This window comes from Aneurinibacillus sp. Ricciae_BoGa-3, from assembly GCF_028421645.1.
GTDB lineage: Bacteria > Bacillota > Bacilli > Aneurinibacillales > Aneurinibacillaceae > Aneurinibacillus_B.
This window is the reverse complement of sequence record NZ_CP116887.1, coordinates 733,015-848,357: the sequence shown is the minus strand read 5'-3', so window position 1 is coordinate 848,357 and position 115,343 is coordinate 733,015. Positions and strand designations below refer to the sequence as shown.

General features: G+C 42.0%; 107 protein-coding genes, 1 pseudogene and 1 riboswitch (1 of these 109 running past the window's edge). Of the genes and pseudogenes, 33 read left to right on the top strand and 75 right to left on the bottom strand.

Going from position 1 to position 115,343, the window contains the following annotated elements:
• Nucleotides 1-122 precede the first annotated feature (122 nt).
• From PP175_RS04395 to PP175_RS04375, 5 genes are all read right to left on the bottom strand, one after another.
• Entirely contained in the window at nucleotides 123-797 is a 675-nt protein-coding gene (locus PP175_RS04395; RefSeq protein ID WP_272441624.1) for a response regulator transcription factor, read from the bottom strand.
• 2 nt (nucleotides 798-799) lie between these two features.
• Nucleotides 800-1,399: a hypothetical protein gene (locus tag PP175_RS04390; protein WP_272441623.1), complete on the bottom strand. Its 600-nt coding sequence runs from the start codon at nucleotides 1,397-1,399 to the stop codon at nucleotides 800-802.
• 350 nt (nucleotides 1,400-1,749) lie between these two features.
• Nucleotides 1,750-1,926, bottom strand: a complete 177-nt coding sequence (locus PP175_RS04385) for a hypothetical protein (protein WP_272441622.1) — start codon at nucleotides 1,924-1,926, stop codon at nucleotides 1,750-1,752.
• A 376-nt stretch (nucleotides 1,927-2,302) separates the two neighbouring features.
• A complete protein-coding gene (locus PP175_RS04380) occupies nucleotides 2,303-2,761 on the bottom strand; it encodes an SRPBCC family protein (protein ID WP_272441621.1) in 459 nt (152 codons plus the stop codon).
• A gap of 1 nt (nucleotide 2,762) precedes the next feature.
• Entirely contained in the window at nucleotides 2,763-3,071 is a 309-nt protein-coding gene (locus tag PP175_RS04375) for an ArsR/SmtB family transcription factor (protein ID WP_272441620.1), read from the bottom strand.
• Nucleotides 3,072-3,288: 217 nt separating this feature from the next.
• Between PP175_RS04375 and PP175_RS04370 the strand changes: the two genes are divergently transcribed.
• A complete protein-coding gene (locus tag PP175_RS04370) occupies nucleotides 3,289-5,691 on the top strand; it encodes a bifunctional YncE family protein/alkaline phosphatase family protein (RefSeq protein WP_272441619.1) in 2,403 nt (800 codons plus the stop codon).
• Nucleotides 5,692-5,819: 128 nt separating this feature from the next.
• Entirely contained in the window at nucleotides 5,820-6,392 is a 573-nt protein-coding gene (locus PP175_RS04365; protein ID WP_272441618.1) for a CBO0543 family protein, read from the top strand.
• Between the two features lie 148 nt (nucleotides 6,393-6,540).
• On the opposite strand, the gene PP175_RS04360 is transcribed toward PP175_RS04365, so the two are convergent.
• Entirely contained in the window at nucleotides 6,541-7,386 is an 846-nt protein-coding gene (locus PP175_RS04360) for a helix-turn-helix transcriptional regulator (RefSeq protein WP_272441617.1), read from the bottom strand.
• A gap of 127 nt (nucleotides 7,387-7,513) precedes the next feature.
• On the opposite strand from PP175_RS04360, the gene fabF reads away from it, so the two are divergent.
• A complete protein-coding gene (fabF, locus tag PP175_RS04355; protein WP_272441616.1) occupies nucleotides 7,514-8,749 on the top strand; it encodes a beta-ketoacyl-ACP synthase II in 1,236 nt (411 codons plus the stop codon).
• Nucleotides 8,750-8,869: 120 nt separating this feature from the next.
• Here fabF and gndA read toward each other — a convergent pair whose 3' ends face one another.
• Nucleotides 8,870-10,285 carry an NADP-dependent phosphogluconate dehydrogenase gene (gndA, locus tag PP175_RS04350; RefSeq protein WP_272441615.1) on the bottom strand — a complete coding sequence of 472 codons (1,416 nt, stop codon included), beginning with the start codon at nucleotides 10,283-10,285 and terminating at the stop codon, nucleotides 8,870-8,872.
• A 145-nt stretch (nucleotides 10,286-10,430) separates the two neighbouring features.
• Between gndA and PP175_RS04345 the strand changes: the two genes are divergently transcribed.
• Both PP175_RS04345 and yhfH read left to right on the top strand, forming a co-directional pair.
• Nucleotides 10,431-11,123 (top strand): aspartate/glutamate racemase family protein, encoded by a 693-nt coding sequence (locus PP175_RS04345; protein WP_272441614.1) that lies wholly within the window; start codon nucleotides 10,431-10,433, stop codon nucleotides 11,121-11,123.
• A 342-nt stretch (nucleotides 11,124-11,465) separates the two neighbouring features.
• Complete coding sequence (gene yhfH, locus PP175_RS04340; RefSeq protein ID WP_272443181.1) at nucleotides 11,466-11,594, top strand: protein YhfH; 129 nt, start codon at nucleotides 11,466-11,468, stop codon at nucleotides 11,592-11,594.
• Between the two features lie 313 nt (nucleotides 11,595-11,907).
• Here yhfH and PP175_RS04335 read toward each other — a convergent pair whose 3' ends face one another.
• The 7 genes from PP175_RS04335 to PP175_RS04305 form a co-directional block, all read right to left on the bottom strand.
• The gene (locus tag PP175_RS04335) at nucleotides 11,908-12,597 is read right to left on the bottom strand and encodes an LrgB family protein (protein WP_272441613.1); all 690 of its coding nucleotides are present in this window, start codon (nucleotides 12,595-12,597) and stop codon (nucleotides 11,908-11,910) included.
• A 21-nt stretch (nucleotides 12,598-12,618) separates the two neighbouring features.
• On the bottom strand, nucleotides 12,619-13,002 hold the full coding sequence (locus PP175_RS04330; RefSeq protein WP_272441612.1) for a CidA/LrgA family protein: 384 nt from the start codon (nucleotides 13,000-13,002) through the stop codon (nucleotides 12,619-12,621).
• Between the two features lie 219 nt (nucleotides 13,003-13,221).
• Nucleotides 13,222-14,514, bottom strand: coding sequence for an isocitrate lyase (gene aceA / locus PP175_RS04325; protein ID WP_272441611.1), 1,293 nt, complete (start codon nucleotides 14,512-14,514; stop codon nucleotides 13,222-13,224).
• Nucleotides 14,515-14,535: 21 nt separating this feature from the next.
• Nucleotides 14,536-16,137, bottom strand: a complete 1,602-nt coding sequence (gene aceB / locus PP175_RS04320) for a malate synthase A (RefSeq protein WP_272441610.1) — start codon at nucleotides 16,135-16,137, stop codon at nucleotides 14,536-14,538.
• Between the two features lie 340 nt (nucleotides 16,138-16,477).
• Complete coding sequence (acsA, locus tag PP175_RS04315) at nucleotides 16,478-18,193, bottom strand: acetate--CoA ligase (protein ID WP_272441609.1); 1,716 nt, start codon at nucleotides 18,191-18,193, stop codon at nucleotides 16,478-16,480.
• A 68-nt stretch (nucleotides 18,194-18,261) separates the two neighbouring features.
• Nucleotides 18,262-18,870 (bottom strand): acetate uptake transporter, encoded by a 609-nt coding sequence (locus PP175_RS04310; RefSeq protein ID WP_272441608.1) that lies wholly within the window; start codon nucleotides 18,868-18,870, stop codon nucleotides 18,262-18,264.
• Nucleotides 18,871-19,185: 315 nt separating this feature from the next.
• Complete coding sequence (locus PP175_RS04305) at nucleotides 19,186-19,422, bottom strand: hypothetical protein (RefSeq protein WP_272441607.1); 237 nt, start codon at nucleotides 19,420-19,422, stop codon at nucleotides 19,186-19,188.
• 414 nt (nucleotides 19,423-19,836) lie between these two features.
• On the opposite strand from PP175_RS04305, the gene PP175_RS04300 reads away from it, so the two are divergent.
• A complete protein-coding gene (locus PP175_RS04300) occupies nucleotides 19,837-20,994 on the top strand; it encodes an SEC-C metal-binding domain-containing protein (RefSeq protein ID WP_272441606.1) in 1,158 nt (385 codons plus the stop codon).
• 35 nt (nucleotides 20,995-21,029) lie between these two features.
• Complete coding sequence (locus PP175_RS04295; RefSeq protein WP_272441605.1) at nucleotides 21,030-24,269, top strand: DEAD/DEAH box helicase; 3,240 nt, start codon at nucleotides 21,030-21,032, stop codon at nucleotides 24,267-24,269.
• Nucleotides 24,270-24,415: 146 nt separating this feature from the next.
• Here PP175_RS04295 and PP175_RS04290 read toward each other — a convergent pair whose 3' ends face one another.
• Both PP175_RS04290 and PP175_RS04285 read right to left on the bottom strand, forming a co-directional pair.
• Entirely contained in the window at nucleotides 24,416-25,588 is a 1,173-nt protein-coding gene (locus tag PP175_RS04290) for an MFS transporter (protein WP_272441604.1), read from the bottom strand.
• 207 nt (nucleotides 25,589-25,795) lie between these two features.
• Nucleotides 25,796-26,110 carry a hypothetical protein gene (locus tag PP175_RS04285; protein WP_272441603.1) on the bottom strand — a complete coding sequence of 105 codons (315 nt, stop codon included), beginning with the start codon at nucleotides 26,108-26,110 and terminating at the stop codon, nucleotides 25,796-25,798.
• 8 nt (nucleotides 26,111-26,118) lie between these two features.
• Nucleotides 26,119-26,202: riboswitch (cyclic di-GMP riboswitch) on the bottom strand.
• A gap of 227 nt (nucleotides 26,203-26,429) precedes the next feature.
• On the opposite strand from PP175_RS04285, the gene PP175_RS04280 reads away from it, so the two are divergent.
• From PP175_RS04280 to PP175_RS04270, 3 genes are read left to right on the top strand one after another with little or no spacing between them, the layout of a single operon-like run.
• Nucleotides 26,430-26,801 (top strand): DUF2089 domain-containing protein, encoded by a 372-nt coding sequence (locus PP175_RS04280; RefSeq protein ID WP_272441602.1) that lies wholly within the window; start codon nucleotides 26,430-26,432, stop codon nucleotides 26,799-26,801.
• Nucleotides 26,802-26,812: 11 nt separating this feature from the next.
• Nucleotides 26,813-27,190, top strand: coding sequence for an SHOCT-like domain-containing protein (locus PP175_RS04275; RefSeq protein WP_272443180.1), 378 nt, complete (start codon nucleotides 26,813-26,815; stop codon nucleotides 27,188-27,190).
• 7 nt (nucleotides 27,191-27,197) lie between these two features.
• Complete coding sequence (locus tag PP175_RS04270) at nucleotides 27,198-27,488, top strand: hypothetical protein (protein WP_272441601.1); 291 nt, start codon at nucleotides 27,198-27,200, stop codon at nucleotides 27,486-27,488.
• 5 nt (nucleotides 27,489-27,493) lie between these two features.
• Here the strand turns inward: PP175_RS04270 and PP175_RS04265 are convergent, their stop codons facing one another.
• Nucleotides 27,494-28,141: a cell wall hydrolase gene (locus tag PP175_RS04265; RefSeq protein ID WP_272441600.1), complete on the bottom strand. Its 648-nt coding sequence runs from the start codon at nucleotides 28,139-28,141 to the stop codon at nucleotides 27,494-27,496.
• Between the two features lie 329 nt (nucleotides 28,142-28,470).
• On the opposite strand from PP175_RS04265, the gene PP175_RS04260 reads away from it, so the two are divergent.
• The 5 genes from PP175_RS04260 (at nucleotide 28,471) to PP175_RS04235 (ending at nucleotide 30,549) form a co-directional block, all read left to right on the top strand.
• Nucleotides 28,471-28,719 carry a spore germination protein gene (locus PP175_RS04260; protein WP_334314185.1) on the top strand — a complete coding sequence of 83 codons (249 nt, stop codon included), beginning with the start codon at nucleotides 28,471-28,473 and terminating at the stop codon, nucleotides 28,717-28,719.
• Between the two features lie 13 nt (nucleotides 28,720-28,732).
• Nucleotides 28,733-28,954, top strand: coding sequence for a spore germination protein (locus PP175_RS04255; protein ID WP_272441598.1), 222 nt, complete (start codon nucleotides 28,733-28,735; stop codon nucleotides 28,952-28,954).
• Nucleotides 28,955-28,975: 21 nt separating this feature from the next.
• On the top strand, nucleotides 28,976-29,203 hold the full coding sequence (locus tag PP175_RS04250) for a spore germination protein GerPB (RefSeq protein WP_272441597.1): 228 nt from the start codon (nucleotides 28,976-28,978) through the stop codon (nucleotides 29,201-29,203).
• 80 nt (nucleotides 29,204-29,283) lie between these two features.
• Nucleotides 29,284-30,024 carry a spore germination protein GerPC gene (gene gerPC / locus PP175_RS04245; protein WP_272441596.1) on the top strand — a complete coding sequence of 247 codons (741 nt, stop codon included), beginning with the start codon at nucleotides 29,284-29,286 and terminating at the stop codon, nucleotides 30,022-30,024.
• Between the two features lie 171 nt (nucleotides 30,025-30,195).
• On the top strand, nucleotides 30,196-30,549 hold the full coding sequence (locus PP175_RS04235) for a spore germination protein GerPE (RefSeq protein ID WP_272441594.1): 354 nt from the start codon (nucleotides 30,196-30,198) through the stop codon (nucleotides 30,547-30,549).
• A gap of 279 nt (nucleotides 30,550-30,828) precedes the next feature.
• Here the strand turns inward: PP175_RS04235 and PP175_RS04230 are convergent, their stop codons facing one another.
• On the bottom strand, nucleotides 30,829-31,146 hold the full coding sequence (locus PP175_RS04230) for a hypothetical protein (RefSeq protein WP_272441593.1): 318 nt from the start codon (nucleotides 31,144-31,146) through the stop codon (nucleotides 30,829-30,831).
• A 193-nt stretch (nucleotides 31,147-31,339) separates the two neighbouring features.
• Between PP175_RS04230 and PP175_RS04225 the strand changes: the two genes are divergently transcribed.
• The 6 genes from PP175_RS04225 to PP175_RS04200 all read left to right on the top strand — a co-directional run bounded on the left by PP175_RS04225 (nucleotide 31,340) and on the right by PP175_RS04200 (nucleotide 36,086).
• On the top strand, nucleotides 31,340-31,432 hold the full coding sequence (locus PP175_RS04225; RefSeq protein ID WP_272441592.1) for a YjcZ family sporulation protein: 93 nt from the start codon (nucleotides 31,340-31,342) through the stop codon (nucleotides 31,430-31,432).
• 161 nt (nucleotides 31,433-31,593) lie between these two features.
• A complete protein-coding gene (gene def, locus PP175_RS04220) occupies nucleotides 31,594-32,109 on the top strand; it encodes a peptide deformylase (RefSeq protein ID WP_272441591.1) in 516 nt (171 codons plus the stop codon).
• 155 nt (nucleotides 32,110-32,264) lie between these two features.
• Nucleotides 32,265-32,741, top strand: a complete 477-nt coding sequence (locus PP175_RS04215) for a hypothetical protein (RefSeq protein ID WP_272441590.1) — start codon at nucleotides 32,265-32,267, stop codon at nucleotides 32,739-32,741.
• A gap of 403 nt (nucleotides 32,742-33,144) precedes the next feature.
• The gene (locus PP175_RS04210) at nucleotides 33,145-33,915 is read left to right on the top strand and encodes an ABC transporter permease (RefSeq protein WP_272441589.1); all 771 of its coding nucleotides are present in this window, start codon (nucleotides 33,145-33,147) and stop codon (nucleotides 33,913-33,915) included.
• Nucleotides 33,916-33,933: 18 nt separating this feature from the next.
• Nucleotides 33,934-35,781 carry a molybdate ABC transporter substrate-binding protein gene (gene modA, locus PP175_RS04205; protein WP_272441588.1) on the top strand — a complete coding sequence of 616 codons (1,848 nt, stop codon included), beginning with the start codon at nucleotides 33,934-33,936 and terminating at the stop codon, nucleotides 35,779-35,781.
• A 137-nt stretch (nucleotides 35,782-35,918) separates the two neighbouring features.
• Nucleotides 35,919-36,086 carry an aspartyl-phosphate phosphatase Spo0E family protein gene (locus tag PP175_RS04200; RefSeq protein WP_272441587.1) on the top strand — a complete coding sequence of 56 codons (168 nt, stop codon included), beginning with the start codon at nucleotides 35,919-35,921 and terminating at the stop codon, nucleotides 36,084-36,086.
• A 47-nt stretch (nucleotides 36,087-36,133) separates the two neighbouring features.
• Here the strand turns inward: PP175_RS04200 and PP175_RS04195 are convergent, their stop codons facing one another.
• Together PP175_RS04195 and PP175_RS04190 are read right to left on the bottom strand one after the other, a co-directional pair.
• Entirely contained in the window at nucleotides 36,134-36,310 is a 177-nt protein-coding gene (locus PP175_RS04195; RefSeq protein ID WP_272441586.1) for a hypothetical protein, read from the bottom strand.
• A 169-nt stretch (nucleotides 36,311-36,479) separates the two neighbouring features.
• Nucleotides 36,480-38,231 (bottom strand): methyl-accepting chemotaxis protein, encoded by a 1,752-nt coding sequence (locus PP175_RS04190; RefSeq protein ID WP_272441585.1) that lies wholly within the window; start codon nucleotides 38,229-38,231, stop codon nucleotides 36,480-36,482.
• Between the two features lie 396 nt (nucleotides 38,232-38,627).
• Between PP175_RS04190 and cysK the strand changes: the two genes are divergently transcribed.
• Nucleotides 38,628-39,563, top strand: a complete 936-nt coding sequence (cysK, locus tag PP175_RS04185; RefSeq protein WP_272441584.1) for a cysteine synthase A — start codon at nucleotides 38,628-38,630, stop codon at nucleotides 39,561-39,563.
• 347 nt (nucleotides 39,564-39,910) lie between these two features.
• On the opposite strand, the gene PP175_RS04180 is transcribed toward cysK, so the two are convergent.
• The 11 genes from PP175_RS04180 to PP175_RS04130 form a co-directional block, all read right to left on the bottom strand.
• On the bottom strand, nucleotides 39,911-41,545 hold the full coding sequence (locus PP175_RS04180) for a M20/M25/M40 family metallo-hydrolase (protein ID WP_272441583.1): 1,635 nt from the start codon (nucleotides 41,543-41,545) through the stop codon (nucleotides 39,911-39,913).
• Between the two features lie 38 nt (nucleotides 41,546-41,583).
• A complete protein-coding gene (locus PP175_RS04175) occupies nucleotides 41,584-42,321 on the bottom strand; it encodes an IclR family transcriptional regulator (protein WP_272441582.1) in 738 nt (245 codons plus the stop codon).
• Nucleotides 42,318-43,007: an amino acid ABC transporter permease gene (locus PP175_RS04170; RefSeq protein ID WP_272441581.1), complete on the bottom strand. Its 690-nt coding sequence runs from the start codon at nucleotides 43,005-43,007 to the stop codon at nucleotides 42,318-42,320. The genes PP175_RS04175 and PP175_RS04170 overlap by 4 nt, the downstream gene beginning before the upstream one ends.
• Before the next feature lie 59 nt (nucleotides 43,008-43,066).
• The gene (locus PP175_RS04165; protein WP_272441580.1) at nucleotides 43,067-43,864 is read right to left on the bottom strand and encodes an ABC transporter substrate-binding protein; all 798 of its coding nucleotides are present in this window, start codon (nucleotides 43,862-43,864) and stop codon (nucleotides 43,067-43,069) included.
• Between the two features lie 505 nt (nucleotides 43,865-44,369).
• Nucleotides 44,370-45,575 carry a CynX/NimT family MFS transporter gene (locus PP175_RS04160; protein ID WP_272443179.1) on the bottom strand — a complete coding sequence of 402 codons (1,206 nt, stop codon included), beginning with the start codon at nucleotides 45,573-45,575 and terminating at the stop codon, nucleotides 44,370-44,372.
• 38 nt (nucleotides 45,576-45,613) lie between these two features.
• A complete protein-coding gene (locus PP175_RS04155; protein ID WP_272441579.1) occupies nucleotides 45,614-46,312 on the bottom strand; it encodes a FadR/GntR family transcriptional regulator in 699 nt (232 codons plus the stop codon).
• A gap of 198 nt (nucleotides 46,313-46,510) precedes the next feature.
• Nucleotides 46,511-46,777 carry a hypothetical protein gene (locus PP175_RS04150; protein ID WP_272441578.1) on the bottom strand — a complete coding sequence of 89 codons (267 nt, stop codon included), beginning with the start codon at nucleotides 46,775-46,777 and terminating at the stop codon, nucleotides 46,511-46,513.
• 69 nt (nucleotides 46,778-46,846) lie between these two features.
• On the bottom strand, nucleotides 46,847-47,236 hold the full coding sequence (locus PP175_RS04145; protein ID WP_272441577.1) for a DoxX family protein: 390 nt from the start codon (nucleotides 47,234-47,236) through the stop codon (nucleotides 46,847-46,849).
• A 313-nt stretch (nucleotides 47,237-47,549) separates the two neighbouring features.
• Nucleotides 47,550-48,956: a sensor histidine kinase gene (locus PP175_RS04140; protein ID WP_272441576.1), complete on the bottom strand. Its 1,407-nt coding sequence runs from the start codon at nucleotides 48,954-48,956 to the stop codon at nucleotides 47,550-47,552.
• Nucleotides 48,953-49,660, bottom strand: coding sequence for a response regulator transcription factor (locus PP175_RS04135; RefSeq protein ID WP_442870418.1), 708 nt, complete (start codon nucleotides 49,658-49,660; stop codon nucleotides 48,953-48,955). The genes PP175_RS04140 and PP175_RS04135 overlap by 4 nt, the downstream gene beginning before the upstream one ends.
• Before the next feature lie 16 nt (nucleotides 49,661-49,676).
• Entirely contained in the window at nucleotides 49,677-50,873 is a 1,197-nt protein-coding gene (locus PP175_RS04130; protein WP_272441574.1) for a hypothetical protein, read from the bottom strand.
• Nucleotides 50,874-51,100: 227 nt separating this feature from the next.
• Here PP175_RS04130 and PP175_RS04125 point away from each other — a divergent pair, with 227 nt between their 5' ends.
• The gene (locus PP175_RS04125) at nucleotides 51,101-51,775 is read left to right on the top strand and encodes a hypothetical protein (protein WP_272441573.1); all 675 of its coding nucleotides are present in this window, start codon (nucleotides 51,101-51,103) and stop codon (nucleotides 51,773-51,775) included.
• Between the two features lie 101 nt (nucleotides 51,776-51,876).
• Here PP175_RS04125 and PP175_RS04120 read toward each other — a convergent pair whose 3' ends face one another.
• The 9 genes from PP175_RS04120 to PP175_RS04080 all read right to left on the bottom strand — a co-directional run bounded on the left by PP175_RS04120 (nucleotide 51,877) and on the right by PP175_RS04080 (nucleotide 61,595).
• Nucleotides 51,877-52,170, bottom strand: a complete 294-nt coding sequence (locus PP175_RS04120; protein WP_272441572.1) for a type II toxin-antitoxin system RelE family toxin — start codon at nucleotides 52,168-52,170, stop codon at nucleotides 51,877-51,879.
• Nucleotides 52,154-52,432, bottom strand: a complete 279-nt coding sequence (locus PP175_RS04115) for a hypothetical protein (protein WP_272441571.1) — start codon at nucleotides 52,430-52,432, stop codon at nucleotides 52,154-52,156. The genes PP175_RS04120 and PP175_RS04115 overlap by 17 nt, the downstream gene beginning before the upstream one ends.
• 198 nt (nucleotides 52,433-52,630) lie before the next feature.
• A complete protein-coding gene (locus PP175_RS04110; protein ID WP_272441570.1) occupies nucleotides 52,631-53,119 on the bottom strand; it encodes a DUF1186 domain-containing protein in 489 nt (162 codons plus the stop codon).
• Nucleotides 53,120-53,251: 132 nt separating this feature from the next.
• The gene (locus PP175_RS04105) at nucleotides 53,252-56,455 is read right to left on the bottom strand and encodes an AAA family ATPase (RefSeq protein WP_272441569.1); all 3,204 of its coding nucleotides are present in this window, start codon (nucleotides 56,453-56,455) and stop codon (nucleotides 53,252-53,254) included.
• Entirely contained in the window at nucleotides 56,452-57,081 is a 630-nt protein-coding gene (locus PP175_RS04100; RefSeq protein ID WP_272443178.1) for a hypothetical protein, read from the bottom strand. The genes PP175_RS04105 and PP175_RS04100 overlap by 4 nt, the downstream gene beginning before the upstream one ends.
• Nucleotides 57,082-57,154: 73 nt before the next feature.
• On the bottom strand, nucleotides 57,155-58,570 hold the full coding sequence (locus PP175_RS04095; protein ID WP_272441568.1) for a hypothetical protein: 1,416 nt from the start codon (nucleotides 58,568-58,570) through the stop codon (nucleotides 57,155-57,157).
• Entirely contained in the window at nucleotides 58,546-59,868 is a 1,323-nt protein-coding gene (locus PP175_RS04090) for a DUF7281 domain-containing protein (protein ID WP_272441567.1), read from the bottom strand. The genes PP175_RS04095 and PP175_RS04090 overlap by 25 nt, the downstream gene beginning before the upstream one ends.
• Nucleotides 59,869-60,165: 297 nt before the next feature.
• Nucleotides 60,166-60,840: an SOS response-associated peptidase gene (locus tag PP175_RS04085; RefSeq protein WP_272441566.1), complete on the bottom strand. Its 675-nt coding sequence runs from the start codon at nucleotides 60,838-60,840 to the stop codon at nucleotides 60,166-60,168.
• A 224-nt stretch (nucleotides 60,841-61,064) separates the two neighbouring features.
• Entirely contained in the window at nucleotides 61,065-61,595 is a 531-nt protein-coding gene (locus PP175_RS04080; RefSeq protein WP_272441565.1) for a hypothetical protein, read from the bottom strand.
• Between PP175_RS04080 and PP175_RS04075 the strand changes: the two genes are divergently transcribed.
• Complete coding sequence (locus PP175_RS04075; RefSeq protein ID WP_272441564.1) at nucleotides 61,572-62,063, top strand: hypothetical protein; 492 nt, start codon at nucleotides 61,572-61,574, stop codon at nucleotides 62,061-62,063. The genes PP175_RS04080 and PP175_RS04075 overlap by 24 nt on opposite strands.
• 61 nt (nucleotides 62,064-62,124) lie before the next feature.
• On the opposite strand, the gene PP175_RS04070 is transcribed toward PP175_RS04075, so the two are convergent.
• The 8 genes from PP175_RS04070 to PP175_RS04035 all read right to left on the bottom strand — a co-directional run bounded on the left by PP175_RS04070 (nucleotide 62,125) and on the right by PP175_RS04035 (nucleotide 73,406).
• Entirely contained in the window at nucleotides 62,125-62,283 is a 159-nt protein-coding gene (locus PP175_RS04070; protein WP_272441563.1) for a hypothetical protein, read from the bottom strand.
• A complete protein-coding gene (locus PP175_RS04065) occupies nucleotides 62,270-63,745 on the bottom strand; it encodes a sodium:solute symporter family protein (RefSeq protein ID WP_272441562.1) in 1,476 nt (491 codons plus the stop codon). Before PP175_RS04065 ends, PP175_RS04070 begins: the two co-directional genes overlap by 14 nt.
• Entirely contained in the window at nucleotides 63,739-64,599 is an 861-nt protein-coding gene (locus PP175_RS04060) for a carcinine hydrolase/isopenicillin-N N-acyltransferase family protein (RefSeq protein ID WP_272441561.1), read from the bottom strand. The genes PP175_RS04065 and PP175_RS04060 overlap by 7 nt, the downstream gene beginning before the upstream one ends.
• A 114-nt stretch (nucleotides 64,600-64,713) precedes the next feature.
• The gene (locus PP175_RS04055; protein WP_272441560.1) at nucleotides 64,714-66,180 is read right to left on the bottom strand and encodes an NCS1 family nucleobase:cation symporter-1; all 1,467 of its coding nucleotides are present in this window, start codon (nucleotides 66,178-66,180) and stop codon (nucleotides 64,714-64,716) included.
• Between the two features lie 127 nt (nucleotides 66,181-66,307).
• Nucleotides 66,308-67,555 carry a Zn-dependent hydrolase gene (locus PP175_RS04050; RefSeq protein ID WP_272441559.1) on the bottom strand — a complete coding sequence of 416 codons (1,248 nt, stop codon included), beginning with the start codon at nucleotides 67,553-67,555 and terminating at the stop codon, nucleotides 66,308-66,310.
• 73 nt (nucleotides 67,556-67,628) lie between these two features.
• Nucleotides 67,629-69,398 (bottom strand): hydantoinase B/oxoprolinase family protein, encoded by a 1,770-nt coding sequence (locus PP175_RS04045; protein ID WP_272441558.1) that lies wholly within the window; start codon nucleotides 69,396-69,398, stop codon nucleotides 67,629-67,631.
• A 1-nt stretch (nucleotide 69,399) separates the two neighbouring features.
• Nucleotides 69,400-71,475: a hydantoinase/oxoprolinase family protein gene (locus tag PP175_RS04040; RefSeq protein WP_272441557.1), complete on the bottom strand. Its 2,076-nt coding sequence runs from the start codon at nucleotides 71,473-71,475 to the stop codon at nucleotides 69,400-69,402.
• 206 nt (nucleotides 71,476-71,681) lie between these two features.
• Nucleotides 71,682-73,406 carry a sigma 54-interacting transcriptional regulator gene (locus tag PP175_RS04035; RefSeq protein WP_272441556.1) on the bottom strand — a complete coding sequence of 575 codons (1,725 nt, stop codon included), beginning with the start codon at nucleotides 73,404-73,406 and terminating at the stop codon, nucleotides 71,682-71,684.
• A 294-nt stretch (nucleotides 73,407-73,700) separates the two neighbouring features.
• Here PP175_RS04035 and PP175_RS04030 point away from each other — a divergent pair, with 294 nt between their 5' ends.
• Together PP175_RS04030 and PP175_RS04025 are read left to right on the top strand one after the other, a co-directional pair.
• Complete coding sequence (locus PP175_RS04030) at nucleotides 73,701-75,131, top strand: cytosine permease (protein WP_272441555.1); 1,431 nt, start codon at nucleotides 73,701-73,703, stop codon at nucleotides 75,129-75,131.
• Nucleotides 75,121-75,870, top strand: a complete 750-nt coding sequence (locus PP175_RS04025; protein WP_272441554.1) for an aspartate/glutamate racemase family protein — start codon at nucleotides 75,121-75,123, stop codon at nucleotides 75,868-75,870. The genes PP175_RS04030 and PP175_RS04025 overlap by 11 nt, the downstream gene beginning before the upstream one ends.
• Before the next feature lie 489 nt (nucleotides 75,871-76,359).
• Here PP175_RS04025 and PP175_RS04020 read toward each other — a convergent pair whose 3' ends face one another.
• From PP175_RS04020 to PP175_RS03995, 6 genes are all read right to left on the bottom strand, one after another.
• Complete coding sequence (locus PP175_RS04020) at nucleotides 76,360-77,994, bottom strand: hypothetical protein (RefSeq protein ID WP_272441553.1); 1,635 nt, start codon at nucleotides 77,992-77,994, stop codon at nucleotides 76,360-76,362.
• Between the two features lie 329 nt (nucleotides 77,995-78,323).
• Entirely contained in the window at nucleotides 78,324-78,794 is a 471-nt protein-coding gene (locus tag PP175_RS04015; RefSeq protein ID WP_272441552.1) for a hypothetical protein, read from the bottom strand.
• A 2-nt stretch (nucleotides 78,795-78,796) separates the two neighbouring features.
• Entirely contained in the window at nucleotides 78,797-79,675 is an 879-nt protein-coding gene (locus PP175_RS04010; protein ID WP_272441551.1) for a gamma-glutamylcyclotransferase family protein, read from the bottom strand.
• A 95-nt stretch (nucleotides 79,676-79,770) separates the two neighbouring features.
• Nucleotides 79,771-80,697, bottom strand: coding sequence for a hypothetical protein (locus PP175_RS04005; protein ID WP_272441550.1), 927 nt, complete (start codon nucleotides 80,695-80,697; stop codon nucleotides 79,771-79,773).
• A gap of 473 nt (nucleotides 80,698-81,170) precedes the next feature.
• Nucleotides 81,171-81,755: a hypothetical protein gene (locus PP175_RS04000; RefSeq protein WP_272441549.1), complete on the bottom strand. Its 585-nt coding sequence runs from the start codon at nucleotides 81,753-81,755 to the stop codon at nucleotides 81,171-81,173.
• A 1,043-nt stretch (nucleotides 81,756-82,798) separates the two neighbouring features.
• A complete protein-coding gene (locus PP175_RS03995; protein WP_272441548.1) occupies nucleotides 82,799-82,960 on the bottom strand; it encodes a hypothetical protein in 162 nt (53 codons plus the stop codon).
• On the opposite strand from PP175_RS03995, the gene PP175_RS03990 reads away from it, so the two are divergent.
• Entirely contained in the window at nucleotides 82,937-83,341 is a 405-nt protein-coding gene (locus tag PP175_RS03990) for a cytosine permease (RefSeq protein WP_334314202.1), read from the top strand. The two genes, PP175_RS03995 and PP175_RS03990, sit on opposite strands and share 24 nt — an antisense overlap.
• Before the next feature lie 51 nt (nucleotides 83,342-83,392).
• Here PP175_RS03990 and drmC read toward each other — a convergent pair whose 3' ends face one another.
• From drmC to PP175_RS03950, 8 genes are all read right to left on the bottom strand, one after another.
• Complete coding sequence (gene drmC / locus PP175_RS03985) at nucleotides 83,393-84,163, bottom strand: DISARM system phospholipase D-like protein DrmC (RefSeq protein ID WP_272441547.1); 771 nt, start codon at nucleotides 84,161-84,163, stop codon at nucleotides 83,393-83,395.
• Complete coding sequence (gene drmB / locus PP175_RS03980; protein ID WP_272441546.1) at nucleotides 84,156-86,000, bottom strand: DUF1998 domain-containing protein; 1,845 nt, start codon at nucleotides 85,998-86,000, stop codon at nucleotides 84,156-84,158. The genes drmC and drmB overlap by 8 nt, the downstream gene beginning before the upstream one ends.
• Nucleotides 85,997-87,937: a helicase-related protein gene (locus PP175_RS03975; protein WP_272441545.1), complete on the bottom strand. Its 1,941-nt coding sequence runs from the start codon at nucleotides 87,935-87,937 to the stop codon at nucleotides 85,997-85,999. The genes drmB and PP175_RS03975 overlap by 4 nt, the downstream gene beginning before the upstream one ends.
• Nucleotides 87,862-89,916, bottom strand: coding sequence for a hypothetical protein (locus PP175_RS03970; RefSeq protein ID WP_272441544.1), 2,055 nt, complete (start codon nucleotides 89,914-89,916; stop codon nucleotides 87,862-87,864). The genes PP175_RS03975 and PP175_RS03970 overlap by 76 nt, the downstream gene beginning before the upstream one ends.
• A gap of 86 nt (nucleotides 89,917-90,002) precedes the next feature.
• On the bottom strand, nucleotides 90,003-91,709 hold the full coding sequence (locus PP175_RS03965; protein ID WP_272441543.1) for an Eco57I restriction-modification methylase domain-containing protein: 1,707 nt from the start codon (nucleotides 91,707-91,709) through the stop codon (nucleotides 90,003-90,005).
• Nucleotides 91,691-94,048: a type IIL restriction-modification enzyme MmeI gene (locus PP175_RS03960; protein ID WP_272441542.1), complete on the bottom strand. Its 2,358-nt coding sequence runs from the start codon at nucleotides 94,046-94,048 to the stop codon at nucleotides 91,691-91,693. The genes PP175_RS03965 and PP175_RS03960 overlap by 19 nt, the downstream gene beginning before the upstream one ends.
• Nucleotides 94,045-97,209, bottom strand: a complete 3,165-nt coding sequence (gene drmD, locus PP175_RS03955; protein WP_272441541.1) for a DISARM system SNF2-like helicase DrmD — start codon at nucleotides 97,207-97,209, stop codon at nucleotides 94,045-94,047. Before drmD ends, PP175_RS03960 begins: the two co-directional genes overlap by 4 nt.
• The gene (locus PP175_RS03950) at nucleotides 97,202-98,332 is read right to left on the bottom strand and encodes a DNA cytosine methyltransferase (protein WP_272441540.1); all 1,131 of its coding nucleotides are present in this window, start codon (nucleotides 98,330-98,332) and stop codon (nucleotides 97,202-97,204) included. Before PP175_RS03950 ends, drmD begins: the two co-directional genes overlap by 8 nt.
• A 1,173-nt stretch (nucleotides 98,333-99,505) precedes the next feature.
• Between PP175_RS03950 and PP175_RS03945 the strand changes: the two genes are divergently transcribed.
• From PP175_RS03945 to PP175_RS29825, 3 genes are all read left to right on the top strand, one after another.
• Nucleotides 99,506-99,790 carry a recombinase family protein gene (locus tag PP175_RS03945; RefSeq protein ID WP_272441539.1) on the top strand — a complete coding sequence of 95 codons (285 nt, stop codon included), beginning with the start codon at nucleotides 99,506-99,508 and terminating at the stop codon, nucleotides 99,788-99,790.
• A gap of 20 nt (nucleotides 99,791-99,810) precedes the next feature.
• The gene (locus PP175_RS03940; protein ID WP_272441538.1) at nucleotides 99,811-100,317 is read left to right on the top strand and encodes a recombinase family protein; all 507 of its coding nucleotides are present in this window, start codon (nucleotides 99,811-99,813) and stop codon (nucleotides 100,315-100,317) included.
• A 335-nt stretch (nucleotides 100,318-100,652) separates the two neighbouring features.
• A complete protein-coding gene (locus tag PP175_RS29825; protein ID WP_272443176.1) occupies nucleotides 100,653-100,730 on the top strand; it encodes a DUF4368 domain-containing protein in 78 nt (25 codons plus the stop codon).
• A 102-nt stretch (nucleotides 100,731-100,832) separates the two neighbouring features.
• On the opposite strand, the gene PP175_RS03930 is transcribed toward PP175_RS29825, so the two are convergent.
• Genes PP175_RS03930 through PP175_RS03915 form a run of 4 tightly spaced genes read right to left on the bottom strand, consistent with a single transcriptional unit; the run spans nucleotide 100,833 to nucleotide 104,524 of the window.
• Nucleotides 100,833-102,875: a hypothetical protein gene (locus tag PP175_RS03930; RefSeq protein WP_272441537.1), complete on the bottom strand. Its 2,043-nt coding sequence runs from the start codon at nucleotides 102,873-102,875 to the stop codon at nucleotides 100,833-100,835.
• Nucleotides 102,868-103,350, bottom strand: coding sequence for a hypothetical protein (locus PP175_RS03925; protein WP_272441536.1), 483 nt, complete (start codon nucleotides 103,348-103,350; stop codon nucleotides 102,868-102,870). The genes PP175_RS03930 and PP175_RS03925 overlap by 8 nt, the downstream gene beginning before the upstream one ends.
• Before the next feature lie 15 nt (nucleotides 103,351-103,365).
• Nucleotides 103,366-104,307 carry a hypothetical protein gene (locus tag PP175_RS03920; RefSeq protein ID WP_272441535.1) on the bottom strand — a complete coding sequence of 314 codons (942 nt, stop codon included), beginning with the start codon at nucleotides 104,305-104,307 and terminating at the stop codon, nucleotides 103,366-103,368.
• Between the two features lie 16 nt (nucleotides 104,308-104,323).
• Nucleotides 104,324-104,524: a hypothetical protein gene (locus PP175_RS03915; RefSeq protein WP_272441534.1), complete on the bottom strand. Its 201-nt coding sequence runs from the start codon at nucleotides 104,522-104,524 to the stop codon at nucleotides 104,324-104,326.
• Nucleotides 104,525-104,809: 285 nt separating this feature from the next.
• Here PP175_RS03915 and PP175_RS03910 point away from each other — a divergent pair, with 285 nt between their 5' ends.
• The gene (locus tag PP175_RS03910; RefSeq protein WP_272441533.1) at nucleotides 104,810-104,977 is read left to right on the top strand and encodes a hypothetical protein; all 168 of its coding nucleotides are present in this window, start codon (nucleotides 104,810-104,812) and stop codon (nucleotides 104,975-104,977) included.
• 220 nt (nucleotides 104,978-105,197) lie between these two features.
• A complete protein-coding gene (locus tag PP175_RS03905) occupies nucleotides 105,198-105,830 on the top strand; it encodes a hypothetical protein (RefSeq protein ID WP_272441532.1) in 633 nt (210 codons plus the stop codon).
• 28 nt (nucleotides 105,831-105,858) lie between these two features.
• On the opposite strand, the gene PP175_RS03900 is transcribed toward PP175_RS03905, so the two are convergent.
• The gene (locus tag PP175_RS03900; RefSeq protein WP_272441531.1) at nucleotides 105,859-107,460 is read right to left on the bottom strand and encodes a recombinase family protein; all 1,602 of its coding nucleotides are present in this window, start codon (nucleotides 107,458-107,460) and stop codon (nucleotides 105,859-105,861) included.
• Nucleotides 107,461-107,549: 89 nt separating this feature from the next.
• On the bottom strand, nucleotides 107,550-107,675 hold the full coding sequence (locus PP175_RS03895; RefSeq protein WP_272441530.1) for an SHOCT domain-containing protein: 126 nt from the start codon (nucleotides 107,673-107,675) through the stop codon (nucleotides 107,550-107,552).
• 550 nt (nucleotides 107,676-108,225) lie between these two features.
• Between PP175_RS03895 and PP175_RS03890 the strand changes: the two are divergent.
• Nucleotides 108,226-108,990 (top strand): annotated as a pseudogene (locus tag PP175_RS03890) (COG4705 family protein); the annotation flags it as partial.
• A 948-nt stretch (nucleotides 108,991-109,938) separates the two neighbouring features.
• Here the strand turns inward: PP175_RS03890 and PP175_RS03885 are convergent.
• The 7 genes from PP175_RS03885 to terL form a co-directional block, all read right to left on the bottom strand.
• Nucleotides 109,939-111,096, bottom strand: coding sequence for an Ig-like domain-containing protein (locus PP175_RS03885; RefSeq protein WP_272441529.1), 1,158 nt, complete (start codon nucleotides 111,094-111,096; stop codon nucleotides 109,939-109,941).
• Between the two features lie 3 nt (nucleotides 111,097-111,099).
• Complete coding sequence (locus tag PP175_RS03880; protein WP_272441528.1) at nucleotides 111,100-111,387, bottom strand: hypothetical protein; 288 nt, start codon at nucleotides 111,385-111,387, stop codon at nucleotides 111,100-111,102.
• An 11-nt stretch (nucleotides 111,388-111,398) separates the two neighbouring features.
• A complete protein-coding gene (locus PP175_RS03875) occupies nucleotides 111,399-111,716 on the bottom strand; it encodes a phage head-tail connector protein (RefSeq protein WP_272441527.1) in 318 nt (105 codons plus the stop codon).
• A 61-nt stretch (nucleotides 111,717-111,777) separates the two neighbouring features.
• On the bottom strand, nucleotides 111,778-112,632 hold the full coding sequence (locus PP175_RS03870; protein ID WP_272441526.1) for a major capsid protein: 855 nt from the start codon (nucleotides 112,630-112,632) through the stop codon (nucleotides 111,778-111,780).
• Nucleotides 112,633-112,657: 25 nt separating this feature from the next.
• Nucleotides 112,658-113,299: a DUF4355 domain-containing protein gene (locus tag PP175_RS03865; protein ID WP_272441525.1), complete on the bottom strand. Its 642-nt coding sequence runs from the start codon at nucleotides 113,297-113,299 to the stop codon at nucleotides 112,658-112,660.
• Nucleotides 113,300-113,484: 185 nt separating this feature from the next.
• Nucleotides 113,485-114,822 (bottom strand): phage portal protein, encoded by a 1,338-nt coding sequence (locus tag PP175_RS03860; protein ID WP_272441524.1) that lies wholly within the window; start codon nucleotides 114,820-114,822, stop codon nucleotides 113,485-113,487.
• A gap of 21 nt (nucleotides 114,823-114,843) precedes the next feature.
• Nucleotides 114,844-115,343, bottom strand: the 3' end of a protein-coding gene (gene terL, locus PP175_RS03855) for a phage terminase large subunit (RefSeq protein WP_272441523.1). It continues 1,105 nt past the right edge of the window; 500 of the gene's 1,605 nt are visible here — the last part of the coding sequence; the start codon falls outside the window, past its right edge; it ends in the stop codon at nucleotides 114,844-114,846.

The window sequence follows — 115,343 nt, the reverse complement described above, 5'->3', positions numbered from 1 at the left end:
CTTCTACCAAACTTTTAATTCGATCCTGATACAGATAAGAACTAACCATAACAGCGGTGAACAGACTCAACATGACAATGCCGACAAATATGAATACAACACGAGTATATAGCGACTTAATGTTATTGCACCTCCAACCGATAACCAAGCCCGCGGATGGTGACAATGCGGAAATCGGACTCGAACCCAGCAAATCGCTCTCTAAGCCGCTTAATGTGAACATCCACCGTCCGCTCGTCACCTTCATAATCAATGCCCCATATTTGCTCAATGAGATTATCCCGGGTAAACAACTGCCCGGAATAGCTGCCCAGTTTGTACAGCAATTCGAATTCTTTCATAGGAAGTGTCATCGTTTTGCCGTTCTCGTATAGAACCTGATAACTCGAGCGGTCTAACGATATGTTTCCGAGTTTAACGATATTGGAAGTAGAAATGCGATACCGCTTTAGCAGAGCCTTCACACGAAGAACAAGCTCCACCGGATCAAATGGCTTTACCAAATAATCATCCGTTCCAAGCCTAAATCCACGAATTCTATCCTGCGCCTGCCCCTTCGCGGTAATCATCAAAATGGGGAAATCCCCCAGCTCCCGGAGTTTTGTGCATAAAACCCAGCCATCCATGTGTGGCATCATAATATCCAAAATCGCCAAATCAAAAGAATGATTCTCCGCATAGTGCAACGCATCCGCTCCATTCGATTTTTCAACGATGTCAAACCCTTCATCTTTCAAGTACAATGAAACTAACTCACGAATGTGGGCTTCATCATCCACCACTAGTACCTTCGGCAAATTTAATTCTCCCCTTTTATTTCGACTACAAACGGGAACGCTCTTACTTTTCCATTTTGTTTGAATTCAGCCCATATTTTATATATACCAGGCTGCTTGAACTGCGTTTCAAAAATCGGTTCCTTATCATTGGCTGGATGAACATGAAGAAAGTCTTGGGCGTTTTCATCAAGAATGACTACATGCCCCATCGCTCCCAAATAAGGAGATAGATTGGTTTTATCTAAATTGAATGTTAACGTTACGGGTTCGTTGGCCTGGGTAGAACTCAGATTTAGTTTCACTGTTTCTCCGTCTATATTCTGAATAAAATTGTTGTCAGGCTTAAGCTTCTCGTGATTTAATTCTAAATCGTTAGCTGGATTTCCTATCTTATCTTTTAAGAAAATCTTTATTTTGTCTGGATCAGCTTGAACAAATGCATTTACCTCACTAGTCTGCTTATGTGCTGAATCGTCGCTTGCATGTTCATGTTTCGCCGCAGATACAGCCTGGGTTTTATCCGCAAAAAACTGGTCATACACGGCAAAACCACCGATCACTATCGCCACATAAAGAATGGACGCGATTACCCATTTATCAAATATGAGCCATTTACCCATTTCAACCACTCCTCACAATCATAATTGTTGGTGTTGGATTACTGATTCTATGGCCACAATAAACCAGCTTTGTGAACTCAATATGAACTGAACCATAAATAATCGCTCCATCTGATAGGTCCTGTAGGTACGAAAAAAAGGCAAAAGAAAAAGCCGTTCCAGGGTAGAACGGCTGCAGTTTAAAAATATTCAATTTCAAATCAAATCCCCAGTATTTTGATAATAAATAAGGTTGGTGTACTCCTTCATCGACTTGGTTCCTATATGCTTCTCGTAAGTGCCTATATGTAACTTCTAATTGTACATCCGTTTCAAGAAACTTTCGATCCCAATCCGTTAGGTGCATATCGTCAACCCAACGCGTTGGCATTTAGAATCGCTTGTTCCCAACTCGGAAAGTAAAAAAGTGCACTTCTCATGAGGTCTGGATGTGCTTGTTTAACTTTTTTCTTACTTAAATCTCCTCCACCAGTCTGTAATTGCTTAATTTGATTCAAAACCTCATCTGAACTCATACTGACTTCCACACAGGTCACTCCTTTCCCATAATGTAATACTATTTTTTCCAAAATCACCAACACATAGTCTCAAAAAAAACTCGTTATCGAAAATCAACTGTTCCTTAATGGTGCTTAGGGAGCTTTGTTTGGTTCCACTAAAGAAGCTTAGTTGACATTTTCAAACCAAACTGCCCGAGATAAGTACAATTATGTTGATTTATGGCTATACAATTTGTACAATAGTTTTAAAGTTTTAAAACTACTAAAAATAAATTCATTTCATTATCGAAAGAAAAGGAGAAGACATTACAGAATGGGTATGTGAAATTTTAGATGAATTAAAATAAGAAAGAGGCTGCCGAGGCTGCCTTCTTAAGTAATGATCCCTAGTAGTGAAATAGATTTATACCGCAATTGGCGGCAGAGTGCGTCCGGTTTCCAGCAAACTTTTCAAATTGCTCAGGATTGCTGGCCAGCCATTATTATAACCATAAAATCCTTCGCTTTCATCACGGTAATCTGTAGGCAACAAATCTTCATGTTTGAGCGTTAACTTTACAGTCGACTCCATTGGTTGTAGTTCAAAGATCACCCTTGGGGTGCGTTCGCGTACCGTTTTATCCTCCAACCAATTAAAAGTAAAAGAAAGAAGACGATATGGCTCACTCTTTAATACTGTGCCATAGTCTACCACATTCCCATTCTTGTCCACGTAATTAACAGTTGAACCTTCTGCCCAATCAGATTGCACCTCGTGTCCAAACCAATATTTTTTTGTAAAGTCTCCGCTAGTTAGCGCTTCCCACAGCTTTTCCGGTGTCGTAGCAATATAGGTAACATAAACGAAAGTTGTGCCTGTCATTTTATTCCTCCTCAAGACTTTTTTTGAGTTCACTCAGTGCTTCGATGCGATGACTTGCATATTTTCCTATCCAGCGGTCATAAATCTCTCCGATAGGAGCGGCATTTAGATAATGAATTTTATTTCGTCCATGCCATTCAACAATAATAAGATTCGCCTGCTCCAATATAAGAAGATGTTTTGTTACCGATTGACGGGTCATTTCAAGATGGTCACACAGTTCACTTAATGTTTGACCGTTTTTCTTAAAGAGCTCGTCAAGGAGCCGCCTTCGGCTCGAATCGGCGAGAGCCTTAAATATCTTATCCATGTAACAATTATATGCAACCATTTATCTGCATGTCAAATTGTAATCTATGAGTCCATTAAAAAATCCAACGATAAAAAATCATTAATAATTTAACAACGGGAACTAAATATTGCGAAGATATGATAGAACCAGGCAGATGGCTAGCTTATTTTCCCGCATCAGTGCCACATTTTTTTTGGTTTCTGTGGGAGCGAGTTTACCAAAGGAGGATTTATATATGAAAAGGATTTCAAGACGTAAAAAGCTTATGATTGGCGCTTCGATTGCAGTCATGCTTTTAGGTACAGGTACAGCATTTGCAACAGGCATGATCAATCCAGGGCCAAAACCTGATGGAACAGGTATAACTCCGCACGGTTGGACTTTGACGCCTGCAGGGAAGCAGCTAACTTTAGGAGATTTTCCAATCAACTGTGCGTTAAGCCCTGACGGCAAATATCTTGTGGTTACGAACGATGGACAGGGCATACAATCCCTGCAAGTTGTGGATGTTCAGACACAGCAGGTCGTCCAGACGATTCCGTATGCCCCTACTGAGGGATTATTCGTCGGTCTGTCATTCAGTCCGGACGGTTCTACTCTTTATGCTTCTGCAGGTGGAAACAATAAGATCCGTGTTTACCATTTCCTTGCTGGAAACCTGGTGGAACAAACACCAATCCAAATGAAAGATGCCCAAAATACCGACTTTACTCCCTCAGGATTAGGTGTCTCCTCAGATGGTAAACTTCTTTTTGTTGCTAATAACCGGAACAATTCTGTCTCTAAAATAAATGTTAGTGATGGACAGATGGTTTCAACGGTTGCTGTAGGAAAAGATCCATATACCGCCTACCTCAATAAAAAAGGCGATTCCTTATATGTGCCCAACTGGGGAGAAAGCAGCGTTACTGTATTGGATCCGCAAACCATGACAGTCAAAAAGACAATTTCTGTTGGATTACACCCCAATGCCATAACCGAAAATCCAATCACAGGGTTGTTATATGTGGCCAATTCGGACAATAACACTGTGTCAGTCATTGATCCTCAATCACAAACAGTTTCTCAAACCATCTCTTTAACTCAGCCTACAGGAATACTTGAAGGCAATACGCCAAACGCACTGACGGTTAGTCCAGATGGCCATACGTTATATGTTGCGAATGCAGGCTGCAACGATATTTCGGTAGTCGATCTCACAGGTGCTGCTCCTAAGGCACAAGGACTCATTCCGACAGCCTGGTATCCTACTGCGCTTGCGATGACGAAGGATGGAAATCAATTGATGGTGCTGAATGCTAAGGGGCTTGGTGCTGGTCCGAACGCTGCGCACCAATACATTGGCAACATGATGAATGGTACGATGTCATTTGTACAAGTTCCCGATGCACAACAACTTCAAGCGTATACACAGCAGGTAAACCAAAACAACACAGTACCAGGTACATCGCAGTTTGAAACCTATACGAGCTCCACAGGTGAGCAGAATTTTGCTATTCCTCGTAATCCGGCTCAAAAATCGCCAATTAAACATGTGATTTATGTTATCAAAGAAAATCGAACCTACGATCAAATCTTTGGCGACATTAGCAAAGGCAATGGCGATCCATTACTGACAGAATTCGGAGAAGCGAACACGCCCAATCTTCATAAATTAGCCAATCAATTTGCACTTCTTGACAACTTTTATTGTGATGGAGAAGTAAGCGACCCGGGTCATCAATGGGCGGACTCAGGTATATCAAACGATTATTCCGAAAAAACATGGCCGGCAGATTATTCGAACCGGAAACAGTTTAGTGTGGATATTCCCGCTCTTAAGTCTTCAGGAGGATATCTATGGGATGCCGCGCTAAAAGATGGCATCAGTTTTCGCGACTATGGCGAGTACATTAACTACTGGGAAAGCCCAACATCGGGTAAGGGATGGATGCCGGACGATCCAGCTTTAAACGGGTATTACGACCCCCTTTACCCAGGATGGAATCTAGATATTTCAGACATGACGCGTTATAACGAATGGCAGAATGAATTTCATCAATTCGAACAGAATGATAACCTGCCTCAATTCGAAATGGTCTATTTGCCGAACGATCACACCAAAGCGACCACGCCTGGCACTCCAACTCCACAGGCAATGGTTGCGCAAAACGATCTTGCAGTAGGCAGTTTGGTCGATACGGTAAGCCACTCGAAATATTGGAAGGATACAGCGATTTTTATTGTGGAGGACGATCCTCAGGCAGGCGCTGATCATGTGGATGCACACCGCACGGAGGCATTGGTCATCAGCCCTTATACACAAACTGGCAAAGTCGATAGCACATTTTATGATCAAGACTCTATGAATCGGACAATGGAAATGATTCTTGGCATGCACCCATTGAATCAATTCGATGGATCGGCTATTCCGATGCTGAACACATTTACATCTACACCGAACTTCGCACCGTACGACGCTGCGCAGGAGAATATCGCGCTTAACGAAACAAACACCGCAAGCTCTCCTGGTGCCGCACAATCAGCACAAATGAATTGGTCGAGGCCTGATCTTAATTCAGAGGACGCTGTTAACCGTATCGTTTGGCAGGCTACCAAGGGAAACCAGCCATATCCTAAGACGCCAGCTCAACCTTAATGTCCGTGTAATTAAGATGGGTTTTTATTTGTTTTTTGTTATTCAACTATTAGTTCAAAATTGATTATTTAAGAGTTTGATAATTTAATTAAGGGAGAGAATGAATATGGAAGCAGGGGGTTAACACTTTGACGAATAATCCTTCATTTGAAGATGTAAATCAATTACGAAGAAATTTTTTGAATGCATATCATGTATATTGGCTCAAACACGTATTTCTAACATGGCAATGGTGGACACTTTTACTCACCGTAATTTTATTTTGGGTTGTATGGTGGAAGTTCCTTGAGAAGACACGAATCCATGAAATACTTAACTACGGTTTAACTATTGGAATCATTGCGTTCATCTTTGATATGGTTGGAATGAATCATACGGCTTGGGCATACCCCATTCGTTTATATTGGGCTTTCATTCCGCCTTTATTACCATTTGACCTCACCTATATCCCTGTATCTTTTATGCTCGTATATCAACGTTATGGGGAGAGTTGGATAAAATCCATTATAGGTTTTGCAATTGCTGCTGCTGTTTTTTCTTTTGGAGCCGAGCCACTCCTGAATTGGATGGGCGTTTATCAAATTTACAAGTGGAAATACATATACTCATTTCCCATTTATATTTTAATGGCTTGTTTTGTAAAGGTTGTAGTTTATACACTGAACAGAAAACAGAATGGAATGATAAACCCAAAACATTAACATATTCCGGAAAATGTTTGTTTCGCAAAATGGTGAGATAATTGTGATGGGTGGCATTTAGTGGAAAAAGGGGATTACAATCTGTGAATAAAATAATCGGATAGTAATCCCTTTAATTGAACTCGATAAAAAATTAACAATTGGTAATTTAGTCGTCGCTTTTTTCCATCAATCGTTTTAGTTTCAGTTCAGTAGAGGATTCCTCTACTGGGGTATACACACTGCACCGTAAATCCATATCACCTTGTACTTGCAGAGATGTTAGGTTAAAAAGCATTTTCCCTGCTTTAGCATGTCTAAATTCAATTTGAACCTCTGGTGCAATACTTACTTGACTTTCTTGCCACAGAGATTGAAACTCCGGGTGAAGATCGGTCATTTCTTCAAGGAATCGGTTGTACCATTCATCACCCACATATTGACCGTAGTAAGCACGAAAAATAGCAAGAAACCCTTTTACAAAATGCTCCCAATTAACAGCTAATGTTCTCAGTTCTTTTCGTGTAAACACCAGACGAATTAAGTTTCGGTGCTCCCAGGAAATCTGTTCAAAATTCAAAAAAACATGGGCTGATGCACGATTCCATCCGACAATTTGGAAGTGCCGATCTGTGATGATTGTAGGACAATGTTTCAGTTCGGATAGTATTTTCTCTAAAGAAGAGGAGATTTTTATTTGTTGGACTTCTAGCTCAGAAACATTTGGATTCACTTCAAAGCTTAAGTCAAATAGGTACTTTCTTTCATCATTATTTAACTGTAGGGCTGCTGCAATGGATTCTAACACGGATGATGAAACTTGAATGTCTCGTCCTTGTTCTAACCAAGTGTACCAAGTGGTACTGACTCCTGCGATTTGAGCCACTTCCTCTCTTCTCAAACCTGGAGTTCTTCTCCTAGTCCCCATTGGCAATCCGACAGATTGCGGGTTAATATTCGCACGTTTTGACTTTAAAAATGCAGATAGTGCTTCGTATCTGGTTTGCTTATTCAACGTTCCACTCTCCTATCATAGGAAAAATATCATAGTAGTAATTATACTAGGATAACCAACAACTTGTAATAGGATAATCATCATGCAAAAATATAGAAAGAACCTATTGTGTTAGGAGGAATCATCGTTGGAAAGAGTAGTCATCACTGGAATGGGAGTAGTCTCACCACTAGGAAATGAAGTGGAAAAGTTTTGGAGAAATCTAGTTGAAGGTAAGTCAGGTATTTCTTACATTGATACATTCGATGTAAGTAACCATAAGACCAAAATTGCAGGAATCGTGAAAGATTTTAATGCTGACGAACTTCTTGGACGTAAAGATGCCAAGCGTTTAGATAGATTTTGTCAATTTGCTTTAGTTGCTGCCGAACAAGCATGGGCTGATGCCAATCTAAATATTCATGATATCGACCCAGAACGTCTTGGAGTATATGTTGGCTCAGGAATAGGCGGAATATCGACGTTTATTCAAAACGTCGATATTCTTCGAGAGAGAGGGCCGAGCAGGGTTAGTCCAACACTGGTACCTGCAATGATTTCAAATGCTGCTTCAGCACAAATTAGTATTAAATGGGGTGCAATGGGTCCTACTATGTCGCCAGTTTCTGCTTGTGCCATTGGAAATACCGCCATTGGCGAGGCGTTAAAAGTGATTCGTTATGGAGTGGCTGATATCATTTTTGCAGGTGGGGCAGAAGCAGCCATAACAGACTTGTCTTTAGCTAGTTTTGGTAATGCTACCGTTTTATCCACGAGGAATGATGACCCGACTAAAGCAAGTCGTCCATTTGATGCAAATCGGGATGGATTCGTCATGTCAGAAGGAGCAGGCATTTTAATACTCGAATCATTGTCTCACGCAAAACGCAGAAATGCACATATCTATGCAGAAGTTATTGGGTATGGAGCGAGTTCAGATGCCCATCACATGGTAGCTCCACATCCAGAAGGAAAGGGAGCCTATCTTGCTATGAAAATGGCTTTAAAGGATGCCAGCATTTCTACGGAACAAATCAATATCATTAGTGCTCATGCAACGAGTACAACAGTGGGTGATATATCTGAAACAATAGCTATTAAAAAACTGTTTGGAACACAGGCATATCAGATTCCGGTAACAGCTAATAAATCTGTTACAGGTCATATGTTGGGGGCATCAGGAGGAGTGGAAGCGATTGCGTTAGCCAAAGTTCTTCAAGAAGGCATCATTCCTCCAACAATCAATCAAGAACGACATGACCCCTTATGTGATTTAGACTATGTACCGAACGTTGCACGAAAAGCTGATCTTAAGATAGGGCTATCCAATTCGTTTGGTTTCGGTGGTCACAATGCGGTCATTATTCTAAAAAAGTACGAATAAAATAGGTTGTTCTGCTTACGGGGAACGATTGTTCAATATGACTATCTGCGTCGACTCACATTACTTAAATAAAATAAAAACGCCTAACCACTTTAAGGTTAGGCTAACAACTCGTTAAACTTATTTTTGAAGCCATTCTGTATGGAAAATCCCTTCCTTATCGACACGCTGGTAGGTGTGTGCGCCAAAATAATCACGTTGCGCTTGAAGCAGGTTAGCCGGTAATGTTTCAGTGCGGTAGCTGTCATAGTACGCTAAAGCGCTGGAGAACGATGGCACCGGAATGCCCCGCTGAATAGCAATTCCAAGAACCTCACGCAGTGCAGATTGATAGCTTTCCGCAATTTCTTTAAAGTAGGGGTCTAACAATAAGTTGGCCAAACCATGGTCACGGTCATAAGCATCTTTTATTTTTTGTAGGAATTGTGCACGAATGATACAACCCCCGCGGAAAATCATTGCGATGTCACCGTATCGCAAATTCCATTCATATTCTTCAGAAGCCGCACGCATTTGGGCAAAGCCCTGCGCATACGAACAAATTTTACTCATATATAACGCTTTACGAACCGCTTCGATTATCTCTTCCTTGCTGCCGTCAAACCCTTTTGTTTCTGGACCTTTCAAAAGCTTGCTTGCTTTTACACGCTCTTCTTTCATAGCAGAGATAAAGCGGGCAAACACAGATTCCGTAATAATGGGCAGGGGCACGCCTAAGTCTAAAGCGCTCTGACTCGTCCACTTGCCTGTACCTTTTTGGCCTGCTGTATCTAAAATCACATCCACAAGCGGTTTACCTGTTTCCTCGTCTACCTTTGTAAAGATGTCGGCTGTAATTTCTATTAAATAACTATCTAATTCACCTTTATTCCATTCTGCAAACACTTCATGAAGTTCATTGGCATCTAAGCCAAGAACATGCTTCATAATAAAATAGGCTTCAGAAATAAGCTGCATGTCCCCATATTCGATTCCGTTATGAACCATTTTTACGTAATGGCCTGCACCATTCGGGCCAATATACGTACAGCAAGGATCGCCATTCACTTTCGCAGAAATCGCCTTTAGAATCGGTTCGACAAGCTCATACGCTTCTTTCTGGCCGCCCGGCATAATGGAAGGACCTTTTAACGCTCCTTCCTCTCCGCCTGACACACCAGTCCCAATAAAATGAATGCCGGCTGCTTCTAATTCTTTATTTCTCCTGATTGTATCTTGGAAAAATGTATTTCCGCCATCGATTAGAATGTCCCCTTCCTCAAGAAAAGGTTTCAATGACTCAATGGTTGCATCCGTTGGCGCACCTGCTTTTACCATTAATAAAATTTTGCGTGGCTTTTCCAATGAATTGACAAACTCTTCAATAGAATAAGTGCCGACAAAGTTTTTGCCTTCCGCTTCCGTTTTTAAAAATTCTTCTGTTTTTTCGGATGATCGGTTATAAACACTAACAGAGTAGCCCCGGCTTTCAATATTCAAGGCAAGATTCCTGCCCATAACTGCTAAACCTATTACACCGATTTGTTGTACCGCCATTCGTCACCACTCCTTATGTGATTTAAACACCCTATTTGAATAAATTCTTCTCGATGTCATTTTTTCCTTTTTACAGGGAGGTTTCATTTTAGTGAATTAAAAAGCCAAAATTAATCTATTATTAAGAGAAAAGGGGGAACGATAGATGAAATGCATTGGTATTATCGGGGGTATCAGTTGGGAGTCTACAGCCCATTATTACTCTTCCTTAAATCAAGGTGTTAAAGAGCGTCTTGGCGGGCTTCATTCAGCGAGAATTTTATTATGGAGCGTTGACTTTGCTGAAATTGAAGCTTTACAGAGAGCGGGTGATTGGGAACGGGCCGGTGAGATTTTTGCAGACATAGCCGGCAGGCTTGATCGAGGAGGGGCAGAATGTGTGCTGATAGCTGCAAATACCATGCACAAAGTGGCGAATTATGTGAAAAGGGCTATATCTATTCCGCTCATCCATATCGGCGATGCTACAGCAAAAGCAGTTCTCGAATCTGGGACAAAACGAGTTCTTCTTCTTGGTACTCGATATACAATGGAACAGCCGTTTTTAACTGATCACCTTTCAAATTTAGGTCTAAATATCGTTGTCCCCGATACCGACGACATTTCGAGTGTAAATCGAATAATATACGAAGAATTGTGCCTTGGTCGGGTTATGGATTCTTCCCGTGATTGTCTCATGAATATCATTTCAAGGAACAAAGAACGTGGAATAAAAGGAGTTATTCTCGGGTGTACAGAGCTTGCTATGATTCTTCAGCCCCAGCACCTCGATCTATCCCTTTTTGACACCACAGCGATTCATGTGGAGTCTGCTTTGAATTTCAGCTTACAAATGTAAGATTCTACGGCAATGGTCACAAACAAAGTGGGCATCAATGTTTTTGTGACTTTAAATAGTTCAGGTGAAATTTTAAGATGGTTATACATTTCACTGCTTAAATTGGGATTTTTCTACAACCTGGAAAAGGATGCTTCGGCATCCTTTTTTATTTCCTATTGAACAGCTAAAACCACCAAGAGTACAAATAAAAGTCTGCTAGCAAAAATACGCTTCCGATGAAGTATCCTTAAAACACAAAATCAGAAAAGTTATATAACAACGGTTGACAAAAAAGCATCTGTTATAATACAATAAAAATAAAGATAATTCAGAATATAAACAAATGGAGGATGAAAATTGATGACAAACTTGGAGTTTTACAAAAATCTGCCGAGAAAACAATGCTGTGAGTGCGGAGAGTATTTTGAAGAGCAGGCTGAGTCCTACCTTCAGGAATGTGAGCGTTGCTTCAGTCGTAAACATGAGTAACAGGGTGAGTAAATGACAATAGAAAGAACAGATTAGTACCTTGTTTTTCCCTTAAAATTAGGGATCGACAAGGTACTATTTTTTTGAATTACCTATTTTAGATGCAATCTGAAGAAAAAAACCGTGGTGGTGATACGATGATTCATCATAAAGCGTTCAAATTCAGAGTTTATCCGACTCCCCCTATGGTCAAAAACCATAGTCTGGCCAAGAGCATCTCCGATGCAAGTGGGTCGGTGTTTCGTTCGATGGAGGAATACAAAGCCAGGTGGTACGGCGAAAGGTTAGTATCGCGACTTTAGTTGTGAGAGGTTCAATTCGCGATCCACGGAATCATAATGGGGATAATGATAGAAACAAAAACCCCATTAATCCCCATCGCTACACCCGCAATAGCAGCCTGCAGTTTGCCTTCTGCTGCTGCCTGGGCTGTTCCAATCCCATGGGCTTGCACGCCAAGAGCAAGTCCCCTAGCTAATGGGTTATGGATTCCCATTTTGTTCATTAACCAAGGACCTGTCATCGCTCCCAGCATCCCGGTTAACACCACAAAAACGGACGTTAGAATGGGATCCCCGTGAATGATGGAAGCAACGTCGATCGCCATCGGGGTGGTAATCGTTTTTAAACTTATGGAACGAATAATGTCAGACGACAAATGAAAGCCATCCACCATTATAATCGTAGCTGTTATACTCACGATTGAGCCGACGATAATCCCTGTAAAAGAAGGTAAAATGTTTCGTAATAAAAGAGCTCGATTTTGATATAAAGGGATCGCAAGCCCTACAGTAGCAGGTCCGAGAAAAAAGCTGAGAATTTCCTTCGTCCCTTCATATTGCTTATAGTGAATATGGGTTGATATAAGTACAAAGATAATCAGTAGTGTACTCACAAAAACCGGGTGGGTAAAAGGGGAAGGAACGCGCTTATTTAACAAAAGGCTGCCTATATAAACCACAATGGTCACGATTAGCGTATAAATTGTAATGGCTACATCCATATCATCACCTCTTTTTGAACATTACTCTTGATTGGACTCCTTTTCACGGGCAAAATATTGTGAGATTCTTCCCGTTGTGTAAATTCCAATCCATAAACTTGCCAAAATCGAAACAAACAACAGCCATCCTTCATGCATGAGTAGGTTTCCATAACTCATTAAGCCCACTGCAATAGGGATAAAGAATAGAGACAAATGCTTCAAAAGAAGCGCGGCCCCTTCTTCAAGCCATTGTAGTGAAATGATTCTTGTCATCAATAAAAGAAACAGTAGAAACAAACCAACAAGATTTCCAGGGATAGGAATGTGAAGAACCTTGACAATCAGGTCTCCTACTACATTCAGGACATATAAAATAATAATTTGAACCACTAAGCGTGCCGCAATGATTACTTTTCTTCTCATCTCTCCCACTCCAGTGTGTTTATATAAAACTTTAGGATAGAGCTTGATAGCCCTATCCTGAGAGGAAACCGATAAAGAAATAATGTATTATTTATATTTGGTTTTTTCCATAAAACCGTTTTCCCGCGTTCCATACCTCTTGATTTGTAATTTTCTATCTATTGTTATATACTTCTAATAACCTTAATTTCACAGCGCTTAGTATATAGGAAAAGCAGTTTATACTTTTGTGGTGTGTTCAGCTGTGAACTGTTCCGCTTCGGTTGATCCTGCAAGAGCAACCGTAGAAGATGTCCCACCCGCAATAACCTGGGACACTTCGTCAAAATAGCCTGTTCCTACTTCGCGCTGGTGTCTAGTGGCAGTATAGCCGTATTGTTCAGCAGCGAACTCTGCCTGTTGTAATTCGGAATATGCTGCCATTCCTTTTTCTTTATATCCACGAGCTAATTCAAACATGCTGTGATTAAGCGCATGGAAGCCGGCAAGCGTAACGAACTGGAATTTGTATCCCATTTTCCCCAATTCAATCTGGAATTTGGCAATGGATTCATCATCCAATTTTTTCTTCCAGTTAAAGGACGGCGAGCAATTATAAGCCAGCAGTTTTCCAGGGAACTTTTCATGGATGGCTTCTGCAAAACGCCGAGCCTCTTCCATATTTGGTTCAGAAGTTTCACACCAAATCATGTCTGCATATGGTGCGTAAGCAAGCCCTCGCGCAATCGCCTGATCCAGGCCGGCTTTTGTTCTATAAAACCCTTCTGACGTGCGCTCACCCGTAATAAACGGCGCATCATATGGGTCGGCATCACTGGTGATGAGGTTTGCTGCATTTGCATCAGTTCTTGCAATGAGTACAGTAGGCACATCCATCACGTCAGCCGCTAATCGAGCAGCAACCAAGTTTCGTACGGAAGTTTGTGTGGGCAGCAGAACTTTCCCGCCTAAATGGCCGCATTTTTTCTCGGAGGATAGTTGGTCTTCAAGGTGAACCCCGGATGCACCTGCTTCAATCATCGCTTTGGTCAGTTCAAATACATTTAATGAGCCCCCGAACCCTGCCTCCATATCTGCAACAATTGGAGCAAACCAATGAATGTCATCCTTCCCCTCTGAATAATGGATTTGATCCGCACGCTGGAGAGCCTGGTTTATGCGTTTTACAACGGAAGGCACGCTGTTTGCCGGATATAAACTTTGGTCAGGATACATATGTCCAGAAAGGTTCGCATCAGCTGCAACTTGCCAACCACTTAAGTAAATGGCTTTTAAACCGGCTTTTACCTGTTGAACCGCTTGATTTCCTGTTAAGGCGCCAAGTGCATTCACATAGTCTTCAGTATTTACCAGATTCCACAGACGTCTTGCACCCATGCGGGCCAGTGTATACTCAATTTGAACCGATCCCCTAAGCTTGATAACATCCTCAGCTGAATACGGTCTCTCAATTCCGTCCCAACGGCTCTCTTTCCAATTTTGTTCTAATTGCACAGCGTAATGTTCTAACATTTCTCATCCACCCTTTCTAAATTAATGTATATATTTGTATCCAGGGAGAGTTAAGAAGTTTTCAAACTTATCGTCAAGTATAAGCTGAGAAAACAACTCACTCGCCAACTGGTACTTACCGGAATGATAACGTTCTTCTCCTATAACTTCTTCAATTTTGTCCAGCTCTTCTTTGAGTATTTGGTCAAATAGCTGAGCCGTGACCTTCCGTCCATCTTCAAGGATCCCTTTTGGATGGCGTATCCACTGCCAAACCTGCGCTCGGGAAATCTCTGCGGTAGCGGCATCTTCCATCAAGTTAAAAATAGGTACCGCACCGTAACCACGAAGCCAAGCCTCGATGTATTGAATCCCTACGCTGATATTGGTACGAACACCTTCTTCTGTAATGGAACCTTTAGGGACGGCAAGTAAATCTTTCGCTGTAACCTGTACATCTTCCCGTTTGTTTTCAATTTGATTTGGCCTCGGCATGATGCTGTCGAATACTTCCATCGCTACAGGAACTAAACCTGGATGCGCCACCCATGTTCCATCATGGCCGTTTCTTGCTTCTCGCTCCTTATCTAAGCGAACTTTGTTAAACGCCTCTTCATTGGCTGCCGGATCGCCCTTAATGGGGATTTGAGCCGCCATCCCACCAATGGCAGGAGCATTTCGACGATGACAAGTTTTAATTGTTAATTGCGTATATGCATCCATAAAAGGTACAGTCATCGTAACAGAGGCTCGATCGGGCAGGATGACATCCGGTTGGTTGCGAAACTTCTTGATGTAGCTGAAAATGTAATCCCAACGCCCACAGTTTAGCCCCGCTGAGTGCTCACGTAACTCGTAGAGGATTTCATCCATTTCAAAGGAGGCCAGAATCGTTTCAATGAGAACGGTTGCCTTAATCGTTCCTTGTGGAATCACCAACTCGTTCTGTGCCATAACAAACACATCATTCCACAATCTTGCTTCCAGATGGCTCTCCATCTTAGGAAGATAAAAATAAGGACCCGATCCATTCTGCAGTAGAATCTCCGCATTATGGTAGAAATAAAGGCCAAAATCGAACAGACTCCCCGATACAGGTTCTCCATCGATTAATACATTTTTTTCTTCCAGATGCCATCCACGCGGGCGAACGATGATGGTTGCCATATTTTCATTCAACGAGTATTGCTTGCCTTCGGGATTAACAAAACGAATGGTTCTTCGAATCGCATCTCTTAAATTGATTTGGCCTTCGATTGTATTGCTCCAAGTAGGAGAGTTTGCGTCTTCGAAATCCGCCATAAACATCTTAGCGCCGGAATTTAAGGCATTAATGACCATTTTTCGGTCACCTGCAGGTCCAGTAATCTCTACCCTTCGATCTTGAAGGTCAAGTGGAAGAAGCCCAATCGTCCAATCACTGTTTCGTATATGTTCTGTTTCCGGCAGAAAATCCGGCATTTTCCCTGCATCAATTTCTTTCTGCCTCTCTTCTCGCCTTTCCAAGAGAGAGATTCGTCTGGAATTGAAAGCTCTTTGCAACTTGGCTATCATGGCTAAAGCCTCAGGGGTAAGAATGTCGGCATAAGATTCAGAAATCGTTTCAAGAACCTCTACGCCTGCTACATCGGTTGTTCTGTTCATGAATTACATCACCTCTCCGTCATCTTTTTCAATTCTGTATTATATAACATTTAATTTATCTAAATGTATTATATAACAGTAATTTTATTTTTGACAAGTGGATGTATTAAAAATTTTTTATTAATTAAAAATTGTTTAAGAAGGCTAGATGTGTGAGGGTTTTAAAGAGGTAATGATTCAAATTAAATAGATAAAAGAAAGCCTACGTATTCCGTTAATAACAGAAATTCGTAGGCTTAGTTCTAGATCGATTTAAACAACAGTATGTCTAATGGAACTTTTTCATGGTAACCCACTTCACCAAAAGGCTGAGCAGCTATATCTGCCGGCTTTCGTGCGACTAATCTTCCATGGTGGATAAATCGCCTGTTGGTAATCCAAGCTCCCATGCCTTCAATACGCGGCGCATAATTTTACCGGAACGTGTTTTCGGCAGTTTGTCACGCACTTCAATTTCACGAGGTGCTGCATGCGCAGCAAATCCTTCTTTTACAAATTTTCGAATTTCCTCCAGCAACTCATCTGAAGCCTCATACCCATTGCGAAGCGCAATGAATGCTTTAATAATTTCACCACGAATCGCATCCGGTTTACCGATAACACCGGCCTCTGCAACTGCGGGATGCTCCAGAAGCTTACTTTCCACTTCGAACGGACCGACACGTTCGCCTGCGGTCATAATCACATCATCTACACGTCCCTGGAACCAGAAGTAGCCTTCTTCATCCATATATGCAGAGTCGCCCGATACATACCAGCCCTTGAGAAGAAAATACTCCTCATATTTAGCGGAATTATTCCAAATCTTACGCATCATAGAAGGCCAGCCGACCTTAATAGCCAGGTTGCCCATTCGGTTCGGCGGTAATTCGTTGCCCTCGTCATCCACAATGGCTGCTACGATGCCTGGAAATGGTTTACCCATAGAGCCTGGCTTAATCGGCATACTCGGGTAGTTACAGATAAGCTGACCGCCTGTTTCAGTCATCCACCATGTATCATGGATACGCTTGTCAAATGCTTTCATTCCCCAGTGTACAACTTCCGGATTTAACGGTTCTCCTACACTTAGAATATGACGGAGGGTGGATAGATCGAACTGCTTCACCACTTCATCACCCGCACTCATCAGCATCCGGAATGATGTCGGTGCACTGTACCAGACTGTTACATTATATTTCTCAATCGTAGAATACCAGTCCTGCGGGCTGAAACGGCCGCCGCGAACCACGTTGGTAGCCCCATTGAGCCACGGACCGAATATGCCATAGGCTGTGCCTGTTACCCAGCCTGGATCGGCCGTGCACCAATAAACATCTTCTTCTTGTAAATCCAGTACCCACTTCGCTGTCTGATAGTGCTGGATCATCATGTTATGAACATGAAAAACACCTTTTGGTTTACCCGTTGAACCTGATGTATAGTGAAGAAGAAGTCCATCTTCACGATCTACCCACTCAATTTCGAAATCAGCAGAAGCTTTGTTCATCTCTTTTTCATAACTTACCTGGCCTTCCTCCAGGTTGCCATCGCTGCCAATAAGAATCACATGTTTGAGAGCCGGCAAATCTTTAACCGGTACCCGAGGTAGCTGGTCCGGAGTTGTAATGATGGCTACCGCTTCGCTATCTTCCAGACGGTCGCGCACAGCCCCCTCCATGAATGCTTCAAACAACGGGCCGACGATAGCGCCGACTTTCACCGCACCAAGAAGGCTTACATAAAGTTCAGGTGCACGCGGCATAAAGATAAATACCCGATCCCCTTTAGCAATTCCTAGATTGCGCAGCACATTACCAAATTTATCAGATAGCGTTTTCATTTCTGCAAATGTATAGGCTTCATCGCGCATTGCATTACTATAATAAAGGGCCACCTTATTTTCATTGGCTGTGCCCACATGCCGATCGATTGCTTCATGTGCCATATTAACTTTGCCCGTCTCATACCAAGAGAAGTTCTTTTCAACTTCTTTCCAATCGAAGTTTTGGTAGGTTTCCTCGTAGTTTACTAGATTGTGTGTACCTTGAAAAATCAGAAGTGTTGCCGCCTTCAATCTGCTCAACTCCTAATGGGGTATTTTACTTGATTTTGAACTTACTTCTGCTGGTAAATACAATTAAGTTATGCAGTTTTTTGCAAGCTCTCCCGATTGGCTTTGAACTCGCCAACAGGAAGAATATCTTGGTTAAATAGTGGATTTAAAATACCCGCCGCCGATCCATACCAGGCCGCAAAAGCAGTTGCTATCCCAAAATACCCGGCAATGGGACCGGAAATAATTTTGAATTCCGTTAAATCCAATAAGATGAAAGTGATAAGCAGCAGGCTAAACGTTATATTTAAAATACGATTTAAACGGAAAGTGCCAATCCACATATAGAAGGTAAAGATGGTCCACGCAACTAAAAACAATCCTGTTGCTATGTTTGCATCAGTGCCAAATTTTAAAACCCCGGTCAATTCGAAATATACCATAGAAGATAAGGAGACCCAAAAAGCACCATAGGATGTAAACGCTGTTGCGGCAAAGGTGTTGCCTTTTCTAAACTCCCACATTCCAGCAAGCAATTGAGCCAGACCACCATAGAATAGCCCTGCCGTTAAAAATACAGCTGCGATAGATGGAGGAACAAGGTGAGCATTCACACAGCTTAAAACAAACGTAGTTAGGGCAAAAGCAGCCAACCCTAGTGGGCCGGGATCCGCAATGGAAACTTTCTTCTCTATCATATTTCATCTCTCCTATCAGAAATTTTTCTCCAAACAAAGAAAATGATTGCTTATTTAGTAGTTCATTGGGCCCAATGTAGACTACATATTTTAATATACAACAGAATTTGTGCAAATTCAACTGTATTATCACAAAATAAATTAATTTCAAAATTATTATACTACATTAGTTTATTGGTATATATCTTTTTAAAAAAGTGATAGAAATGACATGAATCCGAAAGAAAAAAGTAGATAGCGGCGTGTTCATACAACATAAAGATGCCGTGCCCCCCTTAGGGTAACACGGCTATTATTTGTTTGATAATTTTACTATTAGTACATGTTGCGGCGCACTAAGCTCCACAGCCAGTTGAAGACGATGGCACCGATAGCTCCGGCGATGATGTTATATCCGGCAAAAACCCACAGCCAGTGACCCAGCAGCAAGTCCCCGAGCCAGCCGCCAATGAGCGTGGCAAGCAGCGATGCCCACCAGTCTTTACCGGCTACTTCGCCTGTCATCAGGAAGTTCATGACGCCCCACACAACAATACTAACGATGGCCCACATAACCCAGAACACCTTTTAAGCACTTCCTTTCATTTGATGATAGCGGTTTAGTTTGAAAACAGGTTCTGACCAGCCTTCTGCGCAGAGTAGTTAGCCTTCATCTTTATCTGGGCTTATGCCAATAAGAAAGCGCTTTATACTTTCTTATCCGCTATAGGAGGTGCAGATTGTTTTCTACCTGTTACCATCATATGTAGTGCCAGCAAAAGTGCTACATATGTATTCGCAATTATGCAATAATCTGTGCCTGATTTTAGCAACTGTTAACCCCTTTTTTAAGAACCTGCTTGCCATAACACAAGACTCCTGTTCAGGTTTCAACAAGTATTACCGCAAATAAACTTTGCTTGTACGCTGTTGGAAATCCTATAATAGTAATCAAAGAAACCAAACGGACAAAGGAGATGGATCCAAATGATAAAAGTAGGAAAGAACGATCCATGCCCCTGCGGCAGCGGTAAAAAATACAAGCGCTGTTGCCTTGAAAACGATAAGCACAACAATGTAACCCGAATTGCGCCCGAGAGTGACGGGGAAAACAAGTGGCTTTCTGATGTAGACCCTAAACAGATCGATTATGCAGCGCTTGCGGTTTTAATTGAAGAGGAATTAAATTGGATGAATACCCTTTATCAATTAGTTGGAAAAAGAATCTTAGACAATATGATTGCTGAATACGATGCTGCAGCGATTGCGACAGGTATTTTCTTATGGAATGCTTATTCATTAGAGAACCAGCCGATAACTCGAAAGGTGGATGTGTACCCTGCCGCTGTTGAATATGCAATTGCCCAGCTTGCCGGCAGAACCGATGTAACCCAGGGAATGCTTGCTCAGAAGTACAATTTGTCTGTCGGTACGATTTCCCAACGTGCCAATCAACTGTGGGAGTTTACTTTAAAACAGGCAGAAGAACGAAAGAATGAAGGTATCGACGACCTTGCAGAGTTTACTGGTAGCCCGGAAGAATTACTTGCCTATTATAAACAGGGCATGATCGCAGGAGAGCGGGAGCTGGGACAGGCTTTTTTTCAGGAGAACAAAGGCCATTTCTGGGGATTAATCGAAACCCGCCCCTATATGCAATCCAAAGCAGGTTATGCCAATTGCCTGCTATACATGGGCAATACAAAAGAAGCAATACAGCAATGCAAAGAACTGCTGGAATTAAACCCGAATGATAACCAGGGCATTCGCTACCTTTTGCTAAAAATTTATATGGAAGAGAACAAATACGACGCAGCTTTAAAACTTATAGATGCGTATGAGGAAGATGAGACCGCCATTTTTAACTACAACAGGATTTTGATAGAATACGGGAAAAATGGAATCACACGTAAGCTTACTTCCCTTTTGCAAGACGCCGTCGAGCAAAATCCACACGTAGTCGATTATATACTAGGTAAAAAGCGAATCCCCGAAGAAGTTCCCGAATTCATTGGCTTTGGCGATAAGACTGACGCTGTTTCCTATGCCCAGGAGCACGTTATGTTATGGTGGGAAAACCCTGAACTGATGAACTGGTTGAAGAAGCAAACATCAGCAAGTGTATCTCGAAGAAGCAAAAAGTGAATGTGGCAAAAACATAAAGAGGATGGAACCAAAGGATGAGTTATGGATTATCCCAAAAAATTATCAAATTATTATGCGGCGCAACTTCCTACCAGCGAGGAGAAGCGTACTACAGATCACATCGGGTTACCAGGCTAAATTACGACCCGGAGAATCTGCGGTATGACGCCGTTGTCCTGGGCAGCAAACGGTACAACGTCCACGTCTTATTTGATGGCTTTGGCAATGTGCATGCGGAGTGCAGCTGCCCTGCCTACCATACCTATGATACCTATTGTAAGCATATTGCAGCCGTGCTTCTCGAGATTAACGAAGATGATGAAGGAAACAAAAATTCCCAGGAAACTGCGGTCTCAAGTAAAGATTTACAGTTGACGAATACCTTTCTATCGCTCTTTGACAATACGTCCGTTTCTCCCGCAGCCGAACCATCTGGGCAAAGCAAGCAGCTGGTTGACGTAGAGTTTATCTGTAATGCTAACAGCTTACCGTCGGGGAAGAACATGTTTACGATAGAGATGAAAATCGGCGCCAAGCGTTTGTACGTTGTCAAGAAAATTAAGGAATTTCTATCTGAAATCGAGAGCCAGACGCCCTATGTTTTCTCTAAACACTTTACCTTCGATCCTACCGAACACGCCTTTAAAGACACGGATTGGGCCATTATTCAACAGTTAATCGAATTAAATAAAAACGAAGAAGCTTATCGTCAAAATATGAGCTACTCTCCCAGCAACTTTATGATCGGCAATGAGCGGGCCATATTCATTCCTCCAATTGCATGGGAGAGGTTGCTGCTAAATTTATCGAATTCAAACGTTAAGCTTGAACACAAATCCGAAAAGTATGACCAAATCAAAATAATAGAGGGGCCAATTCCTCTCGGTTTTAAATTAAATAAAACTGCATCCAAGGGATATAAATTGGTTATCCAAGGGTTGGAGGATATAACCGTGATGGAGAACTACGGGTATATCGTGGTCGGAGGGTATTTGTGGAAATCCGATCAGACCCAATCAAAAAGACTGGCGGAACTAAAAAAAATGTTTCAATATATGTCACACTCCCAAACACTGATTTCGCCGGATCAAATCCAGCCCTTTATGGAGAAGGTAGTCCCGGGGTTAAAAAAACTCGGCACCGTTGACATCGCTGCGCAAATCTCAGATCGGATTGTAAGTCCGGCTTTACAGGCCAAGATTTATCTGGATCAAGAGGATGAACGGCTGCAAGCCAGGCTGGAATACGTATACGGGGATATCATGATTGAACCTATGCGCCCTAACAGCGGAAATAGCAACCGTTCAGACCGCATTCTTATCCGGGATGCCGAGCAAGAGAACCGGATTATGAGATTGTTTGAAGACTCTGCATTCAAAATAAATACCAGTGAACTTTACATCGATGAAGAGGAATCCATTTATAACTTTCTTTATCATGTTGTTCCTCAATTACAAAAACTTGGGGAGGTTTATATTACCCCGGCATTGAAATCGGCCATTCACCAGACATCCCGTCGGCCGAAAGCCTCTGTAGATGTCGATTCTAAAACGGAGTGGTTGGAAATCCATTTCGATCTGGAAGGCATCGAAGAACAAGAAATTCGCAATATCCTCTTATCCGTGGTGGAGAAAAAGAAATACCACCGCTTGCCAAACGGCTCATTTCTGTCATTAGAGGAAAACGGGTTTCAGGAAATGGCGCAGCTTATGGACAAAATGTCTGTCCGAAAATCAGAGATCAAAGGAAGACGAATCCAGCTGCCGGTGGTTCGTGGATTTTCTTTATTGGATGCAAGCGAAAAAGCCCACAGCATTAAGTTTGGAAAATCGCTCCGCCATTTGCTTGAAAACTTGAGAAACCCGGACAACCTGGATTTTGCGATTCCGGAGAAGCTAGCCCCAGTGCTGCGGGATTATCAAAAATTTGGCTTCCAATGGATGAAAACTCTTGCCTACTACCGCTTCGGGGGCATCCTGGCCGATGATATGGGACTTGGCAAAACTCTGCAGAGCATTGCCTTTATCCAATCGGAACTCCAGGAGAAGAAACCAGACGGACTGCCGGTATTAATTGTATCTCCAGCTTCCTTAGTTTATAACTGGAAGAACGAATTAATAAAATTTGCGCCTGATTTGAAAACCTTAGTAGTCGCTGGTGACAAGAAGGAGCGCAGCGAATTTTTAAGCGATGTGGCAAACGTGGATGTATTGATTACGTCGTATCCTTTGCTGCGCAGAGACCTGGAGTTGTATGAAAATCAACGTTTCCACACTCTGATTCTCGACGAAGCACAGGCGTTCAAAAACCGGACGACCCAGACCGCACAATCCGTCAAAGCTATCCAGGCCAAGCATCGTTTTGCCTTGACTGGAACGCCTGTGGAGAATTCGCTGGATGAACTTTGGTCGATATTCGACGCGATATTCCCTGAACTATTCTCCAGTAAAAAGGCGTTTTCCACGCTTTCCCGCGAACAAATCGCCGTACGGGTACGCCCGTTCATTTTACGCCGAATGAAAACCGATGTTCTTAAGGAACTGCCGGAGAAAATAGAAACGATACAATCACCCGATTTATCCAAGGAACAGAAAACATTATATGCAGCATACCTATCGAAGCTGCAGCAAGAAACCATCGAAGACTTACAAGCGGATGGCTTTCAGAAGAGCCGGATGAAAATTCTCGCGGGGCTTACCCGATTACGCCAGATATGCTGCCATCCTTCGTTGTTTGTGGAGAACTATCGCGGCAATTCAGGAAAGTTGAACCAACTAATGGACCTTATCGAGGAAGGTCTTCTCGGCGGAAGACGAATGCTCATTTTTTCTCAGTTTACGGAAATGCTGGGGATCATACGGCGGAAACTCGAAGAAAAAGGCTTATCCTGTTTCTATCTGGATGGCAAAACGCCCTCTTTAGAACGGGTGGAGCTATGCCGGCGGTTTAATGAAGGAGAAGAGAACATCTTTCTGATTTCTTTAAAAGCTGGTGGAACCGGGCTTAATCTGACCGGAGCAGACACCGTCATCCTGTATGACTTATGGTGGAATCCCGCGGTCGAGCAGCAAGCCGCAGACAGGGCGCACCGCATCGGTCAGAAAAATGTCGTGCAGGTTATCCGGCTCGTTACAGAAGGCACAATAGAAGAAAAGATGTACGAATTACAGCAGCGAAAAAGGGATTTAATTGACCAGGTAATCCAACCGGGTGAACAAGCATTGTCCACCCTGACAGAAAAAGAAATACGGGAATTGCTGATGATTGGATCGTGAGAGGGTTGCTGTTAACCCTCTCGTTTTTGTTTGTGCAAGTCCCTCGACGCAATCTTGCTACGCATATACTTAATCGAAATATTCCCCGAAGTAGCCTACAATATTTTGATGATCCATCCCCAATCATCGTGTATAAACACCGCAATCTATATAGCCGCCTCTTTGGCTGGGAGGAAGAACTGGCGCAGGCAGAACAACACCACACCTCCGAATAGAAGAGCTGCAAACAAAAACTCCACCCGGTTGTTAAGTTTGTAAAAGAGCGACCCAACCATTGGCCCTCCTGCCATGCCCAGGTACCGAAAGAAATTATACACGCCAATTGCGGTCGCACGATTGTTTTGAAAGGAACCAGCAAGCAGCGTGGTCTGCACCGGAAGCGATAAGCCCAGACACAGGCCGAACAGGGAGATGCTAGCAATCAGCATCGCCAGCGAAACCGGAGATACAAGGTCAAACAGCACGGTTGCGGCCACATTTAGAGTAGCCGTCACAATCAGATACTTATGGTTATTAAACCTGCCCTGAAGCCGGCCGCCGAAGAAACTGCCTGCGACCAGGAACAGCGACATCGGCAGGAAGACCAGTCCTTTCTGACTTGCAGACAGACCATAGAAGCTCGTAAGAAGCTGCGGCAGAAAAACCAGGAAATTATAGAAGGTATAATACTGCACAAATCCCAGAACGATGACGGCCGAACCTCTCCGATCAGATAAGACGGACGAGAAATCCCTTACGCTGAATCGTTTTCCTTTTCCGATTTCCGGCTTCGTCTCGGGTAAAAATCTGGCATTGACGGCCCACATTAGAAGGGCTGTCACGGCCAGCACCCAGAACACGCCGTGAAAACCGGCTATTTCGCCTACGAATCCACCGACTACAGGACCTACCACCGGACCCAGCGCAACAAGCATCTGAAATGTTCCCATGGCACGCCCCATCTGTTTGCCTTCAAACAGGTCGCCAATAACCGTTGTTGCAACAACCGAACCTGCGGCGATTCCGGCAGCTTGCAGGGCACGGAAAATTAAAAGAAGCGAGATCGATGGGGATAGTGCAGCACCAATGGAGGCCACTACATACACCAATATACTTGGCAGAAGTACTTTGCGCCTGCCATATTTGTCCGTAAACGGGCCGTAGATAATCTGCATAAGTGCCAGTACAAAGGTAAAAATCGAAATTGTCAGATTTACCAGAAATCCAGATGTCTGAAACTGCTGCTGAATCTCCGGCAGCATCGGTGTATAAATCGTCTGCGTAAACGGTCCAAAAAATGCCGCAAACGAAACAATATAAACTATCAAGCTTTTCTTCATAAGCATCAACCGCCTTTCCCGGGGAAATCCACTAACTTACTAAAGTTGAGGAACATGTACTTTAATAAGTAGAACCATAATTAACCTACCTATCTTATCATGAACATCTCTATTGACGTAAGGGCAAAAAAAGAAAAGCCACTCCGGGAGTGGCTTGATAACAAATACGCTCTATTGCCAGACTGTGAAGAGTCCTCTCGTCTCAGTTTATCTTACCTCATCTTTATCAAAGATTGTCGCGATCCTGCTTCTCGCTTCATGAATGTCCATCACCGCATGCGTCAGAATATGCAACCAATTTTCTTTGCTTTCCTGCATCACTTTAAAAATAATAGGCTTATCATTTTTCAGAATCGTAGTAACTTCCATGGTAGGGAGCGAATCCCTGCCGGAATTTATACGTAGAAAATTTCGCAAAAAGTTTCGAAACTCAGAAACATATCTCACATCGTCCGGGTATTTTTTTAATAAGAAAAAAAACTCCTGTAATGCCCCTGTTAAGTTGTCTTGTGTATCCTTCATGTGTTCCTCCTGGCAACTGGCTAGCATGCCTAAAGACATAAGCCCCTATAGTTTTGCGTCCTTACCTTTCGATAAGTTTGCCCTAATCAGTCGGGTATATTGTACCACTAAACACATGCTTAGTGAGTAAAATTTATTATGAATTAATTCGCATTTCTGCACAAAGGGCATTAACACCATCAATTGTGTTTAATTATTCAATACAATAATGAATTATATTAATTACTAACGGATTTTTTCTAAAATAATTTAATTATGATATTTACTTTATTAATTTTTGATTATATAATCGACTCAAATAAAGCGAAAGGAAATTGCCATGCCCTATTCCGTTTTGACTAACTGCCCGGTATGCAGCCATTCATTGCATGTGACAAAACTGCAGTGCCCGCATTGCCAAACAACAATTGAAAATACGTTCACATTATCAAAGATTGGTTCTTTATCAGCAGAACAGTTGCAATTTGTGGAGACATTTCTGATCTGCAGAGGAAACATTAAAGAAGTGGAGAAAGAACTCGGTATTTCTTATCCAACCGTACGCGGAAAATTAAATGAGATTGTCTCGGCTCTTACAGATGATAAGAGTACGCCGAAAAGACCTCAGCGAGATGCCAAGAAAGTTGTTTCCCTGTTGGAGAACGGTGACATAACGGCTGAAGAAGCCATTCAATTATTAAAAGATGTATAGGGGGATGTATGATGAAGGAAGAAATCTCTAAGGTACTGGCGATGGTCCAAGAAGGAAAAATCAACACGGATAAAGCGGCTGAACTGATCAACGTCCTAAAAGAAACAGGATCAGTCCCGGCTGCTTCTCATGGCTATTTAGATAAAACGCTAAAAATACGCATCGTTTCAAAAGAAAACGACAACGTCAGTGTCAACTTACCGATTAAGCTGGTGAAAGCCGTGTTAAAAGCGGGGCACGGCATCGCGGTGAACGTACCCCAGGCAGAAAAATACGTAAAAGATTTAGACATTGATTTGCTAATCGATGCGATTGAAAATGAATTAGATGGGCAAATTGTTGATATCCACTCGGCTAATGGCGACACTGTAGCAGTTACTATTGAGTAGGTTTTATATGATTAAAGTTAAAATTCAAACCGATAACAATCGCAAATTTACCATTCCGCTACCCTACAGCATGCTGCGCGTGTGTGCATCCATCCTATCTTCTAAATTTGTATGGAGGCTGGCAATTAAAGGGGGCTACCACCAGATGGATAAGTCGCCCTTTCTCATTGCCCCACCAGATCCAAAGCTGATTAAACCTCTGCTCGCTTCCGTCATCCAAGAATTACAGCAGCGAAAAAACCTTATACTTGTGGACATCAAATTGCAGGATGGAACCCAGGTCATGATTAAACTATAACTATTTTAGTGGGCAAATACATGCTTTCCAATTCTTACAGTTCTTGGCCGCGACCAAATCCACCGAGAAGTCGCGAGTTTCGGATTGAAATAATACAACGAATGCCGGGTAGGATCCGCTCCGTTAAAGGCAGCCAGTGCCGCCCGGTATGCTTTGAAATTTGGCGTTAAATTATATTGCCTATCAGCGACCGCGGTAAATGCCCCCGGCTGAAAAATGACGCCTGGTATAGAATGAGGAAAGTAAGGCGATTTGAGCCGGTTCATCACCACTGCCCCAACAGCTACTTGCCCCCAATAAGATTCCCCGCGTGCTTCCCCGTAGATGAGGTGGGCAAGCTGGTCGATTTCGCTTTGCTTGCGGGAACCTGCATGCTGGAGTTTTGTCCATGTAGCCGGACCAACCCGGCCATCGGGCCTCATATGGTTGTCTCGCTGAAACTGAAGTACCGCCTGACGGGTCTGTGAACCGTAAAAACCAGTAACGTTGGTATGAAAATAACCGAGATTTTGTAAGCGGAGTTGTACATATCGTACATTTTGGCTTTTACTGCCGTATGTAAGTGTAGATGCCTGAACCTTAGTAACTTGTCCGATAGAGAAAAATAAGCAACCAGTAATAACGAACAATGAGAAAAACAATCGTGTGCCCATGTGATACACGAACGCTCCTTTCTCAATTTTTTTATGACATTATTACAACAACCCAGCTATTTTCCTTGTTACTATTCTCCAATGAGGTCATGCACTCCCTTGCGTAAAAGCCAGAAAGGGAGCATAGATGCAGATAATTATGAGTTTTCGATCAGTACACACAACGGAATCTAGCATTACTAGTTTTATGGTCGGATACACAACAAAAGTCGATAGTCTTATTCTATCCACAATTTGAACAATTACTCCTTTTAAATGTAGATAAACTTTAACCTTTCAATCTGTACGGCAAAGATGAACTTCTGGGTAAATGCATCATACAATACATCATGAACTCCAATACAAAAGGATGGATGTCTATGCCTTCATTTGTCGGAAGTATAAACATAGTAAGCATGGATCACAGCTCAATCGTTAATCTCAATGAAACTGAAATCCTTTGTCCGAAAAGCGCTTCAAAATCCTTTAATGGATCAGGCGGCAGTAATACTGTGAACATACTCAATATCTTGAACGGCCCCAGTGTCACCAATAACAACGATCCCCATTTTGCGGATGCAAATGTTAAGGATCTGTAAAGGGTGGTTATGAATGCCTTCCATCGTTGGAGCGGTAAATATTGTTAGCGTCGATCACAGCGCAATCGTCAACTTTGGTGATGCTTTCGTTCTGTCACCAAAAAGCACTTCAAAAACGTTTGCCGGGGCAGGCTCCTTCAATACGTCTGAAACAATAAAATTGGATAATCGTTTCACTGCTACCAATGTGAACGACCCGCATTTTGCGGATGCAAACATTGCAGGCACTTTGTAACTATGTAAGGAGGGGAGGACAATGCCTGGTCTAACGGTTCATCAAAGTATTGTGATTACCACAGTTCGCGTCAACGAAATGACCAACTCTTCCGTTTTACAAATCGGAAGCGCCGGCATAATAAAGCCTGCGTCTACCGTACACAATGCAACGGAACAAAAGGCAGGCAAACAGGAGGGATCTTCCGCAAAAACCGCAACATCGCAGGCCATGCAGAATTTTTCAGTGCCGCTGCCCCCTCCGCGATAACTCTTATATAAATGAAATTTGTCATGGGCTAACACCTAGATACAAATTTGCATAGGATAGAAGCAGAGGGGGCCGGTTATATGCACCAGAATGACATGCAATCATTTTATCAACAGATTTATGCCCATATTAACTGGCAGGCAGAGAAAATAAACGAATTAGAGCAGAAGATTCAGCAGCTGCAGAACCGCGATACGGAACGGCAGGAAGCACCCACCCACCAGCTTGAGCAAAGGATCCAGCAGCTACAGCGTGAATTTGCCCAACAACAAATCCCCATTTATCAACTAGAGCAGACACTTCAGCAGCTGCAGCATGAAGTGAATCAGTTAAAAAATCAGCGTCCAGTAATTGTGGAAAAAATGGAATATAAATTCGACCAGTTAAAAGTTGAAAAACTGGAAGGAACGTTAAACATTGGAGTCACCCCGCAGAGTTTAGGCAACATTGACGAATTAGCCATCCATGACACAACGGCAGAGGATGTCCCCATTCAGCCTCCTCCTTCGCGTCTTTTTCAGCAGATCAAAAATCAGGTGGGCCACTATATAAATCGGGAATTGCCTAAAGAAATTCATGCTTTAGAGAGAAAATACAGATACAAATTACATCAAGAAGCCCGTGAGTTTATTGTTGAAGATATTAACCAGCAGATGGACAATCGTATCCATTACTATCTAAATGATACGAACAGCGATTCCGTCACCGGCAATCGGGAATCAACGAAGGACATTATTGTAAAAAAAGTAAAGAGAGACGTGCGGACCGCAGTAGAAAATTATATAAGTAAACTATCTAAAGAGGGGAATGGTATTTCATGAACATGAAGGTAATCAACAAAGAGATTTCAGTGGGCAACATCAAAATTATTGAAATTTCCAGTTCTTCCGTATTGTTAATAGGCGACACGAGGACTATTACGTGTGCCTCGATATCTGAAGCGCCACCGGAAGTGCCCGCAAAAGTTCCTCCTCGGTAAGGAGTATAGAACGATGAATAGAATATCAGCAGTCAAGAGCATTAAAATTGCAGTGGTTGCAGAAAGCGCCATTGTCTTAGTGGGAGATGCTGTGCATGTTAGGCCCCGTTCACAAGAGATCGAGGTACAACAGGGGAAGGCCACTTTTATCGGAAATGAACCGAAGTTTTCCGACTATCCTCTGTTTAAGAGGCCCATTCCCCAACCCATTGTGGATGAGGATCTCCACATGAGTGTCAAAAATAAATCTCCCTGGATTAACGTAAAAAAAGTCCACATTGTGGATATTGCTGCATCCGCTATTTTTCAAGTGGGCTCAAACAAATCGGTTCATACCGACGATCGAAAGAAAACCATTCATGAGTGAGTCTATTGTGTGGGCAATTCTCCTCTGTGAACATATCCTGTAGGGATGTTAAATCTGAGGAGGAGGCCACAGATGGCAAACCATATAGAGGACATTTTTGTCCCTGAAAATTTACAACGAATCGGGCTGATACTTACCGTTATTGGTGTGATCTTACTAATCATAGGCTTTGCGGATGAATGGTGAGGAGGACCTGGCAATCATCGCATTAAGTGGGTTCAATCTGGTTTTTGCCTATATTTGGAATAAATAAGCTCTTTGTGTACGCCTGCGCATAGACTATGGAGAACGAATCCATAAATGAAGGTGATTGTATGCAAGAACGTCAACCATACTATTCTTATGTCCCCTGGGAACAGTGGCACCACCACCATCCCTATGGCACCTGGCAGCAATGGCACCATATGTATCCTTATGTCCCCTGGCAGCAGTGGCACCAGCATTATCCTCATGGCACCTGGCAGCAGTGGCATCAGCAAAATCCTTATGTACCCTGGCAGCAGTGGCACCAGCACCATCCCCATGGTACCTGGCAGCAGTGGCATCAGATGTACCACCGGTAAAGACACAGAAGTTGCCGTAGACAATACCATGCATCTGGCAAAAATTTGACGTTTAACCATAAAAGCCAACGCAAACGAAATCAGCTGCCTGGAAGGAATCAGGCGGCTTTTTTGGATTGTCCATGGAGGAAGCATTTATCTAATTTAGGCAACAGCCCAGCACTTGTCTATGCCTACCTACGTAATATGAAGTGTAATCAATTACGTGATACACGGGAGGTCATAACATGAGCTTTTTTGGTGGAGAAGAAGCTTTCGCGGTTATTCTGGTTCTGTTTATTCTCTTAGTTATCATCGCTTGTGCGTGCGACGGTTGTTAAGGGCCAATAATTTCTCTGCATTGAAAACCAATGCAAGAGGCCGCCAATCATGGCGGCTTTTTCTATTAAACGAGACAGGTAAATTTACATAAAAAAACATATAGAGCGTAATCCGAATAAGATGCCAGTATCACTAAGCTTAGATAGCGGGGGAAAAGAACATGGCAAAGAGACCAATCATACAGTTTGGCGATCCGATACTCAGAACAGTAGCCAGCCCGGTTCCCCGAATAACATCGAAAATTTTACAACTCCTTGATGACATGGCCGATACCCTGTACGCGGCCCGCAATGGCGTGGGATTAGCCGCCCCTCAGATCGGTGTTCTTCAAAGAATCATTGTAGTCGATGTTGGACAGGGATTAATTGAACTGATAAATCCTGAAATTATCGAATGGCATGGGCAGCAGGCTGGCCTGGAGACTTGTTTATCTTTTCCAAAGTTTGCGGGACTAGTAAAGAGAGCCAAATCCATTAAAGTAACAAGTCTTAACAGGAAAGGAGAGAAAATTTTCTTCCAGGCAAAAGGTGCACTTGCCCGCTGTATTCAACATGAAATCGATCATTTAAATGGCGTACTGTTCGTTGATCATGTACAGGAAAAGGAACTCTTCCATCAGCGAACACACCAGAAAATCAGCCTCCTTGATGTGATTCGCCTAACCAAAGGCCAATAAATGCTAATGGGAAAAAGCAACGACTTTTGTATCCACCAGAAAAGAAAATAGGCATCCGACTAGCACCTATCTGGTACAACTGCCATAACCTGAATTATCTGTTAGGTATTAACCTATTGGAAGAGACAAAATTAAACAGAAATGAGGAGGAGAACATGTTTCATCATCACAAATGCCACTATCATTTAGCAAAATGCAAATATCACTATGAAAAATACGTGTTCCACATGGAGAAATGCTGGCAATATGGAATGGGTGAAGCACAGCCCACGTATCCAATGCAGGCACCATTTGGTCCGTCCGCTGTATCACCAGCATACAGCGCACCCACAGAAAACGTACCAATGAACGTGCCGTATGGGCCATCAGCAGTATCGCCTGCGTACATGGGACCGACAGAAAACGTACCAATGAACGTACCGTATGGACCATCAGCAGTATCGCCTGCGTACATGGGACCGACAGCCAACGTACCGATGAACATACCGTTTGGTCCGTCCGCTGTATCACCAGCTTATGGGGGACCGAACGCGCCGATGTATTCACCTTATGGCCCGTCCGCTGTGTCACCGTCGTATGCCCCGCCAGGATCCTCTATGTATCCAAAACAAGGTACAGGCGAGAGCTCGTAATAATTTTTGAAAACCCGATCCGGCACGACCGAATCGGGTTTCTTCCTACTTAACGTATGGGGGACTCATTGTAACCATGGCTCCCAGATTGCATGCAGGATCGGTGAAAGCTAATCAAATAAAAGGGAAAAACGGAAACAAAAATAGAAAAGGAAAGAAGACTCGATGAAAACGTCTGAATGGGCGCCTAAAAAAACGTTCCCCCTGAAAATCTTCTCCCTATAAGTTATTAGCAACAACCTCTTGCCGCTGTAGTTATTTGTTCCGTTTTGTGCCCTAAATATCAAGCAATGTACGCGCACCCGGACGGTTGCAAAGGCTCAAATGACCCAATTGCCTGCATGTGTTGGACTTTGTTATAATCATGGTTGTGCATAGTTACTTAATAGGAGTGAATCCTGCAATGATAAAAACCCTCTTCACGAGCAGCATTGGGCTTATGCTCGTTTTTTTGTTTTTGCCCTTAACCTGGATTTTCGTACAGGAAACGCCAGGGGATTTGATCCAGCAACTTAGCAGCCCCATCTGCATTCAAGCGCTCACGTTGAGCCTTGAGACAACAGTTATCGCCGTTCTTGTGATTTTATGTTTCGGCACGCCGCTTGCCTATTTAATGGCCAAAAGAGCTTTTCGGGGAAATCATGTACTGGAAGTTGCTCTCCAGCTGCCCATTGTTACTCCCCCAGCCGTGGCCGGTGTTGGCTTGTTGCTAGTCTTTGGCCAAAGAGGCATATTCGGCGGCATGAATCTGTCATTTACTTCTACGGCCGTTATACTGGCCCAAATTTTTATGTCCGCTCCCTTCTATATCGCGGCCGCCAAGCAGGCTTTCGAGTCGGTGGATGATCAATTGTTTGCTGTTTCCCGCACGCTGGGCGTAACGCCATGGAGAACGTTCTGGCGGGTTGTATTTCCCTTAGCGATGCCAGGGCTGCTTTCCGGGACTGCACTGAGCTGGGCGCGGGCCTTAGGCGAATTCGGCGCCACGATGATGTTTGCGGGCAACCTGCCCGGCAAAACCCAGACGCTTCCCCTTGCCATTTACACAGCCATGGAATCCGACCCGCATGTGGCAATCGCCATTTCCGCGTTACTCTTAGGACTGGCTTTTATTCTGCTGCTGTTCGTTGGCGCCATTGATAAGCGTGCCAGAAACATGCTTTCCAGCAGCTAGAAACGAGGAGGAACGCTCTTGTTAACTTTTAAATTGAAAAAAAAATTACGCGATTTCACAGTGGACATCGATTATTCCATGCAGGCGAAAACCCTTGTGCTTATCGGGCATTCAGGCTGTGGTAAAAGCACCACCCTGCAGATGCTGGCGGGTCTGGTGCAGCCCGATGAAGGCCGCATCGAGTTAGGCGAGTCTGTTTTTTACGATAGCGATAAAAATATCGATCTGTTTCCTGAAAACAGGAACATCGGATACGTGTTTCAAAATTATGCCCTATTCCCACACCTGACCGTTAAAGAAAATATCGCGTATGGCATCCGGGATTTGCCGGAGAATGAGCAAGGCCAGCGTGTGCGTGACGCAATGAATCTGATGCGCCTGCAGGCTCTAGCCAGCGCGAAGTCCGCGATGCTGTCTGGCGGTGAGAAACAGCGCGTCGCATTAGCCCGTGCGCTTGTGACGAATCCAAAACTGCTGCTGCTTGACGAACCGTTATCGGCGTTGGATGTATCTACCCGGTCCCATGTACGCACCGAACTGAAAGAGCTGCTGCACGCATTATCCATTCCCGCCATTGTCGTCACCCATGATTACGAAGATGCACGTGTTTTGGGCGATCAAATTGCGGTTATGGACAGAGGGGAATTCATTCAATCAGGCACTGCTGAAGAAATCGCCAAGTATCCGGCGAGCCCTTTTGTAGCCGAGTTCACAGGGACCAATATGCTCCCCTATCAATCAGGCGTTGCCGCATTTGATCCATGGCAGACGATTATTTCCCGGGTGAAAACATCCGCAGTGTATGAATGGAGTGGGATTGTTCGGGATACAGCACGGTGGGGAGGATTTGTCCGACTCTTTATCGAGGGACCGCATCCCTTTCAGGCCGACATCTCGCTTGAAGAATTTGAAAAGCAGAAATATCAAATTGGGGAAGAAGTGTATGCGAGTGTCTCAGAGGCACATGCACGATACTTACCGGATGTAAGCCTGCAAACGAAAGCAGTAGAAATTAACGCCACGCCTGTGAGCTACTCGCACCAAAAGAAGAAATTGAACTGGAATTTTGGGCTTGCAGCGATTATCGCAGGTCTTGTATGTATAGCCGGCATCAGCAGCTTGTCCGCGAACGGCGGCAGGAACACGCCTGCACAAAATAAAGCTGTCGCCTTTATTGCGGCGAATGCCACCGAACCGTTTAGAGAAGTGGCGGGTATCATTGAGAAGGACAACCCGCATGTTAAGATCGAATCCACTTTCGCCGGAACACAGGTGCTGCGCACCCAGATGGAAAACGGGGCTAAAGCGGATGTTTTTCTATCCGCGGATTTGTCTCATATCACGGCACTGCAAAAGGAAGGATACGTAGGAGATTTTAAACCCGTATCGCGGGGCCATGAGGTATTGGTCGTACAGAAGGGAAATCCAAAACACATAGGGTCCATCCATGATCTTGCCACGAAGCAGCTAAAAGTTGTTATTGGGGTCGAGGCAGTACCGATTGGAAAATACACGCGAAAGGTCTTCCACAACGCAAGCAAAGACTTCGGGGCACAGTACCCTGTTCAAGTCCTCTCACACGTTGTATCCATGGAAACCGACGTGAAGCAAGTACTGCAAAAGGTAGCACTGGGAGAAGCAGATGCTGGAATCGTGTACCGTTCTGATGTCACGAAACGATTTGCGGGCCAGGTGCAGATTATCGATATACCGAAAAAATATAATGCACCGTCGACCAACTATATTGCAGTACCTAAGAATGCCCCTCACCCCGATTTAGGAAAGAAGATCATGGCCTTTATGCTGTCTTCGCAGGGACAAGCCATCTTTAAGAGATACAATTATGATCCGATCAATCCGTCTTAACTAACATGGACTGAAGCCCGCTGCCTTGATCGGCGGCGGATTTTTCTCGTTTAAGTAAAGTGTAAATTTTGCAGTTGATTCGGGTGCAGGTAAATATTAACTTTATAAAGTAATAAACAAAAAAAGGAATGAGTAAAATGGCCGTCTCTGTTGCAACAAAGATTTGCGAGATGAAAAAGCAAATGATACATGTAGCAGAAGAACATGATTTTAACTTTCAGCACCCGAAAGTCGTGGAGATTAGCCAAAAACTTGATCTTCTCATTGTAGAGGTCATGCAAAAACAGCAGCCAATTCAAAATTAGAAGAGGCTGCTGTTTTTGTGCTAACTTATGAGTGCTTGCTTGGGCCCTTAGCCTTCTTTAATTAATTTCGCAATGATAATCGCTGCTTGCATTTCAATATCTTCATTATTATACAATTGTAATTGCTTTTCATATTCTTTCCTTATCCTTATAATTTCCTTATAAGGGTAACCTAGTTGATCCAATGTAATGATTAAATAAGATATCGCCTCTGAAATGGTCACGCATGTCCTCCCTAGATGTCCTAAACGATATAAAGTTTTTAAAAAATTACATTATGTATTATATCAAAAGAAATGCTTAGGGATTTGATTGGAACAATGTACCAATTTCTATATTCCATTGTGAAACCAAGGTTGTACACAATAACACAAATGCAACTTTTTTTATGAGCTACAGTTTAAACTGTCCAGTTAATAGTTGAAGTTCTTCGGCCATTTTTGACAAGGAACTTGCAGATGCCGAGATCTCTTCCATCGACGCTAATTGCTCTTCTGTAGCAGCTGAAACGGTCTGTGTTCCTGCTGCCGTTGTTTGAGACGCTGTTGTAATTTGGCCCATCACAAGTACGACTTGATCCGTACCTGAGCTGATCTGTTGCACAGATGCAGAAACTTCCTGGATTTGTGAAGTGACCTCCTGTATAGCGTTTTGTATATGTTCGAACGATTCACCTGCCTCTTGCACCGATTCGATGCCCTCCAAGAATTCTTGCGTTCCTTTTTCAGAAGACGCAATGACGTTTGAAATTTCATTTTGTATGGTATTGATCAACTCTCCTATATGTTTTGCTGATTCCGAAGATTGCTCTGCAAGTTTTCGAACCTCGTCGGCTACAACGGCGAAACCACGACCATTTTCGCCTGCCCTTGCTGCCTCAATTGCCGCATTTAAAGCCAGCAGATTGGTTTGATCAGCTATGGATCGGATGACCTCTATGGCCTTGCCTATCATAGTTGAATGTTGTCCTAATCCCTGTACAGAGACAGCTAAATTTTCTATAATTTTACGCATCTCTCCCATTTCATGAACTGTTTTTCTGATTGATGTATTCCCTGTTTCAACGATAGTAGAAGCTTCTTCCGCGGTAGATGACACACTTTGTGAATGTTCATGAATATGTTGTATTCCTTCTACCATTTGATTGATGATATCAGACGATTCTTCGACATGATGGTTCTGACTATCTGTTCCAATGGCTACCTCTTGCATCGTGGTTGCTATATTTTGTGTGGCTTGTTTCACCTGTTCTGCACTCGCACTAAACTGTTCGGAAGTTGAGGCGACACTTTCAACATGCAGGGAAACCTGCCCGATTAAATTTCTTAGATTTTCTACCATGGTTTTAAAGTCACGCGCTAATCTTCCAACTTCATCCTTGGTTTTTACGATAATGGGCTCAACCGTTAAATCGCCATTTGAAATGCGTGCGGTTTGTTCTGCAATGGCAACAATGGGCTTTGTAACACGGCTCGCAAAGAACCAAACCAATAGTGCACCTAAAACTAAAGAAATTCCAAGGGTTATCAGAAGTATATAAAGCACTTGATTGGCCCCCTGATTGAAATCCGTTACATATGCTCCTTGGCCAACCAGCCAACCCCAGTTCGGGTCTTGTTCAATATACGAGATTTTCGTAGCTAACTGATCGGAGTTTGGCAGTTTATATTTATAAGTAACAAACCCGCCCCCATTTAGACCCTTATTAACCAATTCCTTTCCGTACATGACTCCATCTGGAGATTGGGCATTTGATATATTTTTCCCTTCATTATTTGGATTCATAACAGATACAGCAGTGCTGTTGATTGCAAAAATGTATCCGGTATCTCCGATGGTTAAATTCTTATTAACGGAACGCTTATTGTCAGGTCCCTTTGGCCCTAGTATTTGTTGACGAATTAGTTCTTGAGCGTCCTGTAATGAAATCTTTCCTGCTTTGACTTGTTTGTTCATCGAATCAATCATGGCAATAGCTAAATGGACATTCAATTTTAATTGCTTTTGTCCCTGTGAATTTAATTCAGTTTTGGAAATGTTGTACCCTACAGTACCAATAACAACACCCGGAATAGCCAGAATAAGCAAACACATGATGATGAGTTTGGTACGTAAAGACTTGAATCCGATTCCTTTTTTGAACATACTTGTCATTCTCCTTGTCTCCATTAAAAAAAATTTGTCTATTTTGTGTCCTATGTATTTCAATAGATGTATCGGGCTTATTTTAGGGGCTTGAAACTGTAAATTTTGCAGTTGCTTATGTTTCAAGTATAACGGCGCTAAATGGTACGTATGTAAATTGTTCTTTTTGGTAACAATTATAATAATCTCTTTACCCAGTTATCTCTCTCCCCTTACCCCTTCTTAACCAGAAGGGGCTTTTTTTTGCGAAATACAGTCTGATTCGTCATCAACATCATCATCTCCATACAACGCATCAGCAAGGATATTGAAGTAAAATTTTATCGAAAGTACAAACTTATAGTAAAATAAAAATAATGGGAGTTGATTTTTTTATTCACTGGAGGGGAATTGTTCATGGCTAAGATTGCAAAAAACCTAACAGAATTAATTGGTAATACACCCTTGTTAGAGCTTTCCAATTATAATAAGGCAAATAGCCTTGAAGCTAAAATCGTTGCCAAGCTCGAGTACTTTAACCCCGCCGGAAGTGTGAAAGACCGGATTGGCTATGCCATGATTAAAGACGCCGAGGATAGAGGGCTCATTAACCAGGATTCTACTATAATTGAACCGACAAGCGGCAACACGGGAATAGGCCTCGCCTTTGCGGCTGCTGCCTTAGGCTATAAATTGGTGATTACCCTGCCAGAGTCCTTTAGTGTAGAACGCAGAAAGCTGTTAACAGCTCTTGGAGCAGAGCTTGTGCTAACGCCTGCTGCGGAAGGGATGGCAGGTGCCATACGGAAAGCAGAAGAATTAGCTTCCAAAATACCCCATTCTTTTATCCCACAGCAATTTAAAAATCCTGCGAACCCAGAGATTCACCGTCTAACTACTGCTGAAGAAATATGGCGGGACTCCGAGGGCGCAGTTGACATCTTTATTGGGGGAGTCGGAACGGGCGGAACCATTACCGGAGTAGGTGAAGTGCTGAAACAAAGAAAACCTTCGGTACAGGTAGTTGCTGTAGAGCCATTTGACTCACCTGTTCTATCAGGAGGCAAACGGGGAACCCACATGATTCAGGGCATCGGCGCCGGTTTTGTACCCGATAACTTTAACCGGGCAGTCGTGGACGAAATCTTTCAAGTCAAAAATGACGAAGCACTAAATACGACGCGCCAGCTGGCCAGAAGTGAAGGCCTCTTAACGGGAATTTCCTCCGGTGCTGCAGCATTTGCCGCTACTCAAGTTGCGAAGCGGCCTGAAAACAAAGGGAAAACCATCGTTGTCCTACTGCCGGATACCGGAGAACGTTATTTATCCACTCCTCTTTTCGAGGAAGAATAAAGCAGGCCTACAACTTTTATGTCACTAACTGAAGTGCAAAATTATAAAGCTGCAGTAATCGGTAAGTGCAGCTTTATAATTTATCCGGTACTAAGAGCCCCGTTTTATCAACATCGTCTACTAAAAGTTAAAAGTCACAAATTTAAACGTTAAATAAATAGCTGTCAAAACCCCAATCGACAGAGATACGGAGAAGAACACTCCCCACAGAAATGCCCTGATAAGAGACATCATAACACCTGCCTTTTTTCTAACAGTATTGCCTGTTTCATAATATTGCTAATCAATGCTGGCAATCAAAAAAAACGCCTTTTCCGTTGTACGGAAAAAGCGCAATATGGTTTTACTCATCGAAATAATAGATTGATAGCCGCAGTTAACATGTCAACAAGTGTTTCAAACGCATAATCTACGTCCAGACGCTCCGTCCACTTATGGGCATCCCTGCCGACCGGCCCGATATTTAAGACAGGCAAATTAAGCTCCCGCAATTCTTCTAAAGGTAATGTGTACCCTTTGCCCCAAAGCGGCATATTCGAAATCAGTGTATGCAAGGAAGATATGGGCTGCGATAACCCCGTATAACTTAAATCAGATATACCAGCAAAATAATTTTGCTTATAGAGGACGACGTCATGTTTCTTCTTCGCATACCTAATCATTTCATCAACCACTGACTGAATATATGCATCCATTCGTGAACTAACTGGCGGGTAATACGGCGGCGCAAAGAACATCACAATCATGGGAGCAAGTTCCTTACATAATATGGCCATTTTATCTACTAGACGAATCGTAGCCTCACGATCATCGCACTCTTCCCTGTTCGCCATTGCCGCAGCCTGAATATCAGCCATTTCTTCTTGCCCATATGTTTTCACCGCATATGCCATTAATTCATCGAAGGTTAGTACGTTAACATGAATGGTTTCGGGCGTACAACCCGCCAATTGGGCAAACCTTCCCGCCTGTTTAGCGTAGTGTTGTTCGATGCAAGCAGCCGCTGTTTTCATAAGGCACCGCAACTGATCTACAATTTCGTCCATCGATTTTTCGAACAAAAACAAATTAAATAAGGCAACCGCTCGATGTGGAATTTGCACCGAATATTCTTCTTTTAAATCTCTTAGTAAAAGGTTCGTAGGCGGTGGCATTACTTCTCTATCCACTACTTCGCAAAACGCGGTATTTAATTCAAGTTCACTCGTAATCTGAGATGCCATGTAACTTGCATTGAGCCCCGACAGCGGCTCCCCCACATGTGTCTCTTTACCATAACAAAGAAACCCGGGAAGAACTTTTCCAATGGAACCTGTATAGATGTATTTACCTGCATCTCCAGGGTAGCGGGCAAACATCGGCTCAGAATTCAAACATACTTTGTAGTCCAACTGATGTTTTTCCGCCATATCTAACAAAACGGGAACGGCCTCTCTCATTCCCACTGAGTTTGCTTCCTCATCACAAACAGCCAGCATCAACACATTTCCATCAAAGGCTCCAAGAGTGGCCTGCTCAATGATGGACATGTGCGATACAATGCCGCACTTCATATCCATTGTCCCTCTGCCAAATAGCCAATTCCCCTGATCGATATCCTGCTGTACATCTAGGGGGACATCTGCTTTGCGCATGTAAAAAGCCTCTGTCAATTTATCAGTATCAAAAGCTAGTGAGCTCCACCTCCCGTAATCCTGAATATCCACCACATCAAAATGGCTGACAAGGATAACGGTGTTTTTTACATTGTCATGTTTCTTTACAAGAGCGGTTAGAATGTTACGTCCATCCCCTGTTGAGTGAAGCTTTAAATGATCCCTGTTCTCCTGAAAATATGAAAAAGCGCGTAACTCCTCTTGAATAAAGTCTGCTATTGCAATTTCAGCCTCCGAACCTGTAATACTTGGAATTGCAACAAGTCTGGAGAGAAGCTCGATTTTTTGTTTTTTGGTCTGCCACTTGCCCGTAATAGAAGCCCCCATGCGTTAAGCCCTCCCATTTCCGTATTGCTGAACCCCCCCTATACCTTTCCTATACTCCTTGAAATCTCTGCTGCTGCAGCTTTCACCTTTTCAATAAGCATGGGCAGACGCTCCTCAGTAAAACGGAACCCCGGTACACCAATACTTAAAGCTGCGATTGCTTTGTTGTTGTATCCGATTACAGGTGCTGCAACAGACGCGGTATTTTCCGTCTTCTCACTTTGGCTTACAGCATAGCCATTTCTTTTTATAGTAGACAGCTGATTTAATAGCGTTCTTTCTGCTTCAGAAGAAAGCTTGAGTTGGGCTATCGTTCGCGCGATTTGATCTTCCTCCATATTCGCAAGCATGGTTTTATTCGGGGCCCCAACATGTAAGGGAATGCGAATGCCCAGATTTTCTGCAAGTATAATTTTTAAGGGGCTATCAATTTTTTCAATGACAATCCCGTCTGTGCCGCTTGCTATGTTTAAGTAGATGCTTTCTTCAACTTCACTTGCTAAGCGCTCCATCACAATTCTAGCAACCAGCCTAAAATCGATTTTATCCAGCTGGCGCAGGCCAATTTCCATCCATTTAAACCCTGCCTTATAAAGCCTCGTTTGCGGTACTTGAACAACAAGCCCGTGCTGGATTAAAGATTTGAGTAACCTGTGAAGTGTTCCAAGAGGTAAGGATGTTTCCCGCGCCAATTCAGATATAGGCCATTCGCTTTTGGAGCCTTCTGATGTAAGAAGATCAATAATTAACATGGCTCGGTCGATGGATTGGTTCATGATACTTTGCTTGGCCTCTTTGCTTTCGTTCTCTTTCTTTTAAGCGCGTTTACATCAAAACGCATTTCAAGCTTGTTGACAGCAAATGTAAAAATCAATACCAAAGCGAGGTAGTATAAACCCACCACAATATACGTATTCATTTGTTGAAAATTCGAAGCCGCTTCACTTAGTGCTGAGCCCCATAAATCTTGCATGCCTACATAGGCCACCAGAGAGGAATCTTTTAAGCCAATAATAAACTGGTTGCCTAGCGGGGGGATGGCTACTTTGAACGCCTGTGGCAGAACAATTCTTCTCATCGCTAACGGATAAGGCATGCCCAGAGACCGTGCTGCTTCCATCTGGCCACGGTCAATCGACTGAATCGCCCCGCGAAAAATCTCTGCGATGTATGCCCCGCTATGAACAGCTAACGCTAATGCACCGGCCCAGAATTGCGAAAGGGTAATGACACTAGAAATGCCAAAGTACAGAATAGCAATTTGCACGATGAGCGGTGTTCCTCGTACAATAGTGATATACAAATTCGCAATATAGTTCAGCGGACGGCTATGGGAAAGTCGGAAAAATGCAAAAACAAGTCCGATTCCACTCCCTAAAAGAAGTGACGTTATGGTTAGCTTGAGTGTAAGAAGGACAGCCCCTAGAAAAACACTATAAGTTGATAAGAAAATATCAACCATGTCGATCACCTCTCATCATGTGGACAAAATAGATCGCCGCTAATTGAACATTCGCCTCGTTATTTCTTTTCGCCCAGAATATTGCGGCCGAACCACTTGTTACTTATCTTATCGTAAGTACCATCCTTAATGATTTCGTCCAGTGCTTTATTTAACTTATCCTGGAGTTGTTTGTCCTCTTTCCTTATTGCTATTGCCTGGTTATCATGCGTAAGCGGTTCGCCTACATCTTTGATTTTAGCCTTTCCTTCTTTTATCATACGGAGGCCAACCATCTGATCGGTGATAACGGCATCAAGTCGACCTGTAGGAAGATCCATGAGTGCCGTCAGGTCACTATCATACTCCATTACGTTCGCTTTATCTGTGAATGTCAGGGCTAAATCTTTGTAAGGACTTGCTTTTACTACGCCGATTTTCTTGCCTTTTAAATTCGAAGGGGTTTTTATATCGTTATTGCTGTCGGCCACAAAAATTTCAGAGCCAGAGCGGTAATAGGGGTTTGTAAAGTTTACAACTTTTAAGCGCTCAGGTGTAATCGTCATACTTCCCAGAATGGCGTCATACTTCTTAGCCAGCAATCCCTGAACGATCGTCTCCCAGGGATTTGTTACCGGCGCCGCCTTCATTCCCATCTTATCCGCTAGGGCCTGGCCAATCTCTACATCAAACCCGGCAAGCTGTCCATTCTCCTTGAAGTTAAAGGGTTTGTACAGCCCGCTCATCGCATAATGAAAATCCTGCTGACTCCCATTGGACTCTGTTTTTCCCGCTGAATCCTGTGAGCCACATGCTGCTAAAAGAACAGATCCCGCCAGCATCGTAGTTACTAACAAATCCCACCATTTTTTGTTCATTCTTTTATCCCCCTTGTATCACAGCTAGATTAATTCCCTTCAACACCTGCAAAGAACCAAATGATGTTTCCGGGATGTGGAAACTGTTTCTGTTTTAAGAATATTGTATGAGTCCTATCCACTTTTATTACTATAACGTTGGCAGGGGGGTTAATTGTTCATGCATGTCAATCCCTTTTATGTATGAACTGAATAGAAATGACATAGATATGATTTATATACAATGGTATGAAAGGCAGGAGAAAGGTATATACGGTGTACCACTATGGCAGATCATCTTTGTCGGTATCTTGATGCTTGCTGACTCCAGTTATTATTTCTTTGTGGAAAGACGGATGAAATGAGCATATGCAACTGTTTGCTGTCTGCGTTTGCCCATTTATTCAAACCTAATTTTGTCAGGTTAAATTTACTGCGCCGATAATGCCAGATACGTAAAGAATGCAAACAGCCGTCCTTTGATAAAGGACGGCTGACTGTTCGATTAAGAAAGTTCTCGATGAAGCTAGTTAGTGAACGAATTTTTTTCACTGTCGTTGGAATGGATATAACGATTTCTTCCTGCGCCAAGACCAAACAGCAATAGAAGAATGGACGCGATTTCCAGCATAACAAGAGGAACATTCCAATTGTGCGTTACATCATGTAACAAACCAAAAAGGGTTGGTCCTATCGCAGCCAAAAGATATCCGATGGATTGAGCCATGCCCGATAACGCTGCCGCCTCGTGTGTGTTTTGGGTGCGAAGGGCAAAAAACATCATAGCTAAACTAAAACTTGATCCGACTCCAACACCAATCATGATAAACCACAAAGGTGTCCAAGTAGAATTTCCAGAGGCTATGCCAAATATTCCGAGTAAAAATAGGCCTGCGCTAATAGCAGCCAGCGTTCGTTGACTTGCCATGCGTGCAGCTATTATCGGTACAATAAAAGTCACCGGAAGCACAGCAAACTGCATCAATGACACCATCCATCCTGCGGCGTCAGCACTAAATCCCCGCTGACGAAGAATTTCAGGAAACCACGAAACAATAGTATAGAATAGCAAAGATTGCAACCCCATAAATAACGTTATTTTCCAGGCTAGATTTGAACGCCATAAATGAACGGTTTTCGCCTCTTTCTCGACTTCCCGTGATGCAACTGATTTACGGTGAAAACGCATCTGTGGCAGCCATAACAAGAGAGAAACAACGGTCAGAATACCCCAGCACCCAAGTGCTCCAGACCATCCCATACCCATTGTATGAGCAATAGGAACGCTTATTCCCGAAGCGATTGCCCCACATAAATTCATCGAAACAGAATATGATCCTGTCATAATTCCAACCTTTTTAGGAAACTCTTCTTTAATCAAGCCGGGCAGCAATACATTACATACGGCGATGGATAGACCGAGCAAGACTGTACCCGTCACAAGTGTGCCTACTCCAGATAGAGACCGCAAAATAATGCCAACTGCCAGTAAAGCTAAAGATACAAGCAATACGGGTGCCATCCCAAAACGTTCGGCGATTCTGGGTGCAAACGTTGAAAATACTGCAAAAGCAAGCAAGGGTATCGTCGTTAAGCTGCCTGCCATTGTGTTTGAGATGCCTAGACTATCATGAATAGATCCTACTAGCGGCCCGACTGATGTGAGTGGCGATCGCAGATTTGCCGCAATGAATAGGATACCCAGTACAAGCAGCCACCCTCTTCCTTTCATAGACAATTGTGTAGTAGACTCTGTTTTTCCTTCTGTAATCACTCTTTTTCCTCCATATTCAGTTGCAGTTCTTCCCGAAATTTTTCAATGTATTGGTATACAGCGACAGCTGCTTCATTTGGATCGCTTTCAATGATCGCCTCCACCAGGTTTTGATGGATGCGCTGGTGAAGGTGAAAATCCGAAATAATTTCGATCAAACCATGTACAGACAAAGTTAAAGCATCTGTCATATGTTCGTAGAGGTCCATAAGAACGCTATTGTGAGTGGCTTCGATGATCGATTGATGCAATTTGATGTCATATTCCATGTATGCCCTCTTATCATTAGCTTCCAGGGCCTCATCACAGGCTGATAGATGGGAACGTATCCTTTTGATATCTTCAGATGTGCGACGTATTGCAGCGAGATACGCAGCTTCCCGTTCAAGGGCATGGCGAACATCCAGAGTCTCTAATATATTTGACTGTTTGATACGCCGCTTCAGCGCAGCTCCCAGGGGACTTGCTGAACACACATAAGTTCCATCCCCTTGTTTAGCAGTCAATAGACCCGCGTGAGCCAGCGCTCTTATTGCCTCTCTTAACGTATTCCGGCTTACCCCAAGTGAAGCAACTAATTCCGGTTCAGCTGGGATGCGCATGCCCACAGGCCATTGGCCAGTCTCAATAAGAGATTCAATTTGTGAGGCAACTTGTTCTACCAGCGACAATCGATTCGTTTTATTTAAATACAAATGCATTCCTCCAAACATCGGATGATTGGTTTGTTGGTAGTATAGTTTATGTGTATGAGGATGTAAACTATAAAATTATTTTTTAAATTCTGCTTTTTTACGGAAAACAAAAAGCAGCCGTTCCACAATTAGAGAAGGCTGCTTGGTGATGAATTTAAATTTGGTCCTGATTTTATCTTCAGGTAAGAACGACAATGATTACCTCGGTTTCCTATATAATGGATAGTCAACTTCTGTCGGTATTTCAATCAAAAAAATTCTAAGTTCTTGATTTTTCGCTTGAATGGCCACCTCTGCGCCCTGTCCTGACTGAACGATGATGAAATCTTTGTGTTCAAAACTGTTCGATTGGCTTGTATCTACCAAATAGGAGCCGTCGCCCCTAATGGCTAAACCAGCCAGTGTGCGATTCGGCGAAAGACTATGGCTATACACCGTGCCAGTTGTAATGATGACATCCCACATCTGAGCATCTATGACAATTTGGTTTGGCGAATTTTCGCAATAAACACATTGTTATTAGAAAGTTGAAATTTACGGAAGTAAAGCATAGGCTCCAGGACCAATTAATGCGACACCCAGTGCAACGGCAATCAGCATCAGATTGTATTCATATCCGTTTGCTGTTGCCCAGTACCCATTTTTCCCATGAACAGTAAAGATAGCAACTAGCATGGTGATTATAATAAGAGCAGCTCCAACGGGTGTCAGGAAACCTGTCGCAAATAGTAGGCCCCCTAGCAGTTCACCTGCACCGGCAAGAAATGCCATGAACACTCCCGGTTTTACGCCAATCGATTCCAGCCAACCACCGGTTCCTTTCAATCCGTATCCACCAAACCATCCAAATAGTTTTTGCGTGCCGTGCCCCATAAAACTCAATCCTATAACCAGACGAATAATTAAAAGTCCAAGATTCATCATTTTTACACTCTCCAAATATTATATTTAATTCATATATCCTGAATCCGAGATATATCTGCCAAAAAATTTACGCCGTCGTTTCCTCAATACCCGGGTTATTGAGGAACAATAAAGTTAAAGTTTAAAATTGGTCACTTTAGCAACAGCGCAATATCTTTATTTAATATATCTTGAATTCGAGATAATTATAATATGTTCATTGAATGCTGTCAAGACCATAAATTATTTTTTGCCTATGAAGAGATATGCTGGGTTGAACTCACTCGCATTTTATGCGAGTTTTTTTACGTCAAAGGATGGACATGTCTATTTTTTACTCACCTTCCTTGGTCAGCGGCAAATAAATGGTAACGGTTGTACCTGCCTGCAGGGCGCTTTCGATCTCCAGCCGGCCGCCATGCAGCCTTACCAGTTCTTCACAGATTGCAAGGCCCAGCCCGCTTCCACCCTTAACGCCAGTGTCGGATCCTTTATAAAACTTTTCCGTTACTAGGAGGACTTCTTCCGGCGCAATCCCGCAGCCTGTATCTTGCACGCTAATGCAGACCGTTTCGTCTATCCGGCGCGCGCCTAGGGCAATGGTGCCCCCGCGTTCTGTCCATTTCAGCGCGTTATCAACTAAATTAATGAGAACCTGTTTCAAGCGGTCCCGGTCAGCTACCAGTTCAATGTTTTCCTTTGATTCATCGATTTCAAGCGTAAGCGAAATGCCAAGCCGGCCTGCCCGCGGTGTCATCTGCCGGGCAACATCCGACAGCAGCCCGTGTAATACAAAAGGAACCAGTGACAGGTTTACACGGTGTGCCGACAGGCGAGAAAAATCGAGCAACTCCTCGACAAGCCCGGTTAATCGGTCGGTTTCTGTTTCAATAATATCCAGACCTTCCCGAATTTCATTTTGTTTATCCAGCGGACCTGTCCGAAGGGTTACCGTCCAGCCTTTAATTGATGTAAGAGGTGTGCGGAGTTCATGTGAAATCGATGAAATAAACTCATTTTTCAGCTTATCATGGCGGCTTATTTCCTCGGCCATATGATTTAATGTATCGGCCAGCCGTCCCACCTCGTCCTCATATCGTTTTTGTGCACGCACAGAGAGCTGGCCGCGCGCCATCGTTTCCGCTACTGCCGTCACGTCGGCAAGCGGGGCCGTAATCGTACGGGACAACAGCATGCTGGCTGCCAGTACGGCGGTCAAAAGCCCCGCACCGACACTGCCGAAGAGGAGATAAATACGAGACAGGGTTTGTTCGGTGGGCGTAAGCGAAGAAATAACCCGAACAGCGCCCCGTACACTTGTGCCAGCCAGAATGGGCCGGGATACCGCCATAATCCGATCTTTCGTATATTCCGCAGCACCCATATAGACTCCCGGCCGGCTAGCGAGAGCTTGTGCTATATCAGGCGAATGCTCGCTGCCGCCCAGTGTAAGTCCGGCCGAGTCTTCCACGACTTTTCCGTGGTTGTCGAGCACCTGAATTTGGGATAACACAAACGGGATGTTATAAATGAGTTCAGTCGATCGCTGGTGCAGAGAACCTTCATATAAATAGTTCGCAAAAACGCTCGCGGCCACATTCGCCTGCTGCTTCAGCATAGCTTCCAACTGCGTATAATAGTAATGGCGAACGCCAAGACAAAGAAGGATTTCAATGGTGACTACCGTACTGGCAATGAGTACACCGTAACTGGTGAGAATACGCCTGCGAATCGTCTTCATGTTCTCTCTCCTGGCACAAACTGATAGCCAAGTCCCCATACGGTCAATAAGTAACGCGGAGTGGATGGTGCTTCTTCAATCTTTTCCCGCAGACGGCGCATATGGACATCCACTGTTTTGTAATCGCCGAAATAGTCACATCCCCATACAGCATCCAATAATTCATCCCGGGAAAATACGTGGCCGGGATGGCGCAGAAACCATGTAAGGAGCGCATGCTCTTTCTGCGATAAGCGCAGGAGCGCGCCACTTTTATGGATAGTCCGGGCTGCCGGCTGAAAAACAAACGGCCCCTGGGCAATGATGGGTTCGGCTGCCGGCTGAACGTTGGGGTTTAACCTTCGCAGCACCGCACGCAGGCGGGCAATCAACTCGAGTGGATTAAACGGCTTGGTGATATAATCATCAGCGCCATACTCTAGCCCGGAGATTTTATCAGCATCCTGGCCGCGCGCCGTCAGCATGATAATCGCCGGATTGTATCCGGCTTCGCGGATCGCCTGGCAGAATGAGAAACCGTCCATTCCAGGCAGCATCACATCCAGGATGATGGCTGCTACATCCGGTGTATGTGACAGCAGCTGAAGCCCTTTTTCTGCTGTATCGGCTTCCAGCACGGAAAAACCGGCGCGTGTTAAATTAATACAGATAAACCGCCGGATTGGCTCTTCATCTTCAACCACCAGAATATAGGATTCCACCACTCAACACCCCTTTCTTTCACTTTAAAGGAGAGAGCTTCTGTAAGGCCTGCCTGCTTTTTTCCACCCAGCGCTCCTGCTGCGCTTTATCGTATGGATCTATGGTTTTCTTAGCCATAAGCAGAACCTGATTATAACAAGCGCGTGCCTTTGCATCCTCATGCTGTCCTTGGGCTGCCTTACCCATATAGTAAGCGGCTTCCAATATAGTGGGAAACGCTGCCGGCTGGCCGGCTCCCGGTGTGGTGCGCTTATCTGCGAGAGGCTGAAGTATCTTTTCCGCTTCTTTAAATGAGCCTGTGCCGATGAGGGCAATTCCGCGTACAATCGTAAGGTTCTCAATGTAGGATTGCTGAGCGGGACTCACTTCTTTAGCGGGGAACTCACGCCTTGCCCGATCACACACAGCAAGTGCCTTCTGGTATTCGTCAGCTTTTACATATGCGTCCGCAAGATAATAATAAAGCAGCGGACTTTTCACGCTCTTGCTTTCTTGCCCATTCCCGCTGGATAAGCTTTCATAATAGGAGGCAACTTTTTTAAAGTAGTACGGATATACGTCTTCTGCAGGCACAAACCGCCCATTCTCATAGCGCAGTACGTCCACGATGTAGAAAGTGCCTGTGTCTTTTATCCAGATGCCCAGTTCGCTTTTTCCGTCTCGTTTGCCCACTTTATCAGGCATATCCTCAAGTTCCAGCCGGTTAGCCATCACACTGGCAAGAGGTCTAAGCGTTGGATTTTGCCAGGAATAAGCGACAACAGATTCACCGGCGGATCCACCGACAAAATAACTCACGAGTAATTCTTTCTTGCCATCACCTATCAGATCAGCCTGTGTAAACGAATAAACGCTGGCTGCTTCCCCGGTAAGCTCAAACATTTTTTTCCATTGAGCCCCGATCTTCTTTAACGCAAAAAAACCGCCGTTATAGCCATTGGTTTTGGAGGCAATCGTACAAAGGAGTTCCGGTACACCATCCCCGTCTACGTCAAACTGGCTGACAGCTGGCAGGTTATCCTGATGCTGCCCGGCAATGAGGCGATAACCTGGCGGAATAAACGGCTGGGCAATCTGCTGCCTATCACGATTGCCAGACGCTTGAACATTTGCCTGGGGAGCGGTTACTAATGTTTCAGGTGATGGAAAAAGGCTGCATCCGGATAGTATCAGGCAGGCGGCCATCGCCGCAATTCGCGTTAGGACTGGACTCATGATTTTTTCCCCTCTTTATTCTCTCTATATCATAGCGAATGCAGCGTCTTAAACGGTTACAGAAGGATTACAAGATAAGGATGGCGATTTAATTTAAACGGAGATAGGCTTATTGTAATGCAGTTAGGAAGAAAATGGAATAAAAAGTTATGTAACTTCTTCGTAACTTCTGCTGATTTAAAACCACTTATAGTAAAGCTAAATTCGGAAAGGAAAGAGGGAGTCAAATGAATACGAAATGGAAAATTGCCCTTGGTTCTATTTTGGGTTCTGTTATTATCGGAGGTTCTGTACTGGCGGCGCCTGCGCTAAACTTATTTATTAATGGGGTGCCCTTTGTTGCCAGTCAGCTGGAATTAAAAGTTGAGAACGGCAAAGTATACGCGCCAATTGATCGGATTGCAGCGGAATTTAAAGGAAAGGCCGTGTATAATGCCAGCAAACACGAGGTAAGGGTTACCCTGCCGGAGGCGGCTAATTTACAACACCAGGTGCTGCGGTTTGAAGACGCATTTAGGGCCAGCAAGCCCCAGGATGCGCTCAACACATGGGTAAAAGGGGTGCAAGAGCGCAACGGTTCGCTTCAATATGCCGTGTTCTCCCCTGACTTGCGGGCAAAAACATTAACTCAGTTTAACGAACATTACTGGGTTACGGGTGGCTCCAGCCCGCATATGGGCGCGGTGCATGCTCTTCAAACGAAAGTGGTGGACAGCAAAACCACTCAATATACATTTGATTACGATTTGACTGCGCAGGGAAAAACCATCGGTACAGGCAAAGCCATGGTAACCATTAAGAAAATGTCTACAGAGCGGGGGGAAGGATGGTTTATTACGAACATTCAGCTGAAAAATCCGAGTGACACAGGAATCATGATCGGCGTAGAGAAATTAAACTGACCTGCGACGACATTCGAATCAACATAAACAAATTCCGTACTACGCCTTCAGAAAAATAAGGCTCCCATAATTAACAGGGAGCCTTATGCTGTCGTAGAGTATTACTTCTCTTTCCAATAAACATTCTCCCGTTTATGTTTAATTGCAACGATCCAAACACCCGATTTTTCTTCATTAACCTCAAATACAAGGATGACTTGATAAAGCCCGAGCTTTGCCCAATAACCTTTCAATATGCCGGAAGGTATTTGTTTGGCGGAAAGAGTAGGCATAAAGGACAATCGAGCCTGGGCATCCAGATAAATTTTTTCCTTCACTTCAGGTGGATATGCGAGAATGCCAGCTAACTCATCTAAGGCTGTTTGCGACCAGAATACTTTATAAACTTTGTCCACGCTCAAATTCCCTCATCTTCATGCGAAGATACTCGAGGCCCGCTTCTTGCCCATAAACACGTCCAGCTTCTCGATCTGCGCGGCTTTGTTGGACTTGTCGAATAAGTCCCTCATCTTGAGAAAGTTCTTCTACATTCAATTGTTGGATAGCTGCACGTTCTCGCTTCATGTTTAAAAACCCGATAAAATCAAGAACTTCTGCGGCATCTTGCTCAGGAATTTCGTCAATCATGCGTTTCAATTGTTCGCGGTCCACACTCATACATAACACCGCCTTTCGGTCACTGTTTCCATTATATCACAAAGGAAACAAGTTCTAATCCCCCATAAACGGATTGTATATAACAATAGCAATATACATGTCTTGGCATACTGGGCCGGAATTTCCCATCATTGCCGTGTTTATGTATTCTAGACACAACAGCGCTATGCAAAACACAAATCACCACGGTTTATTGGTTCATGGTTTAGCTGCCATTCGTAGCTGCTGAAAATAACTCATAACCTCGCCGCGTTCCAATTGCTCATTCAAAGCCAGTATTACCAAACAAAGCAATCCTTGTCCACGAACATATTCGTCCACTTGTGTGTTTTCAATAAGACGCTGGATAGGTAATATTTCGCCTTCACAGACGGATGCCAGGATCCTGGCCATACCTTCAGTAATCGTATCGCCAAAAATTTCATCTGGAATTTCATCAGGCAGGCTTAAAATATCTATCAATAAGGGATATAGCTCTTTTACTCGGAATTGTGCTAACAAATAAACGGCATATATATGATTGATAAGGTTCTGATCTTCAATGAACGTTGCAGGATTAGCTCTCACCTCTTCCACAATCTGAATAAGATAAGGAATAGCTTCATCTTTTCTCTCGATAATTTGTTGTAGTTCATTTCGAGGAAATTTTCCATTGTTATATTCAATAGATTCAATTAGATGTTTCATCGGTAGATAGTTCCTTTCTATTCATATGCTATCTATCTAATTCATTCCCATATCGTTACCACGCAACTTGTAGATGTTAAGTTCGGAATGCGCAAAGAAGTGTCATTTTCAATTAATTCCCCATGTTGAACCTTAATCCACTTTCACGATCCCCACAACTTTACTTCTCGGAACGGTTGGGTCGTGTTGGACAACAAAAGCTTTCGTAAAACGGTTTAAATACGTTTCTTCGTGCGACTTCGGCGTTAAAATGATTAGTTTACGTTTTAGTTCCTGCACATACAAATCAAACACTTTTACTTTGCGATTTTCGTCCAGCGCGCTGTCAAATTCGTCAAGAACAATGAATCCCGGTGCGGTTTGAAGATTCTGCAGAAGTGCCAGCGCAAAAAGGAGCGAGCTGAGTGACTCTTCCCTGCCGGACACCCCTTTTCCAACTTTTCCGCCGCGCGCTTTAATGCTGACATCCTCCATCGAACCGCGGTGGCCTTCTTTGCGAGCTTTAATATACAGTTTAAAATGGGTGCGCGCACGCCGGTCCTCATACGATTCCCAGCTAATATCCCCTTCAAATTGAAAATGGCTCATATACGACTTAAACCGCTGCTGCAGCTCAAGCACACGCATGTTGATGGTTGTTTCCAATTGATCCTTTAGCTGTTCCGTGCGTTCGATGTCCTGTTCCAGCAGAATGTTTGTCCGTTTATATTCATTGTCCAGGCGTTCATATTCCTGTTTAACGGTCTCGTAATTTTCAGGTGCGGCCGGATCTATGCCATGTTCCGTCCTCGCCTGGTGCAGTATCACCCGGCCTCTTTCCCGATCGCTCTTCAACTGATGAAGCGAGGCCGATTTATCTAAAGATACATTCGCGATGGTTTCAGAATAAATGTCCGGGATGATGTTATTTAGATCCGTTAATTCTTGTATAACTTGTACAAGTTCTTGATCGGTTGTTTCGATCTGGTCTACATAGTTTTGCTTTTGTCTCGATTTGGACGAAAGGTCATGTTCAGCCATTTCCAGCTCATTCTCTATAGTTCGAAGTTTCCGCTCAGTCTGGCCGACTTTCCTTCCCAGTTCGTCGAGTTCTTCTTCAAGGTTGGACAGCTTAACCTTTCGTTCTCTTAGAAGGGCTTTTTGCTCGCCAGATTGCTTTCGGAGTTCGTTCAATTCTTCATACTTGCCTTTCATCTTGCCATACTCTTCGTATACGGCCGCTTCATCGCGTAATACTTTTTCTAAGTTTTCTTGCTCAACTTGCAGGCGCATCAACTGGTCTTTTTTCGTTTCTAATTGTTTTATTTCATGTTGGATATTTTCTTCGTTCTCAGCTTCTTCTTCCCATTTCTTTTTCCGGAGCACGCGCTCATGTTCATTCGTCATGAACGCTTCCGCTTGCCGAACTTGGTGAATAATGCTATTGAGTTCCTGTAGAGTCTTGGTATCAGCCTGGATTTGCCGGTCTAGTTCAGCGAGCTGCTGAGTGAGCTTATCGATTTGCTGTACCACATCCTGTTTGCGGGCCCTTATTGCCTTTACACTCAAAATAAATCGGTCTTTTTCCTGCGGACCGCGAATGCCCACCGGATCGGTTAAGGTTCCATCTTTAATAGAAAAAGCTCCGTCTTTGAAAAATTGCTCCACCCACCAGAGCGCTTTAATCGCGTGCGGCAGCTCTTTTTCAGGAAGCCCTTCCTTCACCTTTAAATGAAGGGCTGGCAAGCTGTCAATAAGCCGGTCCGGTACGACTTTCATGAGGGGCACATGGTACAGATCGTTTGGTGGATTCACCTCTGTTCCATTGAAAAAAATCGTATATTTGATCGCATTATACAGCCGCTCATCACTTAAACGGGCTGTCTCGTCCAGCTCAATTAATTCACGCAATGGGTAGGCTTTTACTTGATGTGAACGAAAAAATCTCATTGACTCCAACTGGCGGACCGACAAATCACGCCCCTCTTCAAGCAAAGCGAGTTCTTCTTTTAACTCTTCGAGATTTCGGGACCGATTTAATTTACCATCTTTGTTGGCTGCAATTCTTTTATCAAGTGTATCGATCGTTTGTTGTACCGTGTGGCTGCTTTTATACTGTCGCAATCTCTCAAGATGTTCTGCTTCTAATCTTTGATCAGTTGCCACCTTCTCTTTGAGTGTGGCAATGATTTTTACCTTGTCGTGCCACGCCTCTTGCCGCCCATCCAATAAAGATTGCGTGCGCTCAAACTCACTGTTGGTTTTCACCTTTTCATCTAAAAGGTTTTCCAGTGCAGCTTTCACTTCTTCCTCTGTTCTGGTCAGCTGGTTTTTTCTTGACGTGATCGTCTCTAATTCTTTCTCCAGCTCTTCGATTCTGGTTTCAATCTGCTGGATACACCGGCTCATTTCTTTTAAGTTCTGCTCTTCTTCTTCAATCTGTGCTTCCCGTTGGTCCTGCTCACTCTGTAAGGATTGCAGCAATTCCTTTGATTTCTCCTGTAGCCCCTTTTTCAACGCCAGTTGATCTTTCCCCTCATCAATCTCCTGGGCCAGCTGCTCCACAATCTCTTCTATTCTCTCTTTTTCTTTTTTAAAATGAACCTCTAACTGAAGCAACGATTCAATATAGAGTTTTCCGCCGTCATGCAGCCGTTTCTGATTATCAAGAAAACGGTCTAATGCCGTTTTTTTCATGGATAGCTCGGATTTCATGAGTTTTACATTCGTTTCGGCTAACCGGAGCGTTTCCTGTGTCTCTTTTAATTTCTCCGTGCTCTCTTCCCAGTCTCGCTGGATTTTATCAATGCCATGCATTTCACTAAAAATACGGAAACGCTCCTCCGGGTTCATGACCGCAAACTGATTCACTTCTTGCTGATACCAGATCAGATAGAATAGATCCGGGTCGATTTTATATTTATACTGTAGATCTCTCTTGTAAGCTGAAAAATTGTAATAGCGATCCCCAGACGTGTAGGTGTTTGTCTCCTCCCATTCATCCATTTGTTCACCGATTGAAATGGAAAACTCTTTTTTAAGCGGCTGTCCGGGATCCTGGGACATTTTTAAGGTAAACTCAATAAACGCCGGCGCATCAATTCTCATCAGCCCGTCGTTCTTAAAAAGAAAGGAGATGCTTGCTTTCCACGTTTCATCGGCCGCTAAATTGCGGGATTTTAAGCCCTCAACATCGACTTTGGCGGAATATAAGACAGCTCCCATGCAAAAGGTAAGGGTTGACTTGCCTGCCCCATTTGGCCCGGTGATCATCACATGGTTATCTATGCCGGATAAATCTAGTAAGGTAGGGGGATAATCACGGATCCCTGAAAAAGTAAGCCGCCATGGAATCATTCGTCTTCCCCTTTCTGATAAAGATTATAGCGCCGGAAGAATTTCAAAACTTCTTCTTTATTTAATTGATTGGATTGGCTGAATTCCGTTGCACGCCGCAAAAACGAATCCGAAAACATGTGTACGCCTATGGCTGTAAGCTGGTAGGCTTTTTCCTGTGAATCGGTATCATATTCTTCAATGGCGCCAATCTTTTTGAGCGGATCGATATTCAACAAAATGCGTTGATTGGCTTTGGTTGTTTCATGTCCAAAAGCGTTCAACAACTGATCAAACAGGGTAAATTCATGCTGTAATACTTCCTGCTGGTAAAACATATACAAAAGAATCGATAGACTTTCTTTGGTTAACGTACTGCGGGCGGCTCGGGCCGGTACTCTCATTAACGCTACGACTTGATCGCGCCGTTGATCGTAAATCACTTGAAAATAGCGGCTCACAGCTTGATTCACCCGTGCTAAGAAAGAGTCAAATTTATCATTATTGCCCTGAATATGAAGCTGTTTTTCAACTTCTTTTCTGGAAAGGCCAAAGTTTCCTGATCGGATGGAAGCAGAGGACGAGAAAAGTATATGCATAAAGGCCAGCTCCTCTTCCTCTGACAGGATGCCTTTTAACGACTGCATCACATTTAATGGATTCACATTTAATGGGTTCACATTGAACTCATCATTTTTGGCATCCCCCAACTGCTCCTGCTCATTCACTCCGATCCCTTCGTTTCCGGATGATATTGGATCCATCTTCACGATTCATCCACTCCCATTTTCTTTCGTATGCTGGCATCTGCTTTCCCTGCTCCGGCTGTTTTATCGTAATTTTTTTATTGCCGACCAAAGCAGAAATGGCCGTGAGTGCATTAACAGCATCACTCCACTGAGACGAAGTAGCTTCAATGATGACTTGTTCCATTGGTGCTTCTTCTTGTTTGTCTAAAAACAATTCAATCGCTTCCGTTTCAATCATTGCTTTCGTCAGCAGCCAGTTGGACTCACCCATCCATTCTTCCATTTGGTCTTTGGAAATTTCCTCTAATGAATAGACGATTTCTTCTTCCGTTAAATCTATAGGTTCCACCAGTGGCTCATACGTTTCGAGATAATTCACCGCATCGTCTATCGCAGCCGCAGAAAGAGGGGCGGCAAACTTAACCGGAATCCATAACCCATCAACGGCATCCTCTTCGTACTGGCCCTGTTCCATAAAACTTAGTAATTGAAAAGCATTGGGAACATCGGAGTCAAGAGGCGGATCAAACATTTGAATGATGAACTCGCGGACTTTCTCCGGCTGTATCGTTGAGGATAAGGGGGTTTTCTGCATATGGGTAAACTTTAAATATTTATTGATCATCCCGAGGCTTAAATTCGTTCCTTCTGCCAGAACAGCCGTTCCTTTTTGCATCAAATCGGCAAGAATCAGACTGTCTTCTACCGTTTGAAACTGCCGAAAACGTTCTTGCAATTTCACTTCTAAATCTTGCATTAACTGATGAATGATTTCGAGCTGCGGCAGCGCATTGCGATCGGCCAGCATTTCCAGTTCGCGCTCTTTCATTAATTGAATGGCATTTTCAACGTTACGGATCATGCTGGCAATCTTATTGCCGCCGGAAATCCCATGATCGTCATAAGCTTCGCTTAATTCGGCATCACGCCTCGCCTGAAACAGGGAGCGGCCTATATCATCATGCATGTAGTACGCCAGGGAGTCGTTCGCCATCCGAATCAACGCATCCATCATCCGTTTGCCGACATCCCTCATCTTCAGCTGCCGCGACTGTTTCGATATCCAATTGTACTTCACCAGAACGTTGACGATTTGCTCGACTTTCTTTTTCGAGGGCGATTCCGGGTCATGATAACGATTTCGATAGCGGTAATAAACCATTTCGGCATTTTCTATCGGGTCATCCAGGCCGAGCGCTTCTTCATTGATTAATTGAATGATGCGCAGAAAGCGAAGAATTTCAGCCGGCGATTGAAAGGCATTTTGTGAACCTAAATCGCTCAACACACCTGATAAAGACGCAATATCCCGCATCGACTGCATGACCTCGGGAGACGATTCACCCGTTTGAAAAATGGAGATTAAAGGCCGATCCACTTTCTCCAATCTTCTACACCCCCTGTTACTTGTTCCTGTTCCGCTTGGTGATGTTTTAAGAAGGCCAGCATGTAATCCTCATATTGCTGCCAGTTTGTGATCACTTGATGGTTATGGGTAATCCATTTAACGTTAAGAGTGCCGTGTTGTGAAACGGCCGTATATAGCTCTTTTGCGATTTGCAGGCCGTCCGGATCATAATCACTCCAGATGATGACTTGGTGAAGTGCACTATTTTTTAAGAGCTGGTGTATGCACTGCTTATGCGACGTTCTCAGGTGGCCATCCACACACAGAACAAGCGAATTCGTTTGTTTGATAAAGTCTTTTTCAGCAGTGAATCGCGTCAAAACCGCCCGATTTTCAACCAGCCACAGTGTGGCGGCTGTCGTTGCATATTCCTCTTCAGCGATCGATAAATCGGTCAGCGCATGTACAGGGCCAAAATGATAGGACGAATAATGACCTTCGATCTCGCCTGAAAAATACAACGGCGTGATTTTTCCCAGGCTGGTGAGCCCAAGATAAGCCGCCGGACACTGTGCCCATTCTTCCAGCGTGGCGATATATTCTTCTTTGTTCGGATCAAATTCCTTTGAGCCGCCGATTTTCTTATAATAACTGGCCCCGATTTCTTTCCAGTCAAAATCTGTTTTCGTAAGGCACAACTGTAAGAAAGCTAATACAAAATGAAGAAATTTCAATCGTTTTGGTATGGACCACTTGTATGGGAAAAGCGTTGAAATCTCCAGTTCGTGAAGGGCTAGCCGATTCAGTTGATCGATAGTGGTTAGCAAAGATTGAATGCCTTTGTTGCGCCTGGGTGAAAAATGGTGTTCAGGTGTATGTTCTAGCGATGCTGTTCCCAGTTTCCAGGACTCAAACTGTTGTTCAAGTGCGTCCTTCTTTTTCTGAGCTTGGACTTGCTCATAGTTGTACAAGCGATAGCCCATTCGGAAATGCATCGAATCGATCGTTTTGCCGTCGTTTTTAAAGCGAATTTCTTTGATGATCCAGCCGCTCTCCATCCATCTCAGTGTAGTCGGATCATGGTCATCCAATTTTACTTTTTTTCCTGGCGCTAATTTCATGTTCTTCAACTCGTCGTCGGGGCTTTCATCATCACTATTCGTGACGTTAGAACCTAGCGTGAGCACGCCGGTTATCCGAAACGTTCTTTGCGTTTGTTTGATTATGTTTACTTCCGTAAATGGAGAATCGGAAGGGGATGGATTTATGAGTTCAAGCTGTTCAGTACTTTTTAAAATAAATTTTTCTATATAAGCCGCAGTAGATGGATCCAGCATACCCATTCCTCTTTTTCACTTTTATATCTATTATAGTAGCAGAATGAACCTGTTAGATAGAATGGAAATATTAGAATATTAATAGAGAGAAGTGCGAAAAGCATTTGCAATCAAAAAAGACACGGAACAACCATTCCGCGCCTTTCACTTTGTATAATAGTCAACGAGGCGATCCATCTATAAGATCGCCTCGTTTTTCGTAGCTCAGGGAAGGTATGTAAAATATGGGGGTGCTTTAAATATAGCTTATGGATGTTAACTTTATGTTACGGGTGCATTAAAATTTTGCTACGGTTTCTACAAACTATTTATGGGGAGCAAACATTCAGCAACTTCGTTTTTTGGAGAATTGACCAAGTTGGAAACCTGATAAGCTTCCATCTCCTTGGCATCATAGGGGACCAGGAAACGTTTAAGCAAGTCCGTATCCTTCACATCTCGATCCAGCCATATCTTCTCTTGTTGTTTTGTAAGAATGACAGGCATCCTGTCATGAATGGATGCCATCAAGTCATTTGGCTTTGTCGTAATAATCGTACAGGAATAGACTGGTTCCCCGTCCCCTGACACCCACTTATCCCATAGGCCAGCAAAAGCAAAAGGCTGCTCACTTTTCAGGCGGATCCTGTGTGGGCTTTTTTTGCCGTCCTCCCTCTTCCATTCATAGAAGCTGTCTGCGATAACCAAGCAGCGCTTATTTTTAAAAGAGTGTTTATAGCTGGGCTTTTGGTCAATGCTTTCAGCACGGGCGTTTATCATTTTATAGGCAATCTTCGGATCTTGTGCCCAGTAAGGGATAAGACCCCATTTAAGATAGCCAAGCCTATTCTCTTTCCCGTTATTTATCAGCGTAAGAATTTGCTGGGACGGAGCGATATTGTACCGAGGGGTATAATCTTCAATTGCGGTTGTCGCTTGGAATCGATCTAGCAAAACATCCAAAGGTGTAGTTAACGTAAATCGGCCGCACATAAGGTTTCTCCTTTAGTGTTTTCTTTACATTGTACCCATCTCCAGCTTACAGCGAACGATACATTTTACAATATAATTATACACAACGAAGCGATCCGTAGGGATGATCGCTTTTTTTGGTAGAAAAAAACGCAGACTGCAGTCTGCGCCTAAGAGAAGGTTGTTTGCTAACAAGGGTCTATTTGAATATAACCAATTTGTATTAAGTAAATATGACAGGCCTTTTATAAATTTATGCTCTCCCTGTTTACATTGTTTACATTATCATTTGACATGAGATTGAATTCTTTTTCTGCTACTTTCATAAACAACACTTCATTCCCATGGAAAGTGTTCTTTTCTGTGCTTATATTTTGATAGTCTGGGGTAAAATGAAAAACGATTTTAGTTGTATCTTTACCAGAAATATTTACCAATATATCATGAATATCAATTGGGGATTGACTGATAATGTCAAATAGATGAAGCTCGTTTTCTTCCTGCTTATAGATAACAATAGCCCGCTCTTGATCTAAATAATAGATATCTTGACTGAAAACATGAACACAATAAAACATCAATACATCCACTGAATTGTCTGTGCCAAAATAAGAGCTAACTGGAATTCGTTGAGAAGCGAATTTATAGATAAAAGCCAATACTTCATCATTATTGCCATCCAGCTTTACACCGACAGTATATGCGAGATATTGGATGAGGAATCCGAACCCGTTATTTCGGTAGGGCATAGCATGGGAGGACTTGTTATAACCCAAACGGCTGAATATTGTCCTGAGAAAATTCAATTGCTCTTTTATGTATGCGCCTTTCTTCCAACGAACGAACAAAATTTGTTGCAAATACTGGAAAATGACAAAAAAGATATTCCTCCAGCAGTTGTCATTAGTGAAGATAAAACCTTATTAAAACTTGAAAAGCATCTTATAAAGGATACGTTTTATGGTGAATGCTCCGAAAATGATAGTTTGGAAGCTGAAGAAAAACTTTGCTTGCAACCACTATCACCCTTTATCACACCTGCTCGCGTAACGGAACATAATTTTGGCAGCGTTCCTCGTGTTTATATTGAGACGCTTAAAGATAATGCAATCTCCACAAAGTGCCAACGAGAAATGCACACCAAAACACCTTGTCGACAAGTGCTTACTATGGATACAGACCATTCACCATTCTTTTCCCAACCAGAAGTATTATTCTCGCATTTGAAAAATTTAGGCTCGTGAATTGGTATTGAATCTTCACAGCTATATGATAAAGGCTCCCGGACGGGGAGCCTTTGCTACTTCATTTACCTTCATTCTTCGGATGCACAAGCTTTAGTCTTTTTGATGTTCCGAAAACCCACTCTTTAAAACAGTAGCAGGCTAATAGTAGATTAGAGACAATAAACCAGATGAGCAGGATATAAGTGATGACAATAAAACCACCTTCACTCAATGCCATTTACGATTCCCCCCTCATGGAATGCCTGATGATATTGAAAGTTGTGATCAGGTGAAAATAATGTACCGATTAACGGGATGGCGGCAGCAATAATATGTGAGATTAAGTAACCTACCCACAAAGGAAGCACCGGTTCAATGAGTCCCGCCCCAGGAAGTACGGCAAAATAGAGGGCTGAAAGCGTACCTATCACCAATCCCCAAAAGGCTGCCGTTTTATTCAGTCTCTTGATGAACACAGATAAAACAAATGGCCACGTCATCGCTAGTGTTAATGCGCCTACTGCGTAATTGAGGTACAATATCGAGACTTGCGCCAGGCTAAATGCCGCTATACATAACCCACCGATGATGACGACACCACGTGCCACTTTCATTTCCTGGCTTGCTGCCATGGGAGCATTTTTTCTAATATAAGGAATGTAAATATCTCTTACAATGAGCGTCGACAATGCATTAAGGCAGGAATCTGTAGTAGACAAAATCGTGGCAATCATGATGACGGCCATGGCATAGGCTCCCCAGCTACCAAGCAGCTGACCCACAACCGCAGGAAAGACCTCCGAAGGGTTCACATTAATTCCCTTAGCCAAACCGATCATCCCGATTAGACCTGCAACCGCAGGAATCGGCAGCCATAAAAATGTCGTGCCAAGAATCAGCTTCGATTCCGTTCCTTTTTTGCTTGCATATACGCGCTGCCATACACTCTGATCAATAATCGCATAGTTAAGAAAAGAAAGAATGCTAACGAATAGCCATCCCGTAATACTTTCTTTCGTATACAGCAGCGTTGCTGTTTTAACAGAGGAATGCGCCAGTCCCTGGTAGATTTCACTCGGCCCGCCTGCTACCCACAACGTGGTAGGGATGATGATCGCCAGCAAAAGAAGCAGCATAACAAACTGCACAACATCTGTTCCGATGGATGCCCTTAACCCGCCGATTGTTACATAGGTGGTAACAATGAGCGCGCCTAATATAACGGCAGCTGCATGAGGAATGCCAAACAAAACATTCATGACAAGCCCGATGGCAGTAATCTGCAGCACTGCCCAGAAGAAGGATTGCAGGATACCCACAATAGCGAAAACGAGATGGGCTTTTTTTCCCAATCTCAATTTCATGAATTCAGGCAATGTACTGATGGAAGGGGCTATCTTGCGTACCCTCTTAAAAATAGGCCACCCAAGCAATAACGCGGACAAAAGAACCGAGAAACTATACATATAAAAACCAGCGACGCCAAACTTGTAGGCTCCTTCTGCTGCCCCCATCAGGGAACTGCTCCAAACCCAAACGACCACTAAAGAACTCATGGTCATAGGCAAGCTCATACTTTCACGTGCAGCTAAAAAATCATCCAGATTATTTTTACCCTTTCGCTTCATAGCTATAGAAATTAAAACCATAATAATTCCAAAAACGAACATCGTGATATACCCAATGGCGCTATTTAGCATGACTTAACCCCCTTGCTTAAAATTTCTCCATTTATCGTTGTTAGTTCTCCTTCACTCCAACCACTCAATTGGAACGAAACATATTTGCCCCATGCTTGCATGTCTCCACCCTCTCCACAAGGAGGGCCATAGCAATAGAAAATCTCCTTATTTAGAGGGTCAAGAATTTCCGAACTGACGGTTCCTACTGCATCACCATGATTACAGGTTGAACTTCCCCAAGCAGACGTATGTTCCTGTAAATGATGGTTGCAAAGTAAAGCCTGTAAAAACTCAACTGCACCTTCCCGTTTGCCTTCACTGAGCCTATGCATCCCTGATTGATAGCGTAGAATGGAACAGGTTTCCGCTACTTCCTTATCATTAACAAAAGGAAGATTCATAAAATGGTTCGTGCGAATCACGACAGTATCCGGGTTCCATTGAAAATGCTTCTTCTTTGGATGAATTTCGCTTACTAATAGATTGCCTTGATCATCAGCGAAAAGAAAATTGCCGTGAGTTTGCACAGGCTCATGCCGTAAATAGTGTTCAATCTCTTGCAATGATTGGAAACCACTCAAAATGTGATGGCCGAACTCTTTAAAACCAATGCCTCCCTGGTAGAATTCCGGACTGCAATCGACATAGGCAAAAGTAAAAGCAATTCCTCTATCATTTATTCCTCTCGTAATCATACTGGACCATGGCAGGTTATCATCAGGACAAATAAGTTCTGTCCCAACGAACCGACCCTTATCCCCTTCAACCACTCGCACTCTCGTCCTGGTATCCCATGGATTATCACTGTTGGACGCCAAAAGATAATTTTCTCCGTTTCGAATCGCCACAATCGTACATCCTGGTATCAACATTGCACCTCCATCTGCTATCAGTGAAAAAGAACCAGCCTAGGGGTTCTTTTTCACTCGCTTATTCGTCTCATTAGAATGGCTGCCAACAGATGCTTCCAGCGGAAATTAAGCTTTTCAAGCTTCATTTTGTTCTATTGGATTCAGTTGCTCGGGCACGAACTCGCTTTGCTTCAACCGCATCAAGAAGAAATAAGAGACTCCACCGACTGCGATCCCTAAAAACCAGTTATAGGTGTAGAGGCTTTGCAGAGACGGAACCACAAGCCCAATCAAGGCTACAATTACACCTAAAGCCATTGCGATAAAGGCCTGCGGGTTCCACCCGTTGCTAAATGTGTACTGCCCTTCTTTTACGAAGAAACTATTGAGGTCATATTCACGGCGCCGTACTAAATAGAAATCTACAATCATGATTCCAGACACCGGTCCTAACATACCTCCGATGGCGCCTACGATATTAAAAATAGTGCCCGCGTTATTAAACCAGAGCCAGGGAGCAAACAGTACACCAATCGCTATCGAGATGATACCTGCACTCACAAAATTGAGCTTCTTAGGAAATAAGTTTATCAAGTCGTATGCAGGTGACACGACGTTTGCCACTACGTTAACAGAGAGAGTTGCAATAAGCAGGGCAAACGCTCCGAGCAGCACCACCACAGGGCTCTTAAATTGGAGCAACAGCTGGACCGGATCGGTTATTGGCTTGCCAAAAGCGATAATCGTTCCTGCCGTGATCATGATGCTCATCACAGCGAAAAAGGTCATCATCACGGGTAACCCCACTGCCTGGCCGATGACTTGATCCTTCTGGCTGCGGGAGAAACGGGTAAGGTCTGGAATGTTCAACACCAAGGTAGCCAGTACACCGATCATCCCGGAAACAGAAAGGAAGAAACTACTCCAGAATGACCCTCCGGAAAGCTTCGCCGGCACCGAAAATAAAGGCCCTACTCCGTGCGCAATATTTATGGCCCACCCCACCAAACCTAAGCCAAGCACGATAACGAGCGGTCCCGCCCACATTTCAAAACGCCTGACCCGCTCCATCCCATGGGAAATCACCCAGGCATGCAGCAGCCAGAACACCCCGAAGGCTATCGCATCGTTAAGGCCCATCCCCAAAAAGGTATGGCTGCCAAGCGAAACCCACCCGGGAAATAACACACTTAAGACAGCGCCAACGGCTTTACTGCCGGCATACGCCTGCACGGCAAACCAGAAAATGGCGACAAACGCACGAATTAAGACCGGCACATGCGCCCCTTTGTGCCCGAATGAGGCTCTTATCAAAACCGGGAATGGCAAACCATATTTCGCACCTGCCACGCTGTTGAGCCATATGGCCGCGATCAACGCTACGTTTGAGAGAGCCACAGCGCCTAATGCCTGCCATACATTCATACCCATCGCAATTAAACTTCCGGCCAGTTCATACGATACGATGTTGTGGATCATTCCCATCCAGATCATGGAGTAGGATAGCCAATCCCAATTCCTCTTTTCTTTTGGAATAGGCGCAAGATCTTCATTGTATAAGGAAGGATCTGGATTGACGATAGGGTTTACAGTTGAATCCATCAATATTGCCCTCCCTTATTTATTTAGGAACGTGGGCCAATCGGTCTGGAGCGGGTCTCACAGCCGTCCTATGCGGCTGTTAACTGTAGCCCGTCACTTTACCCCGTTCACTTTTAGCCCTTCCTGTTTATGCTCTGGCATACCTGAGCAGCGTTTCTGTAAGCAGCTGTGTTCCTTTTGCGATATCTTCCGTATCGGCCCACTCTTTTGGACTGTGGCTGATCCCTTTGCGGCACCGGACAAAAATCATGCCGATATCGGTAATCTCGGCGAGGAGCATAGCATCATGCCCGGCCCCACTTATCATATGAGGGGCATCAAGGGATAACTTCTGGCTGAGCTCTGTCATCGTCTCAATCACGTGGGACGCGCAATTCATCGGTGGAACCTCCATCATCACCTGGACGTCATGCTTTAGCTTTCGCTTATCACATACTTGTTGAATAAAATCCTTCACTTTATTAAAGACATGATCTCTGCGCACGGGATCCGTATCACGAATATCGAGGGAAAACTCGATCGATTCCGGTATCACATTGGCGCCGCCTGGTTTGGCTGTAATGCGACCCACCGTGCCAACCGTTGGTGCCGCCGGATCTGCGCTGCATATCCCTTCAATCGCGTGAATGATTTCCGCTGCACCAACCATCGGGTCCTGCCGCATATTCATCGGTACCGTTCCGGCATGCCCTGCTTCCCCTGTTATCCGAATGTTGAGCCATACAGGTCCGGCAATTCCCGTTACAATGCCTACCGCTTTGCCCGCCGCCTCCAGATAAGGGCCCTGTTCGATGTGCATCTCCAGATACAGGCCAACCTCTCCTTTTTTACGGATCGATTCAGCCATGCGGTCCGGCTGCAAACCAAACTGCTGCAGCGCTTCATACCGCGTAATGCCGCCCAGGTCGGTATGCTGCAGATCCTTCTGCTCGATTCTGCCGACCATTCCCCGGCTGCCGAATAACCCGCCATTAAAACGGGGGCCTTCCTCGTCACAAAACGCGACAACTTCCACCGGATGTGAGAGCGCTATGCCCGCTTCCTGCAGGGCCCGCACCCCTTCAATGGCGCCGACCACACCGATGATGCCATCAAACTTTCCGCCGTTTGGAACCGAATCAATATGGGAGCCTAGCATCACCAGGGATGCATTCGGGTTTGTTCCTTCTTTGCGGCCGATGAGATTGCCAAAGTTATCCAGGCGGACTTGCATTCCTGCCTCTTCCATCCATTGTGTCACCAGTGCCTGCGCCTGCCGGTCTTCTTCGGAAAGCGCCATACGGTGCACGCCTCCATCCGCCGTCCTCCCAATCTCCCCTAACCGGGTAATATGTTCAGCGATTCTTTTTGCGTTGATTGCGTATGTGGTAACCATCGCGTCCTCCCGCCTGTGTAGTTAAAAGAATCCCCGCGAGGAATGAACCGCGCAGGGACTGTCGCTGCTGACTTTACTTTCGTACTTTACTTGTGGCTTCGTAATCAATTTCTCCGCTGTCCATGATGATGACGCCGTATTTATCACGCGCCGTCTCCCTGGAGATGTATTCATCCAGCACATCTGCCAGAACAAGTTCTGCATCCCGCTCCATTGGATTTCCGTATCCGCCGCCAGACGGTCCAACCAGCTGCAGGGTATCTCCTTCTTTTGCACGCCTGTTCGGAATCTTGGAAGGCAGGGCTTCTTCCCCTTCGATGCCTGGATTTAAACTGAGGCTGCCAACCTTGCCGTCTTCGCCTCCGCTAAATCCCCATGGCGCATGGGCATGGCCCTCTCCTTCGACAGAGAAACTGCTTGGAGCCAGGAAGGAAACCTCTCTTACGGAACCGAGGCCGCCCCGCCATTTGCCCGCACCGCTGCCGTCATTACGCAGTTCATAACGGTTAATGCGCAGCGGATAATGGGATTCAATGTCTTCGATTGGATTATTTCGCGTATTGGCGTACAGCGTATCCACCGCATCCATGCCGTCTTTTCCAGAACGGCCGCCGTAGCTGCCCTCCATAATATCCATGTACACCCAGTAGTCTTCGCCTTTCAGGCCGCTAAACGCGATAACATTCAAGTTGCCTACACCCGCGCTTACCTGGCGCGGCACAACCTGACTCAGCGCTTTCATTAACGTATCCGCCACGATATTGCCGGAACCGAACCGCGCGATCGTTGGCGCCGGAAAAATCGGATTGCACAGCGTCCCTTTAGGAGCCACGATGCGCACCGGACGGGTAAGGCCGGAGTTCTGCGGAATCGTGCCATAGATGGTGGAGTCGAGCAAAATCGAACGCAGTGTTAAGTAAATGGCGCAATCGACCGTACCTTCGAGCGGCATATTGATCGGGCGATCGTCGATTTGCGGCGCGGTTCCCGTCAAATCAATCGTCATGTCACTGCCATCAATCGTGACGGTCACGGCAATTTTCAAGTTGCGTTTGGCAGGGTCCGGGCTGTCCAGATAACCGTCGAGGAAGCCTTCTGCCGCATATACGCCGTCCGGCAGTTTCTCAATCGCACTGCGCATCATCGTTTCAGAGTAGCTCATCAGGTCATCGCTCGCCGCCAGCACGGTTTCCAGCCCATACTTCTCCACAATCTCCAGGTAGCGCTGGGCGCCGATTTTAGCTGCCGCAATCTGAGCCTCCATATCGCCGACCACCATGTCGCTCGCCCGTATGTTATCGCGCAGCATGTGCCATACGTATTCGTTCTTGCGCCCTTTGTCATACACCTTGATCGCTTTAAACTGAAGGCCTTCCGCATAGGCGTCGACCGCATCGACAATGCCGCAGCTGCCGGGTGTTAAGGCCCCCACATCCAGATGGTGTGCAGTGGTCACCGAAAATCCAATGAGCTCGCCTTTATAAAATACAGGTACACAAAAGCCGATGTCAGGTCCATGCGAAGCGCCGTGATAGGCGGAGTTATGCATGATGACATCACCGTCCGCGAACTCATCGCCTCTTTCTGCCATAATTTTTCGAATTCCGCGCACATAGCCAGGAATGGGTCCGGACTGCAGCGGCGTGCTGTGGCTGGACTCGCACAGCTGCTGATTGTTGACGTCAACCAGTGCACAGCCAAAGTCCTCGGATTCCCGAATGATGCTTGAGTATGACATGCGAGCAAGCTTATGGCCCATCTCAATGGCTACATTTTCTAACGCGCCGCGAATGACCTGGGCGGTAATTGGATCAATCTTTTTTCCCTGTTCAACCGTCTTCACGTTATCTCACCTCAACTTTAATAATGATGTTGCCGCTCTCTTCCACGAACGCTGTGCAATGTGGAGGAAGCACGGTCGTCGTATCCTTCTGCAGGATAATGGCCGGACCCGCTACCTCGGCGCCAATCGGCAGATACTCACGTTGATAGAACGAGGTTTCCAATGTCTCAAGCTCTCCATCGACCTTAAAAATGGCGCTGGCCTTCTTAATCAATGCGTCCTCCAGGCTGCCCGTCCCCATTACAACCGGCTGCCCAATCTTCGGCATCAGCCCGATACCCGTCACCCGAATATTCACAATTTCAATCGGGCTTTCCAGGAAGAAGTGGCCGTACTCTGATTTGTGGAATTGATGGAACTGCTCCCATGTCTTCTGGATGCTTTGTTCAGTGAGTTCGCCATCCGGCAGATCAACCCGGAGTTCATAACCCTGTCCGATGTAGCGGCAGTCGGCCATGCACAGCACTTGAATTTCTTCCGGTTTGACGCCGTCCGCCTGCAGCTGCACGCGAATTTGCTCCTTTAATTCAGTAAGATCCCGGTTTAGTTGTGCATAGTCAATCTGCGTATTGAGCATAAACTCGGTTTTAATGACGTCGTATTTCAAGTCTGTGGTTAGCAGACCTGTGGCTGACGTAATGCCAGGATGAGGCGGGATGATAACCTCCGGAATGTTGAGAATCTGCGCCACCTCTACCGCATGCAGCGGACCTGCCCCGCCAAACGCAATCAGCGAAAACTCACGCGGGTCGTACCCTTTCTGCACGGTTTTCGCCCGAATGGCATTGGCCATGTTGTTGTTTAAGATGGTGAGGACACCCTCCGCCGTCTCCGGTACGCCGAGCTCCAGCTTATCAGCCAGCTCCTCAACTACCTTAAAGGCGGCATTCGGGAAAATCGACATCTCCCCGCCGAGGAAGTTCTCTTCGTCCAGTCGGCCGAGTACCACGTTGGCATCTGTAACGGTTGGTTTCGTGCCGCCGTGGCCATAGCACGCCGGACCCGGACGTGAACCTGCGCTGCGCGGACCGACTTTAAAGGCGCCGCCCTCGTCCACGTAGGCAATACTGCCGCCGCCTGCCCCAATCGTATGGATATCAATCATCGGGACCATCACCGGATAGCCGGCAATCCACGTATCCCGTGCTGACGATTCACCATATCCCTGCTCCGTAATGATGCCGATATCCGCGCTCGTGCCGCCCACATCAAACGTAATCAGCTTATTGCGCTTAGAAAGATTGCCTGACCAGGAGCCTCCCAGCACCCCGGCGGCCGGACCTGAAAGCAGCGTATTGACCGGCTTTTCTGAAACCGACTGCGGGGTCGCCACGCCGCCATTGGAGCACATAATATGCAAATCCGCATCGATCCCGGATTCTTTTAAACGCGTCTGCAGGTTATCGATGTACAGCTTTACTTTCGGGCCGACAAACCCGTTAATGGCTGCAGTCGTAAAACGCTCAAACTCCCTGAACTGCGGGGATACGCTCGCAGAGGTCGTGACAAAAGCTTCCGGATACTCTTCCTGAATGATTGCCCGTACCCTGTCTTCATGCTGGGGGTTAATATAGGAGAAAAGGAAGGAAACGATAATCGATTCTACACCTTCCGCTTTAAGCTCCCGTACCGCTTCGCGAACCTCCTGCTCGTTGAGTTCCACCAGAACCTCACCGGTAGGGGGGACAAGCCGTTCGGTTACAACTTTGCGGTGACGGCGCTGCACCAGCGGACGGTCCTGCCAGGGGATCTCCTGCATAATGGAGTAATTCTGCGGCCGTTGGTGGCGTCCAATATGTAAAATATCCCGGTAGCCTTTCGTGGTGACCAGCCCGGTTTTCGCGCCATCGTATTCAAGAATCGAGTTGGTCGCAATCGTTGTCCCGTGGAACACCCGATTAATTTCAGCCTTTGGAATCTGCTTTCGCTGGCATAACTCCTCTATTCCCTGCACAACCCCAATGGATGGATCCTCTAACGTCGTCGGCGTTTTATGAATCCACGTTTCTCCCGAATCTGTATTGGTAAAAACAATATCAGTGAAAGTCCCTCCTACATCAACACCGAATAATTTCATGATGATTGCTCCTTTCCCGTTGGGATTTTGGTTTAGGAATAGAACTAGCAAGTATCATGCCAAGTTTGCTTTCCCTATTTGTATAAGGTTTCATCGCTGCTTTCTTGTGTCCATAAAGAAAAAGTTTGCAATCTTGCAAACTTTTATCTGATAATTCGATATTGTATTAACATAAATCTCCCTGCTTATAGCTATTTGCGTATTTGCTATTTTAATTGCAATTCTGCAAACACAATGTTGTACTTTTTAACTTTTCTGCTAATTGTAGAAATATCCACGCCTAATTTTTCACTCACTTCTTTTAAGGTGCGCGATTGATTTACAGCCTGCTGCAGAATGTTTCGTTCATATTGGGAAAGGGCTTCTTTGAGTGTCAGGCCTTCCCGGTCGGGCGGGTTCTCCAGGACGGCATTCAGCATCTTATCCGGCAAATCCTGCATGTGAATGTGGTCGTCCGGTATGGTTACCACCAGCCGCTCAACCGTATTCTGCAGCTCCCGCACATTACCGGGCCATGGATAATTCAAGAGCATCTGCATCGCTTCCTTCTGCAGTGCCTTATTCTTATTGTATTTATCGTTATAGAGCCCAAGAAAATGTTCGACAAGAAAGGGAATGTCTTCTTTTCTATCGCGTAAACCCGGGATGGTAATCGGAATGACATTGAGGCGGTAGTACAGATCCTCACGAAACGTTCCTTCCTCCACCATCTTCTCTAAATTCCGGTTCGTCGCCGCAATGAACCGGACATTGACATCAACAGGCGCCGTATTGCCCAGAGGGGTGATCTGTTTCTCCTGCAGTACCTGTAAGAGTTTCACCTGCAACTGCAGAGGCATCTCTCCGATTTCATCCAGGAACAGCGTGCCCTCGTTGGCGCTGACAATGATGCCTTGCTTTCCTTCCTTGTTTCCGCCTGTAAATGTGCCTTTGGCATACCCGAATAGCTCCGACTCCATTAAGGTCTCCGGAATGGCCCCGCAATTGATTTTTAAGAAAGGCTTCGCCTTGCGCGGACTCAGATTGTGAATGGTGCGCGCCAGCACTTCCTTTCCAACCCCTGATTCACCCAGAATGAGCACCGTGGAATCCACATCAGCCACCCGCCCGGCGAGATCGTACACTTCTTCCATCACTTTGGATCGGACAACAATGCGATCCTCTCCGTGCCGCCCGATCCGAACCCATTCGGATTGGTAGTGGCGCATCATCTGCCTCATCTCGTCCAGCTTCTTAGCCAGCTTGTCCTCTTCGGTAACGTCCCGGGAAATATTGATTACCTTATTCATCGAACCATCCTCGTTGTAGATGGGATACCCGGACACCACCAGTCGCCGGCCCGATTTTGTCGTTTGGGCCACGGTGACTTTTCTTCCTTCCTGGATGACGCGTTTCGTGGAGGACGTACTAACCACGCCCTCCTTCTCCATGACATCCACGGGATGCCCCACCAGATCCCGCTCTTTTACACCCAATACCTTCTCACAGCTGGCATTCACGCGCAAAATGGTGCCATCCTTATCCGTAATGGTCACCAGTTCGCCAACAAGGTTCATAATGGCTTCCAGCTCCTGCTTCAGCTCGGTAAATTGCGGGGACTCTTCGGCCAGCTGGTTCAGTATATGGTCTTGATAAAGGAGAATAAGGCCAGCTTTGCTGCCGTTTGCTAACGCGAAAGGAATTTCAACCAGGACAAGAGGGGTTCCGGCATCCGTCATATCATGGGAAACAGAAGATGTATTCGTTTTGATGGCTTTAATGACCGCGGTTGATGCGAAAAGGGAATGAATAAATGCTCCCTGCATCTGATCGGGCGTGCGGCCCAGTATCTCTCTGGCAGCCTGATTGCTAAACGTGATTTGTCCAAGCGCATCCGTCACAATCAGGCCAAAGGGAAGGAAATCCATAATCTTCTCAGTATAAAACAGCAACGGACATACACCTCCTGCAGGAATTTAACTTTGTCGCCGGGATAGACGCCAACACCACGATGGCATGGGTTGCAATTCAACAACAATGTTTGCAGTTTTTCCTCTTACATTTTTATCAATAATAGAGTGAATGTTTAAAATTATCAATAGAAAAAATTGCATGCTTGCAAACGTGTGTCCTTCTTTTTTCTGTATTTTTCGCTGTTATTCCCCTTTTTGACTCCCTTTTAAGCTTGGCATGTTTCTTGCTCAAGCTGTATGTGAACCAATTTTTTTGAAAAAGGAGGGTTTGTCATGAGCCAGGAACAAGAAACAGGAATGAGTCTCAAGTCAAAAGAATTGATGCCTACCGGGGCCGAACAGCGTTCGATGTCCAACATGGCGTTTCTGATGCTCTGGATTGGCATTGCCGTGCAGCTGGTTACCTTTATTGCGGGCGCCCAGCTGTATCCAGCCCTGTCTCCGGCCGAAATCCTGCTCACCTGCCTTATCGGGAACTTTGTGGTGGCGATTCTCCTCACGCTGATGGGCGACATCGGCATCCGCTATGGCATTCCGTATGCGGTGTACATCCGGGCCTGCTTCGGCTATCTGGGCACACACATCCCTGCAGCCATACGGGCCATTCCCGCTGTGTTCTGGTTTGGTTTCCAGACATGGATGGGAGCCTTTGCACTCAATACGATCATGAAAGTGCTCACCGGCTATTCCAATCTGACGCTTCTCATCATTGTGTTTGGCGCCCTGCAAATCATCAACACCGCCATGGGCATGGATGCCATCTCCAAGTTTGAATGGCTGGCATCACCAAGCCTTCTGATCATCGGTGTCGCGATGCAGATCATGGTCATGAATGCCCACCATCTGACATTGGGCAGCATCTTTTCCATGCATGGCAAAGGCGGTATCTCCATCGGTTTCGCCATCGCTGTGCAGATGGGCACGTACATTACGATGGCCCTTAATGCGCCCGATTTTACCCGCTTCTTAAAAGTCAGTCCGAACAACCTTGGGGGCTCCTGGTGGCAGGCGAACAAAGGCAGCTTCTTTGGCCACAGCATCGGCCTGGTGGCATCGATGCTCCTGTTTACGCTGATTGGTCTCACGAGCGGCATCGCCACAGGCAACTGGAATCCGGTCGAGGTGATTGTACAAACGGTTGGACAGAACAGCCCGCTTCTGCTCCTGGTGTGCCTGGCGTTTATCATTCTGGCCCAGTGGTCCACAAACATCAGCGCGAACCTACTTCCACCTGCTTATATCATTATCAATTTCTTCCCACGCAAAATTAACCTGGTTACGGCGTCGATCATCGCCGGCGTCATCGGATTACTGATTCAGCCCTGGAATTATTCCGACCAGATTCCTACCATTCTTGTGATTATTACGGCTCTCCTGGGGCCAATTGCCGGCATTATGTTCTGTGACTACTACTTACTGCGCAAGCGGCAGCTAAACGTTGAGGAACTGTACAAAGCCGGCGGCCAGTACCGGTACTGGAAGAACATCAATCCTGCCGCCCTGCTTGCCTATCTTCCCGCTTTTCTCTTAGGGTTCTTCTTTCCGGATTATGGCTTTATTAATTCGTTTGTCGTATCCATCGTCGTCTACTATCCGGCTATGAAGTACTGGATTGTAAAAATCTATCCGCAGCCTGAAATTAGCGAACCGCCGCTTACCAGCGAAAAAATAACCAAGGAAGAAGGGATCGAATATGAAAATTAAAGTGATTAATCCGAATACCACATTGGCCATGACCCGCGGGATTGAAGCCGCAGCCAAAAGCGTTGCCAGATTTGATACGGAGATTGTTGCGGTGAGCCCTGACATGGGCCCGACTTCTATCGAGTCTTATTATGATGAGTATTTAGCGATACCAGGCGTGCTGCAGGAAGTGCAAAAAGGTGAGCGTGAAGGATTTGATGCCTATGTGATCGCCTGCTACGGCGATCCGGGACTGCAGGGGGCGAGAGAAATCACGAAGGCTCCCGTGATCGGCATCGCAGAAGCCTCAATGTATATGGCCTCGATGCTGGCGGCGCGGTTCTCAATTGTGACGGTTCTGCCCCGCATTAAGACGATGATGGAAGAACTGGTTCACGGCTATGGCATGGGTCACCGCGTGGTAAACGTGCGGACTACGCCGATGTGTGTGCTGGACTTTGAACGGGATCCGGAAGGCGGCATGAAGATGCTGGCAGAGGAAGGCCGAAGAGCCGTAGAAGAGGATCATGCGGAAGCGATTCTACTGGGATGTGCCGGGATGGCGGAATTCGCGAATAACCTGGAAAATGAACTGGGCGTCCCTGTGATTGACGGGGTGGTTGCCGCTGTGAAGTTTGCGGAAGCGATTGTGGACTTAGGAAAGACGACAAGCAAACTGAAGACATATAAAGCACCTGAGCCTAAACAGTTTACTGGTATGTTTGGTAGTTTTAGCACAGCGCCATCGCAAAAAAATTAAAGAGTAAGAATGCAGGTACAATAGTGTATTGGAGTAGAATTACAGACGCGAATGCCCAGAAGGTTGGGTTAAATCGCGCCAGTTTTTTCACTGATACTAGCAAATCTGAATCCTTTTTCACAAGTAATTGGGGACGCGAATAGAACGCGTCCCCAGCCATTTTATTCAAAAGTATTCTATAATTAAATGTTAAAAAACATTACCGAGGTGTGAGATTATGCAACGGGAAGAAGTTCGGAGCATTTACCCTGATCAGTATGTCCTAGAACTCAGAAAAAAATCTTTCTACAGGTGCCGCTAAGATGCAGGTCAACTCTACATAAAACTCAATGGAGACGTGTATTGCACTCGCTCCTAACCAGGCCGTTATCATCCATTGGTGATAGCCTTTCAAATTCATCATGGTTCGAATTCGACGCACACACGTGCAATGTCATCTTCAGCCTGTTTATCATTTTTTACAAAATGGGTATAAAAGTAGTTTTTATTTCAATACTGAGGCCACGTAAAATTATTCCTATAATACTCCTCTTTCAACCTTTTCAAATCATGTTCCCACTCCGCAATCGCGTACGCGTACTTGGTCCTACCTCCGATTTGAGATTTACGTAAGCGTACGTTTCGGGCAATGGTATATACGATTTCTTTCAAAGGCATTGTCGATATTCCTTTTGACACGAGAATATCCCAGCGTTTCCGACGAGTGAGGCCTGTAATTTGATAACCCAGCCTATGCAAATCGGTTTCCGTCCGAAAGTTTCCTTGCTGGCTTGAGCGGCCTTCGGATTCCTTAGCTTCCGTATTTGGCCAAGAGAAATAATCAGTATTGGAAATGAGCGGCTTCACCGAAGTCGGTGATACCATAGCTTGTTTAGTTGGCTGTGAAGAAGCTATTGTTTTTTTAGGATTTGGCGGATAATCAACCGGATCAAGTTGAACAGTGACCCGATAAGGCTCTATTGCCCGATAGAGCATTAATTTCATTTCATCATAAGCAAATACTCTATTGCAGGAATTGCAGAGTAACAGTTCAAATAAGATTCTCTTTTCGATTGTTTGTTTGCCCTTCGCTGTTCCTTCCACCACAAAATGCTTCTTTTGAATTACGGAACCGGGACAATGCGGACAATAAATCGTTTTATTTTTCACCTGCCAGATGGTTTTTGCCGTTGCCTCTGTTAGTAATGTTTCCGTTCCCGCTGCGGCCTCCGTGATCGTCTGAATCTCTTTTCTCAACTTCCCCCAGATCTTCTCTTTTTCCGTCCCGCAAAATAGCTGCCCTTTTTCCAAAAGTGTTTCCATTGTCTTTAGGGCTTGTGCAGAGGGTGCTTTTGAATCTCGTAGAGCATAATATTCTTGATATAATTGAATTTCCGCAATGGTACTCTGGTTAAGGTATCTTAAGCTATCTTTGGATACTTTGATCAACTTAACATCTTGATCAACGTAGTGTGCATACCATAAAAACTGGGCAAACTGTTTTTCGTCCAAATTCGCATCCAAAAAAGGCCATTCCGCTTCCAGAAGCAACTCAAATAAGGACTCGAGAAATGAAAATAAATCATAAGCTAGCAAACATCGAATATACGCGAGAATAATATTAGGTGAGTTCGTCTCGATAATTGTTTGAGTTATTCGATCATAATTTTCCAGTAAGTATAGATGAATGGACTCTTCAAATGGCTTCTCTATAGCCGCGGCAACAAACTTCAAAGTGTCGAAATACAATTCATCTAGTGCGTCTGTCTCATCTGATTCGGCGGAAAAGATGCGATTGATTAATGATGTGAAGAGAGATTGAATTGTCTCGCCATTCATATTGCCGCCCCAATAGGGGTTCCTTAAAAGATGCTGAAGTCCGGCTGCGACATGAGAGAACTGTTTAAGCGACAAACTGTTTTTCATATGGTGAAACACTTTGGGAATACTCTCCATGCTATAAAGTTCCACCAGCCCATCTAAAAGCCTCACTATAAGATCATCATGACCGTGCTCATAAATCAGCTCCCAAAGCAGTTCATTTTCCGAACGAGTTTGCCGATACAATAAATCTAGTTGTTCAAACGAACGTTGAAGTTGCTGTAGGCTTAGGGAAAATTGATTTGATAATTCTTCTTTCCTCATCAACATCTTCTCCATTGCTCTATTTGTCCTTTACTGATTCCTAAACAATTGTATTTCGACATCAAGCAAGTATTTCCTTGTAGATAATGGTAGGAACCAAGGGTCTTACCATTATCTACAAGAAGTATAGTAAAGTGCATTGTAATCATGTGTTGCTAGGATAAATCTTGTTTGGATAACTTATTTACTGTGAAATACATTCGGCAAAAATCCTTTTATTTGCTATTAACGAATGATAATCCGATGAACGGTCCAATATGATTGTACCCTCTCATTGTGACCGATGAATGTAAGCAAACATACGTTCATGTTTCTTAAACACTCACAAATCAGCTGTTCCGCGAGTTTTCGCGCCGCATTTTAGATACGCAAACCTCTGCGTCCCATCCGGAGTAATGTTCTAAAACAGGATATTGGCCCATCAAGGATGACCCTTCGTAAATCGCAAAGGCCACTTTGATATCCGGCTTTAACTGACGGTTTCGTGAATGAAGCACTTGGAGGATGTTTGAATCTGATGGCATCATCTCAAGTTCATTCAGCGGGCCTAGCAGTCGTTCGGCTTCCGCCACAAGTTCCGGTTCCGCCACGACGAACAGTCCGATCATGAGGAGACCGTCCTCCAACATGGATTGCGGATTCGGCATCCATCGGATGGCGTTCTTTGTATCGCCGATACGTGAGAGGGTCCAGCGGGCAACGCTGTTTTCTGTAAGCGACATCTGGTGGCTGACATTCGTGACCCCGCCGTCATAGGGATGGGTTTGACCGATTAGAGCATGAGCTGTTATCGTTGCCATTATTACATCAACTCCTCTTGATGAATAGGATAGCCGAAACGGGAGACAAAGCGATCCACCAGCCCGTTATAGTATGCTTCTGACACGACGGGCCGTGCGCCCCGCAAAATTTCTTCCATGTAAGTAACGGGCGGCGCCGTTTCTTCCTCCTTGTTCACCACCACGAATGTTAGCGCCTCACAGGTTGAACCGTCCCGCATCCGAACGGAAACAACAACCGGGCGATACAAACCTAATAATACACCTTCTCTACCATACAGGTATCCTTTAACAGCTTCTACCGGGATATCGTATACCTTTCCTTCCGTGCTGCCGCCCGATTCGACGATATCGGCACGCCCACCGTCCTCCGCCTTTCTGGTGAACTGAAGGTTGAAGCCATCCAGGACGCCCCTGCCATTTACATTCTGAAAAAATTCCTGAACCCCCGCTTCCTCCATCCTTTTCATGTCCATGCAGCTACCATATGCGAAGTAAAAAATCTTCGGTTTCTGAAGCATATGGTACAACTTCCAATCGCCTTCCTCTATGTTCGTGAAACCGCGCTCGAAACGATCGCTCGCATATACATAAGTCCATGCCAATACGGTGCCGTAATCCGTTTCTATCGGAATATTCACGCGTTCATAATGATTTCGGCAATCGCCCGGACCATAGTAACCCTCCAAACGGTCAAGATGGAGCATCGTTTCGTCATCCACTGCATATACCTCGCCATTCACCCGGCATTCCGGATTTTGAATTAGGGCAGGGTAGCCATAACCGGTATCAACCAGCCGCCCGTTCATTCTTGCCGATAAGGCCACTCTTGTAGAGCCGGCCAAGTAATGATAGTTGCCCTCTCCTTGACGCAACGTCCCGTAAACAAAGACATGTTCCATGATAGAACCTCCTTTAAATAGTGGTTGTTTTGTTTTACACCTTTATTACACCACAAAGCCTGCCACAGATTTGTAGCAGGCTTTGTGGTATCTTCTTATTTCGGCCAAACCGATTTTATAACAAGGAGTTGAGCACCGTTCCACTGATACTTGTTCTGTTGGCGCACCATAAAATCTGGGAATCCGTCGGAACGCAGACTGTTTAGAATACGGTCAACCGTAGTACGAAGGCTGGTCGATTTGATAGTTCTGTAGATATTTACAAGCCAATATTCATCTGGTGGAGGTGTTTTTGCAGTAGCGAGGTCTTTTATAAGCTCTGCGAAATCATCCGTAATCCTGCTTGAAAATCCATCATACCAAAGCAGCGGACCTTGATCAGTTCCAAGGTCAAGTACGAGTTCTTTTGATTCATGGCAAAGCTGATTATATTCGTCATACGATAATGGAACCGGTTCCGCCCCATTCTTATGCAGCATAAAGGGCTTTCGCTCCTGCGGTGTCATTTGAAGCAGATAATATACCGCTTCATACTCAGACTGATACTTTCGTGCCGAATCCAGACTTCGCCCCATCTCCAAGTAGTTTTGGGCTTTCTCTATATTATGAAGAGCAAAGCTGCATCTCGCCGCCTGATAAAAAGATTTAATCTTCCGTCCACGGTCAATGCATTCACTCAAAAGCGCCTTTTCAAACCATTCGAGTGCTTCTCGTTGACTGTATTCTAGGATTGCCACATGCCCAAGATGATAAGCTGCGGCAGCTTGTATCGAAGACGTAGTGTCCGATTTCAGTACCTCAAGAAAGTACGGTTTCGCCATATGCGCATTCATCATTCGTTCCTTAATGTCAGTCCCCCTATCCAAATAAAGCTTCGCCAGATTACTTTGCGCAAGTATCCGTTCCTCTCCGTCCAAGTAAGGTAGCCACTTTTGAATGATTTTAATGCTTTCTTCCCGAACCTCATCTTCAGACAGATCGGTTCGTTCGTCCAATGCAAACAGTTCATCGTCGAAGTTCATAAAGGGTGCACCTCCAAATTGATTTACTGTTTTCTACTCTTTCTAAATATTCCGTAACCAAATCTTTTGGCACCAACCATACAGCTTCAATGAAATATCAATCGTTTTATCCCAGTCATATCAATATTCACGCTGGCGGATTCCCCCCAGACTTTGAACACTTACACTCTTAATCTCTCGTTTACGTAAAATTAATCCATTACACATGTACTTCTTTAATTAGAACTTCTTCTGAACTGGCCAACATAGCTTTTATGAGTTCCATGACGAGTTGTCCATCGACCAACTTCTTGTTCTTAAAATATACGCGTCCGAATCTATTTAATCGGTCTTTGTTTCACCTATTATGACATCTGAAACAGTGCATGAAAAAAGGAACAGATGGGACTCACCTCTGTTCCATCTTATAATTTTCTGAAAGACTGAACAAAGTAAATTTATCCTTCGCGCGGCAGCAATCTCAACTTCAATTATTAATTTCGTTTCCCTGTGCCATAACTTCCTGGAAGTCGATAATCCATTGCATCAATATAGTTCGTACTATTTTGTCTGCTATTTCTCTTGTTACCTTTATTTGTTTTTTCTTTAGGTAAACTGATTATCCCATCAGCAGGCCCAATCGGAATGTGAGTAGTATCTTTTCTTTCTCGCTTCTTCTTCACACTTTTATTATTAGACTGATTAACATCATGTGGTACAACATTTTTATTTTCAATTGATTTCTCTGGATGAGCTTTTTTCCGAGCTGCTATTTTCGTTTTTGGTAGAAGCTTATTTTTTTTATTTGAATTGAAAGAATCGCTATAAAGCCACCGTAAATTATAGCGCATATCCGGAAAAATATTTTTAGTTGTAATTCTACCTCTATCCCTTGCTGCTATCCCCCTAATGAATTGAATTCGATCCCTTTCAAATGGAACAGGAAACAACTCCCCTGTTTTTCGATCCTTGAGACACATAACATCACTGAAAGATACACCATCAAAAGTAAGATCTGCCAACCGGTAGAACGAAAAGGTTACTTTCTTACTTCCGTTTATTGAGACTTCCTTTATCATCCTAAATCAGCCCCATTCTTAATGGATGAAAGCAGCAATATTATTGAGCCGGTGCGATGTTATTTGATGAATAACTTATAGAATTTTGCTCGATTAAATTCCTTATCCCAAGCTATTCAACATATCCCATAATGAATTGCCATTTCTCGGACAATGTAACTCCTTTCTCACCTTCTTATCTTCGGGCGACCACTCACGGAATATCATACTTTTTTTAAGCTTTTGAGACTCCTGAGAGAATACCGATATGTTCAGTGATTTGATACTCATCGTTCTTCTTTTTGCTTACTATTAGACTTTCTCTGGTGGACTGTTCATTTCAGTCCCATTGTTTTCTAACCTATTTATCTTCCCTATAACTTGATAAGTACTTCTTCCGTTAATAATGACTTCAGTACAAACCCAAACGATTTCGAAATCAGCATTTATAGTCAACTTAAACTATGGAGGTTCAATAAGGCTTAATTTGACTTAGATAATAAGTTATTTCACGATTAACCGGGTATTCGTGTTAAAAAGATGAAATCCTTTAAAGCTACCATCTACTGTGCCAAATTCGCCCTGTTTAAAGTTCTCTTTTTAAATTTCCTGATGGCTTATTAAAGACATGTTTATATTTTTGCTCAAAGAATTTGCAGAGGATCAGAGAGAGGAAACTTGATGAAGTGGAAATCTCATACGTGGGTTGGCTCTAGGAGGCGATACAGGAAACGGTAAGCAAGGGGAGAATATATGTAAAACCCCTATTTGTAGAAGAAAATCAGGAATAACGTACCTTCCCTTTGGCGTGTAAAAGAGATTATGGCCAGGTGCAACAACTATGTGGATAACATTATTCTGACACCGTTGAGGTCGAACAAACCCAGTGTGGAGTTAAAAACACCTTTATCATTGTTAGGAGGGTTTGTCATGAGCCAGGAACGAGAACGGGAATGAGTCTAAAGTCAAAAGAGTTGATGCCTACCGGGACCGCACTGTGCACGATTTCGAGCATGTCGTTTCTGATGCTCTGGATTGGATTGACGTACAACTCGTTACATTTATTACAGAGGCTCAGCTGTCTCCAGCCCTGTCTCCTGCCGAAATTTGCTGACCTGCTTAATCGGGAATTTTCTAGTGGTGATTCTCTTCACGCTGATGGGCGACATCGGCATCCCTTTGGCATTCCGTATGCGGTCTAGATCCGGGTCTGCTTTGGCTATCATCTGGGCACACACATCCCCACGTACATTATGATGGCCCTGAATGCGCCCGATTTTACCCGCTTCTTAAAAGTCAGCCCGAACAACCTGTCAGGCTCCTGGTGGCAGGCGAACAAAGGCAGCTTCTTTGGCCACAGTATCGGTCTCGTGGCATTGATGCTTTTGTTTACGCTGATTGGCCTTACAAGCGGCATCGCCACAGGCAACTGGAATCCGGTCGAGGTCATTGTGCAGACGGTCGGACAGAACAGCCCGCTCCTGCTGCTGGTGTGCCTCGCGTTCATTATTCTCGCCCAGTGGTCCACCAACATCAGTGCCAACCTGCTTCCACCTGCTTATATCATTATCAATTTCTTCCCGCGCAAAATTAACCTGGTTACGTAAGTAGATTATTCAACCTTATTTATTGATTTACATTATTCCTAACAATTATATTTAACTAGTGCACTCAATAATAATACCAGTTCTTATAAGAGCGTCTAAGTGCATGGCTAATCTTTCTGGAACTTTACCTCCTTTAATAAAAACACCCAGTTCCATGTTTCGTTCCATAGCTGCTCTAGTTAAGTTAGCGCTGGTTATAAAAGCTTGATAACCATCAGAAACAGCACATTTCGGGTGGACTGCACCTAAAGTTCTATTTTTTATTTGATCCCAAACATAAATATTTGCACAAGGAACTACGTCCCTCATTATCTTTATGGAATCATTATTAACTCTACCACCCTGTTCATTAGATGTTTCTAACAGTATGTCAATTTTTACATTCCTGTTAATTGCTTTTTGTAATGAGCTAATTATTGATGGTAATTCATAAGCAACAAAACTAACTATAAAGACCCTGTTTACCGCCATGTCAATGACTTCCTTTAAAACTTGCTCTGTGTGTCTCACTGGGACTAAACCTGTATCTGGTCCTGTCCACACTAATTCAACCAAACCTTGACGTGCAACCGAATTTGATGCAGTAACTGAAGCAGATTTCAAAGCTGCGGAAATTTCTCTTGGTGTAATACCTTGTTCTTTTTCCCAGGCATTCTTTAACTGGATTAACATTTGCGGGTTAACATTTAGACCTCGTCTAAATGAAGAATTCAATAACTCGGATGCCGAAGAAATTTTAGCCACTTTCTTAGCCATATATTCAATCCTGTCGGGATGTAACTCAAGCCCCATTTGAGAAATAATGTTCCAAAGATCATTCATTAATCATGTAACTCCCTTTAAAAAAAGCAGCCCCTTGGTAATCAATTGTATTTACCAAAAGTGCTCTATCTAAATAACGATTCCCACGTTCGCATGATGTTTCCGCTACAAATGAACATGCGTGGCAAGAAGCTGAATGAAGTGATCGATCTTCACTAGGATCATGTTCGGAACACATGGGATCTGACGAACAAATTGTTGCCCTATTTAGTGCCTGCTCAATCAGCCTACCTAAATTCTCTGGCTTTCCAAGTTGTACCAATCCACCTAGGGTACCATCAGAATCAGCTGCTGCAGTATAAATTAAAATTCCAGCCATTGATGTTTCTTCAGAAGCATATATTCTTTCCCTTATGCTGGCTTCATTATAACCGCATTCTAAGGCTAGTTCTCGAATCAACAAGTGGGCAAATGTATGTAACATTGTAAATCTTATTCCTGGAAAACCCACGTTTGGATCTAATTTACGAGCATTACGCCAACCTTTATGCCCATTCAAAAGCATAATGCTTCGTTTTTTTACAGATTCTTGAGTTTCCCATTCTTTCACTATTTCTTCTTTAAATTGAATAAAAATACCTTCTCCATGAACTTCACTTGCAGGAACCCATTTTGGATTGCCTTTAGTAAGTTTGGCTATATGCGGTCTTTCTTCCTCATCCATGGATTCTTCAATTGCCTCAACTCTTGTATAGCCAATTAATGCATTGACCTCCCTAAGACGTTCTAAAAGCAGTACATTTTCAATTTTATCACTGTATTTTGTTGGGCAATCTACCTTCCTGCTTAGGAAATGTGGCCAATCTGTAAGTGCTCTCGAAGATGTTAATACCTTCCATTCAGGTTCTTTAATATCTGTTTCTGTTACATACTCTTCATTGACATTTCCATCTTTTTTTGACTTTATTGCGTTCCAAACATCCGCAGGGCTGTATTCACCTATACCTGGCAAAGCACCGCTTTTCGATAATGTTTTAATAGCGATTTTAGCTTCAAGTTCTGACTCAATTTCTTCAAAATATTCCCATCCGTCTACAATTAATTGATTAAGAGGATTCTTTTCCATAGGAATAGCTAGAGCTGATAATGTTATTGGGAACCAACTGTTTGTTGCCCCGAGTAACACTGCCCTTGCCTCCTCATCACAATTCTGATCAAAGGTATCTAAATGGGGATGCCGACCCCGGCATGCAGGTAAATTTTGTTGCCCTTCTTCCCCAAAAGCATGAACAAGTGATTTGCTATCTCCACACAAATCACATTTCACCCATAGATTTTGTGTTTGAAGTGAGGCTCCACTTTCGAAGAAGCGTAGTGTTCCTCTACATGAAGATTCTCCACCATGCACAAACCAATGCCATGGAAAATCATCCAAATGACCATTTTTACACGCTAATAAAAAGCGTGCTGGTACAGCATCAGAACGATTACCCTTTTCACAGTTTGTATGGACAAAATGGGTTTTTTCAGGACGAAAAGGATTTGATTTAATATTAAATAACCCTGAATCATACTCTGCTAACAAACCACACTTAACGCATCTTAGCCATCGTGGAAAAGGTCTTACTGGAACCCCTATTTTGCCCTCTGACGACAGAGGGCTTGCGTTTTCATCTCTTTTAAAGGGCGGAACACGCAATCTTTCAACCTGCTGACCAAGAACTCTCTTAACAGCAGCAAGTAATCTAGCCTCTTCGACTGGAGAGCACTGTTCTTCATCCCAACGTTGTAACCCCATAGTAATTACTGATAAATTTGGTAGATCAATCAAAGCCCCTGGTCCATATGTCCATAATAGTTGAGTTGGTCTTACATCACCGACTTTATGAGTACTCATATTCTCTCCCTCCTATCATCTTTTTCTTTGTCTTTATTACGTCTTTTCCAATTTGGCCCTTCTGGGAGAGTATCTACATCCATTATTAACTGTACACCAGGCTCTACTTCACGCATTGACATAGGAACTGTGAACTTATCCCATGAAACAATTCCTGGTTTTTTTAATAATGGTGCTATATCTCCTTTTTTCCTTTCAGACTCATATCCCAATCTTCGACCTGATCTATTTGATTCTTTTTGCCATAAATCAATTCTATCCTTTACCATTTCCTCAATCTGATCTGCAATTGACCTATCATTTTTTATATTCCACCCCCTGTTAGAAATAATTTTTCTTACGCTCACAGCTTCATGTTGAGAAGAACTATTCAATTTTTGTGCGCCAATATTCGGATTCAACTTATCATTTAATAGCCTAATTAAACTTACCATTGTTCCCGTAAGTCCACGATCTAATGCCCTAGGAGCAAATGGAGTAACGGACTGTGCTTCAACATGCTTATAAAAGGTTGCATGATAATGTTCAAAAGTTTCATAATGTGAAAGGTCTCTAGGACGTGACCATGTCAGGACTGTAAAAACTATTCCAGGGAATGATCTGCCTACACGGCTAGTTGACTGAATATATTCAGCTGTGCCTTTTGGTTGACCATTTACTACCATTAATCCAAGTCGGTTTACATCTACCCCTACCGAAAGCATATTTGTTGCAAGAGCAATGTCTAGGGCTTGAGTCTCGCCCTTTTTCCACTCTTTTTTAAAGGCAATTTCAAGTTGATCAAGTTTTTGGGGAATATCCTTACTAGAAACACGTGATGTTAATTCATCGATATTTTTGACTGATCTTTGACTTAAGCCTGGTCTCTCAACTTCACTCATTTGTACCCTATAAGATCGAGTTTGGACATCGTCCTCAGCAAGTCTTCGCATACCTCCTAGCTCACGTAATGAGTTAAAATAACCAACAAGTGTCATATATGGATCTGCGGCTTTACCAAAGTGCTTAAATAAAGTTTGTGCAGATGTTAGTATAGCAACATATACTCTAATTAAAACTCCCGGACGAGAGCTTCCTGGTGAGCAAATGCCTATATATCTACGTCCTGGATTATTATTTATTGGTCTTTGAACAGAAAAAAAGTTGTCTTCGACATCTAATCCTTGTGGTGGGAATACGGATACTTGACGTAAAAACACGCTTTCAACTTGCTCTTCTGCTTTTTTTACTGTTGCAGTTGAAGCAACTACCTTTGGTCTTATCTTCTTCCCTTTATAATCCCAAGTAGAAAGAGAATCTATTGCAGTTTCATAAAGACCTACCATAGTACCTAATGGACCACTAATTAAATGGAACTCATCCTGTATTATTAAATCTGGTGGGCGCAATTGAGAAACCTGTTTCACTCTTGTTGCTTCAAGCTTACCTTTTTTTTGGTGATTCCCTGTACAATCATCTGAATCTGGCAAAACAAATCCATGACGTGGGCATTCTTGATTTACATATCCAAAAAGGTTTCTGATTTCACCTCGCCATGCCATCATCGCAAATTTATCAACAGTACCAATTAACATTGTAGGTGGATTTTTATAAATTTCTTCATCAACTACAAGGACCGGTAATCCATTTTCTTTTGATTTTGCATGACTGAAATCACACCTACCATATTTATCACCACAAAAAATAAGTGTCCTTCCGACTTCTTTGTCTACACGAATATCGCGCCCCGGTGAAATTTCACTGCCGCACCATGGACAACTTGTCAGTTGTGCTGGAGTTGACCCATTACTATGTTTTCCTTCCCTTTCTTTTTCAATTGCCTCATGGCTCTGTTCGGTTGTATTAGGTGTAACCTTCATACCTACCCATAAACCAATAGTAAACGGTTCTCCCCCCCATATTTCAGGATTTTTTTCCTCAATACTTCCATCGCACATATAAGCGTTGTTGCTCTTTGAAACTGTTGTAAAGTCAAGAGTCTTAATGTATAGCGCATTATTACCGATAATCCACGACTGGCATCTAGCCCACCTAGGTTACCCTGTTTTCTACGAATAGCCATGGTAAATGCTGCTACGCCTAAATAAGCTTCTGTTTTTCCCCCACCCGTCGGAAACCATAATAAATCAGCAAATGCCTCAACTGATTCAGTACGATCCTTATGTGTAGGGTTCGAAAGTGCAGGGATTGATAACAGTAAAAAGGCTAACTGAAATGGTCGCCAAGATCTGTTCTTGGGGATATTCACGGCTTCAAGGTTGACCTTATCTCCTCGTCTTCTTTTAAGTGAATAGATACTCCGAATACGTTGTGAAGCCATCACTTTATTTGCAAAACGAAATGCTTCCAATGCATCTTTATCCCTAGAGAGTACTATAATACCTTCACGGAGTCTTTTCAGAATTTCCTCACATTTACTCATTGCTGCCCATGCAACATCATCAAATCCTTTTAACTCTTTTCCTATTCTACTCTTTTGTTCTTCAATCCAATTTTGATAATCATCTGTTAAAATAGATAAAACATCAGTAAGATGTGTTTGTTCCAATGTTGCTAAATTTTCCATATCTAAATAGCCTTCATTAACCATTTTCCGCATAGCAACACGGTCTTCTGGATTTAACCCAGGTGTTTCAGTTACCGGAATTTCATAACTTGGAATAACAGAAGTTCGTATTTCTATTGCGTGATTTTTATCATCACTTGCAACCTTTGAATGAACTGAAATACCATGACCAACTGCAAATTCAACTTGTTTACGGTAAATCATTTCAAGCGTTTCTCTTTCATCATCAATATCATCATCTTTTAAAACTGGCCTTTTCCTAAAAACTGCTTTCCCCTTAGGGTCTGTAATTATTATTTCCGGTTGGAAAATCCAAGCTTTATCTTGATTATGTTCCGGTTTTTCTTGTGTATTGACAAGGAAAAGCGTTACCAATCTATCCCCGTTCTCTAAAGGAGGGTAAACTGTGCCTTGAATCAAAACTTCAGGGCAATCTTCATCAACAATTAATGGTTTAATTATTCCTTCTTTTAACTGCAGACTCTCTATACCACCTGAGGGGATTCTCTTCCATGCTCTAAAAGGCTTGCCATTGTTATCCTCTTTTTCACTTTTCTCTCGTATGTACCTTCCCCAACTAACACTAATATCTAACTCTTTAACTGAACCTTCTACACAAAAGGTTAATCCAACTGAAGATGGAACAAGTGATTTATTTGATGAAACATCACGATTCCCATTTGACTCTTCATCATCAATCCTTCCACTTGGGCCAGAAGGATTAATAGAAGATTTTGCAACTCCAGGATCATCATACTCCTCCTGGAATGTTTCTTTTGGGGCAAGTCTACCAACCAAATATCGATCCCTAACACTCATTCCTATAATCTCTTCATATGGACCATTTGCTGGGCCAAGTAAATCATCTCTAACCGCATTTTCCAATAGGTTTCGAATATAAGCTTGTTCCTGTATAGATTCTCCAGATATCGTTGGAAAAGTAGAAAAGTCTGCTCCTGTAGCATCTCTGAAAATACTTTCAAATTCAGTCCAGTCAAGACGTTTAATAGATACATTATCATTACCAGTTATATAATTTATTTCCAATCTGCTTTTGGCATCTATGGGAATATAACTGTCAAAATAAAAAGTTGTTTGAACAAAAGTTGATCGCTTTTGATACAATCTGGCAAAAGCGACGATGACAGGAACTTCATTACTCTCTCTATATATTACAATTGAATCGCCTTTGTGTATTCCTTGACACTCCGAGCCTTCAATTCCCAGTGTCAAAGTAAAATTATTAATACACTGTGTACTGTTAAATTTGACAATCCAAGCATTTTGAGTCATTACAGTTTTTTTACTTTCAGATTCGATATTTAGTTTTTTTCCATTCTCTTCACTCACTTTTTTATCCCCCCATTATTTTATAAATTTTTATAACCATGTATAAATTATAGGTTTCACATCAAATTTGTAGTCAACTTAATTTTTTATTCAAACAAATTGAGTTGAATTTCACCTTTTTTTGAATTTGGAAGTGGCTTTCTTTTTTTAGATTTTGTTTTTATCTTACTAGCAAACTTACTTTCTTCCTTACAAAGTTCATGATTCAGTTTCAAAAGTAGTTGTATTACTTTATTCGCTGTATCTTCTGAAATAGTATAGCGAATACCATACTTTGTCTCATAGAAATTATGATTTAACTTTAGGTCTTCCCAACCATATGCCTTTGCAACAGCCTTATCCAAATCAACATGTAATTTGCGTAATTTTTTTATATCATCTGATTGTTCCCCAGGATTATGAAAACGGTTGTATGTTTGGGTTAAGCCCTCATTTCTACTCAACATTATTTGTTGTCTTAATTTATGATATTTTTTACCAATAGATTCTAAACTTTCGTAAATTAAATGCAGAAAAGGAAAGGTATCAAAACTGTCAGAAGGTGTGTATCTTATATCCCTTTTCATAGATGAACTTTCCCGTCGGACCCAAAGCTCATGGAATGAACATTGTAATGCTGAAAAACTAGCCCAAGATGGTAAATCAAGTACAACCACAGCATCACTAAATACCTGATTTGTATTTACACTCGTTATCATTACATACTTAGTAACTCGAGAAATCGCGAAAACCTGATCTTTCTCTTTTATTTGATTATAAAGTTTATCTCGTTTTCTCCAATGTTGCCACCAATTTTTTCTGTCTTCTTCATTTCTACCTTTATCTCTTTCGGGCTTTACAAGTTTTCTTAAACGTTCAAGTAATTCAGGCCATTTTTTATTACATTCTTCCAAATCTAAATCTTTGAAGTTAATTGTCCATCTACTAGCTTTTTGCTTTGGATGAGAGTTGATATCTTCTCCACTTAAAAACGGAAAAATCACTTCCTTATTTTCTGATCTAATCTTAAGATAATAATTGACTTCATCATTTGAGAGTATAAAGCCTTTCCCCCTTAAAACTGACCCCTGATAACTCTTATCTTTATTAGCACTGAGACTTTTAGCTTCTCCCCATCCCTCTTGGTCATCCAATGCAGGTGAAATAGATTTTACAATATTACCATCAAGAACTTTTAATCCTTTCCAATCTCCTTTGTGTCCTACCACTAGTGCAGCTGTCACAGACGCTTTTCCTGGCCATGTAAATGACGACCATGCATGCCGAATCCTAATTTTATCGTTTACAACAATATATGAAAGACCTGTTCTTGCTGTATCACCTTCACCTATAGTTTTGGTAGCCAACAACCCAAATTCACCTGAAACTTTAAGTAATGCGGTAGCTCTTAGATAGAAAAAAGAAACTAGATCCGCATTCAAACTAGCATGAGGCCAAGATGTAGATAACCATTTAACATAACCATCTCCAAGTGAGCCCCTCATTCTTCGTCCACCCATAAATGGAGGATTACCTACGATTGCATCAAATCCACCACCATCAGTTGTAAATACTTCTGGGAATTCCAATGGCCAGTGGAAAGGTTTACGTAATAACTTGTTATTTTTTGATGCCTGTAATAATGAATCAAGTGTTCTTTTTTTCAGGTTTTCTCTAATTATTATGTTCCCTTTTATTAACTCCCACGCTTCAGAGGATAAAGTATCTAACGCTCCGTTTAAGTATCGACTATTATCACCAAATCTTAAAGCTTCCCCCATCATTGCATCTGCAATTAATTCAATATCTTGCATTTTTTTCTAGCTTCTTGATCAAGTTTAACCATTGCCTTAACATCGTTTATATCAATAATATTTATTCCACGAATACTCTTACGAAGTTTTATAACTTTGTTAACTGTTTCTTCTATTTGATTTCCAAAAATTCTTAACTGCTGCTCATCCTTACTTGGGAACAAACTTAATTTTTTTAGTTGATCAATGTCGTAAATACCTAAAAGACTATCTCCATATCGAAAATTATGGTCCAAAAATCCGAATGGACGGCCTTTTGATAATGTAATTAACCATATTGATAGTTTAGTAAGTTCCACAGCCATTGGGTTTAAATCTACACCATACAAACATTTTTCTGCCACAATTCTTCTTGCAATTAGAAGACGTTCATCCGTTTGTGTCGGCATTAATTCTTTTTCAATAGCTCTAGTTATGTTTCCGTGAATTGATACAACTTTACCCTCTTCCTCTTCTAATGCCCATGCTTCAATTAAACGTTGAGCAAGCCATCGACAAGCTTGGACAAGAAAAGCACCAGACCCCATAGCTATATCACAAATCTTAAGATTTAGTATTTCTGAAGATGATTTAATTCTCCATTCCTCACGTTTCATTCCTTCAGATGGTCCATTATAAACGAGTGGCTCTAATGTGGTGGATATAATAGATTCTGTTAACGATTTAGGGGTATAGTGAGTACCCGTTTCTCTACGCTCAATACCTAAGGTTACAATAAACGAATTTTCCCGATAAACAATATGAGAACCCCACGCATCAGTTCTTAGTAACTTCATAAATGGACGAATACGTTCAGCTAAATCTAAATCTCCCCCGCATGCTTTAATTAAACTTGATAACTCATCTTCATTTAAACTTTTGTTTATTGAATTACGTATGGCTGAATCGGATCTTTCAGTTTTTTCTTTAATTAAATTAATCAGAATCCCATCACTCTTATTAATTGCTTTTTCAAGTAAAGATAAAGGAACATTTGGATTTTGAGCTTTTTGGGATCCGATTAAACCCAATGTTACCTCAGGAACACGTACAACAGTATATTCTAGAAGCCCTTCATAAACATGCCCAATTTGTTCAACATCAAGGCCCTTATAAGATAGAAAAATTGCTCCACCATGTTGTTCTAGAACTTGAAGGGAATTTAATAATAGTAGTACAGTCCTGTTGTCAATAGGTATAGGAGTTGCTAAATCTTTTGTCCAGTCACTACCTTTTTGTCTACCTTCTAGGAACGGATATCGATCTGGGTCAAACAATGTGCCACCTAGTGGAGCAAGACGAAGTGATTCATGTTCTACCCCTGCATAAACTACACGAAATAGTGTAAGTAATCTTGTCCACGCATCGTGACGTCTTTCCAAAACTTCGGGACCAAACCTATCCGAATCCTCAGATAATTGACTTTTCAAACTGGATAAAGCATAAAATTGATCATATACTGGGTCTCCTAGTAATAACAAGCCACGCTCTTCGGCACAAAGAATAAATACTAATCGCATCATTACAGCCAAACCAGCCTCGTACAACTCTTCAGGTGTAACGTTTTTTAACAACTCACGATTCCTATCTTCATCAGCCTTATCTAGTGCCTGTACAAGCACCTCTACCGCCCTACGAACCTGTTCTCCCAAAGTTTCCGTGACATCTTCTTGAGATTCTAATGATTCTAATAGTAAAGCATCTATTTTCTCATCATCAGGTCCAAAAAATCTTCGAACACTTAACAATGATTGAAATGCTTTAAGTGTAGCTGGTTCTTGAAACCATAAACGGGAATACCATGAAACATGTCCTGAGATATCTTCAGTTGGTGTATGGACAAACATCCACTGTTCTCCATTTGTTACTAATCCAAGAGGTACTCCATGACTTTTACACAACATTGTCATTCGTTCCATTATTGAGATATACCAACCCTCATTATTTCCTAAATTAAATAAATCCTTTTTTGGTTCTTGAATTGAAATAAATAAAAGTGGTTTTTCATTTTCATCACCCCTTACTAAATAATCGGGATAGAACCTGTTATTACCATCAGGTTGTAGTAAGTAATAAGGGTCTTTTATCTCTTGATTAAAAAACAAAACTTCATCATCATATTCAAGAACCTTTGTTAAAACAAGGTTTACCCATTCCAAATGTAACTCAGATAGTTCCGGGTCATCGTTTTCTACAGATTCCCACCATTCTTCATAGGCTGAACGTAAATGTTTACGTGTATTGGTTTCAACAATATCCAAACCTTGTGGAAAAACTTTATCTAGAACAGGAACAGACAAGAAAGGTCCTGAAATCTCAATCAAGGAAAACCATTCATGGTGTCGAGAAAAATTTTTCATTTTTTATCATCTCCTTTTAATAGAGATTCTGGTACTAGAAATACAACAGCGACAGGAAAGGTCCGGTCGATTAAATTCGAATAACGATCTTGTACTGTTGCTATTTCTAATTTCTTTTCTTCAGGAATCCTAGACAATCTTGCTCGCAAAGCGTTTACATCACGTCGAAGTTGATTCCTTTGGTCATCGGGCCAAAATTCAAATTGTAATTGTTCAGTCTTTTGCTCGTTAATCTCTCTTTCAATAATTTTCTCTAAGTCATCCAAAATTGTTGTTATATCCTCTATTTCAGCTTTTTCTCGACGCTCAATATTGTTTTCTAAAAATTTCAAACGATCTTGAGACCGCGCTTCCACTGTCGAAATGATCGCTTCTTCATTACTTTCAAATCTTTGTTTTAGAAAATCGAATAAACTAATGCTAGGCTCAATTGGTATAGATGAATCCAATAGAAATTCAACTTTACTTACCTTGGATATACGTGTGAATCCTTTTTCTTTGAGCAGACCTCCTGTAAGTGTTAATTCCTCATGAATTCTATGATGATCCCCACCCGTTATTACTAAACGTGACTGAATAAGAACTGCTGGATTTTCCAATTGTTTACTTGGTACAGTTCTAACTGAGACGCGGTTTAACTTTTTGATATCATCCAGCTTCCATACCTCTTCACGTAATAAGCGTAGACACATTTGAACCAGTTTATGATTTAAGTGAGCAAGAACTATATCGTCCCTGCCTTTTGCAATATCATGGTCAAATGTGATAGGTCTTCTTTCACCAGTATGTGGGTGCTCAAGCCCTTCTGTCGCCCTTCCCCAAGAACCAGGTAAAGTTGGAACTTCAAATACTTTTCCCTTCGGCACACCATGCAAATTGACAGGTACTAGATTTGGTTTATCTGCAAGTTCTAAAGCTATTTTTACAGTGTTATATATATTTCCTGGAGAAAGATGAAAGTCTTCCTTTGCCTCCAAAAGCTTATCGTGTAAACGAGAAATTCTTTCATTCAATTGACGTTCGGCTCTAATGAATTTCCTACTTTTTGCTGCTTTAGTCTCAGCAGCATTTGTATCTAATGTTTTTCGATTTCCTAACATCGCTTCTTCTATTTGTAGTGCAATAACAGCCCCAACACTTCCAAGGTCCTCACGAATTCTATCTACCTTCAAGGCTGCACGCATCAAAAATTCATGATCACTTACTACCTTAGAATTGTTCTTATGGTTAGTTCCACCCTGACTAAAACCTTTACCGACTGGATGCCAAATATAAACAAATTTTTCCTTTTGTCCATGTCTATCAATTCTACCATTTCGCTGTTCCATGACATTTGGATTCCAAGGAATTTCCACATGAATTAGGTAATTACAATGGTTTTGAAGATCAATTCCCTCTGACGCAGCGTCAGTTGCTAATAAAATACGTACCGGAGAAATATTCGGATCTGCCTGAAACGCAGCTTTAACACGTTCACGTTCTTCTGTTAGCATACTTCCATGGAGAAACATTAAGCGATCTCCACCATACCCATTGCTCGCTAATATTTGATGAAGCCATGCATGTGTTGCTCTATACTCTGTGAACAAAACAACCCTTTTGTTGTTCCACTGATTACCATTTTTTAGATGTGCTCTTAACCAATCTAGTATTGCCTCAGCCTTTGAATCTGTTCTATACTTTGCTGTTTCAGCCCAATTTGAAAGCTTATCTAATATCTGAAGTTCTTTATTATTTACAGGATCTACATCTTCACTAACAATTTCAATAACCTCATGTAATGCATCTTCTAACTGATAATCATCCGAATAATCATCTTTAGTACGTAATATCGCATTATGAAGGATACGGTTTCTCATTGAACTATTTTCTCTTTTTTTTACGCTCCCGTTTTCTAAACTATTCCTGTATTTTGAAAGTGTAGTTGCAAACGCCATAGGCGATGAAAAGAGTCTTTTCTTTAATAAAGTATGTATAAAATCTACACCATATTTAGTTTGATTCACATGCCTATTTCTATGATTGATAAATTCCTGGAGCAAATTATGGATTTCTATTTCCTCAGTTGAATAATCTATTTCTAGTCCCTCAAGTTGTCGAACAGGGAAAACAGGTAACCCTTTTTCGTCAACTATATCATTTTTCAAACGCCTAACCATTACCTGTTGTAGCTTGTTTTCTTCAGGCATAACAGTTCTAGCAAACCGTTGATCATCAAGTAACTCAAGTAATGAAGTAAATGATTCTTGGTATCCATTGTGCGGAGTAGCACTTAAGAATAATCGATGATTAAAGTGGGGAGAAATCATACGAATTAATTTGGTTCGCTGACTCTCCACTGCATAATTTGAAGCTCCTGATGGTGCTACATTATGAGCTTCATCAATAACCAAAATATCAAACTTCCGAGGATAAGTTGTCTGTGGTGGTAGAATATCTTTTATTAGTCGTAGACCCTCTCCATTTTTCATCCAATCCATTGAAGTAATTAATCTAGGAAATGAAGTCCATGGATTTGTATGTATACCACGTTCTCTTCTCAATTGTTTTACATAATCAGTATCTACTACACGAAACTCAAGTCCAAATTTATCTTGCATTTCTGATTTCCACTTCAATTGAAGAGAGGCAGGACATATAATCAGGACGGATCTTGCTCTATGACGAAGTAGCAGTTCCTGGATAACCAAGCCCGCTTCGATTGTCTTACCTAAACCTACATCATCTGCTATCAAAAGATTTACTCTGGCCATATCAACAGCTCTTACTAATGGGTCAAGTTGGTAATCCTCAATTGTAATCCCACTACGAAAAGGAGCTTGTAGAAAAGATCTATCTGCATTTGTAGAGGCCCCCCAACGTATTGCATCAAGAAATGCGTCCATTTGATCAGATGAATCCCAACCTGTTATTCTAGGGAGTCCAGCCTTTTCAATTATTTTTGCACCAGGTTCTAATTGCCAAATTATTTGTAATTCCTCACCATTTGAATCTTCATCAATTGAAGTTAGAGAAACAAGATGTTGAGATTTAGTATGTTCTAGTGATGAACCCTGGACTTCGCTTACAACCCACTGTCTCCTTCGAACTTCAACCAGCTGCCCTGGAGATGGAACAGAACGACTATAAATGTGGTCTTCCTTTACTTTTGATTTAACCATTTGCCATTTGCTCCCTAAAATATTTTTGTACTGTTTTTATATTCTTACTTACATGGGAGTGAATACTTAATCCAATAACTTCTCCAAGTTTAACAGGAACAGCATTACCAATTAATCTACCAATACGTTTCTTAATAATAGGCTCTCCTGGTGGAACAAATTTATAGTCTCTTGGAAAACTTTGGAATATTGCTCCTTCTCTCAAAGAGATAGCTCTATCTTGCTCTGGGTGTCCAAATCTTCCATTCCCATAACCAAAGAATTGAGTTGTCATGGTTGGAGCTGGAGCATCCCATCGCATTCTCCCATAAACACTAGGGTAAGTTTTTCCTGTATCTTTTTTATGGCAAGCTGCCTGAAGGTCTTTATCCCAGTCTCGCCAAGTCCCTCCTGGACGTGATGCTTTTATTCGGCGCAAATTAATTGGGCTTAGCGTAGGTGTCTGATGTAATGGATCATTTTCATATACTTCTCCTGCTTCAATTGGGGGTAGATTCCCAATTGCATCACGAACAGTCATTGGTTCTTCACCAAATATTTCAGGTGATAATAAATTGATTGGTCCAAATTTTGAGGCTAATAATACCAACCTGTTTCGCTGCTGAGGAAGACCATAGTCAGAGCAATCTACAATTCGATAACTTACAAAATAATCTAATTGCTCTAACTCATTCACAAAATCCTTAAAAACATTTTGATCTACTAAATTTGGTACATTCTCCATTGTTACCAATTCTGGATTAATCTCCTTAATAAGTCTTGAGAATTCCATTAATAACCACCAGCGTTTATCATCCTGACTGGCTTTTTGGTTGTAAGTTGAGAATGTTTGACAAGGTGCGCACCCTGCTAGTAAATGAATTCCGTTTTTACGGAAGAATCGACTTACATCCTCTGATTCAAGTTCCTGAACAGACTTTAGAAAGAACTTTGCCTTATTATTTGCCGTGTAAGGAAATTCACATGCAGGATCAATGTCAATTCCTAAACGAACATCCACTCCAGCCCTTTCTAATCCATGAGTTAACCCTCCTGCCCCACAGAATAAATCAACTGCATATACTTTTCTTTTAGGTGTAATTCCTTTTATATTTTTTCTTAAATCTATTTCTTTTACTGCCATTAGAGCTCCTTCCCCCTAAAAAATACATCAGCTTTCATAATAAAATTGAAATTATAAGTCAAGATAAACTAACTGATTTGTCTTTTTCCAGTTCACTCTTCTAAGTAATGAATAATGAGATAGTGATCCTTAAATCTTTTAATGATAATAATATTTTACTAAATGAGAGAGTCATTGTCGTTATCAAATAATAGCCAACGACATTTTACGAACTTCAAACAAGACAACACATTATTCAAAGAAATTTCAAACACCCCAAAAGTCATTCTAAATATTATGTAGTTTCATTAATATCTTAAATTTTTTCATAAAAATCTACTCCCAAACATGAAACCATTAATAAACTGTGGCAAAGAATTCCTTGTTTCAAAAAGTAGGTTTCACATTTTTCAATTTCTAGTACTCACATATTATTTCTATTTTAAGCTGTTTACATTACATAACAATGTAGGCAAGACTGATCCGTTGCTATTCAATATATTTGAGAGAAAATATGGGGTGGGGCACCGAACTTTATTAGTCGAAAGCTTAACTACACCTACTACTTCCTTAAAATTTTTTATAATTTTTTTACCCTTATAGGCCATTTTTTATGAAATCAGACGAAATTAAGAGATATTTAAAGGAATTCATTAATTAAAACGTTAAATTTAGGATCACCAGTTTCATCTATCATTGTCAATCACGCGAGACAGAGACATATTGTTTTAGGAGTTCTTGGCTATAATTATCACAAAAAATCAGCTGAGGATACTATAGATAACATTGGGTCTAGACCCCATCTTAATGAGGGGGAACTCCAATGAATATCGAAAGAAATTTTTAATGAACAGGCAAACATTACACTTCATGATACTTTACAGTCTGTAATAAATGAGATAATTGACAGATTGGTAGACAATTATTATTCTCAAGATAAGGTGAACACTACTACATCTCATTTAGAAGGGAAAGAAGCTTTATGAGATATGCAGTATATGTTAGGGTTTCGACCAATAAAGAAGAACAAAAAGCTTCTCTAGGAAATCAAAGGGATCTATTTATGCCGATATATTTCTGATAAGGGTTGGGACATTCATAACTTTTATATTATGTTGAAAGTGGAACTACTGAAAAACGTCCAGTTGCAACAAACTAATTGCTGATGCGAAAGCAAAAAAGTTTGATGTAATCTTGACGAAAGAACTCTCACGTTTAGCTCGTAACGGTCGCTTATCTTATGAGATTCGTGACATCGCTGAACAGAGTAAAATTCATACTATTACCTTAGATAATGCAATAAACACATTAGAAGGTAACGGTCAAATGTTTGGTATTTATGCATGGATGTACGAACAGAAGTCGCAAAGGACAAGCCAACGTGTAAAAGCAGCCTTAAGAAGCCGTGCACAAAGAGGATTTTTCAAAGGATCTAACCCTCCATATGGTTACACTGTCAAAACGGAAAACTTTATGTAGGTTCCGACGGAACACCTGATGTGATAAGAGGAATCTTTCGCGACAATGTTTCTGGTAAGGGCTTTGATCGTATAGCGAGGGAATTGTATGAAGGCGGGTTTCCAACACCTGGTCAAGTGGCTGGTAAGAAAAATGCTACTGATAAGTGGCATGTTTCAACAATTATAATAATTCTGGAAAATCCGCATTATACAGGAGATCTAGTCCAGGGACGATCTACGACGAGAAGTGTTACAAATAAAAATCGAGACCAAGTTGATATAGAAAAACTTATTATTGTCCCCAATACACATGAGGCAATTATATCGAAAAGCGATTTTGAAGCTGTTCAACAATTAATGAATAGCAGAAAAAGGACCCGTCCTCAGGCAGAAATGCATCTGTTTACTAACACTGCTTACTGTGCGGATTGTGGACGTGGAATGCACTTTAAAAAGAACCGTAAGGGCTATATGTGCGGAAACTACAACAAACATGGTTTAAAAGCATACAGTGATCATTTAATTAGAGAAGCTGACTTAAATTAGCAATTCTCAATGACTTAAAAAATCTCGCCTCAATTTTGGACAATCAAGAAATTTTGCAAACCCTTGAAGCAAAACTGAACCAACAGAAAAAAAAACTCAGAAAAGCAAATTAGAGCCTTTGAGAAGGAATTAGACGGACTGAAACAACGGAAAAAGAAATCTCTTAATTTGTTTATTGATGAAAAAATCTCAAAGGCAGACTATGATGAATTTGTTAGTGATATCAATGACCAAATTAATAATATTAATTATAAGATTGAGCGATTGAAATCTTCACTTGAAACTAATAACGATGAATTAGCATTCAATGAAATTAAACAACAGTAGATGCATTTATTCAATTTCAAGAATTAACTTCCGAAACACTTCACCGCTTTATTGAGAGAATTGAAATAAAAGCAGATGGGTTCTAGAATCTTTTATCGATTCTAGAACCCATCTGCTCTTTATTTAATCAATTTTATCAACGCACAGCACTCCACATGTGTCGAGACAGTAAAAAGGATATACATGTGTTAGCTTTTTTGAGGCCTAATTGCATAGTCATTAAACAATATTAATTTAAATTCATCTTTGTTTAGGTTAGATATTACTTTCCTAGTTTCTTCATCTTTTAGTGTAATACCGAATATTACTTGGCAGTTATCCTTTAAATTGATTAACGTTTCAAAAAGGTTTTTCATATCGTCAATGATTACACTCTGCTGATCCGGTTCATCAAATATTAATATATTAGGGTGATTTCCATTAAATTTATTTGATGTTTGCATTAATGCTAAAGTAAATGCCCAGATGGCTCTAATATTATCACTTGCTGATGAATCAAACTTCATATCAAACCCTTCCGTTGAAGGCAATAATTTATTATCACTAATTTGTATAGTAGACATATCTAATATACTGGAGTATCCGAATTTCCCCAAATTAAATACAAAGAAATCTCTCAGACTCTTTAGAGTTGTTAAATCCGATTGAGTAAATTTATCATTGGGCAAAGAATTTTTGCTTTTTAATAATTCTCTCCACTGTTCAGATAAACCTTTAAAGATAGGTAATTCTAAGTTAACAATGTTTATGTTTTCTTCGAGTAAATCAATTTCACTTTCTATCATTAGCTTTTTTCGAATAATTGTTTCAGATATATTTTCATCATTTGAATAAATATCATTAACAATTGAGTTAGCAATCTTTCTGAAAGATACTATTTTTTCCTCCAGATATATCAAATCCTCAACAACATTTTCTTTGTTACGTTTATGGGAATCAATTGCAAAATCCATCATTTTCTTTTGTGCTTCTAAATGTTTTATATTCTCTTCTATAGTCATAAAGTCAAACTCAATATTCTGAGGTAACAAACTATCATGAATTTTCTGCTGACATGTAGGGCATATATTTTTATTTATTAACCACTCTTCAGAGGAACCTAAATTTTTCAACTTTAAGGCATCTTTGTTGTTTAAAATATCTTTATTAATAATTTCTAGACTATGTATTATTGACTCTATACTTCCATTCGCATAAACCAATTCATTGCGTTTATCGGTTATGATTTTCTCGTACTTACTGATTTTATCTTTGATAGATAATAATTCATTTTGTAAATCATCTACATTATCTCCGACTTTTATATTCTTTTTATTCAGCTTTTCAATATTATTGTGTAATCCCTCAATATAATCTTTTGCAATAATTTCCTTTCCGTCTTCCTGAACTATAAATATACTCAATTGATTTGTGAATCTTTCGTCTAACACCGTAGGTAGTGATGGAACTCCATATATTTTACAGTTTGCTTTCTTCAGTACCTCGCTTATATTCTTATACTTTTCTTTCCATGTATTTATTAACTCCGTTTCTAAAACCTTATACTTCTGACTCAATTTTTCATTCTTTAAAGAATCTAAACCAATAAGGAATTCTATTATTCTTTTTTTAGGATCTTTGACCTTAAAATACGTTGGTAATGTTGCAAATAAATCTGCCCATCCTCTTTTTTGTTCAATAAAAATAGTTGAAAATACTGTTTGAAGGTATAGTTTCCTATCTACCTCATCGTAAGTGGGGACTTCGGGTAATTTCCAGTTTATAAACTTTTCAAGAAACATATGGAAGCCTTTTATACTTGTTGCTGAACCCTGGGAATGTAAATACATATCTTCTGAACGTATGATTCCCTTATCTAGTTGGATCATATCGCCGAAATATACCGTTATTAGATTTGAATCAAAATTCTTTTTATTGGCAGCTCTATAAATAGTTATGATATTAGAATTTCCGTTTTGTATTTCCAAAAAAAAATTCGATTCTAACACCGGAATTTCCGCACCTTTATACTTTAAACTCTTTTTAAAAACTGGTTTTAATGATTTCTCTTTTTTTCCACCAATTAATTCCTCTAAGCCCAAACAATAATAAAATGCTTCAATACACGAGCTTTTCCCCTGGGTATTCCCATAACTAGCAATGAAATTAACTCTCTTATCAAATTTTTCATCAAAACCAAAATCACCAGATGAGGTTTTTACATTTATTCTTAATCTATTTATTCTAAACATCCGAACCACTCCAGGTTGATATTAATTGATTTATTCTATCTTCAGTGAGTTTTAACCCAATTTGTTCGAGGTTATTTTTCTCAAAAATGAACAAAGATTTATCTTTAATGACTTCAACAATATATTCTTTTCCTTTTTCAGTTAATTTAAATAGCCCATTTTTTTGCCTTAGAATTATACCCTCAGCAAGTGCAAAATCAATCGCCCTATTTATCGCTGGATCAAATCTGACTAAAATTATTGATTTCTCGCTTCCTTTTAAAAATAGAAGGAGTTTGTCCATTTCACTTTTAGAACTTAACGCTGTTGCAACTATGTGAACCTTTTGCAATGAACAAGCTTTTCTTCCACAACAGTAGAAAAGTATTAAGGCTATCTGTGATACCTTATAAATTATTCTGTAGCTATAAGGGACTGGACCTGGTCTTTTAGTAAAACTTACACCCTTCACTTTATCTGGTATTATTGAGCTCATTCTTCCACTCCTATATCATCTGAAGTCCATAGGACAATCAGCTAACCAACCGCTAACCAAATCATTTTTTAATTCTGCTACAGATGTAATCGTCATTATTTTACCAAAAGCTTGACTTAACTTAACCTCAAAATCTTTCAATATTTCATTAAATAGTTCTCCATTGATAGATCTATCTAAATTCATATCACATTTTACTTGTGCCTCTATTTTAAATGTATGAGATATATTAGTTATACTCTCATACAACTCTGGATTTGATATTCTTAATTGGTTTAAAATCTCAATTCCCTTTGTATAATAACTTACATAGATACTTATTAAACGATTAAATCGGTCTTCATCAAGATCATTACCTTTTGATGTCATTATAGCCTTCAGCTTTCTTTTAATATTATCTACCTTTTCAGATTGACAATCACTCCAATTAATTTCTCCGGTATGTCTGTATGAAAAGTCATATTTGAAATTATTTTCTAGGTTTATTAATGTATTTATTTCCTGAAAAAAATCTTCTTCAGTTTTAATTAAAATATTAAAGTCTTTATCTATATAATCTAAACCATTATTATTTTTTGCATCGATCACAACTTTTTTCTTATCAGTACGGTGCTTTAAAATTCTCTTATCCCTATATTCTGGTACAACGAAATGCCATTCTTTGACGTTTACAATTCCAATGCTTTTTAACCCTTCGCCATTACTAATTAATTTATTTATGTCTTGGGTCATTTTAATACGTTGCTTTTTATAAAGTTCATCATCAGTATATTCTTTTTCAGGGTAATAGCACTGATATACAATGCCACTATGAGTATAACCTTCTACTCCAAAGTCACCTTTGTGTGTAGGAGGTACTTTTTGATATCCTTCATCCTGATACCTTATTCTGTAACAACTATCACAAATCACTTCCCATAAATCCCCACTTAACTCTTTGTTCATTAATTTCAACATATTACCATTGGTCCTCCTATATATATTTAAATCTAATTTCTTTACTTGGCGTAGCTTCTAAAGCAATTACATCTATAGTAAAAATAGAAGAATCATTTTCATACGTAACATCAATTAAATTAAAGGGTCTATAAATTTTTAAGATATTGATTTTTGTCCTACCGTAGTATATAAATTCTCTTTTTTCAAGGAGTTCTTCTAACTCCAATAAATTCATAATAATCACTCCATTATAAAACATATGGACTATGTAAATCTTACCATATAATAGTATCTATTTGTTGATAACACTCATTTTAATAACACTATTATTTGTACAATTTCTAACTAATCACCTTGCGTGTTTTATCAGATATGCCGACCATAACATCTTTCTTTTTTAAAATGCAGAAATATTTGTCGTTGAATTACAGTTATATGGTATATGTGCTATTTTAATTGTTCAATCAATTGAAGATAAAGGACATAACCGCTATCATGGAATAAAAAGGGAAGTGATAACATGAACGTAGATGAAAACGGAAAAATCAAGCTGCCCGACTCGTTCGCAGAAAAGTTAGACGGTCGCCCAGTTGAACTAAAGATAGAGAACGGAATGATTGTTTTATCAAAAGCGGAACCTGATTATCAATTAACGTTGCGTCCGAAAAAGAAAGGGGATGCATCATGAAAAAATACATAAAAGTAGCCCGCTCACTTATTCTACTCGGTGCACATGTTGCTTAGTAAACTTTCCGGAAAAAAAGTAGCGAGTTCTTGATTCCAAACATTCTGCTTGAATATGAACCTCCTACTAGAACGTAGACTGCAGTCCTTTTCTATTTGGCAAACAAAAAAGAGAATACGAGAAAATAAGACATGAATTTTATTTATGATTAGGAGTGAAGCCAATGAATCTTCATGAGATATTAAATTCACTTTCTTATGAAAGACCCGTGTTTTATTCAGAAGCAGATTTTCAACATGCACTAGCATGGGAAATACACAAGAAACACCCTCAATATCAATTACGACTTGAATATAATCCACATGTTTTTCAAGGAAGAACTCATATAGATATTTGGGTAAGAACTGATGAAGGTATTAATATAGCAATTGAACTAAAATATAAAACAAAGAAAACAAGCATTACTTACAATAATGAGATATTTAATTTGCAAAAACATGGTGCTCCGGCAAATAACAGATTCCTAGTAGTAGGGGATCTGCAGCGAATTGAACATACTGTGAGAGAATGTGAACAAACGATAGGATATGTAATAATGTTAACAAATGACAATGGATATTGGCGGGAATGGAAAGAAGGGGAAACAAAAGACAGAGACTTTCGTATACAGCATGGTAGACTTCTTACAGGAGTTTTAAGATGGAAAGAGGACACGGCTCCTAGTACTATTAATAAACATGGGGAATCCTTAACAATAAGTGGTCGCTATCACCTTGGCTGGAAAGATTATTCTAATCTCAGTAATGTTAACCATGGCTTATTCAAATATTTGTTAATAGAGGTTAACAATTTATAAAGTTTAATCCAGTATTTTAATTTGTCCCCTATTTTTCCTCCACTCTCATTCCACTCTTCAATATAAATACAAAATGCGTTGGCGAGAGAATCTCAATCTTCTCTACCAACGCATTGAATATGTCATCATCAAATTGTTCTAGCAAGCCCTGCTTACTCTGAATGGTCTGGATAATTTCCTGCACCCGTTGCTTGTACTGTTCTTTCCCATGCTGTTCCTTATCCAGTTCTAACCGTTTCATCCGTAATTCATCCAGTTCCTGCGACATCCGGTTTTGCTCTTCATTATAGACTTCTTCATCAATCTGCCCTCGAATCTGTAGTTGCACCAAACCTCTAAGCTCAGATTTTATCTGTTCCATTTTAGCTTCAGTGTCTTGAATTACGGCAGCTCCTGCTTGTTTCGCCAACACTTTCTCAATGTTATTGTACAGGGTTTCTATAAAGCCATCCTTATCTGCTTTTATTCTATTGAATGTCCGAACAAAAGCTTCCTGTAATACTTGTTCGTCCACTGCTTTCGCATCACATGAATCTTTTCCTTCATTAATATAGGTTTTGCATTGCCACACAATTTTCTTTGAAGCATTGTTGCTGTTCCATGTTCGGCGTTTATAGATATTCCCGCAATTTCCACAGAACACTTTTCCGCTGAAAGCATATTTACTGGAATACTTTTGCCGGTTTCCTTGTAAGTTTCCCTTCAACAATGCTCTCCGTTCTTTCTCATCTTGTACTTTCTCAAACATTTTTTTGGAGATAATCGGTTCATGGTTCTCTTCTATGTAATACTGTTGTTCCTGCCCCGCATTTTTTACACGTTTATGGGTAAGAAAATCAACCGTTACTGTTTTCTGTTGTAATAAGGCTCCATAATATTTTTCATTGGTTAGAATCTTTGTGATGGTTGAATCCCACCATTTTTTATTTCCTGTTACCGTTGTAATACCGTCTGCTTCAAGCCCATTTGCAATAGCCTGATAGCTTTTTCCCTCTAGGTATTCCTGATAAATTTTCCTGACAATCTTTGCTTCTTCCTCATTTATAACTAACTCTCCATTTTTATCTTTGTCATAGCCAAGGAAGCGTGCGGTATTGCAAAATACTTTTCCGTTTTGAAATCCCTTTACTATCCCCCACCTTGAATTCTCTGAGATATTCCGGCTTTCATCCTGTGCAATGGAGCTGAATATCGTAAGGAATACTTCTCCGGCAGAATCCAATGTGTTGATGTTCTCTTTTTCAAATAAAACCGCGATCCCTTTACTCCGTAACTCACGCACATATTTTAGTAAGTCCATCGTGTTCCGTGAAAAGCGGGATATCGACTTTGTTAGGATTAAGTCTATTTTGCCAGCTCTTGCGTCTTCTATCATCCGTTTAAATTCTGTTCGATTTTTCGTATTGGTTCCGGAAATGCCTTCATCAGCGTAGATGTCTACGAACTGCCAATCCGAATTACTTTGGATATGATGTGTATAGTGATTCAATTGATTCTCATAGCTTTCCTTCTGCTCTTCCGAATCGGTGCTTACCCGACAGTAAGCTGCCACTTTTTTCTTTACCTTTTGAAATTCCCCTTCCATTGTTTCGGCTGATTTCACCGGAATAACTTTTACTACTTTGGCCATTCGTATCACGCCTCCCTCTTATATTCTGATTACACACACATGGTATAATTGGTGTACCAACCAAGCAAGTCATTTCTTTATTCTTCCAATTAATTAAATGATCGTTGATTCTCCCGATCAATTGCCATAAATTCCTCTTCGGAAATGAGATTCATCCTCTTTAATTCATGTAAAATATGTAAGCTAAGCAAATAATCTGTTCTGTCTTTATTCATTCTATCCCCCTCCAGGATACAAATTTTTAAAACAAATGTACTGATATAAATTGCTGTTGGTTTTTGACCAAAAGAAAAAACCGCCCATAATTAGGCGGTTAATTGAACTATCGATTGATCTCCGTTAGAGAAAAATAAGCTATTGATTTCATCAGATAGATAGTCGAACCTGATAGCTAATAATTTTTTACCTTTTCCTTTTCTTTTTATTTTTTACTTTTGCTTCTATCTTGATTTATTTCTTTATCAGAGGATCTAACTTAAGGGTCTTTTACGCATAGAAAAGGACATTACCCCAATTCGAAGAATTTTTCAAGTGGACAAACCACTAGGTCCTAAAGAAGTTACATCAGCCCATAAGTGAAATAAAAGAAATTGGGGCGCAAATTGGCAATAAATCATAGCAGGCTTCCGTTAATTTTTTCACTATATTTTAATCTTACTATTTTAATCTTACTATAACATGGTTTTAAAAAAGCATGTATCTTTGTGTTGATACAAGGAGAAATAAAATAAAGTTGTTGAAAAACTGTAAAAAAGGAGAAATAGTTTGGAAACGAATCAAAATAATTTAAAAATTTTACTTAACAAGGTGCCAGAAGTTACTATCTTCTTTTGGATAATCAAGGTTTTATGTACAACTGTCGGTGAAACATTTGCTGACTTCATAAATTTCAACCTTGGTTTGGGTTTAGGTAACACTACCATCATTATGGGAATAGCATTTTTTATTGCATTGTTTTTTCAATTTAGAGCAAGGAAATACAATGCAGGCATTTATTGGCTAACGGTTGTGCTTATTAGTGTATTTGGAACTTTGGTAACTGATAACTTAACGGACAATCTTGGGGTACCTCTTTAAACAAGTACCGCAGTATTCTCCGTACTGCTCGGATTAACGTTTCTTTTTTGGTATCTTAGTGAAAAAACACTCTCGATACACTCAATTTTTACCAAAAAAAGAGAAGTTTATTATTGGCTCACCATCCTTTTCACATTTGCACTTGGAACAGCAGTCGGTGATTTATTCTCCGAACAACTAGGTCTTGGTTATCTACGAACAGGAATATCCGTAATTATAATCATCGCTTGCATATTCTTGGCGTATAAAGCGAAACTTGATGCAATATTAGCTTTCTGGATTGCGTATATTCTTACTCGCCCACTTGGAGCATCGTTAGGAGATTACTTATCTCAGCCAAAAATTAATGGTGCATTAGGTTTAGGAACAACCATTACGAGTGTCATTTTTCTTGTAGCTATTTTAGCAATCATTGTTTTTCTTGCTGTTACAAAAATTGATACAACAAAAAGTGAAACGGCAGAAACAAACCAAACAAACGGAAGCAAGAAAAATGTTCTGTTACAAACCATTGTGACACTGATCTTTTTCTTAGCTGTTGGTATTGGCGGTTATGTTCAATTAAACAATAATGTCGCAGGATCATCCGATTCTACACAAGCTGTGCCAGCTTCTTCACAATCTTCATTGGCTGGACAATTAAATGATTTTGTTAAAATCGAAAATGATATGCTAAATGCAGTAAACAAAAAGGATTTTGCTTCAGTAAAAAAAGGTGCGGATACTTTGGAACATGATTGGGACGCAGCGGAGCCTAAGCTTCGAAAAATAGACGGCACAACTTGGGCCAAAATCGATGGAACCATTGACGTTGTATTAGCAGCAGCTCGTTCTGGAAACCCGGATGCCAACCAGAATAAAACGGCACTTAATAATTCACTTAGTGTATTAAATGGAGCAAATAAAATAGCAGCAAAAGCTGCTTCTTCGCAAGCTACTGTAGCTGAAAAATCGCAAACTGTTGCTTCCAAAAATAAATTAGCTGGACAATTAAATGATTTTGTTAAAATTGAAAACGATATGCTAAATGCTATAAACAAGAACGACTTTGCAACGGCAAAAACAGATGCAGACCAACTAGAACATGATTGGGATGCAGCGGAGCCTAAGCTTCGAAAAATGGATGGCGTAACATGGACCAAAATCGATGGAACCATTGACGTTGTATTAGCAGCAGCTCGTTCTGGAAACCCTGATGCTAACCAAAATAAAACGGCACTTAATAATTCGCTTAGTGTCATAAACGGAGCAAATAGTTAAAAAAAAGAAAAACCAGCTAATTGACAAACGGCTGGTTTTTCCTTATTGAGATAGGAAAAAAACTATTTTTCAACTTGGATTAAAAATACAAACGAAAAAGTAAGCTGAATTATGTTTTGGATATAATCGTTGGATTACCGATTAAATAGCCTTTAAGCCAATTGATTTATCAATATACAAGAGCCGATTACTCCGGTCATAACATCTTAATGTGATTGTATAAGGATAGCCTAAACATTTAATGGTGCAGCTTGTATCATTTATAATCGTAAGCGTGTATTTCGTAGTTGGCGTCGTTCCAGGTATGACTTCAAAATCGAATTGGCTATTCGGTACATCAAAACCATTATTTTTTCTGTTCCCCACAAATGTTCTGGTTGCATTGTTTGCTATCGAGACACCAATGGCATTCACGATATCTATTGTATAATTGTCTTGCGGTGAAGAAACGATGGTAATCGCAATGCTACTGGTGGCAGGCTGATCCAAACCATTATCTATCCCTAATGTTGCCGTTATATTGACGTTTCCGGTATTTAAGAACGTGACGAGTCCATTGGCATCCACTCTAGCTTTTGTTGGATCGGAACTAACAAAATTAATGACTGGATTTGTCAAAGCAGATAGGGTTCCTCCTATCGTGGCAGTAGCTACCACATTAAGCTGAAGCGTTTGGGTTACGCCCATTTGAATGGCACTTCCATTCGATATTGCCAAGCTATAATGAGCCAATAAATTCGTATCAGCAATTTCATTAACCTGGTCATCGTTGCTTCCGAGCGAGACTTTTTCACAATAAAGGGTTCTCAAACCCGCATGTTCCGTTGTAAATCCATCCACTTTCCATTTAGCACCCATCTTGAGAAACTCTAGATTAATGGCAATCTTTTTTGCTAAATCGGTATCCTGAATAATGGCTTTCAAATTTCCAGACCAAACACTGATGGTTGCAGATGTGGAAATGGATTGTGTAGCCGGTTCAAAAATGGCGGGAAATACTTCTACTCTGTTATTTAAAATCATTTTAAAACTTTGTTCTACTTTTCGAATCCTACTTCTGTATGTTTTAAAAGATTGATGTTTATTCACCTGACCGATAATAAACCAATCAACATTTTGGTATTGTATCCTGTCACCTGTTTTAAAGAGAAAGTCCGTAATCATTTCCTTATCATCTTCATAGTTAATCTCGCTGCTAGCATCTAGTAGTAATGCCTTTGCAGGTATTCCATTGTAAATAATATCCTCGCCTTTTTCAAAAAGGAGAAAATCGAACATGTCATCCATTAGAAGTGGCATCTGTTACACCTGCCTTCTTACCTTGTATAAATAGATTTCCATATAATCACTGTATGTTTTTATCTTCAAAACCTTATAGATGAATCCCTCAATTTTTAAAAACGTTGATAAATCAATGAGCGGCTCAATATAATCGATGAATAAACATTTGTGAATATCAAATTTGAGTTTTTCAACTTCTATATATGTAGTCCGTTGTCCTTGTGGCTCTTGAACGTCTCCTACAATTTGTTTCATGGCTGTGTTTGTAGGGCTACTCCCTAGTATTTGTATAACGGTATCATCAAACATAGGACACCACCTTACGATAATACGATATTCGGCAGCGGTAATGTAACCCAAATGCTTGGAGGAATCGCTTCTTCTATGTACGTTTTACTTCTCGTTCCTTCAGTCATGTCTTTAAGCCCTAAAGACTTTTTATTTTGATAGAAGTATAAAGCCAATTCTGCTGTCTGATTGGTTAAATCTACAGCAAAATAGTCCTCTTCGGTCATGACACAGTATTTTAGTATGGCATTTTTAGCTTTTGTAAGATAGAAATTTAAAAGGACGTCATTACTGGTATCTGAACTGTCTATCTGCAATAAAATCTTTACTAAACTTAATGGATCATTCATGACATCGCCTCCTAATTAAATAGATAGGAAGGGGCGTTGCACCCCTTCCCTGATATGTAGATTATGTATAGGCAATTTCTGCAAGCACAGCATATTGGGGCATCACAATTTTTGCACCGGAACAAATTTGCCCCATTGCGATATCGCTAAAGCTGTTAGCATTGTATTGACTCTCGATCACTTTATTTTCTGCAAATCCTGTAACATGTGCCAGCGTGCGTCCGGCAACAAACGCTAAACATTCCCATGAATCATTGACGCTTGCGACCTTTTTAATGGGGACATCCACCGACTGAACGATCGTCAAGTTACCGACGGTTGTCACATAGCCATTGATAACATTACTAGCTTGTTCGTAGGCTAATCGGATTGTATTATCTTTAGCAAGCAACCCTGCAATTCTTGGAGGGAGGACAACCACTCTGCCAGCCACGGGTATTTCTAATTCTGTCATTTTCACGTCTAAATCAATCAGGTAATCATAAATATCGGTTTTATCTACGGATGTTTTAGGGATGATGTGCGCGGAATTCACAATATCGGTATACTTAGACAACACAAGCTTGTCTGCATCCCTCGCAATTTGAACGCCAATATCATACAACGACTTTTCGAACATTCCGGATGGCATACCCTCTGCAATATCCTTATGTTGGATTTCGAATTTGTAGTTTTTGTCTCTTTCGATGGTTAGCAATAAAGCTGTAGAATCTAACTGGTCTGCCTGTCTGTTTAGAGGATTGGTTTGTGTATCATACAATGTAGGCGGCACTAACGTATTAATTCGTACCGTAGTACCTAAACCCTTTACCTCGCCTTCATATTCCGTCGTACAAAACTGTCTAACGATGGACGCGTTCCTCTGTGCTAAAAGCACCTCTCTTGATACGGTTTCTTGTAAAAAATTATTAGCCATTTAAATCACCTATTCCTTTCAATTTTTATTTGATTAATCCTTGCTTATAGGATTCCAGAACCTTCCCTTTATTTTTGCTGTACCAGTCCAGGTTATTTTTGTTCTTATCATATTCTGCTTGCGTAATGGTTTCCGTTGCTAGCGTATGATTATGTGATGGCGGAACGTATGAGCCTTCTTTTAAAATCGAATCTCTGACAGACTGGGTATAAGCTTGCAAGGACGTATCCAGTGCAGATAAATTATGTAAGGTAGATTCTTCATCTTGTCCCAAGAAATAATTCACTAAATCTAACGGTAACTTCTTCTCAGTGGCTACTTTTAACGCTTGATTCGTCAACGTTTCTCTAGTCTTTTCTCTTTCTAACGCTTCAAATTTATTCTGTAGCTCCTGGAGTTTTAAGTCCTTGGGGTCCAGTTCTGGATTCATTTTTTTGATTTCTTCCTGAACCAGCTTGGTAAGATTGTTTTGCTTGAATGTTTCTATGCCCTTCGTCACTTTACTATCCGCATAAGAATGGAGATACTTTTTCCCCTCTTCATTTGACTCTAAGAAATTTTTAACCCCATCAAGTGAAATTAATCCCTTCATGTAGCCTTTCACTTCTTCATTATCCTTGTTTGCTTCAAAATAGCTTTTTACCTCATCAAAATTTTCAATGGCCATCCTTATCCTCCTTTTGCCCTTGACAGTTTATATAAGCCTATCAAGTTCCTAGTATTTTGTAATTTATTCTTTAACGTCTGTAAATTACCAAAAAAGACAATAAAAAAAGACATGGTTTCCATGCCGTTTCTGCTCTTACGCTTGTCCCCTGCAGGACTATTTTGTTTGTTTGCGTCTCTTATTGCTTATTCGTCACCTATTACTCCAATATTAAAATTGGGGACATCACTCGGAACGCCATTATCCGGTACAGTATCGTTATTATCATTACCGTTAGCTTGGTCATAGGGGTTAACAAAAGCATCCGCGTTAAGGTTATTTTGACGTTCTGATTTGATTTTCTGCATTTCAAGTCGAGGATTTTCCACAAAAGGTAAGAGAGACAATTTCGTTTCTTGACTTAACTCTACCCCTCCTAATTGCGAAATCATATTGCTCAGCATGAGTAAATCAGTCGGAACGTTTGGTGTAAATCGGATATCAACGTTTTTGTAATCATAGCTTTTATTGTCTCTAATTTTTAAATACTGAAAGAGAAACTTCAATCGTGTACTTATGATATCCGCTATACTGTCACTCATTAATTGGCAACGTTGTTCCAATGTGATAAGCCTTCCCCTCAAGGCAAGAGAGCTGGTGTTGCTAGTTGGCTGCTGGGAGAAGTTGATATGGCCTGTACACTCATATATTTTGTCATTTAACTCTTGCAGAATCGTTTTCAAAAAGGCATCATTCAATTCTTTTATTAAAAAATCAATATTGGCATCCTTGGGAACATTAATAATCCCTTTGCTATCAAAGAATTGGATATCTTCTTCTTTAACAACCGCTCCCGTAATCTTTAAAAATGAACTTCTCAGGTCTGAGTTTTCATTTACCCCGTTACTGAGCGTTATGTTAAAACTGTCATTCAAGCTTTTAATCATATCGAAAATTGTCCTGTTAATATGGCAAAAGGCAACGGGGACTCTTCCAAAAATATTCACGTTTCTACTTACTTCTTGATAGGTGTTATTAATATACGTAATAATCTCATTTGGCGTATACACATCAACGTATTCATTGAAGTCAAAGGGTTTTCGGTAAAAATGAAGAAACAATGTCACCACATTATTTTCATCAATCACCGCATAGCCCGTCTTGGGGTCCACAATTCTTGCACAAAATTCTCCATCTTCATTGATATAATAAAGCTCAAAAACCTTTCCGTAGATGCCCAAATCTGTACATAGTGCTTGATTATGCTTTCTACTCCAATGCGCCAAGTTGTAATCAATGTCCATAATGATACTTTCATCACCATTTTTAGGGATGAGAGTAACCGGTTTCCCAAGAATATAGCTCGTCTCTTGGTCGATAAATATGCCAACGAAATTACACTGTGCGATTTGATTACTTCTCCTGTCCTGCGTTTTATAATTTTCCTGAATGTCATGCCTGTCCTGATAATAATTATATTTCTGCTTGTTAAATGGCAATTCACTATAGAACTTTGTGCTACATAAATTTAAGGTTTCTATCATAATTCTTATCACCTCCAAAATTTAAAACAGTAAACTTCGATCAAAAAACTTAATGCCCTTTACTCCCTGAATCAACTGAACTGCCCCATACAAGCTATCTGGCGCATCATCGTATTTGCAGTTCTTGTTATAATCTTTCACCTGGTTGTTATAGCGTATATTATCCCGATTGAAGAGAATATGCCCCTTTTTAACATCCGGCTCCAGGCTAATAATTCGCTCATGCTTTTGTCCTTTGCTGTTTACACTTTCCACTTGAACATACAATTTCGCTTTCCATAGCTCCTCTTCAAACTTCTGTTTCATATAACTCTGCGCCTGTATGGTTTCGAATCCTATCTTACTGATTGGATACACGTTCAACTTTTCGATAGCTACTTGAAACAAATCATCGGGTAGCAGCTTAAAAACATTGCCATCAATGACATAGGATTGCTTCGTTTTTCTGTGCTGGCCTAGGATCGTTATTGCCGAGTAGTCATTCCGTTTTCCCGCTTTTATGGCCGGATCGATATACATGA

Coding starts and splice junctions, on each gene's coding strand:
- PP175_RS04390 (WP_272441623.1), bottom strand. CDS start 1,399: ATGGGTAAATGGCTCATATTTGATAAATGGGTAATCGCGTCCATTCTT.
- PP175_RS04380 (WP_272441621.1), bottom strand. CDS start 2,761: ATGACAGGCACAACTTTCGTTTATGTTACCTATATTGCTACGACACCG.
- PP175_RS04375 (WP_272441620.1), bottom strand. CDS start 3,071: ATGGATAAGATATTTAAGGCTCTCGCCGATTCGAGCCGAAGGCGGCTC.
- PP175_RS04370 (WP_272441619.1), top strand. CDS start 3,289: ATGAAAAGGATTTCAAGACGTAAAAAGCTTATGATTGGCGCTTCGATT.
- gndA (WP_272441615.1), bottom strand. CDS start 10,285: ATGGCGGTACAACAAATCGGTGTAATAGGTTTAGCAGTTATGGGCAGG.
- PP175_RS04345 (WP_272441614.1), top strand. CDS start 10,431: ATGAAATGCATTGGTATTATCGGGGGTATCAGTTGGGAGTCTACAGCC.
- yhfH (WP_272443181.1), top strand. CDS start 11,466: ATGACAAACTTGGAGTTTTACAAAAATCTGCCGAGAAAACAATGCTGT.
- PP175_RS04335 (WP_272441613.1), bottom strand. CDS start 12,597: ATGGATGTAGCCATTACAATTTATACGCTAATCGTGACCATTGTGGTT.
- PP175_RS04330 (WP_272441612.1), bottom strand. CDS start 13,002: ATGAGAAGAAAAGTAATCATTGCGGCACGCTTAGTGGTTCAAATTATT.
- aceA (WP_272441611.1), bottom strand. CDS start 14,514: ATGTTAGAACATTACGCTGTGCAATTAGAACAAAATTGGAAAGAGAGC.
- aceB (WP_272441610.1), bottom strand. CDS start 16,137: ATGAACAGAACAACCGATGTAGCAGGCGTAGAGGTTCTTGAAACGATT.
- PP175_RS04310 (WP_272441608.1), bottom strand. CDS start 18,870: ATGATAGAGAAGAAAGTTTCCATTGCGGATCCCGGCCCACTAGGGTTG.
- PP175_RS04305 (WP_272441607.1), bottom strand. CDS start 19,422: ATGTGGGCCATCGTTAGTATTGTTGTGTGGGGCGTCATGAACTTCCTG.
- PP175_RS04300 (WP_272441606.1), top strand. CDS start 19,837: ATGATAAAAGTAGGAAAGAACGATCCATGCCCCTGCGGCAGCGGTAAA.
- PP175_RS04295 (WP_272441605.1), top strand. CDS start 21,030: ATGAGTTATGGATTATCCCAAAAAATTATCAAATTATTATGCGGCGCA.
- PP175_RS04290 (WP_272441604.1), bottom strand. CDS start 25,588: ATGAAGAAAAGCTTGATAGTTTATATTGTTTCGTTTGCGGCATTTTTT.
- PP175_RS04285 (WP_272441603.1), bottom strand. CDS start 26,110: ATGAAGGATACACAAGACAACTTAACAGGGGCATTACAGGAGTTTTTT.
- PP175_RS04280 (WP_272441602.1), top strand. CDS start 26,430: ATGCCCTATTCCGTTTTGACTAACTGCCCGGTATGCAGCCATTCATTG.
- PP175_RS04275 (WP_272443180.1), top strand. CDS start 26,813: ATGAAGGAAGAAATCTCTAAGGTACTGGCGATGGTCCAAGAAGGAAAA.
- PP175_RS04270 (WP_272441601.1), top strand. CDS start 27,198: ATGATTAAAGTTAAAATTCAAACCGATAACAATCGCAAATTTACCATT.
- PP175_RS04265 (WP_272441600.1), bottom strand. CDS start 28,141: ATGGGCACACGATTGTTTTTCTCATTGTTCGTTATTACTGGTTGCTTA.
- PP175_RS04260 (WP_334314185.1), top strand. CDS start 28,471: ATGAACTCCAATACAAAAGGATGGATGTCTATGCCTTCATTTGTCGGA.
- PP175_RS04255 (WP_272441598.1), top strand. CDS start 28,733: ATGCCTTCCATCGTTGGAGCGGTAAATATTGTTAGCGTCGATCACAGC.
- PP175_RS04250 (WP_272441597.1), top strand. CDS start 28,976: ATGCCTGGTCTAACGGTTCATCAAAGTATTGTGATTACCACAGTTCGC.
- gerPC (WP_272441596.1), top strand. CDS start 29,284: ATGCACCAGAATGACATGCAATCATTTTATCAACAGATTTATGCCCAT.
- PP175_RS04235 (WP_272441594.1), top strand. CDS start 30,196: ATGAATAGAATATCAGCAGTCAAGAGCATTAAAATTGCAGTGGTTGCA.
- PP175_RS04230 (WP_272441593.1), bottom strand. CDS start 31,146: ATGCATGGTATTGTCTACGGCAACTTCTGTGTCTTTACCGGTGGTACA.
- PP175_RS04225 (WP_272441592.1), top strand. CDS start 31,340: ATGAGCTTTTTTGGTGGAGAAGAAGCTTTCGCGGTTATTCTGGTTCTG.
- def (WP_272441591.1), top strand. CDS start 31,594: ATGGCAAAGAGACCAATCATACAGTTTGGCGATCCGATACTCAGAACA.
- PP175_RS04215 (WP_272441590.1), top strand. CDS start 32,265: ATGTTTCATCATCACAAATGCCACTATCATTTAGCAAAATGCAAATAT.
- PP175_RS04210 (WP_272441589.1), top strand. CDS start 33,145: ATGATAAAAACCCTCTTCACGAGCAGCATTGGGCTTATGCTCGTTTTT.
- PP175_RS04200 (WP_272441587.1), top strand. CDS start 35,919: ATGGCCGTCTCTGTTGCAACAAAGATTTGCGAGATGAAAAAGCAAATG.
- PP175_RS04190 (WP_272441585.1), bottom strand. CDS start 38,231: ATGTTCAAAAAAGGAATCGGATTCAAGTCTTTACGTACCAAACTCATC.
- cysK (WP_272441584.1), top strand. CDS start 38,628: ATGGCTAAGATTGCAAAAAACCTAACAGAATTAATTGGTAATACACCC.
- PP175_RS04180 (WP_272441583.1), bottom strand. CDS start 41,545: ATGGGGGCTTCTATTACGGGCAAGTGGCAGACCAAAAAACAAAAAATC.
- PP175_RS04175 (WP_272441582.1), bottom strand. CDS start 42,321: ATGAACCAATCCATCGACCGAGCCATGTTAATTATTGATCTTCTTACA.
- PP175_RS04170 (WP_272441581.1), bottom strand. CDS start 43,007: ATGGTTGATATTTTCTTATCAACTTATAGTGTTTTTCTAGGGGCTGTC.
- PP175_RS04165 (WP_272441580.1), bottom strand. CDS start 43,864: ATGAACAAAAAATGGTGGGATTTGTTAGTAACTACGATGCTGGCGGGA.
- PP175_RS04160 (WP_272443179.1), bottom strand. CDS start 45,575: ATGAAAGGAAGAGGGTGGCTGCTTGTACTGGGTATCCTATTCATTGCG.
- PP175_RS04150 (WP_272441578.1), bottom strand. CDS start 46,777: ATGTGGGATGTCATCATTACAACTGGCACGGTGTATAGCCATAGTCTT.
- PP175_RS04145 (WP_272441577.1), bottom strand. CDS start 47,236: ATGATGAATCTTGGACTTTTAATTATTCGTCTGGTTATAGGATTGAGT.
- PP175_RS04140 (WP_272441576.1), bottom strand. CDS start 48,956: ATGAAGACGATTCGCAGGCGTATTCTCACCAGTTACGGTGTACTCATT.
- PP175_RS04130 (WP_272441574.1), bottom strand. CDS start 50,873: ATGAGTCCAGTCCTAACGCGAATTGCGGCGATGGCCGCCTGCCTGATA.
- PP175_RS04125 (WP_272441573.1), top strand. CDS start 51,101: ATGAATACGAAATGGAAAATTGCCCTTGGTTCTATTTTGGGTTCTGTT.
- PP175_RS04115 (WP_272441571.1), bottom strand. CDS start 52,432: ATGAGTGTGGACCGCGAACAATTGAAACGCATGATTGACGAAATTCCT.
- PP175_RS04110 (WP_272441570.1), bottom strand. CDS start 53,119: ATGAAACATCTAATTGAATCTATTGAATATAACAATGGAAAATTTCCT.
- PP175_RS04105 (WP_272441569.1), bottom strand. CDS start 56,455: ATGATTCCATGGCGGCTTACTTTTTCAGGGATCCGTGATTATCCCCCT.
- PP175_RS04100 (WP_272443178.1), bottom strand. CDS start 57,081: ATGCAGTCGTTAAAAGGCATCCTGTCAGAGGAAGAGGAGCTGGCCTTT.
- PP175_RS04090 (WP_272441567.1), bottom strand. CDS start 59,868: ATGCTGGATCCATCTACTGCGGCTTATATAGAAAAATTTATTTTAAAA.
- PP175_RS04085 (WP_272441566.1), bottom strand. CDS start 60,840: ATGTGCGGCCGATTTACGTTAACTACACCTTTGGATGTTTTGCTAGAT.
- PP175_RS04075 (WP_272441564.1), top strand. CDS start 61,572: ATGGGAGGACTTGTTATAACCCAAACGGCTGAATATTGTCCTGAGAAA.
- PP175_RS04070 (WP_272441563.1), bottom strand. CDS start 62,283: ATGGCATTGAGTGAAGGTGGTTTTATTGTCATCACTTATATCCTGCTC.
- PP175_RS04065 (WP_272441562.1), bottom strand. CDS start 63,745: ATGCTAAATAGCGCCATTGGGTATATCACGATGTTCGTTTTTGGAATT.
- PP175_RS04060 (WP_272441561.1), bottom strand. CDS start 64,599: ATGTTGATACCAGGATGTACGATTGTGGCGATTCGAAACGGAGAAAAT.
- PP175_RS04055 (WP_272441560.1), bottom strand. CDS start 66,180: ATGGATTCAACTGTAAACCCTATCGTCAATCCAGATCCTTCCTTATAC.
- PP175_RS04050 (WP_272441559.1), bottom strand. CDS start 67,555: ATGGTTACCACATACGCAATCAACGCAAAAAGAATCGCTGAACATATT.
- PP175_RS04040 (WP_272441557.1), bottom strand. CDS start 71,475: ATGAAATTATTCGGTGTTGATGTAGGAGGGACTTTCACTGATATTGTT.
- PP175_RS04030 (WP_272441555.1), top strand. CDS start 73,701: ATGAGCCAGGAACAAGAAACAGGAATGAGTCTCAAGTCAAAAGAATTG.
- PP175_RS04025 (WP_272441554.1), top strand. CDS start 75,121: ATGAAAATTAAAGTGATTAATCCGAATACCACATTGGCCATGACCCGC.
- PP175_RS04020 (WP_272441553.1), bottom strand. CDS start 77,994: ATGAGGAAAGAAGAATTATCAAATCAATTTTCCCTAAGCCTACAGCAA.
- PP175_RS04015 (WP_272441552.1), bottom strand. CDS start 78,794: ATGGCAACGATAACAGCTCATGCTCTAATCGGTCAAACCCATCCCTAT.
- PP175_RS04010 (WP_272441551.1), bottom strand. CDS start 79,675: ATGGAACATGTCTTTGTTTACGGGACGTTGCGTCAAGGAGAGGGCAAC.
- PP175_RS04005 (WP_272441550.1), bottom strand. CDS start 80,697: ATGAACTTCGACGATGAACTGTTTGCATTGGACGAACGAACCGATCTG.
- PP175_RS04000 (WP_272441549.1), bottom strand. CDS start 81,755: ATGATAAAGGAAGTCTCAATAAACGGAAGTAAGAAAGTAACCTTTTCG.
- PP175_RS03995 (WP_272441548.1), bottom strand. CDS start 82,960: ATGATAGCCAAAGCAGACCCGGATCTAGACCGCATACGGAATGCCAAA.
- drmC (WP_272441547.1), bottom strand. CDS start 84,163: ATGAATGATCTTTGGAACATTATTTCTCAAATGGGGCTTGAGTTACAT.
- drmB (WP_272441546.1), bottom strand. CDS start 86,000: ATGAGTACTCATAAAGTCGGTGATGTAAGACCAACTCAACTATTATGG.
- PP175_RS03975 (WP_272441545.1), bottom strand. CDS start 87,937: ATGTGCGATGGAAGTATTGAGGAAAAAAATCCTGAAATATGGGGGGGA.
- PP175_RS03965 (WP_272441543.1), bottom strand. CDS start 91,709: ATGCAAGATATTGAATTAATTGCAGATGCAATGATGGGGGAAGCTTTA.
- PP175_RS03960 (WP_272441542.1), bottom strand. CDS start 94,048: ATGAAAAATTTTTCTCGACACCATGAATGGTTTTCCTTGATTGAGATT.
- drmD (WP_272441541.1), bottom strand. CDS start 97,209: ATGGTTAAATCAAAAGTAAAGGAAGACCACATTTATAGTCGTTCTGTT.
- PP175_RS03950 (WP_272441540.1), bottom strand. CDS start 98,332: ATGGCAGTAAAAGAAATAGATTTAAGAAAAAATATAAAAGGAATTACA.
- PP175_RS03930 (WP_272441537.1), bottom strand. CDS start 102,875: ATGTTTAGAATAAATAGATTAAGAATAAATGTAAAAACCTCATCTGGT.
- PP175_RS03925 (WP_272441536.1), bottom strand. CDS start 103,350: ATGAGCTCAATAATACCAGATAAAGTGAAGGGTGTAAGTTTTACTAAA.
- PP175_RS03920 (WP_272441535.1), bottom strand. CDS start 104,307: ATGTTGAAATTAATGAACAAAGAGTTAAGTGGGGATTTATGGGAAGTG.
- PP175_RS03915 (WP_272441534.1), bottom strand. CDS start 104,524: ATGAATTTATTGGAGTTAGAAGAACTCCTTGAAAAAAGAGAATTTATA.
- PP175_RS03910 (WP_272441533.1), top strand. CDS start 104,810: ATGAACGTAGATGAAAACGGAAAAATCAAGCTGCCCGACTCGTTCGCA.
- PP175_RS03905 (WP_272441532.1), top strand. CDS start 105,198: ATGAATCTTCATGAGATATTAAATTCACTTTCTTATGAAAGACCCGTG.
- PP175_RS03900 (WP_272441531.1), bottom strand. CDS start 107,460: ATGGCCAAAGTAGTAAAAGTTATTCCGGTGAAATCAGCCGAAACAATG.
- PP175_RS03895 (WP_272441530.1), bottom strand. CDS start 107,675: ATGAATAAAGACAGAACAGATTATTTGCTTAGCTTACATATTTTACAT.
- PP175_RS03885 (WP_272441529.1), bottom strand. CDS start 111,096: ATGCCACTTCTAATGGATGACATGTTCGATTTTCTCCTTTTTGAAAAA.
- PP175_RS03880 (WP_272441528.1), bottom strand. CDS start 111,387: ATGTTTGATGATACCGTTATACAAATACTAGGGAGTAGCCCTACAAAC.
- PP175_RS03875 (WP_272441527.1), bottom strand. CDS start 111,716: ATGAATGATCCATTAAGTTTAGTAAAGATTTTATTGCAGATAGACAGT.
- PP175_RS03870 (WP_272441526.1), bottom strand. CDS start 112,632: ATGGCTAATAATTTTTTACAAGAAACCGTATCAAGAGAGGTGCTTTTA.
- PP175_RS03865 (WP_272441525.1), bottom strand. CDS start 113,299: ATGGCCATTGAAAATTTTGATGAGGTAAAAAGCTATTTTGAAGCAAAC.
- PP175_RS03860 (WP_272441524.1), bottom strand. CDS start 114,822: ATGATAGAAACCTTAAATTTATGTAGCACAAAGTTCTATAGTGAATTG.